Annotated in this window: 87 protein-coding genes and 2 pseudogenes (2 of these 89 running past the window's edge); 65 read left to right on the top strand and 24 right to left on the bottom strand. The window is 51.2% G+C overall.

Annotation, left to right across the window (positions count from 1 at the left end; translation table 11 throughout):
- Both G9409_RS07665 and G9409_RS07660 read left to right on the top strand, forming a co-directional pair.
- A protein-coding gene (locus tag G9409_RS07665) for a metallophosphoesterase family protein (protein WP_166808205.1) crosses the window boundary here: on the top strand, positions 1–739 show its 3' portion. The gene continues 521 nt to the left of window position 1, outside the view; the window shows 739 of its 1,260 coding nt (coding positions 522–1,260); the start codon falls outside the window, past its left edge; it ends in the stop codon at positions 737–739.
- A gap of 11 nt (positions 740–750) precedes the next feature.
- Complete coding sequence (locus G9409_RS07660; RefSeq protein ID WP_166808204.1) at positions 751–3,192, top strand: AAA family ATPase; 2,442 nt, start codon at positions 751–753, stop codon at positions 3,190–3,192.
- A gap of 51 nt (positions 3,193–3,243) precedes the next feature.
- On the opposite strand, the gene G9409_RS07655 is transcribed toward G9409_RS07660, so the two are convergent.
- The 3 genes from G9409_RS07655 to G9409_RS07645 all read right to left on the bottom strand — a co-directional run bounded on the left by G9409_RS07655 (position 3,244) and on the right by G9409_RS07645 (position 5,320).
- Complete coding sequence (locus G9409_RS07655; protein WP_166808203.1) at positions 3,244–3,954, bottom strand: cytochrome c biogenesis CcdA family protein; 711 nt, start codon at positions 3,952–3,954, stop codon at positions 3,244–3,246.
- Positions 3,955–4,075: 121 nt separating this feature from the next.
- A complete protein-coding gene (locus G9409_RS07650; protein WP_166808202.1) occupies positions 4,076–4,546 on the bottom strand; it encodes a thioredoxin family protein in 471 nt (156 codons plus the stop codon).
- Between the two features lie 183 nt (positions 4,547–4,729).
- Positions 4,730–5,320: a YdcF family protein gene (locus tag G9409_RS07645; RefSeq protein ID WP_166808201.1), complete on the bottom strand. Its 591-nt coding sequence runs from the start codon at positions 5,318–5,320 to the stop codon at positions 4,730–4,732.
- Positions 5,321–5,876: 556 nt separating this feature from the next.
- On the opposite strand from G9409_RS07645, the gene G9409_RS07640 reads away from it, so the two are divergent.
- From G9409_RS07640 to G9409_RS07615, 6 genes are all read left to right on the top strand, one after another.
- A complete protein-coding gene (locus G9409_RS07640) occupies positions 5,877–7,961 on the top strand; it encodes a GAF domain-containing protein (RefSeq protein WP_208019683.1) in 2,085 nt (694 codons plus the stop codon).
- A gap of 363 nt (positions 7,962–8,324) precedes the next feature.
- A complete protein-coding gene (locus tag G9409_RS07635; RefSeq protein WP_166808200.1) occupies positions 8,325–10,064 on the top strand; it encodes a type I secretion system permease/ATPase in 1,740 nt (579 codons plus the stop codon).
- A gap of 29 nt (positions 10,065–10,093) precedes the next feature.
- Complete coding sequence (locus G9409_RS07630; protein WP_166808199.1) at positions 10,094–11,806, top strand: type I secretion system permease/ATPase; 1,713 nt, start codon at positions 10,094–10,096, stop codon at positions 11,804–11,806.
- 46 nt (positions 11,807–11,852) lie between these two features.
- Positions 11,853–13,031 (top strand): HlyD family efflux transporter periplasmic adaptor subunit, encoded by a 1,179-nt coding sequence (locus tag G9409_RS07625; RefSeq protein WP_166808198.1) that lies wholly within the window; start codon positions 11,853–11,855, stop codon positions 13,029–13,031.
- A 28-nt stretch (positions 13,032–13,059) separates the two neighbouring features.
- Entirely contained in the window at positions 13,060–14,430 is a 1,371-nt protein-coding gene (locus G9409_RS07620) for a TolC family outer membrane protein (RefSeq protein WP_166808197.1), read from the top strand.
- A gap of 63 nt (positions 14,431–14,493) precedes the next feature.
- Positions 14,494–14,739 carry a hypothetical protein gene (locus G9409_RS07615; protein ID WP_006365917.1) on the top strand — a complete coding sequence of 82 codons (246 nt, stop codon included), beginning with the start codon at positions 14,494–14,496 and terminating at the stop codon, positions 14,737–14,739.
- A 73-nt stretch (positions 14,740–14,812) separates the two neighbouring features.
- Here G9409_RS07615 and cysK read toward each other — a convergent pair whose 3' ends face one another.
- Positions 14,813–15,766 carry a cysteine synthase A gene (gene cysK, locus G9409_RS07610; protein ID WP_166808196.1) on the bottom strand — a complete coding sequence of 318 codons (954 nt, stop codon included), beginning with the start codon at positions 15,764–15,766 and terminating at the stop codon, positions 14,813–14,815.
- 443 nt (positions 15,767–16,209) lie between these two features.
- On the opposite strand from cysK, the gene G9409_RS07605 reads away from it, so the two are divergent.
- A complete protein-coding gene (locus G9409_RS07605; RefSeq protein ID WP_166808195.1) occupies positions 16,210–16,443 on the top strand; it encodes a chlorosome envelope protein B in 234 nt (77 codons plus the stop codon).
- A 91-nt stretch (positions 16,444–16,534) separates the two neighbouring features.
- On the opposite strand, the gene G9409_RS07600 is transcribed toward G9409_RS07605, so the two are convergent.
- Together G9409_RS07600 and G9409_RS07595 are read right to left on the bottom strand one after the other, a co-directional pair.
- Positions 16,535–17,122, bottom strand: a complete 588-nt coding sequence (locus G9409_RS07600) for a PTS sugar transporter subunit IIA (RefSeq protein WP_166808194.1) — start codon at positions 17,120–17,122, stop codon at positions 16,535–16,537.
- Positions 17,123–17,218: 96 nt separating this feature from the next.
- Entirely contained in the window at positions 17,219–17,398 is a 180-nt protein-coding gene (locus G9409_RS07595) for a winged helix-turn-helix transcriptional regulator (RefSeq protein ID WP_166808193.1), read from the bottom strand.
- A 244-nt stretch (positions 17,399–17,642) separates the two neighbouring features.
- On the opposite strand from G9409_RS07595, the gene G9409_RS07590 reads away from it, so the two are divergent.
- The 13 genes from G9409_RS07590 to G9409_RS07530 all read left to right on the top strand — a co-directional run bounded on the left by G9409_RS07590 (position 17,643) and on the right by G9409_RS07530 (position 28,110).
- The gene (locus G9409_RS07590) at positions 17,643–18,788 is read left to right on the top strand and encodes an ABC transporter substrate-binding protein (protein WP_166808192.1); all 1,146 of its coding nucleotides are present in this window, start codon (positions 17,643–17,645) and stop codon (positions 18,786–18,788) included.
- Between the two features lie 69 nt (positions 18,789–18,857).
- Positions 18,858–19,727: a branched-chain amino acid ABC transporter permease gene (locus G9409_RS07585; RefSeq protein WP_006365923.1), complete on the top strand. Its 870-nt coding sequence runs from the start codon at positions 18,858–18,860 to the stop codon at positions 19,725–19,727.
- The gene (locus G9409_RS07580) at positions 19,727–20,725 is read left to right on the top strand and encodes a branched-chain amino acid ABC transporter permease (protein ID WP_166808191.1); all 999 of its coding nucleotides are present in this window, start codon (positions 19,727–19,729) and stop codon (positions 20,723–20,725) included. Before G9409_RS07585 ends, G9409_RS07580 begins: the two co-directional genes overlap by 1 nt.
- Complete coding sequence (locus G9409_RS07575) at positions 20,722–21,450, top strand: ABC transporter ATP-binding protein (RefSeq protein WP_166808190.1); 729 nt, start codon at positions 20,722–20,724, stop codon at positions 21,448–21,450. Before G9409_RS07580 ends, G9409_RS07575 begins: the two co-directional genes overlap by 4 nt.
- Positions 21,443–22,138 (top strand): ABC transporter ATP-binding protein, encoded by a 696-nt coding sequence (locus tag G9409_RS07570; protein ID WP_166808189.1) that lies wholly within the window; start codon positions 21,443–21,445, stop codon positions 22,136–22,138. Before G9409_RS07575 ends, G9409_RS07570 begins: the two co-directional genes overlap by 8 nt.
- 63 nt (positions 22,139–22,201) lie before the next feature.
- Positions 22,202–23,092, top strand: coding sequence for an HlyD family secretion protein (locus tag G9409_RS07565; RefSeq protein ID WP_235923269.1), 891 nt, complete (start codon positions 22,202–22,204; stop codon positions 23,090–23,092).
- 117 nt (positions 23,093–23,209) lie between these two features.
- Entirely contained in the window at positions 23,210–23,356 is a 147-nt protein-coding gene (locus tag G9409_RS07560) for a hypothetical protein (protein WP_166808188.1), read from the top strand.
- 70 nt (positions 23,357–23,426) lie between these two features.
- Positions 23,427–23,573, top strand: a complete 147-nt coding sequence (locus G9409_RS07555; protein WP_166808187.1) for a hypothetical protein — start codon at positions 23,427–23,429, stop codon at positions 23,571–23,573.
- The gene (locus G9409_RS07550) at positions 23,570–24,511 is read left to right on the top strand and encodes an ABC transporter ATP-binding protein (protein WP_328700123.1); all 942 of its coding nucleotides are present in this window, start codon (positions 23,570–23,572) and stop codon (positions 24,509–24,511) included. Before G9409_RS07555 ends, G9409_RS07550 begins: the two co-directional genes overlap by 4 nt.
- Entirely contained in the window at positions 24,504–25,247 is a 744-nt protein-coding gene (locus tag G9409_RS07545) for an ABC transporter ATP-binding protein (protein WP_166808186.1), read from the top strand. The genes G9409_RS07550 and G9409_RS07545 overlap by 8 nt, the downstream gene beginning before the upstream one ends.
- Positions 25,244–26,350: an ABC transporter permease gene (locus G9409_RS07540; RefSeq protein WP_166808185.1), complete on the top strand. Its 1,107-nt coding sequence runs from the start codon at positions 25,244–25,246 to the stop codon at positions 26,348–26,350. The genes G9409_RS07545 and G9409_RS07540 overlap by 4 nt, the downstream gene beginning before the upstream one ends.
- Positions 26,351–26,428: 78 nt before the next feature.
- Positions 26,429–27,550: an ABC transporter permease gene (locus tag G9409_RS07535; RefSeq protein ID WP_166808184.1), complete on the top strand. Its 1,122-nt coding sequence runs from the start codon at positions 26,429–26,431 to the stop codon at positions 27,548–27,550.
- A gap of 161 nt (positions 27,551–27,711) precedes the next feature.
- Entirely contained in the window at positions 27,712–28,110 is a 399-nt protein-coding gene (locus tag G9409_RS07530; protein WP_166808183.1) for an iron chaperone, read from the top strand.
- 42 nt (positions 28,111–28,152) lie between these two features.
- On the opposite strand, the gene G9409_RS07525 is transcribed toward G9409_RS07530, so the two are convergent.
- Positions 28,153–28,737 carry a chemotaxis protein CheB gene (locus tag G9409_RS07525; protein WP_166808182.1) on the bottom strand — a complete coding sequence of 195 codons (585 nt, stop codon included), beginning with the start codon at positions 28,735–28,737 and terminating at the stop codon, positions 28,153–28,155.
- 405 nt (positions 28,738–29,142) lie between these two features.
- Between G9409_RS07525 and G9409_RS07520 the strand changes: the two genes are divergently transcribed.
- The 11 genes and pseudogenes from G9409_RS07520 (at position 29,143) to G9409_RS12105 (ending at position 39,006) form a co-directional block, all read left to right on the top strand.
- Complete coding sequence (locus G9409_RS07520) at positions 29,143–29,325, top strand: hypothetical protein (RefSeq protein WP_166808181.1); 183 nt, start codon at positions 29,143–29,145, stop codon at positions 29,323–29,325.
- A 67-nt stretch (positions 29,326–29,392) separates the two neighbouring features.
- Positions 29,393–30,381 (top strand): annotated as a pseudogene (locus G9409_RS12195) (virulence RhuM family protein).
- An 8-nt stretch (positions 30,382–30,389) separates the two neighbouring features.
- A pseudogene (locus tag G9409_RS07510) lies at positions 30,390–30,653 on the top strand (DNA damage-inducible protein D); the annotation flags it as partial.
- A gap of 252 nt (positions 30,654–30,905) precedes the next feature.
- Positions 30,906–31,214 (top strand): BrnT family toxin, encoded by a 309-nt coding sequence (locus G9409_RS07505; protein WP_166808180.1) that lies wholly within the window; start codon positions 30,906–30,908, stop codon positions 31,212–31,214.
- Positions 31,186–31,458 (top strand): BrnA antitoxin family protein, encoded by a 273-nt coding sequence (locus G9409_RS07500; protein ID WP_166808179.1) that lies wholly within the window; start codon positions 31,186–31,188, stop codon positions 31,456–31,458. Before G9409_RS07505 ends, G9409_RS07500 begins: the two co-directional genes overlap by 29 nt.
- A 470-nt stretch (positions 31,459–31,928) precedes the next feature.
- Positions 31,929–32,120, top strand: a complete 192-nt coding sequence (locus tag G9409_RS07495) for a hypothetical protein (RefSeq protein ID WP_166808048.1) — start codon at positions 31,929–31,931, stop codon at positions 32,118–32,120.
- A 1-nt stretch (position 32,121) separates the two neighbouring features.
- Positions 32,122–36,636, top strand: a complete 4,515-nt coding sequence (locus G9409_RS07490) for an NACHT domain-containing protein (protein WP_166808178.1) — start codon at positions 32,122–32,124, stop codon at positions 36,634–36,636.
- Positions 36,637–36,784: 148 nt separating this feature from the next.
- Positions 36,785–37,228 carry a transposase gene (locus G9409_RS07485; protein ID WP_235923265.1) on the top strand — a complete coding sequence of 148 codons (444 nt, stop codon included), beginning with the start codon at positions 36,785–36,787 and terminating at the stop codon, positions 37,226–37,228.
- Positions 37,197–38,288 (top strand): IS3 family transposase, encoded by a 1,092-nt coding sequence (locus tag G9409_RS07480; protein WP_235923264.1) that lies wholly within the window; start codon positions 37,197–37,199, stop codon positions 38,286–38,288. The genes G9409_RS07485 and G9409_RS07480 overlap by 32 nt, the downstream gene beginning before the upstream one ends.
- Before the next feature lie 62 nt (positions 38,289–38,350).
- On the top strand, positions 38,351–38,650 hold the full coding sequence (locus tag G9409_RS12110; RefSeq protein ID WP_268896865.1) for a hypothetical protein: 300 nt from the start codon (positions 38,351–38,353) through the stop codon (positions 38,648–38,650).
- Positions 38,647–39,006: a type I restriction enzyme endonuclease domain-containing protein gene (locus tag G9409_RS12105; RefSeq protein ID WP_328700122.1), complete on the top strand. Its 360-nt coding sequence runs from the start codon at positions 38,647–38,649 to the stop codon at positions 39,004–39,006. Before G9409_RS12110 ends, G9409_RS12105 begins: the two co-directional genes overlap by 4 nt.
- A 99-nt stretch (positions 39,007–39,105) precedes the next feature.
- Here the strand turns inward: G9409_RS12105 and G9409_RS07470 are convergent, their stop codons facing one another.
- From G9409_RS07470 to G9409_RS07460, 3 genes are all read right to left on the bottom strand, one after another.
- Positions 39,106–39,477 (bottom strand): hypothetical protein, encoded by a 372-nt coding sequence (locus tag G9409_RS07470; protein WP_166808047.1) that lies wholly within the window; start codon positions 39,475–39,477, stop codon positions 39,106–39,108.
- 184 nt (positions 39,478–39,661) lie between these two features.
- Entirely contained in the window at positions 39,662–39,976 is a 315-nt protein-coding gene (locus G9409_RS07465) for a hypothetical protein (RefSeq protein ID WP_166808177.1), read from the bottom strand.
- Positions 39,977–40,082: 106 nt separating this feature from the next.
- On the bottom strand, positions 40,083–40,469 hold the full coding sequence (locus G9409_RS07460) for a hypothetical protein (RefSeq protein ID WP_166808176.1): 387 nt from the start codon (positions 40,467–40,469) through the stop codon (positions 40,083–40,085).
- 14 nt (positions 40,470–40,483) lie between these two features.
- Between G9409_RS07460 and G9409_RS07455 the strand changes: the two genes are divergently transcribed.
- Complete coding sequence (locus G9409_RS07455) at positions 40,484–40,738, top strand: hypothetical protein (protein ID WP_166808175.1); 255 nt, start codon at positions 40,484–40,486, stop codon at positions 40,736–40,738.
- A 59-nt stretch (positions 40,739–40,797) separates the two neighbouring features.
- Positions 40,798–41,496, top strand: a complete 699-nt coding sequence (locus G9409_RS07450; RefSeq protein ID WP_166808174.1) for a fibrobacter succinogenes major paralogous domain-containing protein — start codon at positions 40,798–40,800, stop codon at positions 41,494–41,496.
- A gap of 42 nt (positions 41,497–41,538) precedes the next feature.
- Here G9409_RS07450 and G9409_RS07445 read toward each other — a convergent pair whose 3' ends face one another.
- Positions 41,539–41,766, bottom strand: coding sequence for a YgaP family membrane protein (locus G9409_RS07445; RefSeq protein ID WP_166808173.1), 228 nt, complete (start codon positions 41,764–41,766; stop codon positions 41,539–41,541).
- 277 nt (positions 41,767–42,043) lie between these two features.
- Here G9409_RS07445 and G9409_RS07440 point away from each other — a divergent pair, with 277 nt between their 5' ends.
- The 7 genes from G9409_RS07440 (at position 42,044) to G9409_RS07410 (ending at position 49,389) form a co-directional block, all read left to right on the top strand.
- Positions 42,044–44,083 carry a sensor histidine kinase gene (locus G9409_RS07440; protein ID WP_166808172.1) on the top strand — a complete coding sequence of 680 codons (2,040 nt, stop codon included), beginning with the start codon at positions 42,044–42,046 and terminating at the stop codon, positions 44,081–44,083.
- Positions 44,084–44,118: 35 nt separating this feature from the next.
- Entirely contained in the window at positions 44,119–45,477 is a 1,359-nt protein-coding gene (locus G9409_RS07435; protein WP_166808171.1) for a sigma-54-dependent transcriptional regulator, read from the top strand.
- 258 nt (positions 45,478–45,735) lie between these two features.
- Positions 45,736–46,098: a hypothetical protein gene (locus G9409_RS07430; RefSeq protein WP_166808170.1), complete on the top strand. Its 363-nt coding sequence runs from the start codon at positions 45,736–45,738 to the stop codon at positions 46,096–46,098.
- A gap of 81 nt (positions 46,099–46,179) precedes the next feature.
- Entirely contained in the window at positions 46,180–46,536 is a 357-nt protein-coding gene (locus G9409_RS07425) for a hypothetical protein (RefSeq protein ID WP_166808169.1), read from the top strand.
- A gap of 66 nt (positions 46,537–46,602) precedes the next feature.
- Positions 46,603–47,715 (top strand): hypothetical protein, encoded by a 1,113-nt coding sequence (locus tag G9409_RS07420; RefSeq protein ID WP_166808168.1) that lies wholly within the window; start codon positions 46,603–46,605, stop codon positions 47,713–47,715.
- A gap of 158 nt (positions 47,716–47,873) precedes the next feature.
- A complete protein-coding gene (locus G9409_RS07415; RefSeq protein WP_166808167.1) occupies positions 47,874–48,287 on the top strand; it encodes a cytochrome c in 414 nt (137 codons plus the stop codon).
- Between the two features lie 268 nt (positions 48,288–48,555).
- Entirely contained in the window at positions 48,556–49,389 is an 834-nt protein-coding gene (locus G9409_RS07410; RefSeq protein WP_166808166.1) for a DUF4405 domain-containing protein, read from the top strand.
- A gap of 13 nt (positions 49,390–49,402) precedes the next feature.
- Here the strand turns inward: G9409_RS07410 and G9409_RS07405 are convergent, their stop codons facing one another.
- Entirely contained in the window at positions 49,403–50,458 is a 1,056-nt protein-coding gene (locus tag G9409_RS07405) for an NAD(P)-dependent alcohol dehydrogenase (RefSeq protein ID WP_166808165.1), read from the bottom strand.
- A 331-nt stretch (positions 50,459–50,789) separates the two neighbouring features.
- Here G9409_RS07405 and G9409_RS07400 point away from each other — a divergent pair, with 331 nt between their 5' ends.
- From G9409_RS07400 to G9409_RS07390, 3 genes are all read left to right on the top strand, one after another.
- Positions 50,790–52,157, top strand: a complete 1,368-nt coding sequence (locus G9409_RS07400; protein ID WP_166808164.1) for a sigma-54-dependent transcriptional regulator — start codon at positions 50,790–50,792, stop codon at positions 52,155–52,157.
- 253 nt (positions 52,158–52,410) lie between these two features.
- Complete coding sequence (locus G9409_RS07395; RefSeq protein ID WP_166808163.1) at positions 52,411–52,659, top strand: hypothetical protein; 249 nt, start codon at positions 52,411–52,413, stop codon at positions 52,657–52,659.
- Positions 52,660–52,846: 187 nt separating this feature from the next.
- Positions 52,847–53,227, top strand: coding sequence for a P-II family nitrogen regulator (locus G9409_RS07390; RefSeq protein WP_166808162.1), 381 nt, complete (start codon positions 52,847–52,849; stop codon positions 53,225–53,227).
- A 14-nt stretch (positions 53,228–53,241) separates the two neighbouring features.
- Here the strand turns inward: G9409_RS07390 and G9409_RS07385 are convergent, their stop codons facing one another.
- Positions 53,242–53,499, bottom strand: coding sequence for a hypothetical protein (locus tag G9409_RS07385; protein WP_166808161.1), 258 nt, complete (start codon positions 53,497–53,499; stop codon positions 53,242–53,244).
- A gap of 100 nt (positions 53,500–53,599) precedes the next feature.
- Between G9409_RS07385 and G9409_RS07380 the strand changes: the two genes are divergently transcribed.
- From G9409_RS07380 to G9409_RS07340, 9 genes are all read left to right on the top strand, one after another.
- Complete coding sequence (locus G9409_RS07380) at positions 53,600–55,462, top strand: ATP-binding protein (protein ID WP_166808160.1); 1,863 nt, start codon at positions 53,600–53,602, stop codon at positions 55,460–55,462.
- A 191-nt stretch (positions 55,463–55,653) separates the two neighbouring features.
- Positions 55,654–57,324 carry a potassium-transporting ATPase subunit KdpA gene (gene kdpA / locus G9409_RS07375; RefSeq protein WP_208019682.1) on the top strand — a complete coding sequence of 557 codons (1,671 nt, stop codon included), beginning with the start codon at positions 55,654–55,656 and terminating at the stop codon, positions 57,322–57,324.
- A gap of 16 nt (positions 57,325–57,340) precedes the next feature.
- Positions 57,341–59,446 carry a potassium-transporting ATPase subunit KdpB gene (kdpB, locus tag G9409_RS07370; protein ID WP_166808159.1) on the top strand — a complete coding sequence of 702 codons (2,106 nt, stop codon included), beginning with the start codon at positions 57,341–57,343 and terminating at the stop codon, positions 59,444–59,446.
- Positions 59,447–59,461: 15 nt separating this feature from the next.
- The gene (locus G9409_RS07365) at positions 59,462–60,067 is read left to right on the top strand and encodes a potassium-transporting ATPase subunit C (RefSeq protein ID WP_166808158.1); all 606 of its coding nucleotides are present in this window, start codon (positions 59,462–59,464) and stop codon (positions 60,065–60,067) included.
- Between the two features lie 18 nt (positions 60,068–60,085).
- Positions 60,086–61,765 carry a PTS sugar transporter subunit IIA gene (locus G9409_RS07360; protein WP_166808157.1) on the top strand — a complete coding sequence of 560 codons (1,680 nt, stop codon included), beginning with the start codon at positions 60,086–60,088 and terminating at the stop codon, positions 61,763–61,765.
- 56 nt (positions 61,766–61,821) lie between these two features.
- Positions 61,822–62,052 carry a hypothetical protein gene (locus G9409_RS07355; RefSeq protein WP_166808156.1) on the top strand — a complete coding sequence of 77 codons (231 nt, stop codon included), beginning with the start codon at positions 61,822–61,824 and terminating at the stop codon, positions 62,050–62,052.
- 209 nt (positions 62,053–62,261) lie between these two features.
- Complete coding sequence (locus tag G9409_RS07350) at positions 62,262–63,599, top strand: sigma-54-dependent transcriptional regulator (protein ID WP_166808155.1); 1,338 nt, start codon at positions 62,262–62,264, stop codon at positions 63,597–63,599.
- 199 nt (positions 63,600–63,798) lie between these two features.
- Positions 63,799–65,793, top strand: a complete 1,995-nt coding sequence (locus tag G9409_RS07345) for an APC family permease (protein ID WP_166808154.1) — start codon at positions 63,799–63,801, stop codon at positions 65,791–65,793.
- 44 nt (positions 65,794–65,837) lie between these two features.
- Positions 65,838–67,652 (top strand): sensor histidine kinase, encoded by a 1,815-nt coding sequence (locus G9409_RS07340; protein ID WP_166808153.1) that lies wholly within the window; start codon positions 65,838–65,840, stop codon positions 67,650–67,652.
- Here G9409_RS07340 and G9409_RS07335 read toward each other — a convergent pair.
- The 7 genes from G9409_RS07335 to G9409_RS07310 form a co-directional block, all read right to left on the bottom strand.
- Entirely contained in the window at positions 67,618–68,127 is a 510-nt protein-coding gene (locus tag G9409_RS07335) for a hypothetical protein (protein ID WP_166808152.1), read from the bottom strand. The genes G9409_RS07340 and G9409_RS07335 overlap by 35 nt on opposite strands.
- A gap of 157 nt (positions 68,128–68,284) precedes the next feature.
- A complete protein-coding gene (locus G9409_RS07330; RefSeq protein WP_166808151.1) occupies positions 68,285–69,124 on the bottom strand; it encodes a hypothetical protein in 840 nt (279 codons plus the stop codon).
- Positions 69,125–69,337: 213 nt separating this feature from the next.
- Complete coding sequence (locus G9409_RS07325) at positions 69,338–70,087, bottom strand: hypothetical protein (RefSeq protein ID WP_166808150.1); 750 nt, start codon at positions 70,085–70,087, stop codon at positions 69,338–69,340.
- A gap of 360 nt (positions 70,088–70,447) precedes the next feature.
- A complete protein-coding gene (locus tag G9409_RS12100) occupies positions 70,448–70,582 on the bottom strand; it encodes a putative periplasmic lipoprotein (RefSeq protein ID WP_268896864.1) in 135 nt (44 codons plus the stop codon).
- Positions 70,583–70,663: 81 nt separating this feature from the next.
- Positions 70,664–71,068 carry a YXWGXW repeat-containing protein gene (locus G9409_RS07320; protein ID WP_166808149.1) on the bottom strand — a complete coding sequence of 135 codons (405 nt, stop codon included), beginning with the start codon at positions 71,066–71,068 and terminating at the stop codon, positions 70,664–70,666.
- Positions 71,069–71,219: 151 nt separating this feature from the next.
- Positions 71,220–72,212, bottom strand: a complete 993-nt coding sequence (locus G9409_RS07315; protein ID WP_235923263.1) for an aliphatic sulfonate ABC transporter substrate-binding protein — start codon at positions 72,210–72,212, stop codon at positions 71,220–71,222.
- Positions 72,213–72,310: 98 nt separating this feature from the next.
- Positions 72,311–72,904, bottom strand: a complete 594-nt coding sequence (locus G9409_RS07310; protein WP_166808148.1) for a hypothetical protein — start codon at positions 72,902–72,904, stop codon at positions 72,311–72,313.
- Positions 72,905–73,418: 514 nt separating this feature from the next.
- Here G9409_RS07310 and G9409_RS07305 point away from each other — a divergent pair.
- Complete coding sequence (locus tag G9409_RS07305) at positions 73,419–74,123, top strand: DUF4405 domain-containing protein (RefSeq protein ID WP_166808147.1); 705 nt, start codon at positions 73,419–73,421, stop codon at positions 74,121–74,123.
- Positions 74,124–74,268: 145 nt separating this feature from the next.
- Here the strand turns inward: G9409_RS07305 and G9409_RS07300 are convergent, their stop codons facing one another.
- The 4 genes from G9409_RS07300 to G9409_RS07285 all read right to left on the bottom strand — a co-directional run bounded on the left by G9409_RS07300 (position 74,269) and on the right by G9409_RS07285 (position 77,303).
- Complete coding sequence (locus tag G9409_RS07300) at positions 74,269–74,490, bottom strand: hypothetical protein (RefSeq protein WP_166808046.1); 222 nt, start codon at positions 74,488–74,490, stop codon at positions 74,269–74,271.
- Positions 74,491–74,600: 110 nt separating this feature from the next.
- A complete protein-coding gene (locus G9409_RS07295; RefSeq protein ID WP_166808146.1) occupies positions 74,601–75,137 on the bottom strand; it encodes a YcjF family protein in 537 nt (178 codons plus the stop codon).
- A 129-nt stretch (positions 75,138–75,266) separates the two neighbouring features.
- Positions 75,267–76,418, bottom strand: a complete 1,152-nt coding sequence (locus G9409_RS07290) for an ABC transporter substrate-binding protein (RefSeq protein ID WP_166808145.1) — start codon at positions 76,416–76,418, stop codon at positions 75,267–75,269.
- A gap of 3 nt (positions 76,419–76,421) precedes the next feature.
- Positions 76,422–77,303 carry a prohibitin family protein gene (locus tag G9409_RS07285; RefSeq protein WP_166808144.1) on the bottom strand — a complete coding sequence of 294 codons (882 nt, stop codon included), beginning with the start codon at positions 77,301–77,303 and terminating at the stop codon, positions 76,422–76,424.
- Positions 77,304–77,739: 436 nt separating this feature from the next.
- Between G9409_RS07285 and G9409_RS07280 the strand changes: the two genes are divergently transcribed.
- From G9409_RS07280 to G9409_RS07235, 10 genes are all read left to right on the top strand, one after another.
- Positions 77,740–78,978, top strand: coding sequence for a radical SAM family protein (locus tag G9409_RS07280; RefSeq protein ID WP_166808143.1), 1,239 nt, complete (start codon positions 77,740–77,742; stop codon positions 78,976–78,978).
- A 6-nt stretch (positions 78,979–78,984) separates the two neighbouring features.
- Positions 78,985–91,545, top strand: coding sequence for a non-ribosomal peptide synthetase (locus G9409_RS07275; RefSeq protein WP_166808142.1), 12,561 nt, complete (start codon positions 78,985–78,987; stop codon positions 91,543–91,545).
- Between the two features lie 5 nt (positions 91,546–91,550).
- Positions 91,551–92,786, top strand: a complete 1,236-nt coding sequence (locus tag G9409_RS07270; RefSeq protein ID WP_166808141.1) for a condensation domain-containing protein — start codon at positions 91,551–91,553, stop codon at positions 92,784–92,786.
- A 231-nt stretch (positions 92,787–93,017) separates the two neighbouring features.
- Complete coding sequence (locus G9409_RS07265; RefSeq protein ID WP_166808140.1) at positions 93,018–94,667, top strand: ATP-binding cassette domain-containing protein; 1,650 nt, start codon at positions 93,018–93,020, stop codon at positions 94,665–94,667.
- Positions 94,664–96,298: a cyclic peptide export ABC transporter gene (locus G9409_RS07260; RefSeq protein ID WP_166808139.1), complete on the top strand. Its 1,635-nt coding sequence runs from the start codon at positions 94,664–94,666 to the stop codon at positions 96,296–96,298. The genes G9409_RS07265 and G9409_RS07260 overlap by 4 nt, the downstream gene beginning before the upstream one ends.
- 4 nt (positions 96,299–96,302) lie before the next feature.
- Positions 96,303–101,474: a non-ribosomal peptide synthetase gene (locus tag G9409_RS07255; RefSeq protein WP_166808138.1), complete on the top strand. Its 5,172-nt coding sequence runs from the start codon at positions 96,303–96,305 to the stop codon at positions 101,472–101,474.
- The gene (locus tag G9409_RS07250; protein WP_166808137.1) at positions 101,471–105,007 is read left to right on the top strand and encodes an AMP-binding protein; all 3,537 of its coding nucleotides are present in this window, start codon (positions 101,471–101,473) and stop codon (positions 105,005–105,007) included. The genes G9409_RS07255 and G9409_RS07250 overlap by 4 nt, the downstream gene beginning before the upstream one ends.
- The gene (locus G9409_RS07245) at positions 105,004–105,714 is read left to right on the top strand and encodes a 4'-phosphopantetheinyl transferase family protein (protein WP_166808136.1); all 711 of its coding nucleotides are present in this window, start codon (positions 105,004–105,006) and stop codon (positions 105,712–105,714) included. The genes G9409_RS07250 and G9409_RS07245 overlap by 4 nt, the downstream gene beginning before the upstream one ends.
- A 34-nt stretch (positions 105,715–105,748) precedes the next feature.
- Positions 105,749–115,318 carry a non-ribosomal peptide synthetase gene (locus G9409_RS07240; RefSeq protein WP_166808135.1) on the top strand — a complete coding sequence of 3,190 codons (9,570 nt, stop codon included), beginning with the start codon at positions 105,749–105,751 and terminating at the stop codon, positions 115,316–115,318.
- Positions 115,315–115,343: the beginning of a non-ribosomal peptide synthetase gene (locus tag G9409_RS07235; protein ID WP_166808134.1), read on the top strand. Its footprint extends 4,627 nt past the window's final position; the window shows 29 of its 4,656 coding nt (coding positions 1–29); its start codon is at positions 115,315–115,317; its stop codon lies off the right edge, out of view. The genes G9409_RS07240 and G9409_RS07235 overlap by 4 nt, the downstream gene beginning before the upstream one ends.

Genomic DNA, 115,343 nt, shown 5'->3' with positions numbered 1-115,343 from the left:
TCTTTTTCATGTCGGTATCTGGAGCTACTCTCCGGTTGAAATCGGCAATATGAAGCCGGAAGAGGCGCTGCCGCTGTCGGCAATATTTGATTATGTCGCTCTTGGTCATGGACACAAGCCCTATGTTGTCGAGCGTGCTGATGGTCATCCCTATGCCTATAATCCGGGCTCCCCTGAGTGTGTTAACTTCGGTGAAGAGCGGTTCGACAAGGGATATTACCTTGTTACCGTCGATGAAGGCATCTATCGGCACGAATTCCGTCAAACCTATCCACGGCCGATGATGGTGACCACCATCAATCTGGATGGTGCTGACAATGCAGATGAAGCTCTTCGGCGTCTTTCAGAAGAGATACGCCCGAAACTTTTCAGGGGAGTTGATGAACGCAAGCTGCTTCTTGAGCTGAAATTGACCGGACAGGTCCGTTTTCATCCTTTTGAGCTTGGCAGGGAGCGGTTGCGTCTTCTGCTTGATGAACTCTGCCACCCTCTGCATATCGAGATTAAAAACCATCTTTCACTCTTCACCCGGGAGGGAGGTCAGGAGCGGGAGCAGAAACATCTGGGGGAGATTGAAAAAGAGGTAGTTCGGGAGTTAATCACTGCCCGAAGCGAGTTCAGGGGAAGAGAGGAGGAGCTGCTCAGACTTGCTCTTGCCATCAGGGATCAGGTAATGAAGGGGGAGTGTGAGGGGGATGATCTTCTTGGTATGCTCACGGCACCCCAAAATCATAAATAAAAGATGGGCTGATGCAGATACTTTCCATACATCTCACGGATATAAAATCACATCGCGATACGGAACTCTCCTTTTCGTCAGGGATCAATGTACTCTCGGGAGCAAACGGATCAGGCAAGAGTACCGTTTTTGAAGCGATAGGTTATGCACTGTTCGGTGTTGATGCCCGTGACTTCGTCTCCAATGTTGATCGCTTTATTTCGATAGGAGCCAAAAGGGGAAGAATATCGGTCACCTTTAAAAGTGATGATGGCCGTGAGTGGAAGGTGAGCAGAACGGTAGGACCCGTATCAAAATGGCTGCTGGCAGAACGCAAGGGCGACACCTTTGAAGTTGAGGAACATTCGGGGATTACCGAAACAGAAACCCGTATTGCCCAGCTGCTCGGGCTTCTCAATGGCCGTTCTCTTTCCGAGCAGTTCAAGCTGGTTATCGGTCCCTTCCAGAACGATTTTCTTGGTCCTTTCATTATCCGTCAACCGACAAAACGCCAGGAGGCGTTTGATGAAATTCTTGGAATCGACACCTGGAGAAAAACGTACAAAGGAACTGCTTCGCTGCTTGCGCTTGTGCAGGAGAAGGTGAAAATTCTTGAGGTAGAGGTTGAGGGTCTTGAAGGTGTAGTGGCAATTTTCCCGGAAAAAGAGGAGGAGTTTGCTGCTACAGGAGCGCTTGTTGAAGCGCAACAGCATGTTTTGGCCGAAAGGAGTGCGGCGCTCTTTGATCTTGAAGCTCTCCTGAGAGATTTTGAGAGCAGGCAAAAGAGCATAACCACACTCGCCACTCAAATACAGCTTCTTGAGGGGCGTATCCGGGACGGAGGGGAGAAGATAGCAACCCAGAAGCAGCGAGTCGAGGAGGCGCTTCATGCCTTTAATCTTGTTGAGGCCTCCCGATCAGGGAAGGAGTCCTTTGAGCAGGCCGAAGAGCAGCTGAGCGAACTTCGTAAAATGGAGATGATGCGAAGGGCGATTGAGCAGGATATTGCCGGACTGGAGGTAAAAGCCCGCCTGCTCTCACAAGCGCTTGATCATGAAGAGCAGGAGATCGCAAAGGTTGATCGGGAGCAGGCGCTTGAAGATTGTCTTATTGGACAAGCAAGGGAGGATCTTCTGCTCAATAGCGCAAGCTTCAATGCCGCAGATCAACTTCAGGAGCGACGAAACGCAGCTGACCGGCTCAGGGCAGAGCGCTCGCTTCTGGAAGGCCGACGTATTGCCCTTGTTGAGGGAGAGGATACTCTGGCGGAAGGGATCTGTCCTTTCTTTCAGGAGCAGTGCCGGAATGTTGCCGGTCTTGCACCGGCTGATCACTTCTCCATGAAAATCGGCGATCTCGACCGGGCTATGGCCGATTTTGACCGCCGGATCGGTGATGCCGCCCGAAAGGTCGCGGAGGCTGAAGATGCTGAAAAGGAGCAGCATGCAAACCGGGTACGGCTACAGGAACTTGACCGCCGTGCTGCCGCCCTTGAGGAGGGGCGCCGCAGAAATCATGAACGGATTGAACGGCTTGAAACCAGCAGGGAGGAACACTCCCGGGTGGCTGCAGAGGCGGCTCTCCGGCAGAACGATCTCCAGCGGTTCTCCTCTCTTGATGCAGAAATCGAAAGGTGTGAAGGGGAGCGAAAGCGATTTCAGGCTGATCGTGATACCTATACCGCACAGCTCAAAGATGCTCTTGATCTTGATAATCGGCGTCAAACGCTTGGCCTGTGGGAGCGTGGACTCCGGGATTTGCAGCAGGAGCTTGCCGCCTTTATCGATGAGCTTGCAGAGCGGCGTTTGCACTATGAAGCAGCAAAGCATCAAGAGCTGCATGCCGCAAAAGAGCAGCTTCTCATTGACGTGGCCACCTCTCGCCAGCTGATTGAGGAGAGCGGAAGAACCCTTGAGCGACTCGGCAAAGAGATTGATGAGCTTAAGAAGCATCAGCTTGTGATGGCCGAAAAGCGGGTGTTGATCAGCACATTCCAGGAAAAAGAGCGGCTGGTCAAGTTTTTGCGAAACCAGGTGTTCCGGAGTGTTTCGGCTCAGCTCTCAGACCGGTTTCGGGAGGAGATAACTCTTCATGCCGATCGTATTTACCGAACCATTGCCGAGTCTGATGAAGAGCTCTGCTGGGGAGATAACTATCAGATAATCCTTCGGGATATGGATGCCGGTGTTCTCCGGGAGCGAAGCGATGACCAGTTGTCCGGCGGGCAGACCATGAGCGCAGTCGTTGCTCTTCGGCTTGCGCTTCTCCAGACGATAGGGGCAAGAGTTGCATTTTTTGATGAACCGACCTCCAATCTTGATCTATCCCGCCGCGAGAACCTTGCAAAGGCTTTTCGCGCAATTGATGTTGGTCGTGAAGAGGTGACTGAACATTGGTATGATCAGCTCTTTCTCATCAGTCACGATGTGGCGTTTACTGAAATTACCAATCAGATGATACCGATCGGTGAGTGAGCGGTTGCACACACGCTCTCAAATACACCGGCGCATCGAAACAAGGTACGGTTATCCCTGCGTGAGGGCCGTGTAGAGAAAATAGAGTCCTGTACCGAGCAGCACAAGCCCGAAGAACCGCTTGACCTGCTTTATCGATCCTGAACTGGAGGACCAGTTCAGGTAGCGCTGTACCAGATGTGTCATCGTGCCGGCAGCAGCGATTACTGCGGCGTGACCGATACCAAAGGCGGCAATCAGCAGCACAGCTTTAAGCCAGCTCTCCGCCCCGAGGGTGAAGACCACCCCGAGCACCGGGGCAAGAAATGCGAAGGTGCAGGGGCCGAGTCCGATACCGAAGAGAAGGCCGAGGAGAAAAGCGCCCGGCAATCCTCCGCGCGGCTCATCTGCCAGGGGAATCCCGTTCCACTTCAAGGGAACAAGCTCCATGAGGTAGAGTCCCATCAGCATAAAGAGAAGGGAGATAACATAGTTGCCCCAATTGCCCGTATCTCCGAGCATCATGCCCATTGACGCCGTTATCACTCCGATCAAGGCAATGGTGAAGAGTGTGCCGAGAGCAAAAGAGAGGGCAAGCCAGAGTGATCGTTTTGTTTTTATCTCCCTGTGACTGCTTATATAACCGATGATCAAAGGGATTCCCGAGAGATGGCAGGGGCTCAGGAGTACACTCAGTACTCCCCAGATGAACGAGGCGAAAAGCGCGAGTCCATAACTTTTCTCGAGGGCAAACGTAAGTTCTGAAAAGAGAGTTTCAACCATGTTCACCCCTGTTAAGTTGTTCCGCGATGTTGATTACATCGTTGGTCGATGCTCGAAATCCTCTCCCGGCCCCGACTTTCTGCGGAGAGCGCTACCAATATTGATGTGCCACTATTTCTGTTCAATTGGTGGTGAGCGGTTTCAATCCCTGTTTTTCAAGAAGCTGATTGATCGATGCTTCCGGGAAAAAACCCGCATGACGGAAAAACTCCTTTCCGTTGCTGTCGAGAAAAACCTGTGTCGGGATCATCCGAATGGCATACTGTTTGGCGTATGGATGATTTTCTGTTTTCCAGACGTCATAAAAGATGATTTTGAGCTGTGCGCCGAATCGCGTCTGAACGGCCTCCATTACCGGCTGCATTTTTCGGCAGGGGATACATTTTATGGAGCCGAGTTCAATGAAGGTGACCTGTGCAGGTGATGATGAGCTGATTGCATACTCCCGGGGTTTGGTCCGGCTTTCACTGGCGGCAGTGCGCTGGTTTTCTGCAAAAGCAGGAGCTGAAAAGAGAAACAGGCAGAATCCACCGAGCAAAGCGTAAATGGTAAAAGCTTTTCGGGTGTATCCTTTTTTGATGTCAAAATGCATAGCATACCTTGTCTTAGCGTTATCATCAGGGGGCTTGAATAGCCCCTCTTCCCGTCAAAAATGGCAATACAATCAGGTATATCTCTCTCCTCTGCAATGATGAGTTTGTGCCGAGAGAGGGGGAGCGTGACCGCTCTCTGTTACTGCAAGAGTGAGGCGATTTGATTTAGCCGGGTATCATCGTTAATAGTACATGACTGCGTAGTAAAGGTTTTTTTTGATCTCGTTAATGACAAACTGGTAACTTTTTTTGTTTTTCCACCAGACAAACGGGCGCCACCACTCCGGCTTTGTTGAAACGAGAATGTACCTTTTTGAGCTGCCCTTAAAAGCCTTGCTCCATGTCTGGTGAAGCCGAAGCATGTGAGGCGGATCGCTGACGACAATTGCACTCTTCCACCCTTTTTTCTCCATGGTGTCCGCAGTATTTACAGCCTCTTCCCATGTTGTCGTCGATTGCGTGTCTACCCTGATTGCTTTTTTTGGCACGCCAAGCGCTATCATACGCCGTTCACGCCAGTTGGGATGAGCCGGGCGATAAAAGCGTTCGTCTATGCCGGTCAGGATAACATGCGAGGCATATCCTGAATTGTAGAGTTCAGCACCTTTACGGACGCGGAGGCCGCTATCTCCTCCAAGCACAATAATAACATCTGTTTTTTCAGGATTGCCTGCATAGAGTGATACCAGAAAGCCGAGAGATAAAAATATGACAGAAGCTGCACCGCAAACAGAAAGAAGAGCAAAGAGTGTCAGTTTTAAAAAGAGTTTCATAGAAAGGGGTGCGGGTTTTTTGTCCTGCCAGGCAGATACCTGATTATTTGGCAAATCATCCACCTATTGTGACTCAACAGCATGGCTTTCAGAGCTTTCTGCCCAATAATAATCATTTTTTGAAATCTTGCCTCAGAATGGCTGATTGGTGAGCGCAATAACCTGCAGGGCCGCTGAATAGTATTTCTAATGAGGTATATGTCTTCAGGGCTGAATGATTTATTTTCAATCCGCCTTGTCCGGATCGAAATTCGGAAATATCTATCTCAATTTCGGTATATTACTGAGACAGGGTGAGCCCTGAAATGCCTTTGTTATCTTGGTTATCAGGTGTTGATTAGTCTCAGTAACTCTTTTGGCGGGTTTGCGCTTCCAAAAGTAAAGTTACCTTCTCGTCCTTTTTTGATACTTTATCGGTACTTTTTTTAAAAAACCTGGTATTGATATCCGATATTATGCCCTGAAAGCTGATGCATCGCTGCCTGATTTCGGGATACCTTCAACGGAAGGGAAGCTTCTCATAATTACGGTTACAGTACAGTCATCTCATAAATACATGAGTGAACAGAGCCATGAGTGCCCGAAGCTTGATCGGAACCAGAGTCCGAAATACGAGCAAATTTTCAGTAAGGCCATTATTGATCCTTTTCCGGGTTCATTTACCATCAACGATGCAAACGGCAGGATTGTCTGGTGGAACGCCTACTATCGCGATGTAATTCTCGGCCTACCGGAAAGCGAACTCGCAGGTTATGAAGCAATGAAGGTGTTTCATCCGGATGACCGTGCCCTTGCTTTCGAGAAAATGAGCAATATTCTGGCTCATGGTGTAGAGGAGACCGCCGAAGGACGGGTGCTTCTGCACGGTGGACCGGAATATCAATGGAGGATGCTTTCCGGGAGCCGGATCATGATCGAGGGTGAGCCCTTTGTTGTGGCTATAGGTATTGAAATTACCGAACGGAAACGATTTGAAGCAATCAGTGCATTTCGACTCAATCTGCTTGACAGAGCCGAAACCAGTTCAGTCGAGAGCTTGCTGAGAGCAACGCTTGAAGAAGCTGAACGTCTGACGGAGAGCAGGATTGGTTTTTGCCACTTTACCGGTGACGATCAGCTTACCCTCTCCCGGCAGGTTCTTTCAGGAAATATGTACAGGCAGTTTCAGGCCGTCGAGGAAGAACCGGCACATCCGCCCCTCAACAGTCCGGAAGTATGGGCAGATGCGGTCCTGAACAGGCGTCCGATGGTTCTCAACAATAATGCGGGTTTACGCCATCTTCTCAAGATGCCGGCTGGCCATCCAGACATTCAGAGAACCCTTGTTGTTCCTGTCATGCGGGGAGATACGGTGCAGGCTATCGTTGGAGTGGCAGAGAAACCCTACGATTACGATGACAATGATGTCCGGCTTGTTGGTACACTGGCCGATTTTGCCTGGGACATTGTCGCCCGCAAGCGGGCAGAGCTTTCAGAGCAGAAAATTCAGGAAGTGCTCCTTCAGGCCCAGAAAATGGAGTTGATCGGTCAGCTCGCCGGAGGTATTGCGCATGATTTCAATAATATGCTGGGCGTTATTCTTGGCAATGTTGAACTTGCCATGCTCCATCCGGCTCTTGATCAATCGCTGCAGAACAACCTGAAGATGATTCTGAAAGCGGTTGAGCGTTCAGCAGAACTTACCACCCAGCTCCTCGCCTTCTCCCGCAAGCAGGCAGTTATGCCCGTTGTGCTCGATCTGAACACCATGGTCGAAAGAATGCTCTCCATGCTCAGGGGGCTTGTCGGTGATCAGATTACCCTGGTCTGGATACCCGAAAGTCATAATACTCCGGTAAAGATTGATCCTGTTCAGATCGATCTTATCCTTGGCAACCTTACGGTCAACTCCCGCGATGCCATTACCGGATCCGGTAAAATCAGTATTGAAACCCGTACCATATCCGTTGACAAACCGGCGTGTGCCGCCGGCCATCCCTGCAAGCTGCCGGGCGAATATATCATGCTTGTCCTGACCGATACGGGATCCGGAATTGCAAAAAAGGATCTCCCTCATATATTTGAACCATTTTTTACAACAAAGGATAAAGATCAGGGCGCCGGAATGGGGCTCTCTACGGTCTATGGTATTGTAAAACAGAACAAAGGCTTTATTGACTGCCAGAGTGAGCCGGGACAGGGGACAACCTTCAACATCTATCTGCCGAAACATCGTGGTTATGCCGATCCTGATGACTCCCCAGAGCCGCTGCCATCCGAAAGCAGGGGAAAAGAGATGGTATTGATTGTTGAAGATGAGCCGGATATTCTGAGTCTCTGCAAACTGATGCTCGAGAATAATGGATATGCGGTACTTACCGCTTCAACACCATTGGAAGCGATCCGCATTACCAGCCAGTATGCCGAGAAGATTCATATCCTTATGACGGATGTTATCATGCCTGAAATGAACGGGTGTGAACTCGCAAGGAAACTTAAGTTGATTCGACCGGATATTAAAACCCTGTATATGTCCGGATACACTTCCGATATTATTGCCCAAGAGGGGGTACTTGAGGAAGGTGTCGGATTTATCAGCAAACCCTTTTCCCTCACTGCGCTGACGAAAAAAGTTGATGAACTCCTCAGTGGAGAGGTTTAAGCGTGTTCAATTTTTCGTTACTCCCTCTTTATTACAGGATAGAGTATTGCAATTACCTTGTTATATTTCACTTTACAAGTGTATTTGCGAAACGGTTCAGTCCATAATGCGGCGGTATGGTGCACAGCACTGGTTGACGCCGGTTCACTGAAAAAAAGTGCTGGATCAAGCATGCTCTCTCAACCATGATACAGAAACCTTTTGTCTCTTGTGTCTGCCTGCATGTTTTACCGGTTTGTTCAGGGTATCCTGCCTCAGCCTGTTTTCATATCCACTTTTCGTTATATCGTTCAACTGCCCCTGTTGGCTGTTGCATCCCGGTGGTGATTAACGCTTTTTATTTATGCCGATGAGTCAATGTGAATGCAACTCTTTTCTGCTGTGAAAAACACAAAAGAGAAATCTCCTTTGCGCGAGGCTCTTTTGCCCCTTATTCCTTCACTACAGAAGACGTTTTTTTTCAGTCTTTTTGTTAATCTGCTTGTCCTTGCTCCGAGCATGTACATGATGGAGGTCTATGACCGGGTGCTCAACAGCCGCAATCACAGGACGCTGTTGATGCTTACCATTCTTGTCATTTTTCTTTATCTGCTGCTCGAAGCGCTTGAATGGGTTCGAAGTCAGGTAATGCATGATGCCGGAATGCAGCTTGACAAGGGGCTCCGGGCGCAGGTATTCGGAGCGGTTGTCTCCGCACGCCTTTCCAATCTGCCCTTTTCAGGAGCAAATGCTTTTCGTGATCTGAAGTCCATTCGGGAATTTCTCCCCTCAAGGGCAATGCTTGCTATTATTGATGCGCCGCTTGCGCTGCTTATTCTGGTGATTCTTTTTCTGATGAGTCCTGCACTCGGGTGGTTTGCTCTGGCCGGAGCTGTTGTCCAGTTCGCGATAGGTTTTCTTAATGAACGCCGAACCCGTGAACCGCTTATTGCGGCAACCCGGAGCTCGAACAGTGCGCAAAGCTATGCGGAGGAGGTTATTCGCAATGCCCAGGTAATTGAATCGATGGGGATGCTTGGCAATATTCACAAACGGTGGATGGTTCGCCAGCAGGAATTCCTGATGCATCAGGCTATCGCTTCGGATCATGCTGGGACCAATGCGGCGCTTTCCAAACTTGTGCAAAGCCTGTTAAGCTCTCTTTTGCTTGGTATGGGTTGCTGGCTGATGCTTAAAGGTGCGCTTTTCGGATCAGGTATGATCGTCGGATCTATTCTGGGCGGCAGGGTACTTGCTCCTCTTGTTCAGATAATCGGCAGCTGGCGTCAGGTTGAAGATACCCTTGAGGCCTCCAGACGGCTGAATGCCCTGCTCAGGGAGTTTCCTCTTCCGGAAAAAAAGATGTCGCTGCCTCCCCCCGAAGGGTTTTTACTTGTTGAAGGTGTTGTTGCCGGTGCACCGAGAACCCAGGTGCCGATTCTCAAAGGGATCAGTTTCAGGATTCCTTCCTCCGGGTCGCTGGCGATAGTCGGGCCTTCTGCCTCCGGCAAAACAACGCTTGCCCGACTCCTTGTCGGTATCTGGCCGGCGATTCAGGGCAAGGTGCGTCTTGATGGAAACGATATCTATCAATGGGATAAGGAGGAGCTCGGGCAGTATATCGGTTATCTGCCCCAGAATGTGGAACTCTTTGAAGGAACCATTGCGGAAAATGTAGCACGCTTTGACGTTCCGGATCCCTTAAAAGTAAGTGAGGCTTGCCGGATGGTAGGGCTTGACGAGTTTATTGAAGGGTTGCCGGAAAAGTATGATACCCAGATAGGCGATGACGGGTCGTTCCTTTCCGGGGGAGAGCGGCAGCGGGTGGCGCTGGCAAGAGCGGTTTACGGCATGCCGAAATTTGTTGTTCTTGATGAACCCAATGCCAGTCTTGATGAAGCCGGAGATATCGCCCTGACCAATACGATGAAGGCATTGCGGGCACAGGGGGCAACCGTGATAGTCATAACACATCGGATGAATATCCTTGGATTAATGGAGCATATTCTTGTGCTTGTTGACGGCCAGATTCAGCGGTTCGGCACTACCCAGGAGGTACTTGCAGCAAAACAGGCGCCTGCTCATGAGCCCCAGAAGCAGGCGCCACAACCACCACGCAGTTAATTTTACCGGAACCGTGTATATGTCTACCTATGACGCCTGATTTTTTTAATCGCAGTATTCTCTCCCGTCAGCTCTGGACGTTTCGCCGTCTCTTTATGTGGGTCGGTATTTTCAGCATGATCGCAAACGTGCTGATGCTCGCGCCAACGCTCTATATGCTTCAGGTATACGGAAGGGTAATGAAAAGCGGCAGTGAGTTGACCCTCATTATGGTGACCCTGTTTCTGATTCTGTTTTATGTGGTGATGGCATTTGCCGAGTGGCTGCGTTCCCGTCTTCTGGTTCGTGCCGGAGTACAGCTTGATGAAGCGCTCAACTCGCTGGTCTTCAATGCGAGTTTTGACGCCTTCCTTACCCGCAGCACGCATAAAATCAGCGAGGCGTTCCAGGATCTGGCCAATATCCGCCAGTTTCTTACGGCAAACGGTATCATTGCGTTTTTTGATACCCCCTGGACGCCGATCTATATTGCCGTCATTTTTCTGCTCAGTCCTTTTCTCGGGTGCCTCTCAATTCTCTTTGCGATTATTCAGCTTCTCGTAACCCTGCAAAGCCATCTTCTGACCCGCAGAGAGATTGAACATGCATCTGAAGCAGGTAATGAGAGCTACCGCTATGTGCAGAGCAAGCTTCGCAACATTGAGCCGATCCATGCGATGGGTATGAGCGGGAACCTCATGAAACGCTGGTTTGTTCTCAACGAGGCCTCTCTTGAAAAGGCGGAGAGCTCCCATGACCGTCAGCATCGTCAGCAGGCATGGGTAAAGTTTCTTCGCTACACCATGCAGTCTCTTACGCTTGGAGCCGGGGCGCTTCTCGTTGTTGACGGCAGGATGTCTGCCGGATCGATGATTGCGGCAAATATCTTGATGTCGAAGGCTCTTCAGCCGCTTGATCTTGTTGTGGCCACATGGAAGCCGTTTGTTCACTCCCTTACCGCGTTTACCCGTCTGGAAAAACTGCTTGAAGAGTTTCCGGAACAGCAGCAGGGAGCAGTGCATCAGGATCCTTTCGGCGAAATCCGTATCGAGTCTCTTACCGTTCGTGTTGAAGGTCGTAAAACGCCAATTCTGGATAATATTACGGTGATGTTTCCTGCCGGAAAGGTTGTTGTTGTGCTCGGCCCTTCAGGATCAGGAAAATCAACGCTTGCCCGCTGTATCGTCGGAGTCTGGCCTCATCCCGAGGGAGCGGTGCTCATAGACGGTGATCCTGTTGAGAGCTGGGAGAGAGCGGAGCTCGGGCCGCACCTGGGATATCTGCCGCAGGATATTGAGCTCTTTGATGGCTCTATTGCCGAAAATATCGCCCGTTTTGCAGAAATTGATTCACTCAAGGTGATTGAGGCAGCGCGCCGTACCGGTATTCATGAGATGATTTTGAGTTTTCCCCGTGGTTATGATACCCAGATAGGTGAAGCTGGCGGGATGCTTTCGGGCGGTCAGCGCCAGAGGCTCGGACTTGCCCGTGCCATCTACGGTAATCCGGCTATTCTTGTTCTTGATGAGCCGAACGCCAATCTTGATGAAGCCGGTGAGCGTTCACTGCTTCAGGCGGTCGGGGATATGAAAGCCGCAGGTAAAACCGTTATTCTGATTACCCACCGCCCAAGCATACTCGGTGTCGCCGATCTTGTTGCGGTGATGAAAGCCGGACGGATTGAACGGTGCGGGCCGCGCGAAGAGGTTATTGCCGCCATGCGTCCGGTAGCGGCATCATCATCATCAGTCCCGGCATCCTGAACTGAATTTTTCAGAAGTGTAAATGGTAATGGAGATCAATGATACTATGCAAGAGATAGAAGCAGTAAAGCAGGAAGATGCAGCAAAGGCCGTCCAACTTGCCAGAAACAAGGAGAAATACCGAGATACCAGAAGCCCCGTAAGGCTTGGTATCTGGATACTGCTTGTCGGTTTCGGCGGGTTTTTGCTGTGGGCAGCATTTGCTCCCCTTGACGAGGGTGTGCCCTGTCAGGGGATCGTGAGTATTGCTACAAAACGGAAGGTTGTTGAACACCTGAGGGGAGGAAGTATTGAGAAGGTTCATGTTCGTGAGGGCCAGATGGTGCGTCAGGGTGACCTGCTTGTAACGCTTGAGCGTCAGACGGCAAAAGCCCGCTTTGATGAAGCCCATCAGCACTATCTTGGCATTCGGGCAACAGCTGACAGGCTTCATGCAGAGCTTCGGGGAGCCCGTTCAATCACTTTTCATCCGGATCTGCTCAATGACCCTGACAGGACGCTGGCTCAACGAAATATGAGCAATGAACGGCAGCTCTTCATCTCCCGTCAGACGACACTTAACCTGCTCAATGCCCAGCTTGCAGGTATAAAGTCACTGGTCAAAGAGGGTTACGCCCCAATGAGCCAGCAGCGGGAGCTGGAGTTGAAGATATCGGAGTTCAAGTCGGCAACCGCATCCCAGCTCTCCCAGATGCTGCTTGAAGTGGAGGCAGATGCAGTAAAGACCAAAGTGCTTGCCGCAGAGCTGGCTGATACTGAAATTCGATCACCAGCCTCCGGACAGGTGGTCGGGCTTCAGGTTCAGACGGTGGGAGCTGTGGTCCAGCCGGGCCAGAAAATCATGGATATTGTCCCGAGCAACGAAGGGCTGCTTATTGATGCAAAGGTGGCACCCCACCTTATTGACAGTATTCAAAAAGGTCTGCCGGTTGATGTCAGCTTCTCCTCATTCTCCCACTCGCCCCAGCTTGTTGTGCAGGGTGTGGTAGAATCGGTCTCAAAAGATATTATAACCGAACCCCAGATGAACCCCATGCAGCCGGGAGCAACCTACTATCTTGCCAGGGTTACGGTAACACCCCAGGGGATGCGATCACTTGGTCATCGCCAGATGCAGCCCGGAATGCCGGTCATTGTTGTTGTCAAGACCGGTGAACGCTCGCTTCTGGTCTATCTGATCGATCCATTGATCAAGAAGATCATGGTTTCCATGAAGGAGGAGTAGGTTCAGGGCTCAGGGTTTGTTGAACAACATGGTTTTATGGATAACGAACATTGACGTGAATGAAGCGATGATGAAGCAGTTTTCCCGATTGATGGTTATAGGAGCGTTCTTGGCATCCGGAACGGTATCAGCCGCACCGATTGACCTCTCGACGGCCTACCGGAAAGCCCTCGACTACGATGCCAAGTTGCGTGTTGCCAGGGCCGATAATATGATCTTCCGGGAGGAGATCGGAAAGTCGAGATCCAAGTTGCGGCCCAATATCCGCTGGAGCGGTTCGCGGGGCCGAAGTTCAACGCAACATGGTTTTCAGGGCCGCTTTACACCGGTTGATTATTACAATACCATAAACTATGGAGTAACGGTTCGTCAGCCGCTGCTCAACCTCTCCAGTATTGCCGAATATCAGCAGTCCAAGGCTATTGCCTCCAAGAGTGATGCTGAACTTCAGAGTGAAGAGGTTGGCCTGATTGTGAGAGTAACCGAGGCCTATTGCAATGCTCTTTTTGCCGAGGATAACCTCAGTTTCAGTCAGGCACACACCAGGGCGATGCTGGAGCAGCTTCGCCAGGCCAGGCGTCGTTTTGATAACGGTTACGGTACGATTACCGAAATCAATGAGGCGCAGGCGAGCTACGATATCGCGCTTGCAGAGGGTGTTGATATTGTGAGTTCTGTCGAATTCAGCCGCAGGGAGCTGGAAGATCTGATCGGGATCTATCCTGATGAGCTCTCCCGGCTGGACCCTTCACGGCTTGCACTCCAAAATCCGCAACCAAAAGGGGTTGAAGAGTGGATTGCCATGGCACTCATGTCAAATCCGGCACTTGCAGCAGCCCGCCAGGAAATTCAGATTGCAAAACACGAGATTGACAAACAGCGATGGGCCCGTTACCCGACGATTGATCTTGTCGGCTCAAAGAGCTATTCCGAGAGTGAAAACAACTACTCGATCGGTTCAACCTACAATACCTATTCGATCAGTCTGCAGTTGAGCGTTCCGACCTATACCGGCGGTTTTGCCAGTGCAGCAATTCGTCAGGCCCATGCCAAGAGGCTTAAATCCGTTGAAGATCTCAGCAGCAAGGAGCGTGCAGTTGAATCCGAGATTCGCAAATACTATAACGGTGTAGTCACCACTATTGCCCAGATTCATGCCTACGAACAGGCGGTTAAATCAGGAGAAATTGTGCTGATCGGAACAAAAAAGGGGTTCGGGGCCGGAATTCGAAGCAATGTTGACGTTCTTGATGCGGAGTGGAAGCTCTTTACAAGCAGGCGTGATCTGGCCAAATTGCGCTATCAGTATATTCTTAACAGCCTGTTGCTTAAACAGAGAGCAGGGATACTCTCTGAAAAAGAGATTGAACTGTTTAACGGCTCTCTTATTCGTGGCTGAATATGTTCACGCTATTTTATTCGTAATACTTTTCATAACCTCTATTTCAAGGAAAAACAAAACATGCAGACCATCTACGCCGACGGAATCGCCAACATAACGCTTATTGATGGCATTATTCGTTTTGATATTGTCAATATTATGCAGATTGAAGATGAGAAGGCAAATATCCGTCCGGTCGGAGCACTCGCTCTCTCTGTTCCGGCACTGTTGAGAACACATGATCAGCTTTCCAAGGCAATCGAAAAACTTGTTGCCGATGGAATTGTGACAAAAACAGATACACCGGTCTCTCTGGATCAAAATTGACACTGGAGATGGTCACATGAGGAAGTGTGAATGTTTACGCTTCCTCATGACCATAAAGGTGCGGGCAAGCAGCCTAAAGATTGTTCTCTTCAGGATCGAACTGGTAGAGCAGTGTTGAGAGGTAGCGTTCGCCGGTATCGGGCAGGATAACGACAATATTTTTACCCTTGTTCTCCTCACGCTGAGCAAGTTGCAGAGCCGCGTATGCCGCAGCTCCCGATGAGATGCCGACGATAAGTCCCTCTGTACGGGCAAGGGTACGGCCGGTTCGAAGGGCATCCTCGTTCTTTACCAGAATAATTTCGTCAATAATATTGGTGTTGAGGATATCAGGAATGAATCCTGCGCCGATTCCCTGTATTTTATGCGGTCCGGGCTTTCCGCCGGAGATGACCGGGGAGTCGAAGGGCTCAACAGCTACAATTTTTACACCGGGATTCTTCTGCTTGAGTACCTCACCGACACCGGTAATAGTGCCGCCGGTACCGACACCACTCACAAAGATATCAACCTTTCCATCGGTATCCTTCCATATCTCCTCGGCTGTTGTTCTGCGGTGGATATCAGGGTTGGCCGGGTTTTTGAACTGCTGCGGCAGAAAGGAGTTCGAATATTTCAGATGAAGCTCTTCAGCTTTTCTGATGGCGCCGGGCATTCCTTCAGGGCCCGGAGTAAGAACCAGTTCAGCACCAAGAGCCTTGAGCAGGTTGCGGCGTTCAATACTCATGGTTTCAGGCATGGTAAGCATCAGGCGGTACCCTTTGGCCGCGGCAATGAATGCCAGTGCAATACCGGTATTGCCGCTGGTCGGTTCAATGATGACAGTATCCCTGTTGAGCAGACCCTTTTTCTCGGCATCCTCGATCATGGAAAAACCGATACGGTCCTTGACACTGCCGCCGGGGTTGAAATATTCGAGTTTGGCGATAATAGATCCTGCAGCATCAAACTCACGACTGAAATTTCCAAGCTTAAGCAGGGGGGTGTTACCGATAAGGTCGGTCAGTTTTTTTGCAATTCGTCCCATAGTGTATTCCTGTTTATTTGTGGCGTGTTTTTTTTGAAAATAACAATTGTTAATGCTTTTTTATAAAGGATACAAAAACAGGTATTTACCCCTTTTTAGCGCATTGAGCAAATGCATCAAGGTGAAGCGCACTACTCCTTTTTGATTGTCTTGCAGGCAAAGTAGTTGAATCTTCTTCATGAAACGGCCTGAATAGAAGAAAAAAAATGAATGAGCATTCGCAGTACTGATTGAAAAAATACCGTTCAATAAAACTGATAACCATATATAAATAAATAAGTAAGCCCTCTATTTTATCTGCACCGCCCGGTATTTTTTTTAAGGAAGTGCCTAATAATGAATTAGTTGTATTCAATGAATTATTTTAAATTATATGTAAACGTATATACACTATAGAGGAATTGTTTTTCCACTACATCTCCATAACATAAATCAATACAGCTATGTCAAACGGATCAAACGTAAACGTTGATTTCTCAGGCACTATCGGCAATATTGCTGATTCTGTAGGTAAACTTTTTCAGTTCCAGATTGATACCCTGAACAGTGGCATCAAAACGGTTTCCCAGTTTGTTGAGCCGCTTGCCAAGACGACAACTGATCTGGCTACCAACCTTGCCGGCACACTGAACAATGTGCTTCAGAGCATTTCCTCAGCTTTTGCTCCTAAAAAGTAATCGGCTTCAACGCTGAAAAGAGAGCACCCTTTGCTGAGCGCAGAGGGTGCTTTTTTTTTGTCCGGTGCTAATCCCGCCTTCATGGTTACATTCAACCCCTATTGCTGCCGGCCTCACGGATTGTTTTTGCCCGCCACTCCTTGTCGGATGCCATCCTGGTGATAACCCCGAGCATTCTGATATGGCTGTTCGGATCGGAAGCGGGTGTCAGGAGGAGGAAGATGATCCGGGCACTGTTGCCGGACTGCCGGTCAACAACGCCCTTTTTGCTTACACCGATTACAAGTACAGGCCTTTGTATGTTCTCCGGTCTTGCATGGGGAATGGCAATATCGGAACCGACAAATGTGGCGCCCTGCGATTCACGTTCAAGCAGGCTTTTGAAAGTGCTCTTTTCATCAATATCCGGATTTGCACTACAGCACTCATGCAGGAGCAGCTGAAAGGCGTTCTCTTTATCTGTCGATTCTTGCAGAAGCACAACAGGCGCATGCATGACCAGCTCTTTCCACTCGTTCGGAGGCTGAGCAGTTACGGCTTCTCCCATGCCATTGCCGGGAGGATTGGATTTTTTCTTGAAGAGCGCTGAATAAAGATCCTTCGAACGGTCAACGGCGGAGGCCAGCAACCCCTTTCCGGAGTCATACTGCTGGTGGTTGTTCTTGAGTGGTTTGTTCATGGAGCGCATGCCCGTCAGAATAGTAAAATCTCCGGAGCGAGAACATCCTGAATAAAGCAGGATCGCTTTCGCAAGCAAATCCTGCCGGAGAGAGGCTTAGGCTGCCGGTTCCCAGAAACAGCGCTTTGGCGAAACGATCAGCCCTTCATCCTTGAGTACCTTCATAGCCTTGTCAACCTCTTTGCGGTCCAGTCCGCTCTTTTCGGCGATCTGTCCGGCATTCATGGGGGAGGCCTCTTTTTTCATCACTTCCAGTACCTTCTTTTTTGCATCCATCTGTCTTATTGTTTGATTAGGCTATAGCGCATTATGTTATGCTGAATAAATGTACAAATTTTTCAATAATAATAGTGCTGACGGGGATGGGGAGGATTTTCATACCGGAAAGCGGACTCTATTTATAACGTTTTTTAAATATTGTATTGTAATTTTAAGGGTTGGTTACCAGCAATGAGTTTTGATTGTAGGGCAGCAGCTTTGTCGAGAAGGTTGAACAACTTAATCCAAAGGAGTGCAATACATGAAGAAAATACTACTCTCTCTTGCCGCCGCCGTCCTCCTGGCTCTTCCGCTTGCCGGAGAGGCTGCACCGCTGAAAATCGGATTTATCAACTCCATTACCGGAAAAGAGGCGCAGATCGGTGAAAATCTCACCAACGGCGCAGCTCTGGCGATTGAGGATTTGCGCTCAAAAGGTGTTCAGGTTGATCTCGTCAGGGAGGATGACGGAGGCGATCCCAAGAATGCACTTGCCGCCTATGAAAAGCTTGTTACCCGTGACGGGGTGATCGGAGTTGTGGGTCCCTACACCTCGGGATGTGCCAATGTCGTGGCATCCAGGGCAGACCAGTACCAGGTTCCGCTGCTTGTTCCCGCTGCCGCCAAGGAGGAGATTACCCGCAACGGCTACAAGAATGTGTTCCGCCTCAACGCTCCGGCTGATGTCTATTCCAGGGTTTTGCTGAGCGCCGTGGCCCCATACAAACCAAAAACCATAGCCTACGTCTATGCCGCAACTGACTTCGGGGTTTCAACGGTAAAAACAGCTCAGCTCAATGCTGCCAGTATGGGCTTGAAAGAGGTAGCCAATGAGAAGTACCAGCAGGGTCAGCCGGACTACCGGGCAACACTCTCCAAAGTCAAGGCGGCAAATCCCGATCTTGTTTTTCTTGTCTCCTATGATGCCGATGCCATTCTCCTGATGCGTCAGGCCAAGGAGATCGGGCTTGCACCAAAGGCATTTCTCGGTGCGGGAGCCGGTTACACCACGGCCCAGTTTGCCCAGCAGAGGGAGATATCCAATCTTGTCATCTCCGCTACCCAGTGGACGGATGATGTCAACTGGCCGGGAGCTGCAAATTTCGCGAAACGCTATCAGGCAAAGTTTGCCAAAGAGCCATCCTACCATGCAGCCTGTGCCTATGAAGCCGTCCGGATTATGGTTGATACGGCGGTCAAAACCAGAACAGCCGCGAAACTTCGCGCCGGTTTGAAAGCAGGGAGCTGGAACGGTATCATGGGCCCGGTAAAATTTGCCGATTACAGCGGCTTTACCAATCAGAACAACCACCCCATGCTGGTTCAGCAGCTCCAGAACGGTAAAACTGAAACGGTCTATCCCGCACAGTTCAGCAAAAAGAGACTGGTTTACCCTTTCAAACGGTAAGAGGGATTTCATTGTGGGGGCGAAAAACGGTTCGCCCTCACAAATAACCATTTCAGACGGAGTATCCTGATGTTATTCCTGCAAGCCCTCGTATCCGGCATTCTCTCTGGCGGGGTTTATGCCCTTGCCGGTATCGGTATGTCACTGGTATTCGGTGTTATGAATATCAGCAACTTTGCCCACGGCGACCTGATGATGCTTGGCATGTATCTGGCCTATTTTGCCTTTACCCTGCTGCACATTGATCCCTATCTGGCACTGCTGCTGATCATTCCGGTCTCGTTTCTTTTCGGTTTTATTCTTGAAAAGGTATTTATCCACCGAGTTATCGATCATCCACATCAGAACCAGATTCTCCTCACCATAGGCCTCGGGCTGATCATGAGCAATACCGCACTGCTCGCCTTTACCAGCGATCCGAAGATACTCACCACCACTTATTCGAGCAGCGCCATCAATACAGCCTCGGGTCTCTCCATCTCCGTTCCGCTGCTGCTCTCATTTGTTATCACCTCCGTGATTACGGCGGTTCTCTACCTCTTTCTTGCAAAAAGCAGCACCGGGATGGCTCTCAGGGCGACAAGCCAGAACCGTGAAGCAGCACAGTTGATGGGTATCAACGTGGCTAAAATGAGTGCCATTGCATTCGGTATCGGTACCGCCCTTGCGGCAACTGCCGGGGCTCTTATTGCACCGACCTACTATATTCATCCGCTGGCCGGTCACAGTTTTCTCTTGAAATCCTTCACCATCTGTGTGCTTGGGGGTCTCGGCTCGGTAGTCGGGGCCGGAGTCGGGGGGATCATCATCGGGGTGGTTGAGTCGATGGCCGCCACCTATATCTCCACAGACTGGAAGGATGTGGTTGTCTTTGTGCTCTTTCTTACGGTTCTTCTGTTTCGTCCCCAGGGACTCTTCGGAAAAAAGGGAGGGCAGTAATGAAACAGGCACTCATCATTGCTCTCTTTGCGGCCTTTACGGCAGTGCTTCCGCTCTTTATCGGTGAAGAGAACCCCTATATCATCGGCATACTGATCTCCGTGCTCATGATGGCGGCACTCTCATCGGCATGGAACATCATCGGCGGATTTGCCGGGCAGTTCAGCTTCGGTCATGCCGCCTACTTCGGTGCCGGAGCCTATACCACATTGATTCTGATCTCTTCATTTGAAGTCAATCCGCTTATTGGCACAGCAGCAGGTATTGCTGTCGCCGCTCTGATTGCCCTTATCACCGGGAGCATTGTTTTCGGACTGCGCGGCCATTACTTTGCGCTTGCCTCAATAGCCGTAGCAGAGATTATCCGGCTCTCTGTGCTTAATTTCGAGTTTACCGGAGGGGCCCAGGGGATTTTGCTCGCAAATGTCACGCTCTGGGGGCTTGATCTCAACAGTAAAAATCCTTTTTACTACGGCATGCTCCTGCTTCTCGTTGTAACGCTCGCCGTAACGGAGTATCTGCGCAAGTCGAAAACCGGATACTATCTGCAGGCTATCCGTGAAGACCAGGATGCGGCGGCATCTCTCGGCATCAATCTTGCACTCTACAAAAACAGGGCGCTCCTGATATCCGCACTCCTGACCTCCGTTGCCGGCAGCCTCTATGCGCTCTATATCCGCTTTATTGACACCTCAGCCGTGCTCGACCTCCGGCTTTCCATTGAAATTATCCTGACCGCGATAATCGGCGGAGTAGGAACGCTCTGGGGTCCGGTTCTCGGAGCACTCCTGCTTGTGCCTCTTGCCGAGGCGCTCCGTTCCAACATGATCGGCGACGCGCTGGTCAAGCTTGGTCTGGTATCGGAAACCTCTTCGGTCGGCATTTTTTTGAACGAAAACCTTGCTCATGCCCATGTTCTGGTCTATGGAATCATTACGGTGCTCTGCATACTCTACCTGCCAAAAGGGATTCTCGGGCTTTTCAGGAGGGTGAAATGAACGAACCTATCCTCAAAATCAATAAGGTGAGCAAGCACTTCGGCGGTAACATTGCTGTGTCGGATGTTACCTTTGCGGTAGAAGAGAACCGGATATTCGGGCTTATCGGGCCGAACGGAGCAGGAAAAACAACTCTCTTCAACTGTATGACCGGTTTTGTTCCGATCACTTCTGGTGAGGTGATGTTCAATAACCGGAAGATCAATAACCTGCGACCTGACGCTGTATGCCGGATCGGTATGGTTCGAACCTGGCAGAGAGTCAAACCGCTCTCAAGCCTGAGTGTTCTTGACAATGTGATGGTCGGGGCCTTTGCCATAACCGGGTCAGCCGGGGCAGCAAGAAAGATAGCGGTGGAGAAGCTTGCGCAGGTTGGCCTCTCCGATTACTCCGCAAAGCTGGCAGGTTCGCTCTCCATCGGATTGAAAAAAAAGCTTGAACTTGCCCGTGTTCTGGCCACCCGTCCTAAAATGCTCCTGCTTGACGAGATCTGCGGAGGATTGAACCACACCGAAACGGCCTCCATTCTTCAACTCATCCGTGATGTCCGGGAAGAGGGCACAACGATTCTCTTTATCGAGCATGATATGAAAGCGGTTACATCAATCTGTGAGCGTATTGTTGTTCTGAACTCCGGCGTGAAGCTTGCCGAAGGCACTCCGGCCGAGATTACGAGCAATCCTGAGGTTATTGCAGCATATCTGGGAGGTGGTTTCGATGCTTAAAATAGAAAATCTTCAGGCCGGATACGGTGAAATGGTTGTGTTGCGCAACATCAACATCTCACTCAGCGAGGGGGAGATAGTCTCGGTTGTCGGCAGCAACGGTGCAGGAAAATCAACCCTGCTCAAGGCTGTTTCAGGCATCATCAAGTCATCCGGCACCATCACCTTCAATCATCAGCCGCTCAGCGGCCTTCAGGCGCACAGGATTGTTCAGCGGGGAGTGGTGCATGTTCCTGAAGGACGCAAGATATTTCCTGAAATGACCGTTCTTGAGAATCTGATGATGGGGGGATTTCTCTGCCAGAAAGATAGGACGGAGAATCTTGAGCGGGTCTATGCCCTCTTTCCCATCCTTGCCGAACGCCGCAAACAACTTGGAGGTACCATGTCAGGCGGCGAGCAGCAGATGCTCGCAATCGGCAGGGGGCTTATGGCGAGTCCCAAACTCTTTCTGCTCGATGAACCGAGCCTTGGACTCTCGCCGCTTTTCACCGACGTGGTTTTCAAAGCGATTCGCGCTATCAATAAAAGCGGTGTAACTGTTCTGCTGGTTGAGCAGAATGTCTACCAGTCACTGAAAATAAGCCATCGCGGTTATGTCATTGAGACCGGCTCCATCGTTCTCTCCGGCACCGGAGAAGAGCTGCTCAATAATCCTGAGGTAAAAAAAGCCTTTCTCGGGATGTGAAACTATGTGAACTATTTAACTCTCCTGTTACGCTTTAAAATGTTACGACTTGATCGACCGGTAATGCGAGTTTCCATCACTCTGCTTTTCATGCTTCTCTTCTCCGGATGTCACCGTAACGACAAGGCTGACGGGTACGGTAATTTTGAGGCTACTGAAATCATTGTCTCGGCTGAATCGAGCGGCAGGTTGCTGCGTTTTGATGCAGAGGAGGGAGCTACCCTGCAGAAAGGGGCGGTCACGGCTGTTATTGATACCACACAGCTGCACTACTCGAAGATGCAGCTCAAGGCGGAGCGGGAGGCTCTTGAGGCCAAACAGCCGGGACTGGGCGCAAAGATCAGTGTGCTGCAGGCAGAGCGTTCAAACATGATGCGTGACCGCGCCCGATACCGGAGGCTGCTCAGCGAGGGGGCAGTTCCCTCACGGCAGCTTGAGGAGTTTGAAAACCGGATCACGGTTCTTGACCGGCAGATAGGCTCTCTTGAAGCCGAGTATCCCGGACTATCAGGAGATATACGGGCCAGATCTGCGCGTCTGGCACAGATTGATGACCAGATAACAAAAAGTGTTATTAAAAACCCGGTCACCGGCGTGGTGCTCGCCAGATATGCCGAGCCGGGAGAGCTTGCCTCGTCAGGAAAAGCGTTGTACCGGATCGCTGATCTTGAGCGCATCTACCTCAGGGTCTATCTCAGCGGAGCCCAGCTTTCGGGTGTGAAGATCGGTCAGCAGGTTGAGGTGGAGGTGGACGGGGCGACGGGCGCAGGAAAGGTGCTGCATGGTACAGTCTCCTGGATCTCTGCAAAGGCGGAGTTTACCCCGAAAATCATCCAGACCAAAGAGGAGCGGGTCAGTATGGTCTATGCGATCAAGGTGCTGGTCCGGAACCGCGACGGCCTGCTCAGGATCGGTATGCCGGGCGAAGTGCGACTGCAGAAGCGGGTTTTGTGATCAGGATGGTATTGATAGCAATATAAAACAAGCTCTCGCTGCTTGTTAGAAGGATCTTTCCTTACATTTCCTGTTGTGCGGTTGGCACGTTTTCCCTAACTCAAAAAAAACAGCCCCATGTCCGTAGAAGAGTCAAATGAGTTCGATGAGTTGATGGAGATCGTCAACGAAGATGAGCAGAGCGAGCCCGCAGGAGAAAAGAGTGAAGAGGAGCAGGAGCTGGAAATTCCACTAACGGGAAAAGCCGGTGGAAAAGGCGGGTGAAAAACCGCGCCTGAACATTTTCGGAGTATGTCGATACATTTTTCCGGTAACTACAATCCATGCTGTTAACATGTCCGTAGAAGAGTCAAATGAGTTCGATGAGTTGATGGAGATCGTCAACGAAGAGGAGAGTGCAGAGCCCGCAGGAGAAAAAAGTTCGGAGGAGAAGCAGGAGGAGATTCCAATAGCGGGAAAAGGTGGGACACGCGTTGGGTGAGTAGCGCTAAACAGGCAGTTCAGCTCTTTGCCCTCGCAAAGCGGTTCGGCGCAGTCGAAGCGCTTCAGGAGATGACACTCTCTGTCGGCGAGGGTGAGCTCTTCGGTTTTATCGGTGCTGACGGGGCAGGCAAAACAACCCTGCTCCGGATTCTTGCAACCCTGCTTTTGCCGGGCGGTGGTAAAGCCGAAGTGTTAGGGCTTGACGTGGTCGCCTCCTACCGCGACATCCGCCGCCGGATCGGTTATATGCCCGGCCGCTTTTCGCTCTATCAGGACCTGACGGTTGAGGAGAATCTCCGCTTTTTTGCCACCATTTTCGGTACCACAGTCGAAGAGAATTACGACCTTATCCGCGATATCTACATCCAGCTTGAGCCCTTCAAACACCGGAGGGCCACCAAACTCTCCGGAGGAATGAAGCAGAAGCTGGCTCTCTGTTGTGCTCTGGTGCACCGACCCGAGCTGCTCCTGCTTGATGAACCGACTACCGGAGTCGATGCGGTTTCGCGCGCGGAGTTCTGGCAGATGCTTGGCCGCCTGAAAGAGCAGGGGATCACCACGCTTGTCTCCACACCCTACATGGATGAGGCTGCGCTCTGCGACCGGATAGCCTTCATGCAGGAGGGGCGGCTCCTTGCGGTTGAAACTCCCTCGGCCATAACCACCCTCTTCCGAAAGCAGCTTTTTTCCATTCGTGCCCGAGAAACCTGGAAGCTTATTGCCTGGTTGCGCTCCACATCCGAAGCGCACTCAGTCTATGCCTTTGGCCGTGCGGTGCACTATACATCAAAAAGAAACAACCAAAGCCCCGAAGTGCTGTTTGAAATGCTCCGGCGGCAGGGATTTACGGAGGTTGAGGTGAAGCAAATCGCTCCCGGAATCGAGGATACCTTTATGGCGCTCATGGAGGCGAAAACGGGTGCAGTTCATGAGTGAACCGGTGATTAATACCGATAAGCTCACCCGCCGTTTCGGCGACTTCGTGGCGGTCGATAAGCTCACTTTTGCGGTCGGCAGGGGGGAGATATTCGGTTTTCTCGGTGCCAACGGTGCCGGAAAAACAACAGCAATAAGAATGCTGACCGGTCTGCTCACGCCCTCAACAGGCACTGCTTCAGTTGCAGGATTTGACCTCTACACCGAGTCCGAAAAGGTGAAGCGGAACATTGGCTACATGAGCCAGCGATTTTCGCTCTACGATGACCTGACGGTGAAGGAGAACATCCGCTTTTTTGCCGGAATCTACGGACTTTCCGATGCGGCCATTCGCGAAAAGAGTGCGAAGCTGCTTGAGACACTTGATTTGCAGCATGCAGCCAGTGCACGCCTTCGCTCACTGCCGCTCGGATGGAAACAGAAACTCGCTTTTTCCGTAGCCATTCTGCATGAACCGAAAATCGTCTTTCTCGACGAGCCGACCGGCGGTGTTGATCCGGTAACACGGCGGCGATTCTGGGATATGATCTACGAGGCCTCGGAGAGGGGCGTAACCGTTTTTGTGACAACACACTACATGGATGAGGCCGAGTATTGCGACCGCATCTCGATCATGGTTGACGGCCGGGTGGCCGCACTCGACACCCCTGAAGCGTTGAAGCAGAAATACGGGGTTGAGAGCATGAATGAGCTCTTTATCCAACTGGCGAGGTCAAAACCGGAGGCAGGGAGATGAAAAGCTTTATAGGGTTTCTCACCAAAGAGTTTCTCCACATTTTCCGCGACCGCAGAACGGCGGTCATCCTCTTCGGCATGCCGCTTATTCAGCTGCTCATCTTCGGTTTTGCCATCCGGAACGAGATCCAGGATGTCAAACTCGGGGTGTTCGACAAATCCCGCGATGCGGTGACAAGGTCAATTATCAGCAAGTTTGCCTCATCGGGCTACTTTATGCTCTCCCGGGAGGTGCACTCGGAGCGGGAGATTGAGGATGCCTTCTCTACCGGCAGCATCACCGAAGCGCTTGTTTTTGAGCCCGATTTTGCCCGCCGTCTGCAGCGTGATGGAAGGGCAGAGGTGCAGGTGATTACCGACGGCTCAAATCCGAATCTCTCCCGTATTGTCTCCGGCTATACAGCCTCTGTGCTGCAGGAGTATCAGGGGAGTACCCTGCCGGGAGCGGGGAGGGAGGCCGGAGTTGTTGCGGTTCCTCTCATGCTCTTCAACCCGGAGCTGAAAAGCGTCGATCTCTTTGTTCCGGGGCTTATGGCGCTCATTCTTATGCTGGTCTCCGCATTGATGACCTCGATCAGCATCACGCGCGAGAAAGAGAACGGAACCATGGAGGTGCTTCTGGTCTCATCGCTTCGCCCCGCACAGATCATTATCGGCAAGGTGGCACCCTATTTTCTCCTCTCCTTCATCAATGTGGTGACCATCATCACCGTTGCCTCCCTTGTGTTCGGGGTCCCGTGCAGGGGGAGCATGCTGCTTTTGCTCCTTGAGTCGCTGCTCTTTATTGTTACCGCGCTCTCGCTCGGCATCTTCATCTCCTCGGTCACCTCTTCACAGCAGGTGGCCATGATGATCGCCCTTGCAGGGCTGCTGCTTCCGACCATCCTGCTTTCGGGCTTCATCTTTCCTGTGGCCAGTATGCCGCTGCCGCTCCGGATGATCAGCAACATCATCCCTGCCAGGTGGTATCTCATCATTGTGCGGGGTATCATGCTCAAAGGTGCCGGATTCAGCTACATCTGGAAGGAGACGCTGGTACTGGTGGCGATGAGTACGGTTTTGATTGTTGCAAGCATAAAGAAGTTTAAAGTACGACTTCAATAGCAGCTCCTGAGGAGCGCGATATTGGTAGACATAACACATCGAGCGAGATAACATGAATTTATTGAGGCAGATCATTCGATGAGAACCATATTATTTATCCTCCAGAAGGAGTTTCTGCAGATTTTCCGCAACAGGGGAATGCTGCCGATCATCTTTGTGCTGCCCTTCATCCAGCTTGTGATTCTCTCCTATGCCGCCACCTTTGACGTCTCGCGGGTACCCTTTCACCTGCAGGACCGGGACCGATCGGCAACTTCACGGCAGCTTGCCGAAAAGTTCACCGCCTCAGGCTACTTCAATCTGACCGGTTACTCCTCTTCAGACAAACAGAGCCTGAGCGAGCTTGTTCGGCGCAATGCCGATCTGGTGCTTGTCATTCCCTCCGGTTTCGAGCGCGATCTGGTCACCACCGGTCACGCCCCGGTTCAGCTCATGATCAACGCCGAGGATGGGTTCTCGGCAGGCGTGATCCAGACCTATGCCGGAGAGATTGTCTCCGCCTTCAATCGCGTGGAGCTGAAACGGCTCATTCCGGGAGGGGAGGTTGAGGCGGCGGGTCAGATCACCATGGTCTCCTCAAACTGGTACAATCCCGAGCTCAAGTACACACACTACATGGTACCGGGCATTATTGTTATTCTGGTCACCCTGATCGGCCTCTTTCTTTCGGGTATGAATGTGGTGCGCGAGCGGGAGATCGGCACGATCGACCAGATCAATGTTACTCCGATCAAGCGTTACCAGTTCATCACCGGCAAGCTGCTTCCGCTCTGGATTATCGGTATAGGTGAGCTGAGCGTCGGGTTGGTGATTGCCCGGCTTCTGTTTCATGTGCCGATGCTCGGCAGTTACGCGCTTGTCTATCTTGTTGCCGGAATCTATCTGCTGGTTGTGCTCGGCATGGGGCTCCTCATCTCAACCGTCACCGACACCCAGCAGCAGGCCATGTTTATCGCCTGGTTCTTCATGGTTATCTTCACCCTGCTCTCCGGCCTCTTCACCTCCATCGAAAGCATGCCCGAGTGGGCCCGGACTATGACCATGCTCAACCCTGTCCGTCACTTTGTCGATATCATGCGCCGGGTCATGCTCAAAGGCTCCGGCATAGCCGAAATCGCAAGCCCGCTCCTGATCCTCACCCTCTTCGCCACCCTCATGCTCGTCCTTGCCGTCAAACGCTACCGGAAGGTTTCGGCGTGAGTACCGGGAATCTCCATGTTGATGATTGACGGCATATTGATTATGTTTTTCAAGCGCCGCAGGAGTGCCATATTGGTAGAAAAAGAGACCACCTTTCTATTCGATTCTTTTCCGTCCGGAGGAGGTAACGATTGGGAAATGCTGAAAAAAATTGAAAAGTGATGAAACAGGAGTCGCCGAAAAGTATCGACGAGTACATTGCGGGTTTTCCCATGGAGATCCGCCAAACTCTGGAGCAAATCAGGGCGACCGTCAGGGCTGCGGCTCCGGATGCGGATGAGAAAATAAGCTATCAGATGCCGACCTTTACGCTGCATGGTAATCTGGTTCACTTCGCAGCATTCAAAACCCATATCGGCTTTTATCCTGCTCCTTCCGCTGTTGAGCATTTCCGGAAAGAGTTAGCGGTTTATGATTGTGCAAAGGGGACTATCAGATTTCCTCATGGAAAGCCGGTACCGCTTGATTTGATAAGCCGGATTGTGCAGTTCAGGGTAAAAGAGAATCTGGCTAAAGCAGTAGCAAAAGGGCGAATTGTTCAGAAAAGTCCCCGAAGTTGACGTTGCCAGCTATGTATACGGCTTTCTATGCGTGATGTGATACTAAATCGATCGTGCGATTCTGGCGATTTCACTGGCGATACTCTCAGGTGCAAGGATGAAGTCGATGCAACCGGTCTCTATTGCGCTTTCGGGCATGTCTGGCTGTGCCGCAGTGTCAAGCTTCTGGGCAATGGTGATGCCGCCAACTTCCTTGATGCCGCAAAGCGCTGCCGCCCCGTCGCCGTCATAACCGGAGACGATGACGGCGATGATCTTCCCGTCCCAGTTCTCCGTGAGGGAACGCAGGAAGACCGTGATCACGTCAGGCCATCCCCGGGGCTTGGAGATCGGCTCAAGGCGGAATTCGCCATCAAGAACATGCAGGTCACGCTTCTCCGGGATGATGAACACGTGGTTGGGCTCAATGACCAGGTCGTCGGTGATCAACTCAACGGGCATCGTCGTGTATTTCGGGAGGATCTCGTGCAACCGGGTAGCCACAGTTCTGAGGTGATTGACGATGACGATGGCGACTCCGAGGTCAGCAGGCAGATTCTGCAGCAGCCGAATGTATGCATCAAGACCACCAGCCGAACCTCCAACACAAACGACGGGGAAGTCCCTTGCAGCATTCTTAACTTTCATTGTGCATCACTCCATTTTCTGGTCAAGAGATTCGCGCAGCCGGGTGTTTCAGGAGCCGACAGCTTCCAGAGGGGGTGTTTACCACCGCGCACTCCACGCTTGTCGAACAATAATTTGATTGATCCGCCTGAACCGCGCATTTTCGAACACGATTCAAAATACTGTTAATTTTACACATCATAGGCGATTATCCTATTTAATCAAATATTCCACGGTGATATAGTAACAGCCCGGATTTCTGGCTCGTTATTGAAAGTAGTGTTCATACCAGTAACTTTTTATGATGTGGCGAGTTGGACAACAGATGCGTAAATTACACGGCGGGGAAATAATAAGGGAATCCTTGACATGGCAGAGTAACGTACTCTCCATTATTGTTCAAGCAGATAAAGGAGGTGCTTTGCTATGACGGCAAAAGAGAAAATTATTCAGGCAGTTGAAGCGCTTCCTGTCAATACCACATTTGAGGAGGCTATGGAGCGTCTACTAATTTTGGCGAAAGTTGATAGAGGAATCCAGCAGGATAATGCCGGAGAGACGATTTCGCACACGGAAGTGAAAGAGCGGATGTCGAAATGGCTGAAGTAAAGTGGAACGCCGAGGCCTGCGTGCTGGCGGCAATAATTGCTAACAATATCTGGGAGGTATTGGAATCATGAATGAATACAGAGTACCAGATCAGCCTTCTAAGGGTCAGTTCCTTGTCTATGCTGCCGAAGACGGGCGGACAAAGATCGACGTGTGTCTGGAGGGCGAAACGGTCTGGCTGGCTCAGCAAGATATTGCAGAGTTGTTTCAGACCAGTGTGCCAAATATTAGTATGCACCTTCGCAACATATTTTAAGAAAGGGAGTTATCGAATGAGGCAACTGTTAAGAAATTCTTAATAGTTCGACAGGAAGGTGCTCGTAAAGTGAAACGTGAATTGGAGTATTACAACCTCGATGCCATTATCTCAGTAGGCTACCGGGTAAAAAGTGCTGTCGCCACTCGTTTCCGCATCTGGGCGACCCAGCGATTGAAGGAATACATCATCAAAGGGTTTGTTCTCGACGATGAACGGCTGAAAAATCCTGACCTGCCTTTTGATTATTTTGATGAGTTGCTTCCGCGCATTCAGGATATTCGAACCTCCGAGCGGCGTTTCTACCAGAAGATTACCGACATCTACGCCACCAGCATTGACTACGACCCGACGATGCCGGAGAGTATCGGATTTTTTCAAACTGTTCAGAACAAGATGCATTGGGCAATAACGGGCCAGACAGCTGGCGAGGGGTGAAGGTGCGTAAAGAAGATGTAACGATTGCCAAGAACTATCTTAACGAAGAGGAACTTGTAGCGCTGAACAATCTTGTTGAGCAATACCTTGTGTTTGCTGAGGGCCAGGCTATGCGTCGCGTGCCTATGCACATGAGAGAGTAGATAGGCAAGCTTCATGGTTTCCTTACTCTGAATGACCGCGACATCCTCAACAACGCAGGCCTGATTTCCCACCAGATGGCGAAAGAACTCGCTGAGGCGGAATATGAAAAATTCAATATGAACCGTATTCGGCAGATTGATGAAGCTGGCGGAGAATTCGAGAAAGCTGTCAGGCAATTACCGCCAAAGCCAACGCGCAAGAAAGGAGGGAAGCCATGAACAATGAAACCTTGATCCTGAAAGCCAAAGACTTCGCGACTGAAATTACCATCTTCAATGCACGTGAACATGGATTGAAAAGTGAGGGGCAAATTTCTACAGAGCACATCACCAACAACAAGGCTGTGCGGAACACACTGCTCGAACGGGGCATCCGCCCGGAATCGCTTCCACCTGCTGAAGATGTAAAGAAGGTTGAACGCCGTCTCGAGTCTGAAGAAAAGAAGTCGTTGAAAAATCCTGACGGCTTGAGCGAGCTAACCGAGGAATGACGGGAATGAAAGTTGAACAAGGTGCCCCGCAAGCACCCCGCAAGTACCCCGCAAGCAAGGCGCGTATCGGAATTCAAAATCTCCCTGTTCAGGCTCCTCTGGGGGCGAAACATTGGTAGCAAATACAGAAAATCATGAACGTTCCCTCGGGCTCACAGAATAATCGGTGAACATTTGTTGGCTTGATATCTGACTCATGCGCTTTGCTGAATTCGCAGTGTTCCGTATATTGCAAAAATATACAATATTTCTATGACCATTTTTGAAGGTATCTCTGGATTTCAGTGGGACAAGGGAAATTCGACCAAGAACTGGGAGAAACACCGGGTATCAATGTCTGAATGTGAAGAGATTTTTTTTAATCAGCCTTTGGTCGTGGCTGATGATCAAAAACATTCTGGATTGGAAAAACGTTTTTTTGCATTGGGTAAAACGGAGAGAGGAAAACCTCTTTTTCTGGTTTTTACTGTGCGTAAAGATCAGATAAGAGTTATTTCGGCACGCAGTATGAACAAAAATGAGCAGGATATTTATGAAAAACGGGAAAAAAGCGATACCTGAATTCAGGAGTGAAGCGGAGGAGCAGGAGTTCTGGTCAATACATGATTCAACTGAATTCGTGGATTGGAAAAAGGCCGGAAAGGCACTGTTTCCGAATCTGAAGCCAACCATGAAAACCATATCACTCCGGTTGCCGGAACCGATGCTCAATCATCTCAAGGTGCTTGCCAATGAGCGCGATGTACCTTACCAGTCGCTCCTGAAGATGTTTCTCAAGGAACGTCTCGACCAGGAATTTTCGTAAGGAATGCCCCTCCGGTTCAGCACTCTCCGCAAGCACCCGACATGTACCAGTCATGTACCCCGCAAGCTACAGATATGCGCCGCACATGTACCGCACAAGCAGGGAGCATATAGGAATTCAACATCTCCCTGTTCAAGCCCAGTCAAGGGCCCAGTCGGGACCAGGTCACCGGACAAGTCACGGCACCAGTAGGCAACAGCCAGAGTCACTGCCAGAGTTGCAGGTTACCCCACCTGTTGTCTTCAGAAGTACCGGGTTAAGGAAAAAGGCGCAGAATGTTTTGTCTTTGCTGTTAAACGCTACTGTAAGGTTTTGGTGTGGTTTGCTGTGTAGTTCCTGTGTGTTATCGGTTGAGGTTTTCTTTGATGGCCTGAAATAGTTTGTTATACTTTCAAAAGGAGAGAAGAAGCCCTATTGATATGTTTGCGGCTCTTTTAGCCGCCCGTCACTGCAAACTGATTCGAGACACCATGCACTGGATTGCCCCTGCCGAAAAAGATACAGCTACCTCCGCACTTGAAAAACGTTTATGGGCTGCTGCCGATCAGTACCGTGCCAACTCCGGCCTGAAGGCGCAGGAGTACTCCGCTCCGGTTCTTGGCCTTATTTTTCTGATCTTTTTTTTCAGTGCTTCAGTTATAAACTCAGGCATCCCGGAATAATATGAGCACTCTACCGGGCGGTCCCGCAGATAAATTTGGCAACATACACGAAGCGCTCTGGGGTGTCGTTGGAATGAGTAAGGTGCTTGGAGGTCAAGCTGATGCTATCCGCATTGAGGAACCGGGGACTGATGGTGCTGAGTTCTATCTTGAGAGCGCTGGAATCAAGGAACACTGGCAGGCTAAGCGGCAAGTTCTAAGCCAAAAGACTTGGTCACTCAAACTCCTTAAAACGGAAGGAATTCTTAAATTTTTTTGGCAGCGTGCCAATGCTGGTGAATCATGTGTTTTCGCGTCCATCACTGATGCGCCTGATCTTCGAGGACTTTCGGAAAATGCACGAGATGCGCAGGACTGGTCAGAGTTTCAATATAAGTTTCTTGCTGCTGCGTGTTGGAAAAAACCTTTTGATGAGCTTGAAAAGTATTTAGGTGCTTCTGAGAGCAAGGATGTCTTTGCTTTTTTGCGCCAAGTAAATGTAGAAGGTGCCCGCGAATCAACTCTTGAATTACTTTTGATTCCGATATTCAAAGCATCGTTCACGGGGTTTCCTCAAACAGCACTTGCTATCCTGCGGGATCTTTACACCTCAAGCGTCCATCGAAAGTTAACAGCAGACGATATCCTCAAACATCTCGAATCACATGGCATTACTACGCGCTCATTGCCTGTTAGCAAAGAGCTTCGCGACTCCTTGCAAAGCATAACTAAGACCTATATCGCAGGGCAGCGAGCCAAGCTTATCAGAGGAAGGAGTATAACGCGCCAAACCGCAACGGATGTTTTTGAGAAGATTAAATCCAGCGAGCGATCCCTTGATATACTGGTTACAGCTTCTGCAGGTGGAGGGAAAAGTGCTGGTTTATTGCAGGTGGTTGAGGGGTTGGTTGCCATCGGTATTCCCGTTCTTGCCTTTCGCCTTGATCGCATTGAACCCGTTGCATCTACCGAAGCACTTGGCCAGAAACTTAATCTTCCCGAATCTCCAGCGATCGTGCTTTCGCAGTGTAATCCTGGTCAAGCAGTAGTTCTTTTAATTGATCAACTTGATTTTGTCAGCGCAACCTCTGGCAGGCATCCAGACTTTTTTGAAGTTGTTGCGGCCTTGGCCGAGGAGGTACGGGGTATGCGTGTATCGCGCCAGATTCATCTCTTGATGGCCTGCCGACAGTTTGACTTCGATAATGACAGCAGAATAAGAAGGCTATTGCCAGCGAACGAATCTCCAGTTTTGTTAGATCTTCTGTCTGATGAAGAAGTTAGGAATGAAATTCAGGCTGATGGAGGCGAGCCCGCAAAACTTACTACCAAACAAATCGATCTTCTAAGGCTTCCGCAGAATCTTGCTTTGTTTATTGACTCAGGATTAGGGAAAGAAAACGCACCAACTTTTATTACCCAAAAGGAGCTTTTCGACCGGTATTGGGATACCAAACGCCGCGCAGTTAATGAGCGACGGACACAAGATTCAGCGCAGTGGGGGGAAGTTATTGCAAAACTCACGAAAGTGATGAGCCTGAGTGAGGAGCTTTCTGTGCCAAAAGGGAGACTGGATGAATTTTCACCGGAGTTTCTCGACGTGATGGTTGCTGAAGGGGTACTTAGCGTTGAGGGAAAACGTTATGGGTTTGGCCATGAAAGTTTCTTCGATTACTGTTTTGCCCGGAATGTCGCTGCTGGTGATATTGAATTTGTTGCGATTTTAGAGAACGACCAACAGGAGCTGTTTCGCCGAGCACAGTTGCGGCAAGTTCTTGTTTATTTGCGGGACGATGACTTCTCTCGATACATTAATAACACCGGACAGGCGCTTGCCAGTCCTCATATCCGATCGCATTTGAAGTTGCTTGTACTGGAGCTTATCGCGGCTTTTCCCGACCCACAAGATGAGGAGTTCAACGTTCTTTTGCCATATTTGGAAACTGAGTTTGCGATTCGCCGGAGTAGCGTTCAAAATAATAATAGAATCGCTACCCGTGCATTGGCTGCTTTCATTGGTTCTCGCACTTTATTCGATGTGGCTGACAGGCTTGGATATATCACAAGTTGGCTCGTATCTGGAGAGGAGTGGCTGGAAGACCAGATGGCTTTTTATTTGCGTCGACAATCAGAATTTCATGGTGACCGTGTGGCTGAGTTGCTTGAACCGTTTGTTGGACGAGTTGACAGGTGGAAAAATCGGCTTCGCTACATTATGGAATGGGTAGGGGGGCATCTTGGCAAGAGTCGGCGTTTATTTGATCTTTTCTTGCAGCTTTTGGACGATGGAACGCTCGATAATGCACGTGGTCCGATTGCATCAAACTCTACATTCTGGAGTATTCTTTACAGCCTTGCGAAAGATCGGGCAGCGTGGTATGCGGAAGTTGCGGCACATTGGCTTGACCGCCAAGTTGTCATTGCTCAAATTTCTGTTTCGGAAGGAGAAAAACAATATTTGCGACTTGAAGATCAATTTGGTGGAGATAACCTTATAAAATGTGCAACAGCGGCACCGCAAAGTTTTCTTGAACATCTGTTGCCTGCCATCCTTCGTGCATCTGAATCCTTCAAGAATGCTGATCATGGTGGCTTATTGCGGGATAGAATCTGGTCAATGCGTTTCAGTTTTGAGTACATCACTCTCAAAGAAGCATATCTCAAGTCATGTGAAATGGCGATTGAGCAAATTGGTTCCACCAATCCTGAATCTTTAAGGCCTTTGATTACCTCGCTTAGTCAGAGCCGACTGTATGTTGCCAACAATTTTCTCTTGACGGCCCTTCTTGCTGCACCGAAGATATTTGCAGAGGAGGCAATGAATCTGCTGGCAGATGAACCGGAACGTTTTCATTGCGGGTTTTCGAATAATCCAATTTTGGCTACTCGCACCCTCGTTGAAAAGTGTTCCACATATTGCTCTGAGGAATGCTTTCAAAAAGTTGAGAAAGCGATTCTTTCATTCACTTCACACTATGAACTTTCTACTGAGGGGTTACCATATCAAGGACAATCAGCTTATGAGTTAGCTTCGGCACTTGCTCCATGCCGAATTAGTGCTGAATTGCGCTCTCAGCTTGCCGAGTGGCAGGTGAAGTTCGGCGATTGTCCAAAGACATCAATTACTCCTCGCTGTTGTGGTGACGTCTCGCCAATTCCTAAAGAGAAAGCGCAAGATATGTCTGATGAACAATGGCTGCAAGCTATTGCGAAGTATAACAATGAAGAGAGAGACTTCGACTTTGAACACTCACAGCAAGGTGGTGCATCCGAGTTGGCTATTCTTTTGCGAGAATTCGTTGTTCAGAATCCGGCTCGGTTCGCACTCCTCGCGCTCCGGTTTCCGCAGAATACTAACGCGAGCTATTTCATGAATGTCCTATATGGGCTGAAGCAAGATTCTGTTGATCCACTACTTAAAATTGAGGGAGCACGACGTGTATTTCACTCTGGACATACAGAGAGTCTAAAGGCTGCTCTTGACTTGCTTGGAACAATCGTAGGGATCTTTCTTCCCGATGATGCAATCCACTTTATTCAAACGATGGCGACGGAGCATCCTGATCCAGAGCCGAGTGATACGAATGAAGATGATTTGTTACTCAGGGGAATAAACTCAGTTCGTGGACATGCTCTTGGCGTGATTAGTGGTCTGATATTTTATGACACAAAATACTTGACGGTGTTCGAACACACGATCGAGCTGTGTGTCTGCGATCCAAGCCTCGCCGTTCGAGCTTGTTCGGCGTCCACAATTCTTGCTGTTGCGGAGCATGATCCAGTGGGTGCTATAGTGTTATTTAAACAACTTCTTGACGCTGATGATATTCTTTTGACTGTGCCCCACGTAGAACGCTTTTTAGCTCAATGTTTGAAACAGTATGCGGGTGACTTGCGTGATATTATTGAACGAATGCTTATTTCGGAAAACAAGGAGGCAATGCAGGCTGGTGGAAGATTGGCCTGTTTGGCACGAATCTATCATCCGAGTCTTGATGAGCTTTCAGAATTAGCTTTGATGGGCAATTCTTCTTCTCGCCTTGGAGCAGCGCAGATTGCGAGACAAAACCTTACCCAGATAAATTGCCGGTCATGGTGTGAAATGGCCTTGTTACGACTTTTTAATGATAGAGATGAAATCGTTCGGCGAGAAGCTGCTCGTTGTTTTTGGATTTTATGGCACGATCCAGAACTATCACTTGCTGATTATAATGAGTTAATTACTTCTTTTTTGGTCAGCCAATCTTTTGTCGAAGAACCTACTTTCTTGCTGCATGCGCTTGAAGCGACTCGTCAGCGTGTACCGGAAGCAATTCTCGATATTTGCGAAATGTTCGTGGCGAAATGTTCAGAGCAAGCACGGGACATCCGTACGTCAATAGCTGGGGATGAAATGACTGTTGGAAAGCTTGTTTTTCGCGCTTATGCTCAGTTGAAAGCCATGCCAATGCGAAAGCGGGCTTTAAATTTGATCGATGAGATGTGTGCCGAAGGATTGCAGAGCGCTGGACTGCACCTTTCAGAGTTTGAACGTTGATAGCATCCGATTTTAAAGGTTTTGTGAAACCCTACCCAGCAAAGCAGAGTTTGCCTGGCGACACTTGCTGAAGCGATCCGCACCAAGCTTAATCCGAATCCTCCCCTATGTGTTAATATAGATGTCGCTTCAACCGAGGAGGCGAATTATGGGATATTCCCGAGCAGTGAGGTCAAGTGTACTGAAAAAAGTCTTGCCGCCTGAAGCGCGAAGTATCGTCGAGGTAAGCAAAGAAACCGGCATTAATGATCAGACAATCCGGAATTGGATCAAGAAGAGTGAATCGGGTATCTTACCGGATGGCAGCCAGGAGAGCAGCCCACGATTCATGACCCCGAAAGAGAAATACCAGTTGGTGCTTGAGGCTGCCGGCATTGATAATGAACAACTGGGCGGATTTCTCAGAGAACGTGGCCTGCACTCAGAACATTTAACGATCTGGGATCAGGAAATCCGGGAGATGATTGACAATAAAAACGATAAAAAGGATCAGGAGCTTAAAGCCTTAAAGAAGAGAAACAAAGAGCTTGAAAAGGAGCTTCAGCGAAAGGAAAAAGCCCTTGCTGAGGCAGCACAGCCCTGCTCCTCTTGAAAAAAAAACTGGACGAACTTATGGAGGGCCAAAAGGACGACTGATCCTCGAAGCACACCGGCTGGAGATCATTCCCCTGATTGACGAAGCTCATTGCAATGGTGCCAGATATCATATGGCGTGCGAGGTTGTCGGTATCTCTCTGCGAACCCTGCAGCGATGGAAACATGGAGCATTGCAGGATCAACGCAAAGGATCAAAGAAACGGGTTGTCAGAAAGATCTCGTTGGACATTCGTGATGCAATCATAGAACAGTGTAACAACAAGCGTTTTCGTGATCAGAACCCGTATGAGATTGTCGCCCTGCTGCTCAATGATGGCTGTTATCTGGCATCGGTACGGACATTCTACCGAGTGCTCAAAGAACGAAACCTGCAGCATCATCGGAGCAACGTGAGAGTGCGCAGCAGACATGCAAAACCGCCGGAACAGAAGGCAACAGCATCGAATCAGGTATACACGTGGGACATAACCTATATGGCCCGTACGGTTAAGGGTTTGTTTTTCTATGCCTATGTCATCATGGATATCTTCGACAAGAATATCATCGGTTGGGCTGTTCATGAAGAAGAAAGCGGCAGGCACAGCAGGGATCTGTTCGAGAGAACTCTGAAAGGCAGAAAGATAACGATCAGAGCCCTGCATGCAGACAATGGAAGCCCGATGAAAGGCATTACGCTCATGGCGTTGCTTCAGGAACTCAAGGTTGAAGTATCACACAGCCGACCAAGAACAAGCAATGACAATCCGTTTAGCGAATCGCTCTTTAAAACAATGAAGTACCGGGTGAATTATCCCGGCCGGTTTGAAAGTCTGGATCATGCACGACAATGGCTGGCTTTGTTTGTACACTGGTATAACACCGAACATCTGCATTCATCGATTGGCTATATCACACCCGAAGAGATGCGAACAGGTCGGGCAGCAGCAATTTTTGAGCAGAGAAATGCGACGATGTGTCAGGCTCATACGGAATATCCAGAACGATGGGGATCAAGACCTGTCAAGCAATGGAATGTTCTCCGGGAAGTCGTGCTGAACCCGGATATGGTGGAATAATTATTTTCAAAAATCGCGACATCTTTGTTGGCATAATCCGTCCTCCGGATATCTCTGAGGTTATGAATGCCATAAACAGCCTGCTCGACCAGTCTATAACCGGCCATGCAATCCGCGAATCAGGGCCACCTCCGCTTGACCTCTCCAAAATCAACTTCAAGGCGCTGGCAGCACGATTCAAGCAGTCAAAGCACAAAAACAGCGATCTCGAAGTGCTCAAGGTTGCAATTCGCGCTCAACTCGAAAAGATGATTCGACTGAATCGAACAAGAGCTGACTTTGCCGAGAAGTTCGAACAGCTGATAGATAGAGCTATAACGCCGGAAGCCGCAACATTGAAGAGCTGTTCGAGGAGCTGGTGAATCTTTCAAAAAGCATGAACGACGAAGAGGAGCGCCATGTACGTGAAAATATGAGCGAAGAGGAGCTGGTTATTCTCGACATCCTTACCCGTCCGGCACCAGAACTCACTGCAGAGGAGCGCAATGAGGTCAAAAAGGTTGCTCGTGAACTGCTTGCAAGACTCAAGGGATTGCTTGTACTGAACTGGCGCCACAAAATCGAGGCCCGCTCACAGTTGAAACTTGCAATCGAAGATACCCTTGACTACGGTCTCCCCAGAGCCTACACACCGGAACTCTACCGCCAGAAATGCTCCGCCCTTTTCGAGCATGTCTACGAAAGCTATCCCGAACGCAATGCCGGGGTCTACGCATAGACACGGGCACGTCCCAAGAAGCAAATTGCTGATCTGAAAATCAAAAGCCATCCGGAAGGAGAGTCCCGGATGGCTTTTGTAATTTGATGCAGTCTTGATCTATTTCTGGTTTGCTTTATACCTCATGTCGGGGGTTCCGTCTTTTTTGGTCGGTCCGGCAGGTTTGGCTGCTTCCTTGTTGGCCTTGAATCGCATGTCGGGAGTGCCATCTTTTTTTGTTGGTGCCGCAGTGCTGACGGCAGGTTTTGCTACTGGCTTGGCTGTAGTGACTTTATCGGCTTTGACGGCAGGCTTTTCGGTGGCTTTAACAGCGGCTTTTTCAGCAGGTTTCGGCGCTTCAGCTTTCACAGCCTTAACTTCGGTTTTTGCCGTAACCTTTTTATCATCTTTTTTTACAGCGAAGGTTTTCGTCGGTGAAAACAGAGAGAGTGCGAAGAAAACCGTGGTCACAAAAAGAGCTGCTTTTTTCATGATGTTGATTTTTTGGTTAACAAAGAGGGTAACAGCTGACAGGGTAAATTGTTCTTTGTTTTATCCTTGATCGTAAAAATTACAAATTATTTTTGATTATTTCCCTTTGCCAGGGGGCAGTGGAAGCGTAAACTCCGGGCAGTAAGCTCGGGCACCAAATCGGGGAATCGCGATGCGCTTTGTGTCAGTTCATGCTGTTTACCTGCGCGTCCAGCGTAAGGTTCATCTGCTCTTTCAGCAGCAGCAGCCGTTCAGCGGCATCAGGATCGCCCAGAGCTCCCTGCAACCTCAATACCGCGCATTTTGCATAAAATCCGCCCTTCGGTTCCAGCTCTTTGCGTTTCTCGGTTACTCCTATTTCGATTCTTGCAAGTTCAGCTACTTCAACAAGCTCCTCGGAAATCGACGGGTCCGTACTCATCGCTTTCAGGGCCTCATAAGCCGTTTTGAACCTGCACGATTCGATCTGGTCAATAATGTCTTGCAGTTGTTTCTTCATGGTTGTATAACGCTGATTTTTACTTCTCTACGCTTTTTTTTACCGGCAGCCAATGTGACGCTGGCCATGCCATGCAGGGCGAACCCTGGAATCCGGTTATGGCAAACTAAAGATCCAGAGGATTATCGATGATCTCCAGAGAGAGCTCTTTTTGATGATCGTGAAAACTGATGCGGATGTAATGGAGATTTTCACTGTTGAAGATATCGGACCCTTTTTCTGCCGCCTGCAGAATAATATGCCCCTTGTCATGGCCCAGCTCTTTGGCGAGATTACCCCATTTCCGGAACACCAGATTGGTATAGGAGTCCCCAGTGCGGATACCAAGAAGCCCGGATTCACAGAGATCGGTTATCTGGTCAGGTGTTGACAGCATCGACATCTCCTTCCCAATCCAGATGGTGATGATCTCACAGTGAAAGGGGAGAAACACGGAGTTTTTAATCGCAAATCCCTTTTCACCGTGCTTGACAGCAGCAAGAAAACTTTTCATGGTATCGGGAGTTAATGATTAACGACATCCTCCTGAAAACAAATAAACAGTTGTCACAAAAGTATAGCGGAAAGCGTCGCCTTTCGCAAATATGTAAACGCGATCCGTTTTTTTCTCCCGCGCTCTTTTCAACGGAGAAGGCCAAAAGTGGAACGTCAGGATCACTTATTTTGATTTCAAGCATTAACCTTTTTGGCCGGTTGCTTTATTATGGTCATACGGTTATAATAAAGCCGGGAGATTTTAAGCAGCCGCACAGCATGCCTTGATGAGCGTGGAGAGGTGATCGAATGTTCGCCAGTGGAGGCTACTATAAACCATTAAAACTATGGCGGTGATAACAAGTAACGGTGTAACACTTTGCCGATCAGGGGCGTTTTCTGTAACCAGATTGGTTACTCTCTTGCTTTTGCTGGCAGGTTGCAGCAGCCGTCCTGAAAAGGTGGTTGATCAGGACGGAAACAGCTACAGTGCTGTTCAGATTGGATCGATGGTATGGACAGGTAAAAATCTTGATGTGGCACACTACCGGAATGGTGATGCAATTCCTGAAGTGAAGGATCCCGAAGCGTGGGCGCTTCTGAAAACAGGAGCGTGGTGTTACAACAGTAACCGGCTTGAAAATGGAAAAATCTACGGTAAACTCTATAACTGGTATGCGGTTAAAGATCCAAGAGGTCTTGCCCCGAAGGGGTGGCATGTAGCCTCCGATGCTGAATGGAGCAAGCTCGGGGAGCTGCTTGGCGGAAGTGAAAATGCCGGCGGAGCTATAAAATCGGCAACACTCTGGAGGGCAGAGCAGGGTAGTGTTGCCGGTAAAAGCGGCTTTGAGGCTCTTCCGGGTGGAGCCAGACGGGATAATGACGGATACTTTATGCCGCCGGGTGAATACAGCAGACTATGGTCTTCAACTGAATCCGGGGCAAGCAGTGCATTGGGCCGGTCACTCGGCTACTACGATGCGGCTCTGAGGAGAGGGATGGCCAACAAGAATATTGGCTTTTCAGTTCGATGCGTCAAGGATTGACGGGCAGCACAAAGTTTCTTCCCGGTCCGCCTCATGCACGCTTCAGGGCTTGCATGAGCTATTGTCCCTTGGTTTATCACCACAACCGCAACTTCCGCAGGTAGAGGTCTTGATCAGGGTATAGAGCGGACAAAATCCTGTAAACGCGGTCAGAAGCGGTATAACGCCAACAGCTCCCCACCACGACTGATTGATGACTCCTGCGGCAATAATGGCAACCCCGATAACAATCCGGATTATTTTATCTGTTTGACCAACATTTTTCTGCATTGGAGTTCACTGTTCAGGGTTGAGTGAGATTCGATCTGTAGTAATTACATAGTTGTCAGAGTAATAATACGATATTGTTTTATAGCATGCAATGATCAACTCGCGGGCTCTTTGGGTAACTGGTGCCTGAAGGCGGGCAGTGATCGGAGCTATACTATTTTGGATGTATAGCGGTGCTGCCGGGATTTTTCAGGCTTGGTGTGGTGATTGCTTTGTTTGCCGGAGCATCAAGTTAACCGTGACGGATGGATGAGGTAATGCAACAATACCGATACGCATGACACGCAGGAACAAACAACAGTGGCATCCGCTGCCAATCCCGCCAAACTATCTTGCAGGGATGTTTTTCTTGTTGGTCATGGCGTTCTCCGCTACTGCCTTTCTGCACTATAAAGCCCGCATGGAAGAGATTGAGAACCTGATGCACGAGGAGTCATCACTGCTGATTCATTTTCTTACCGAAGGCGCAGAAACAGCACTGATCGGCTATAACGAGATCAACGGTCTCATCACCGGCGGGCTTGCTGATCAGTTGCGACTGATAGAGCGCATGGACAGCCAGAAAGCGTTAACATCCGAAAATCTTACTGAAATTGCCGGTAAAAGCGGAATGTACCGGATCACTATTGTTGACCGTAACGGTAATCGAATTGCATGGAACACACCGCCCGATCACCAACCGCTTTTTCGGAACTGTGAACCAGCAAGTCAGCTCATGCCGATCCTTTCCGGAAAAAAAGAGGTAATCAACCTCGGAATCAGGGAGAGTGAATCCGGCAAAGGGCCCCGACTGGTCGTTGCCGTTGCCAGACGGCGGGGTGGTGCGATTGTCGGCAATGTTGATGTAACAAGGCTTCTCGCCATGCAGAAGCAGATCGGGCCGGGAAGACTTATTCAGCGAACAGGTATTGATGCTGCCGGGATTGCCTATATCATCTGGCAGGACTCCTCTGCTATCATTGCCGCGACTTCCAATGTAACCGAAGCCGAAACCATACAGTCTGACCCGATCCTGTCGCGAGCTTTTGAACAGAAGAGATCGACCACAAGGTTTACCACATTCAATGGCAAACAGGTTTTTGAGGTGATTAAACCGTTTTTCTACCAGGGCAGCAGGTTCGGATTGCTTCGCATCGGACTGAAAACCGATCCGTTTATGGAGGCGGCAGAGAAGCTGCAAATCCGCATTATACTGCTTCTGGGTCTTGCATCCATAGGAGGTCTGGCGGTATTCAACCTTATCCTTACACGACGCAATGAATTGAGGGTCAAGGATGCCCTGCTTGGTGAAAAGCTCTTCTCCTCCTCCATTCTCGAAAATATGGCGGATTCAGTCATAGCCGTAAACACGGGGGGGAACATTACCCTGCTCAACAGCTCAGCAGAAAAACTTTTAAACATAACAGGGGCCGGTGCCATCGGCAACTCTCTCAGTGCTATTTTTCCCGAATGTGGAAAATTGATCATGGAGTTTATGAACCGCCAGATAACGGCAAGCACCAAAGAGTTCGATTGCCGCATCAACAACACTCAATTCATCCTTGCAGGACATTTCAGTATGATCAACGGTACGGAGAACTACCCTGACGGGGCGTTTGTCGTGTTGCGGGATATGACGGTACAGCGCTCAATGCAGCGGGTGATCGAGCGTCAGGAAAAACTCACCGCCATGGGTGAACTTGCTTCCGGGGTGGCACATGAAATCCGCAATCCGCTCAACGCTATCGGTGTTCTGGGGCAGCGGCTTGACATGGAGTTTTCTCCGGCTGAAGAGAGAGAGGAGTATCATCATCTGGTTCGAGCTATCGTTTCCGAAGTACACCGGGTCAATGCCATCATCCAGCGATTCCTGAAATTTGCCCGCCCTCCGAAGCTCATGCTGATGCCAACAGATCTGGATGATTTTATTACGCAATACCGACCCGTACTGGAGGGTGAAGCCGAGACTGTGGGAGTGCGCTTTACGCTGAAAGCTTTTTCCGGTTGCCAAATTGCTATCGACAGGGCTCAAATGCAGCAGGTATTGCTCAATCTTGTCCGGAATGCAGTCGAAGCGACAGAGCCGGGTGGGGAAGTGACCGTCACGACAGGTCAGCGCAACGGCAATGCGTTCATTGAGGTTGCCGATACCGGCCGGGGAATTCCCGAGGAGTTGCGCTCTCAGATATTCAATCTCTATTTTACCTCAAAGGAGGATGGTACCGGAATGGGTCTGAGCATAGCCAACCAGATTGTCCAGTCACACGGGGGAGTTATTGAAGTCGAAAGTCTTGAAAACAGGGGGAGCATTTTCAGAATCGTGCTGCCCCGGTCATGAATGGTTACTGTCAGCAACATAAACGGAACGAGATAATGGATTATACGATTCTGGTGGTCGAAGACGAGCCGGTGCAACTGGAGAGCCTTGCGGGTTTTCTTTCCAAGCAGGGTTACCGGGTGCTGAAGGCTGCTAACCCTGAACAGGCAATTCTGAACATCCGGAACAGTGCGGTCGATATCGTGCTCTCCGATTTCAGGATGCCCGGCATGAGCGGGGTAAAACTTCTTGAAGCCATCAAGGAGATAAATCCCTCAATACAGGTTATCATCATGACTGCCTACGGTACGGTGGAATCAGCAACCGATGCCATGAAACTTGGAGCTGCCGATTACATCACCAAGCCGATCGACCTCTACCGCTTGCAGGTGCTGATACGCAATATTGTTGAACGAAAACAGCTTATCAGTGAAAATCACCTGCTACGTCAGCAACTCACCGAGCGTTTCAGTGTTGATGGAATCATAGCTGAATCCAGTGCGATGAGCCAGGTGCTCAATGTGGCAGGCAGGATCGCCGACAGCAATGCTTCAGTGCTGATTACCGGCGAAACCGGTACAGGCAAGGAGTTGATTGCCCGAAGCGTACATTTTTCCGGCTCGCGTCACAACCAACCATTCGTTGCAGTTAATTGTGCGGCACTTCCGGATACGCTCCTTGAAAGCGAGCTTTTCGGGCATGAAAAAGGGGCTTTTACCGGAGCCGACCGGCAAAGGAAAGGTCGATTTGAAACCGCTGAAGGAGGTACGCTCTTCATTGATGAGGTGGGTGAAATTCCTCTTTCCCTCCAGGTCAAGCTGCTCAGGGTATTGCAGGAGAAAACATTTGAACGCATCGGCAGCAATATTCCGATCCAGGCCAATACCCGCATTGTCGCCGCCACAAACCGGGACCTCGAAGCAATGATCAGAGAGGGTACCTTTCGCCAGGACCTCTTCTATCGGCTCAATGTTGTTTCCATACGAATTCCGCCTCTCAGGGATCGACGTGAAGATATTCCTCCACTGGTTGACGGCTTTGTGCGTCGCTTTGCATCGGAAAACAACAAACGGATTGCCGGAATATCACGAGAGGCGATGGACTGTCTTATGAAATACTCCTATCCCGGAAACGTCCGGGAACTTGAAAACATCATTCAGCAGTCAGTCGTGCTTACGCGCGGCGAAACCATCATGCAAAGCGATCTTCCCGTCAGGCTCAATGAGTCTCCAAAGAGCTCAAAACCGGTGATGTCAGGCGAAGAAACCTTTCCGGAAAAGGTGGAAGCCTTCGAGAAGTCTTTAATTCTTGATGCACTCAGTGAGTCTGGTCAGGTGCAGACAAAAGCTGCCGAGCTCCTTGGTATCAGCGAACGGCACCTGCGTTACAAGCTCAAAAAGTACGGCATGAAATAACCGCTCAAATCCCTCTTCTCCGCTGAAGCCCGTATCGACTATATCGTCGAACCAACGACCAGATGGTCGAAACAATGGCCAGGAGCGCATGGCCCTGATTACTGGATATTACCCGCTAAAAGCCTATTATATTGTCGTTTACAGACCTCATCTCTTTTCTGGCACAGTAATTGACTCTAACAGGTGGTGGAGCATCGGAATAGAACGAACTCTGCCGTTTGAAGCGAATACACTCACCAATGAAAAGGAACAGTTACCATGAAAAAAATTATTGGAATGGCGATGATAGCGGGTTCAATCATCACGCTTTCACTATCGAATCCCCTCTATGCAAGGGGTCCTCAAGGGGGCGGTGCGGGTGGTGGAATGGGTATGGGCGGAAGCGGTACCGGTACCGGTACCGGAAGCAGTAACAGGGGCTTTGTTGATGCTGATAATAACGGAATCAATGACAGGGCAAGGGATACAAACAATGACGGGATTCCTGATGGCCAGGATCCAGACTATGTGCGTCCCCGGGATGGATCGGGTGCCGGAAGAGGTGCGGTTTCAGGTAGCGGGACAGGAACACCCGTTCTTGATGGCACAGGGCCGCATGGAGCAGGAAAGGCTGCCCGTTAAGGTCGTACGGTATTTTGTATTTCAGGTCCGGCAGTTTGTGCACAACATCCGGACCTGACATCTTTCACGAGGAGACGTGTAATGCTGATCACCAAAACATCACGGTGTACTCTTTTTGTTGTAACGAGTGCCTTTTTTTCAGGTGCAGCTTTTGGCAGTGATTCAGCGAATGCAACAATGACCGGTTCTGTCGGAAATTCCGCTCAAAAGGAGAGTCGTGCCATGCAGAACAAACTGCAGTTCATTGATGAAGATTGCGATGGTATCAATGATATCATTCAGAACAGGGAGCGATATCCGAACACGTTTGGCGGCTCGCCAGCGACCTATGGCGCTAAATCAGGAGCCGGAATGTTCGGCGATGAAGGTGTTGCCGGAAAACGAGGCGCAAGGAACTCCGCTGCAGGTGGATCTAACGGCCGATCCGGCAGAAGGTAAAACATGATACAATCAGATAAAATTATGAGGTTATTGTTCAGTATTGCAATTATTGTGCTGTGGCCAATGGTAGCAGAAGCGGATTGGAAAAGCAAAGCCTCAATTTCAGGAAGCGCAGAGAGCAATGTCTTTCGAAACAGCTCTCCCGAAAAAGATCTCGTTACTGAAGCGGAGATCTCTGTGGCGCATGCATGGGATTGGGAGAAATGGAGCGCCATGGCATCATTCGAGGGCAGCTCCATCAATTTCACTGATCATGCAGATCGCAACTATATCCTGCCTCAAATAACCCTTGCCGTGCAGCGCAATCTTGAAAATAAAGGATGGATTCGCAGTGGAGTAAGGGCAAAAACAAGGATAGACGGGGACAATTATCAGCTCTATGACTATCAGGAATATGCGGGATTTGTGGATACCAAATTACCCCGGAACGATCATTTGACACTGCTTACCGGTTACAGCCTGCACAACAGACGGTATGATCAATTTGAAGAGATGGATAATCTGGAACACCAGTTGTATGGAGGGTTGCAGATAGCGATGGAGGGCGGAAGAAACATTGCGTTCTTATCCGAACTCGGATACAGGCACTACCTCTCACCCCTCAGTGCGGGAACGACAGTTGTCCGCCAGGGTTATCGGGGGCGGAGGATCGTGACAACGGGCAGCAGTAAAGAGTCTGCAAATGCCGGACAATGGGTCAATTCCCTTACGCTCTCTTCACCCGTTATTGATGACCGGACAGGTGTCAGGCTCTATGCAAAATATCGCGTCAATTTCGGGGGAAGCAATCTCCCTGTCAATGGATTGTCTGCCGACAATTTTTCGACGGATGACCTTTTTGATGACCGGTACAGCTATGAAAGCCGGGAGTTTGGAGGGATGCTGTCACGGACACTTCCTTATGCCGTGACGGTAAGAACGGGATATGACCAGGCGGTTAAGAACTACACTGAAACAGCACAGGATAGCAGCGGTAACGCAGTGGCGGGGAGTCCTGAAAGAGGAGATGATTATAAACGAATATGGGTTCGACTGGAAAAATCACTATCGTTTTCCGGCAAGGATCGGCAATTGCGGTTGTACGGAGAGTACCAGAAGATATGGAACTCGTCAAATGATGTTTTTAACCAGTACAATGCAACTTCGACCACTGCCGGAGTTGAGCTGCTCTTTTGATGGAGCGGATCTTCTTGATCAAGGACAGTGCCGATGGCAGGTGTAGTTGAATTATATGCGCTGCAATGCTGTTTCTATAAGAGCTTCGGGTTATGGGGGATATGTGTGTTTGATTGCAATGAATTGAAAGTCTGATCACTATTTCAAGGAGATATATCATGAAAAAAATTATGTCAATCTGTGTTCTGTCCGGTTTTTTATCGGGGCTTTCACCAGCCAGCATGACGGCAGCAACATTGAGCGGTGAGGCAATTTTTAACCGGAATTGCAGTGTCTGCCATTCCGTTGCTCCTCCACCGAAATCCGCGCCGCCGATTATACCGCTCTCCAACCGATACCATCTACAGTTCCACACAAAAAAAGAGGGTGTCAATCATATAGTTGCTTATCTGAAAGCTCCCAGCAAGGCGAAAGCGGTTGATCCCCAGGCAATTACTCGATTTGGACTGATGCCACCTCTCCGCCTGCCGGATGCCGAGTTGAGCGCCGTAGCGGAGTGGGTATGGGATCAATACAACCCGAACATGGGTATGGGCAGGGGAATGGGTCAGGGAATGGGACGAAAATGGTGAGTCCTAATCACAAAAGAGTCAAAAACCCATTTGATCCTGTGAACAGACTCTTGTTTATCACTCTTGCCGTGCTGTTCACGCATGCAGCAAACGCTGCGACAACCAGTGAACAGCACGCAAGCTTTGATCATAGCAAACTGAGTTCTTCCGCCCAGTGTATACGATGCCACAGGCGTGACCAGCCGGTCGATACTCTCCATCGCCAGTCGAAGGCAAACTGCTCATCGTGTCACGCAACCTCGCAATGGAAACCGGTACTACACAGGCCATGAAAAAAAAATTCTGCTGGCGGGCGTTTATAAGCCTTGGTCTTTTTATTACCCTGCTCATGATGCTGGTTTCAGGGGTTATCCTCTACATCTCACCTCCTGGCAGGGTTGCCAACTGGACGGACTGGCGTATGATCGGATTGACCAAAAGGGGATGGCAGAATCAGCACACTATTTTCGGGTTTGCCTTTCTCTTGCTCTCTCTCTTTCACCTCTTTTTTATTAACTGGAAAGCGTTTCTCTGTTACCTGAAACTTAAAAGCAGTGAAGGTTTTAAACGCCCAGCAGAGTTGGTTGCCATAACGGTTATTGCTGTGATTTTCGCAATAGGAACACATGTTGATATGCCCCCTTTTTCTGCAATCATTAAATTTGGCGACTCAAGAGCAAACTCCTGGGAGCGGAGGGAAAAGCAGGCTCCGGTGCCGCACGCTGAACTCATGACCCTTATTCAACTTGCAGAGCAACCGGGGCTTGGCGGCGATCCCGACTCATTGGTTAAAAAGCTGGAAAAGGCAGGGCTGAAAGTCGCTTCAAAAAATCAGACGCTTGCTGATATTGCCACCATGAATGGAAAGAGTGCTGAAGAGGTTTATGCCGCTGTTGCTCCTGCTGAAACCGGAAGCCATAGATTACAGGGCGGAGGTTTCGGCAAAAAAACATTGCAGGAGATAGCCGATGAGGCTGGTGTTTCGGCGACCTCACTCCAGCTTGCACTTCGTCAAAAAGGTATTGATGCAGAAATTGATTCCCCCCTCAAATCTATCGCGGAACGCAATACCATTGAGATGAACGAACTGCGAAAAACAGTGGAGACGATGATTTCCAGATAGTTTTAAGGAGCAATCACGCCTTGAGAGAGGCCATGTCGATCACAAATCGGTATTTCACGTCACTCTTCAGCATGCGCTCATACGCTTCATTGATATCCTGAATCCTGATAACCTCGATATCCGAAGTGATACCGTGCTCGCCGCAGAAATCAAGCAGCTCCTGGGTTTCAGCAATTCCTCCAATAACCGAACCGGCTACCGATTTGCGACCCATGATCAAGGGCACCGTGTTCAGCATCGGATTCAGATCGCCAAGGTAGCCGACCAGCACCAGTGTACCGTCCAAAGAGAGTGCGGGTATATAGGGATTGAGATCATGAACAGAGGGGACGGTATCGATAATCAGCTCGAAGCACCCTTTGACCGAAGCCATCTGTCGTTGGTCGGTGGAGAGCACTATGGTATCGGCTCCAAGGCGGCGTCCATCATCTCTCTTGTTTTCAGAACGGGTAAAGAGCGTGACTTCGGCTCCGAGCGCTTTTGCCAGCTTCAGGGCCATATGACCGAGACCTCCCAGACCGATAACCGCAACCTTACTGCCCTTGCCAATCTTCCAGTGACGAAGGGGTGACCAGGTGGTGATCCCTGCACAGAGAAGGGGAGCGGCGCTTTTCAGATCAACACCTTCGGGCACTTTCAGGACAAAACTTTCCGGGACGACAATTTTTTCACTGTAACCGCCGAAAGTAGGAGTGTGATCATGGCGATCAACAGCATTATAGGTGAAGGTCGCACCCTCATGGCAATACTGCTCCAGACCGGCTTCACACGGGGCGCAATGCCTGCACGAGTCAACCATGCAGCCGACACCGGCATGATCGCCCTCCCTGAAGCGGGTCACCTCCGGGCCGACGCTCAGAACACGACCGATAATTTCATGGCCCGGCACAATCGGGTAACTGCTCCCTCCCCAGTCATTACGTGCCTGATGCAGATCGGAGTGGCAGACACCGCAGTAGAGGATCTCGATAACCACATCGTCCGGCCGGGGTTCACGACGTTCAAAACGATACGGGGCCAATGCATCAAGGGCGGAATGAGCCGCATAACCAAGTACATTCATTGTCATCGTTCACTCCATAAATTTATGGGCACCTCTATTTATTTATTCCGAAACCCGATTACTGCGTTGGGTGGTGCTCGAAATCCTCATGTACTACGTGTACACTCCGGTTTCTGTGCTCCATCCGCCTTGTACTCTGGCTTCTCACGACAATAAATAGAGGCGCCCTTTTTACAATTTCTTCCCGGATAGCTCTATTAACCTGTTGCACCTCTTGATGGTTTCATGACTCACACCAATACCAATAGATTTCCCATAACGATCCACAACTGGTTTTTTAATCAGGAAGTTTTTATAATTTATGTTGCCTTGTTCAAAGATTGTCAGGAAAAGCATCATGGACCAAGTTGAAAAAATGGCAACATTTTCACCGATGAACGTGCTGATCGTGGATGATGAGATGAACATCAGAAAAACAATGAAGATGTTTTTCGATCTGCTGCATCACAAGGTCACGACAGTCTCAAATCCAAAGGATGCACTGCTTGAAGCGGGGCTCCAGATTTTCGATCTTGCATTTGTGGATATCAGGTTAGGTCTGGAGAGTGGACTTGATCTTGTTTCTTCGCTTCTTGCCAAGTTGCCCAGGATGAAGATCGTGGTCATAACGGCATTTGCATCTGTTGATACTGCAGTTGAAGCGATGAAACGAGGAGCGGTTGACTATCTCCCCAAACCATTTATGCCGGACCAGCTCAAGCTTGTTCTTGAAAGAGTGGAGGCTCTTCGAACACTGGAGCTCCGCATTAATCTCCTCCAGGACGATCTGGACCGTAACGATCCGGATGTATCACTGAGCTCCACTCATCCTCCAATGCAGAGGATGATAGAACTTGCCCGGCAGGTTTCCGCTTCCGATGCCGTTCTCCTGCTTCTCGGACCGAGTGGCTCGGGAAAAACCATGCTTGCGCGGCTCATCCACCGCTGGAGCCATCGAACCGATAAACCATTCGGTGTTATTTCCTGCCCATCCCTCAGTCAGGAACTTCTGGAAAGCGAGTTGTTCGGTCATGTCAAAGGAGCGTTTACCGGCGCACTCAGGGACAATCCGGGACGTGTTGCCGGTTGCGAGGGCGGGACTTTGTTTCTTGACGAGATAGGTGATCTGCCGCTTTCTATCCAGTCGAAACTGCTTCGTTTCATCCAGGAGCGGGAATATGAACATGTCGGCGATCAGCGCACCAGGAAAGCAAATGTGCGGATCATCGCCGCTACCAATGCCAATCTGAAGTCGGCGGTAGCTGCGGGCAGTTTCAGGGAGGATCTCTACTATCGCCTTAATGTTATTCAGATAACGCTTCCATCACTTGCCGAGCGATCCGGAGATATCGAAGCCGTGGCAGGCAATATGCTTGCTTTTTTCAATGCCCAGAATCACAAAGCCATTCAGGGGTTCAGCCCTGAGGTGCTGAAGATTTTCAGAGATTATGGCTGGCCCGGCAACATTCGCGAGCTTCGAAATGTGGTTGAACGGGCGGTGATTCTCTGTACAACGACAATGATCGGAGAGGAACTTCTTCCTGACTCCATGGCTTCAGCTGTGCAGCCGCAAATCAGAATTGGTGACCGAATAAAACTGGAAGCAATCGAGGAGCTGCATATTCGAAGGGTGCTTGCTTCAACTTCCTCGGTTCATGAAGCCGCAGAGGTATTGGAGATTGACAAGGCAACTCTTTGGCGAAAACGCAAGCAGTTCGGAATATAAGCCCCCTCTCTCATCGGCCTTCCCGATGGATTATCATCTCTTGAAAAACCCTTTCTCCTTCTTACAGGAGCCCGCCTCCCTACGTGTCAGCGTTGAATAATGCACCTTTTGAAATAGCAAATAATTGAAATATGCAGTTGCAAGGGAGCATTTATCGTTGCTGAGTGCTTGCAATTCAACAAAAAAATAATTGGCATAAGAGTTGATGCAAAAAATGTGACTTCAGAGAAAAGAGTCGAAACAAGGATGCAACATGGCCGAAGATATGATTTTTGTCAGCTGGGAAAATCGTGCGAATAGAGATGTGTGGCGTGTTGATTATTTGCAAAAAAGCGCCAACGGAAAATATGAGCTTTTATCCGGAAGTGACGATCCTCAGTTCCCCATAAACGTTGATCAATTTGGGCCTGTTCAAGAGGACCTTTTACTCAATGCACTCAAGGTTGAATTTCCTGATACCAAAATCAGAATAGAACTCATAAAAAGGAAGAATTCCGGATGAGATTGATTTAAGGAAGAAGATATATCGATTTGGCTGATAATTATTTCTGAAACTACGAGCAATTAAAAAAGGAGGTGATAGATCCAATCAATTATGCGAGCCACCGCGCCGCTTTTTCCCATTTTCTTGATCAGGATATTTCGAGGTTCTGACTATTGATTCTTACAACCAGAGTAAAATTAAAGCTATGAAAAAAATTGAGGCTATCATTCGGACAAGCCAGTATGAAGAGTTGAAACAAGCTCTCCACAATATCGATATTGATTTCTTTACCTGGTGGGAGGTTACGGGACAGGGTAATGACACAAAATTCAAAAAAGAAATCTATCGGGGAAGTATCAGAGAGACGTCGCTCATTTCCAGGCGATTACTGTCAATCGTTGTGCGCGACATTAATTTGGAGAAAACAATCGAGTGTATTTTAAAGCACGCGAAAACCGGAGAGTTCGGAGACGGCAAAATCTTTGTCTCGGAGATTACTACAGCCTACAGAATCCGAACGGGTGAATGCGGTGAGGAGTCTCTTTTCATCAAAGACTCTTCATTACATGAATGTGATTTGCGTTAATCATTAGCATCCGGTTAATTTGAGGTGCCTTGTAGCGAGGCCATTTCATCCTTCCCTCCGTCTCCCTTTGCGTCAAAACCCGTAGTCTGGAACTTTCGCTTCTTGTGGAACCAGTTCCGGGTATTGGCGCATAACCCGGTTAAAACAATCATATCGCAAATTGCATCATGGGTGATAGAGCGTGATGCTGTTGTCGGTTTGCCCGATAGAGTATTCTTCCACTCCGCATCAGCGTTGAAATATGCACGATTGCATGATCTGAATGCGTGCATTTTGATACTGAAAACCCCTCATTTCCTTCCAATTCCTCCCGGATTCCCTTGATCCTGTGTATGGCACGCTATTTGTCTTGAAAGAGATAAACAATGGATCATGAAAATTGGAATCAGACAGAAACTCCTGCTCGGCCTTGGTGGAATGCTGATAATTATCTCGGCCATCAGCTTTATGACCATACGCCAGATTGATGAGCTCGGGAGCTCCCTTGCTGTTGTGCTGAAGCAGAATTACCTGAGCGTGGTGGCTTGTCAGGATATGAAAGATGCCCTTGAAAGAATAGACAGCGGGGTATTGAACACCTTTATCGGTAACCATGAAAATGGTGTGCAGATGGTGAAGGAGCATAAAGCGAAGTTCAGCGATGCGCTCGATCGTGAACTGCACAATATCACGTTGCCGGGGGAAAAAGAGCGGGCTGAACGGCTTCACTCTCTGTCAGCAGAATACTTTGGAGTTCTCGCTTTGGTCATGGATAGCTCGAAACCCGAGTCTCTGCGGCGCACTCTTTACTATCAAAAGCTGCTACCGAAGTTTGATGAGCTGAAAACGATCGCCCGGGAGATTTTTGAGTTGAATGAATCGAACATGATTTCGGAAAAAAATGCCGCACACAACCTTTCGATTTCAGCTCGCTGGCGGGTGCTTTCGATTGGCATGGCCAGTGTTTTGCTCACCCTTTTGTTAGGCTATCAGATTCAGCGCTGGGTTCTGAACCCGTTGAGGAATCTGATAGAAACCACTGAAGAGATCCGTCGAGGAAATCTTGAAGTTGTCCTCCAGACTGTTGCCCATGATGAAGTAGGCCAGTTGTCCCGGTCGTTCAATGCCATGTTGATTGCTTTGCGTCAGAACCGGAACAGCGAGATGGTGAATCTGCTTCGGAGCCGCAAATTGATCGACGATGTTTTCAGGGCACTTCCTTTACCCGTAACTGTTCTTGATTCTGAAGGTCAGGTAAAAGTTTCGAGTGAAAATGCTGTCAGGTTTTTTGGCTTGAAACCGGGAGTTTCAATACTGGATCTCACTTTTCCCTGGATGTCGGAACTTCTTGACAACTCTTTTTCTAATCCCGGACCGTCAGGACTAAGGGAAAAAGGTTGGGTGCAGCATTTTGTCGGCAACAAAGAGTATTTCTTTCAGCCTGTTTCCGTACCGATCGTATCTGAATCAGGTGATGTCACCGGCTCGATTCTGATGATCAGTGATGTGACGCAGTTGCATGAACAACAGGAGCTGAAGCGGGGACTGTTATCGACGGTATCGCATCAGCTTAAAACACCGTTGACCTCTTTGCGCATGTCACTTCACCTGTTGCTGCAGGAAGAGGTCGGGGAGCTGAATGTGCAGCAGACCGAATTGATGGTCGGAGCCAGGGAGGATTGTGAACGGCTGGTCGAAATGCTTGATGATCTGCTTGATCTGAACCGCATCGAATCGGGCAAAGGACAGCTCGAACCCCGTCCGGTGCAGCCATCAGTGCTTGTTCGGGAAGGCATGGAACCTTTTCTCGGTGAAGCGAAAGACCGCAATGTCACCCTCACCGAACTCACTGCTGATGAGCTGCCCGATGTCGTTGCCGATGCCTCTTCGGTACGGCATATTTTCGCCAATCTGCTTTCAAATGCCCTTCGATTTACCATGCCGGGCGGCAGTGTGACGGCAGGAGCCGCCTTGGAAGAGGAGTTTGTCCGGTTTTTCGTCGAAGATACCGGTTCGGGAATTGCATCTGAACACATGACGCACCTTTTTGAGCAGTTTTACAGGGCTCCCGGTCAGGATAAACGATCAGGAGTCGGACTGGGACTTGCCATTGTCAAGGAGCTCGTTGAAGCGCAAGGCGGAATCGTTTCTTCACAAAGCCATCCCGGTAAAGGGTCCCGCTTCAGCTTCACGTTACCTCTCCATAAACACCAGCTTTTAAAAAAGAGTATTCTCAACGAAAAAGAGGCGGTATGAACATGAACACCTATCAGGCGATCTATCTGGGGCTACTGATTTTTTTTCTCTTACTCGGCCTTGCGGCCTTAATTCACCCACTATCCGGAGGTTTTTAAAATGGAGTATTTCATCTTGCCTGTTCTGTTTGCCTGTGCGATCTATTTGATGATCGCCGTAGTATCACCTGAAAAATTTTAATGGAGTCCTGTATGCAAATAGTGATGCTTTTGCTTTTTATTGCCGTGCCTGTTCTGCTTTCATGGCCGCTGGGCCGGTTCATGACAGCAGTCATGAATCCTCCGGAAAAATCCAGTGATGGTTTGCTGGCAATTCTTTTGAGAAAAACCGGAGGAAGGATGCTTGACAGGGAACAGGAGTGGAAAGGATATCTGCTCTCCATGCTGACCTTCAATGCCATCATGTTCGGAGCCGTTGTCCTCATGCTCGCTCTTCAGCATTTGCTTCCACTCAATCCGGACGGCAAGGGGGCTCTGGAAGCCAGTCTGATTTTCAATACGGCAGCTTCTTTCGTGACCAACACCAACCTGCAGCACTACTCAGGAGAGGTTTCGATGAGCTATTTCTCCCAGCTTTTTGCTCTGACGTGGCTACAGTTTGTTTCGGCGGCAACAGGCATTGCCTGCCTTACCGCTTTGGCCAGGTCTTTTGCCGGAAACACGCTTATTGGTAACTTTTACCGCGATCTGCTCCGTTCAACCCTGTTCATTCTTCTGCCGCTTTCGGTTATTGTCGCACTTTTGCTTGTTGCCGGAGGAGTGCCCATGACCTTTGAAGGGTCGGCAGCAGCACGAACTCTGGAAGGGTCGATGCAGACTATAGCACGGGGACCGGTGGCGGCCATGGTGGCCATTAAACAGCTCGGTACGAACGGCGGAGGATTTTTTGGACCTAATTCCACACACCCTTTCGAAAACCCGTCATTTCTGACCAATTATATCGAATGTACGAGCATTCCTCTGATTGCTATGGCAACGGTATGGATGTTTGGACGCATAACCGGGCGGATGCGTCATGCCGCAGTGATATTTTCCGTGATGCTGCTGCTGCTGATCCTGAAATCGGGCATCGCGCTCAATCTGGAGAGCGCTCCTGCCATGGCTTTCAGTGGATTACCCATTGAGAGCGTATCGAATCTCGAAGGCAAGGAGCTGCGTTTCGGGCCTGGGACAGCCGCAATTTGGGCTGCCGTCACAACGGCGACCAGCAACGGTTCGGTCAACTGCATGCACGACAGTCTCAACCCGCTGACCGGTCTGATACCGCTTGCAGGAATGTGGCTGAATGTGATTTTCGGTGGAGTGGGAGTCGGATTCATCAATATGTTCATTTTTATCATCGTCGGCGTCTTTATCTGCGGCATGATGGTCGGCCGGACTCCCGAATACTGCGCCAGAAAGGTGGAAACCCATGAAATGAAGCTCGCACTGCTCGCGCTGCTGGTCCATCCACTGCTTATTCTTGTCGGAACGGCAGTTTTCGCCTCTACCTCATGGGGAGCGGGCAGTGTGCTCAACAAGGGCGCTCACGGATTCACTGAAATTCTCTATGAGTTCAGTTCAGCAGCAGCCAATAACGGCTCAGGATTTGAAGGGCTCGGTGATAATACCGTGCCTTGGAATGTGGCTACCGGTCTGGTGATGCTGCTTGGCCGTTTTATTCCCATCATTCTGCCTCTGGCGATCGCCGGTTCCATGGCGGCCAAGAAACCTGTTCCGGAAACCATTGGTACGCTTCGCATTGATACGCCGCTTTTCGCCGTCGTCATTCTCGGCAGCGTACTTCTGATCGGAGCACTGCTCTTTATGCCTGTCGCCGTACTTGGGCCGGTGGCCGATTACCTTTCGACAACTGTTCAATAAATGAATCCCGCAAACCATGATGAATAACCTTCAGAGCAGTAACACTGCGAGCATACAAGGAGAGAGCCTTCCGGGTAAAACAGAACGGAGGAGATCACGCAACGCCTCGATATTCGAAGGCTCTATGGTCAGAGCCGCAATTGTGCACTCTTTCAGGATGCTCAATCCGGTGGTCATGGCCAAAAACCCTGTCATGTTCATTACCGAAATCGGAGCCGTACTGACAACGGCAATTACACTCTACGACGCATTGACGGGAAAGGGTGGTTTGATCTACAATCTTGCCGTTTTGCTGGTTCTCTGGCTGACCGTCCTCTTTTCAAATTTTGCGGAGTCGCTTGCCGAGGCTCGCGGAAAGGCGCAGGCTGACAGTCTGAAGCGCACCCGGCAGAACACCATTGCCAACAGGCTTCGTGACGGCAAGGTGACGCAAGTCAATTCGGATGACCTTCAGGAAGGTGATCTGGTTGTTGTTTCTGTCGGCGAACTCATTCCCGGTGACGGTGAGGTGGATGAAGGCGTGGCGATGGTCGACGAATCGGCCATCACCGGTGAATCGGCACCTGTAGTAAGAGAGGCCGGAGGAGACCGCTCCGGTGTTGTCGGTGGCACAAGGGTTCTCTCTGACCAGATTGTGGTGAAGATCACTGTTTCGGCAGGCAACTCTTTTCTTGACCGTATGATAGCGCTCGTCGAGGGGGCTGTGCGGCAGAAGACTCCGAATGAACTCGCCCTGACGGTTACGCTTGCCGGATTGACCCTCGCATTCCTGATGGTGACGGGTACGCTCTGGCCAATCGGCAGATATTTCGGCATCAACCTTTCAGTGCCCACCCTTGTGGCCCTGCTTGTCTGCCTTATTCCGACAACCATAGGCGCACTGCTTTCTGCCATCGGGCTTGCAGGCATGGACCGGGCCCTTTCGGCCAATGTGCTTGCCAAAAGCGGAAAGGCCGTTGAGCTTGCCGGAGATATCGACACCCTGCTTCTTGACAAGACAGGGACTATCACGATGGGTAATCGCCAGGCTACCAGCTTCATTCCACTGAACGGAGTCGACAGTCGAGATCTTGCCAGAGTGGCCATGGAGGCCTCGTTCGGTGACCAGACTCCTGAAGGGCGATCCATAGTCACACTTGGAGTAACAATCCTTGGAGAGCAGGCCCCCGCTGAACAGGCAGGAGCTGAAGTGATCGCCTTTTCGGCCCAGACCCGACTGAGCGGAATGGATATGGCCGACGGGCGGCAGTTGCGCAAAGGGGCTGGAGATGCGGTTCAACAATACATCAAAGATCAGGCTGGAACGATTCCGGGTGAGCTTCAGGAAATAATTGATGTTGTTGCCCGTAAAGGAATGACTCCGCTTGTAGTCGCCGATGGCAACAAGGCGCTCGGGGTAGTAGAGCTCTCAGACGTGCTCAAACCGGGAATCACCGACCGGTTCAGACGGTTGCGCTCAATGGGACTGCGGGTTGTGATGGTAACCGGTGATAATCCGCTGACTGCAGCTGAAATCGCACGGCAGTCGGGAGTGGACGACTATATAGCTGAAGCGAAACCTGAGGACAAACTGCAGTATATCCGGAAGGAGCAGCAGGCGGGAAGGCTGGTTGCCATGATGGGTGACGGCACCAACGATGCTCCAGCCCTGGCGCAAGCGGATATAGGGGTTGCCATGAATTCGGGTACACAGGCGGCCAAGGAGGCGGGAAACATGGTCGACCTCGACAGTGATCCGACCAAGCTTATCGAAATTATCGAGATCGGCAAGCAGCTTTTGATGACCCGCGGAGCACTGACCACCTTTTCCATCGCCAACGATGTCGCAAAATATTTTGCCATCATTCCGGCCATGTTCCTGCTTGCAATACCCGGACTTCGCGTGCTGAACATCATGCAACTCGCAACACCGGGCAGCGCCATACTTTCAGCGCTGATATTTAATGCGATCATTATCCCCATGCTCATTCCGATTGCCATCAGGGGGGTCAAATACCGTCCACTCGGGGCTGAAGCGCTGTTGCGGAACAATTTGCTCGTTTATGGTGTCGGCGGTGTTCTGGTGCCTTTTGTCGGCATCAAGCTTATCGACATGATTTTATCAATCACCGGTTTATTCTGAAAACAGGAGCCTTATATGAAAATTACATTTATGGAGGATACAGGAGCTGATTTTGCAGCATCGCTCAGAATCGTACTTGCGACTATTGTGCTCTGCGGCGGTCTCTATCCGCTCTGCATCTTCACCTTTGCACGCATTGCAACCCCCGGGAGCGCTTCCGGTTCGCTGCTTCGGGACCGGTCAGGGATGGTTGTCGGCAGCAGGTTGATCGCCCAGCCGTTTACACGCCCAGGCTATTTCTGGCCAAGACCTTCGGCGGTCAAGTACAATGCTGAAGGTGCCGGAGGAAGCAATCTCTCGCCAGCAGGCCCTGAAGTACGGCAGCGTGCCGTGCAAACAGTCGCGGATTATGGTGCTGACGCCAACAGGCCTCTTCCTGCTGACCTTGCTGCAGCATCCGGCAGCGGACTTGACCCCTTCATTACGCTTCGTGCTGCGCTGTTTCAGGCTCCAAGGGTTGCCGCAGCAAGAGGGATGACGCTCGCTGGAGTTGAAACGGTGATTCGCCGCCAAACAACCGGCCAACAGATCTTCTCGTCCGGAGAGGGGCTTGTCAATGTTTTGGTATTGAATATGGAACTCGATGCCGTAAAGAAAAACAGTAGTGCATCTCGACAATAAAACCTGGAGTTACTTGCGATGGAAGAGAGCAGAGCGGAGAGTTTTCTCCGGTTGATAAAGCAATCACAGCGAGGTCGCCTGAGGATATACCTCGGCTACTGCGCCGGCGTCGGGAAAACATACCAGATGCTGCTCGAAGCACGGCGTCTTCAGCAACAGGGAATTGATGTCGTTGTGGGTATTGTCGAAACGCACGGCAGAAAAGAGACAGAAGCTTTGCTTGAAAACCTTGAAATCATACCCCGCAAAGCGCTGACCTATCGCGGTATTGAAATCACCGAAATGGATATTGATTCCATTATCAAGCGTCGTCCTGCGGTGGTACTGGTCGATGAGCTCGCGCATACCAATGTGCCGGGCTCCAGGAACGCAAAGCGGTATCAGGATGTAGAGGAGATTATCGGAACAGGCATTCATGTGGTTTCGACTCTCAACATTCAGCATCTTGAAAGCCTTTATGAAACCGTTGAGCAGGCAACCGGTGTAAAGGTAAAGGAGCGCATTCCCGACCGGATCGCTCTGCAGGCTGATCAACTGGTCAACGTCGATATTGCCACCGATGACCTGCTGCAGCGGCTTAAAGAGGGCAAGGTCTATCTTGCCGGCAAGGCGGAATCGGCACTTACCAATTTTTTCAAAGAGGAAAACCTTGAGCAGTTGAGAGAGCTGACGCTTCGCGAAGTGGCTGCCCAAATCGACTCAAGCCGTAGAAGTCCCCTGCAGGATGAGCCCTCGTCAAGCCCGGATCAGGTTATGGTCTGCCTGAGCTCAAGATCGGAAAACAGTGAGGCGTTGCTGCGTTATGCCTCAAGAATAGCTGGCCGCCTGAATCGCAACTGGTACGCCGTCTATGTGCAAAGCCTTTCGGAAAGCCCTGAAATGATCGATGCCGGCATTCAGCGCAGGCTCACCAATACGCTTGCCCTTGCCCAGCAGCTTGGTGCGACTGTTTTTATTTACAAGGGCAACGATATTGTGTCAACCATCCTTCAATTTGCAAAGGAGTACCGGGTCGGTCACATTGTGGTCGGTAATTCGGGGGAACGGCTCTCCCTGTTGCAGCGCCTGACAGGCAAACGTCCGATGATCAAACGACTGATAGAGGAGAGTCATGGTATTACGATTGTTGTGCCCGATATCCGCCACCCGGATGAACGCCGAAAAAAGCTTCGTTCCTCGAAATACCTCACTGATATTCGTGCAAATCTGATGGGCAAGCCAAAGGAGAGTGATGACCGTGAGGTAACGATTATTCATTCCAATATCATGCTCTGGAACGAAGTTCTCGAAAAGGAGTCAGCAATCCGTCGATTGCTCGATACACTTTGCGTGACACACTCCGACATTCCGTTCGATTATGCATGGAGAGCACTCCTCGAACGGGAAAAACAGGGTGCAACCTTTATTGGCGAAGAGATTGCCATTCCCCATGCCCGGCTCGAAGGAATCAACGAAACCGTCCTTGCGATCGGGGTAAGCAAGCTCGGGATTTGCGATCCGGATTCACAGAATACAGCAACAATCATGTTTCTCATGCTCTCTCCCGTCAATCGTCCGGACAGCCATATCAAGCTTCTCGGGATGATCAGTAAAATGGCAGGCGACAGCCAGTGGCGGGCAGCCATGCACAGTGCGAAATCGGAAATCGAAGTTACGCAGATTCTCCGGCATTGGATTGCAGGTCAGAAAAAGAGATAAGCCCTGAGGATGATCAAGGGCCTTTAAAAATTGTAAATCATCGATAAAGGGGGCAAATGTCACAGCACAAGATACATATCCGTTGGAACACAACCATTCATCCGGAGAAGTGGCACGTTGAAGTTATGAGGAAAAACTGCGAAGGAGAACCTGAGTTTATCCTCAGTAGTGACAGTGCTGATTTTCCGATTGATGTTGAAGATTTCGGGACTTTTGAAGAGGATTTGCTAATCCAGTCTGTCAAGGAGAAATTTCCGGGAGCTGAAATATGTATGGAATTGATATGATACGGGTTAATCTATTGTAGCCAGGGAAAGGGCAAACCAGATTGTTATCTCTCTGTCCATCCATTACCTGGCCGCTCTCTTTTCTGGACAGCAGGTCACGGCGCTATCATCTTCATAAAGAAAACTGTACCGAAGAGGGCAGCGAAATCCGTCATTATTTAATTATAATTCAAATGTATTACGCATAGACAAATCATATCAGCATTTACATGCAATCGCTCAATGTCCTGATTGTCGATGATGAAGCCAATATCCGGAAAACCCTGACGGTTTTCATGGAGTCACGCGGCCATCGTGTAAAGGCGGTCAGTAATTCAAGGGATGCATGTGCTGAGGCTGAACAGCAGGTTTTTGATATTGCCTTTGTTGATATCCGGTTGGGTACTGAAAGCGGTCTTGACCTGGAGCGCTCACTCCTGAATGCATGTCCATGGATCAAAATAGTCGTCATCACAGCCTATTCCTCGATAGAGACGGCCGTTGAGGCAATGAAACGCGGAGCTTCGGACTATCTTGCCAAGCCTTTCACTCCCGACCAGCTTGAATCGATCACCGCACGTCTTGCCGAAGTATGTGCTATGGAGATGCGTATTGCCTCATTACAGGAAGACTTGAACCGTATGCATCCGGAGGTCTATTTCACCTCCCGGTACCCTTCAATGCAGCGAGCCATAGAGCTTTCCCGTCAGGTTGCCCTCTCAGACGCGCTTGTGCTTTTGCGGGGTCCGAGCGGAACAGGTAAAACTGTACTTGCCCGTTCAATTCACAACTGGAGCCAGAGAAAGGAGGAGCCATTCGGGGTTGTTTCCTGTCCATCGTTGAGCACAGAACTGCTCGAAAGCGAGCTTTTCGGCCACGTCAAAGGTTCGTTTCCCGGAGCAGTCAGGGATAAACCCGGAAGAGTAACCTTATGCGAAGGGGGCACGCTCTTTCTTGATGAGATCGGTGATCTTCCTCTCTCCATTCAGCCAAAACTGCTCCGCTTTATCCAGGATCGTGAATATGAGCGAATCGGAGAGCCTCAGACACGCAAAGCCGACGTCCGTATTATTGCCGCAACCAATACTGATCTTGATCTTGCAGTCAGGGAAGGGGAGTTCCGTGAAGACCTTTTCTACCGCCTTAACGGCATCCAGATCGATCTGCCACCTCTTGCAGACAGACCCAATGATGTTGAACAGCTTGCCTTGAATATGCTGCAATTCTTTGCCGCCCAGAATCTGAAAAATTTTGATGGATTCACCGAACAGGCACGAACTTCACTAAGAACGTATTCATGGCCGGGCAATATCCGGGAGTTGCGCAATGTGATGGAGCGTGCTGTTATTCTTGGTAAAAACGGTCAGATCGGTATTGAACTTCTTCCGGACTCCATTGTCGCCAAAACGCATCCGGTTAGTCTTGGTGATCCCATAACCCTCGATGTGATAGAAGAGACCCATATCCGTCGAATTCTCGCCTCATCCAAATCTCTTCAGGAAGCCGCCGATACTCTCGGTATCGATCAGGCTACACTGTGGAGAAAAAGGAAGCAATACGGCATCTGAGCCCAAAAGCCGCCTTGCAAAATTCAATGCTTTTTCTGCCATACCCTTGTTTTCTGCAAGATGTTCTTTTGCACCCATTCGTTATGTTTTTCACGTGACGGCGTTTTAAGCCGCCAATGTGTTCCGGATTTTTGCCGGATTATGATAACGAGGTGCAGTTTGTCACCGCATATCACCGGCGCAAATATTTTTTGTTATTATGACAATCAAAAAGGCAGTCAGGCAGGTTAAAACATTTTTTTTCGGCGGTGCAAGAGATTTTCGTGATCACAAGATATTCCATCAGCTTGCACTCTCCGCTTTTCTTGCATGGGTAGGGCTCGGCTCTGATGGTCTCTCCTCATCCTGCTATGGTCCCGCAGAAGCCTTCAAGGCTCTTCAGGGGCACCCTACACTCGGTATTTTTGTGGCTTTGGGAACCGGAATAACCATTCTGATCATTGCATCAAGTTATTCCCATATCATTGAACTCTTTCCTCATGGCGGCGGCGGTTATCTTGTAGCCAGCAAACTGCTTTCTCCCGAGATGGGAGTTATTTCCGGCAGTGCGCTGCTTATCGATTACATCCTCACCATTACCATCTCTATTGCCAGTGGTGCGGATGCCATTTTCAGCTTTTTGCCCATCAGCCTCATCGGTTATAAACTCTGGTTTGCCGTCTTCGGAGTCTCTATACTGCTTGTTCTGAACCTTCGGGGAATCAAGGAGGCAGTTATGCCTCTTGTGCCTGTGTTCCTGCTTTTTGTTGCTACACACCTCATTGTCATAGTCTATGCGGTCTTCTCCCACGCGGGGAACTTCGGTGCGGTCTATCACGAGACCGGTCGTGAGCTTGCCACTTCATTTAACACCCTCGGCGTTTTCGGGGTGCTCTTTCTGGTTCTGAAGGCATACAGCCTTGGTGCCGGTACCTTCACCGGTATTGAGGCGGTCAGCAACGGCTTGCCTGTTTTGCGTGAGCCGAAGGTTGAGACGGCAAAAAAAACCATGAAGTACATGGCAATCTCTCTTTCCGTGACCGTCATGGGGCTGATGCTCGCATACATCCTTTTTGATGTCCGTGACACGCCCGGCAAGACTATGAATGCCATTCTGTTTGAAGGCATTACAGCTTCCTGGGGCGGCTTTTACGGGGTCGGTTTTGTCTGGGTTACCCTTTTTTCAGAAGCAGTTCTGCTCTTTATTGCCGCACAGACCGGTTTTCTTGACGGGCCGAGGGTATTGGCAAATATGGCGCTTGACAAGTGGCTGCCTACACGCTTTGCCATGCTGAGTGACCGGTTGGTGACGGAAAAAGGGATTCTGGTGATGGGTTTTGCTTCACTTGTTATGATGCTCGCATCGAATGGATCAGTCGATTTTCTGATCGTTCTTTATAGTATCAATGTGTTTATAACCTTTACGCTCTCACAGCTCGGTATGGTCAGGCACTGGTGGGAGAAAAGAGATACAGAAAATGGTTGGCTGCAGAAACTGGTGATTAATGGCGTTGGATTGACCCTGACAACATTTATTTTGATTTCGGTTCTGGTCCTCAAGTTCAATGAGGGGGGATGGGTGACCATTCTGATTACCGGTATTCTGGTTTTGGGTTCGTTTTATATCAAGAATCACTATAACAAAACCGCTCATTCGCTGAAACGGCTTGAAGTAATTGTTGAAGCGGCAGTGCTATCGGGGTCGGATGTTCACGACAAAGAGCGTGATAAATCCACTCCGGACCCTGTTTTTGATCCGAAGGGCAAAACCGCAGCGATACTGGTGAATGGTTTTAACGGACTTGGGTTGCATACGCTCTTCAGCGTCTTCCGTCTCTTTGGCAACAGCTACAAAAATTATGTGTTTGTTGAAATCGGTTCCATTGATGCCGGAAACTTCAAGGGGGCGGATGAAATTGACCATCTCGGCAGTTTTGTTCGCAACGAGACATCCAAATATATGGACTATATGAAAGCGCATGGCTACTATTCGGAAGCATACTATTCCATCGGGACGGATGTGGTGGACGAAGTCAACAAGCTTGTTCCGGCTATTACTGAAAAGTATCCGGATATCGTCTTTTTCGGAGGTCAGCTTGTCTTCAGCAAAGAGTCCCTGATGGATCGCTGGCTGCACAACTATACGGTTTTTGCCATACAGCGGAACCTTTACGTGCACGGCATTCCCTTTGTGATTTTACCGATCAAGGTATGACCATTTATCTCCGCACCCGCAACTCGTATCAGTAACAAAGGCTCATGATGATCGGGATACGGCAGAAACTTATACTCGGATTCAGCGGCCTGCTTGTGCTGGTGCTTGTTATGGGCGTGCTCACTATCCGCCAGATTGATTCTCTTGGTGGTGCCATTGACATCATTCTCCGGCAGAACTATCGGAGTGTGATTGCGTGCCAGAAAATGAAAGAGTCGCTGGAGCAGATCGACCGGGGTGTTCTTTTGACTTTTACCGGTCATTATGACGAGGGATTGAGCTCAATCCGGCTGCCTGAAAATAACTTCAGGAATGCACTCCAGATTGAGCTTGGCAATATTACCCTGCCCGGCGAACATCAGAAAGCGATGCGTATCAGGGCACTCTTCATCGAGTATTCCAGGATTATTGATCTGGTTACCGACCAGTCCCAGGATCTTTCGCTAAGGCAGAAACGTTATTTCCAGACTCTTCTGCCACTGTTTCAGGAAATCAAGCAGTTCTCCGGAGAGGTTCTTGAAATGAATCAGGCGAATATGAACCGGGCCAATGACAGTGCCCGCCGCATGGCGGCATCTGCTCATAACACAATGCTTGCCGTAATTCTGGCCTGTGCCGTTATTGCCCTGCTTTTCAGTTTTCAGGCACATCGCTGGATTCTCATGCCGATAAAAAAACTGATTGCTTCTGCTGAAGAGATCAGCAGGGGGAACCTTGATCTGGTGCTTGATACCACATCAAACGATGAGATCGGACAGCTCTCGAGGTCATTTAACGATATGGCGGCGACCTTGCGCAAGATGCGCAAAACCGATATGGATACGCTTCTCAGAACACGAAGTGCCACACAGGAGGTGTTCAAGGCGCTGCCTGTGCCGATAGCTGTGCTTGATCAGAACGGCGAGATTGAAGTATCGACCGAAACCGCTGAGAACTATTTCGGCCTGAAGCCCGGCGTAAATGTTCATGATCTTGGTCACGAGTGGATGACGGAGTTGTTGCAGAACAAGGAAAAGCAGGAGTATGGCGGTGACACGCTTGAGAACAAGCGCTATATCCAGCATTTTGCCGGAAACCGGGAGAGCTTTTTTCTGCCACAGGCAGTGCCTGTACCTGCCGGTACAGCCCTGATACTCAGGGATGTCACGCAAATTATAGAGCAGCTTGAGCTGAAACGAAGTGTTATTGCTACCGTTTCCCATCAGCTTCGAACACCCCTTACTTCACTCAGAATGTCAATCTATCTGCTGCTTGAAGAGCGCATCGGAACTCTGAACAGCAAACAGGCCGAGCTGCTGTATGCTGCGCGTGAAGAGAGTGAACGCCTCTCACATATACTTGATGATCTGCTCGACCTCAACAGGATAGAGTCCGGTAAGGCAAACCTGAACATTCAGCTCTGCTCTCCTTTTCGGCTCGCGACCGAAGGTGTTGATCCTTTTACGGCAGAAGCCCGCGACAGACGGGTGAATCTTGTAAACACGGTTCCGGAAGGAGTACCGGAAGTTATGGCCGATCCGGAGCGTATCCGTCATGTTTTTGCCAATCTTTTGTCCAACGCACTGCGATTTACTCCACCTGAGGGATCAATAACCATAAGCGCTTGTGAAGATGAGGATAATGTAAGGTTTTCTGTTGCAAACAGTGGTGAGGGTATTGCTTCTGAACATCTGGAGCACCTTTTTGAACAGTTTTACCGGGTGCCCGGACAGCAGGAAGAGAGTGGAATAGGACTTGGGCTCTCCATTGTCAAGGAGATTATAGAAGCTCATGGCGGAACTGTTGGTGCTGAGAGCAATCCCGAAAGCGGCTCCATTTTTCATTTCACGTTGCCTGTTTTTTCCCCTTCCAGGGCTTGAAAATGGAGATAAAGATGGTGATGAGCAGCACCAGAACCTGAATGGTTCCGAACACAAGGTTCATCTTCTGGTTGTAGAGGTAAGCGGGATCGGTTAATGATGCAATCCCGATTTTGCCGGAGATCTCCATCATGGTGGTTTCCCAGGGGCCAAGATAGAAGGTTCCGAAAAGAATTGCCGTGAGGGTTACTATCCACTTGAAGGTCAGCCATGTGTGCCTGAAGAATCCCCAGTGCGTGAAGGTTGAGTAGAAGAGGCCGGTGAGCAGGCTTCCAATGGCACCGGGAATCACCACGATGTTCATATCGACATGATGAATGCTCCGGTTTATTCCGAACAAAACCCCGCCGTCAGTCACATCACTTTTCAGGAAATAGAGTGCCAGAAGGGAGATTGCTCCGCCTATCCATGAGCCCACAGCAACAAGATGAAACCCTTTCAGCCATTTTATGCCTTTCGGTGACAGTTTCGGCATCGCTATATTCTTGTAATGAAATATTATATCGACATGATCAGCCGATCTTGATCATAATTACAATAGTCTGTATCGATCTATATTCTTGTAATTAAAGATTATAGCGGATCATTTCTGTCCACGGGAAGGGGAGTGGCAAGCACCGGAAAAGGGCATTTCAATTGTTCTCCTTGCTCCGCTGTTCATCGAGTATTTTCTGGTTGTACTGGTCCGTGCGCTGCTGCTCAAGATTTCTTTTGTCTGTTTCATCACTTCGCTGTTCATCAAGCTTTCTCTGGATGTTTTCATCAATGCGTTTCTCTTCAAGGGTTCTTTTGGAGCTTTCGTCAGTGCGCTTCTCTTCAAGAGCTCTTTTTATTGTGTCATCGCTGCGCTGCTGCTGAAGATTTCTCTTGTAGGTTTCGTCCGTCCGCTTTTCGTCGAGGGTTCTTTTTGTGGTTTCGTCACTGCGCTGCTGGTCGAGGGTCCTTTTGGTCGTTGCATCCGTCCGCTTTTCGTCGAGACTCCTTTGGGTGTTTTCGTCGGTGCGCTGCTCCATGAGCGTTCTCCTGTAACTTTCGTCGCTCTGCTTCTGCTCAAGGGTCCGCTGTTTTTTCAGCCCGGTTTGCTGTTTCAGGAGATCAGCTCTGTTCTTGAGCTTACGAATTTCATTATCCCGGGAGCTTCTTATCTCTGAAATGCTCTGTTTTCTGATTTTCAGCGGCAGCATATCAGCTCGAATCACACTCCAGGGCCCACGATAGCTTGACGAGAGGTACCAGGCGTTATTATAGTAGAGGTAGTAGCGGTTCTCATAAGAGATGAGGTCATAAAACCCTACTGAAGCTATGGAAAATCCCGGATTCGCAGGCTTGACGAAAACTGGTCGGGAATCGATGACAAACGTTGGTTTCGAAACCTTTGTGATCGCTACACTGATCTCTGCCTGAGCATCAGGCTGAGGGTTGCCGAAAAGCAGGGCTGTAACTCCCGCTGCATACCAGAGCGATTTTTTCATCGAATTTCTAATCGATTATGGCGTTGTATACATGTTGTAAGCCTGTAGTTACTGACTTCATTGAAGTAGCAGCACACATAAAGTAATATAATGTAAATGCGGTTTAAACGATAAAGGTCAGAGGTTCAAAGAGAGAGGGGCAGCTGAAAAATGCCCGCCGGTTTTATGCCTTGTAATGCAATGCCAGCGGGCAAATCTCAAATGAGCTAAAGCCTATCGAGTGAGGTCACCGTAAACAAGGTTTGCCTGTGGCCAGGTGAATGACTGTATCTGCTGGCCTGCAAGAGTATAGTTGTAGAGTTTGTTTGCACCGCTTATGTAGACATCATTATTGGAGCCCCCAACTATTCCACCGATAACGAAAGGAGTCTGGACAAACGAATACTGGTCCAGGGTGACGAGGTCCCTGATGGTGAACCCTTTTTGTGAGCCGCTGTAAGTGGCAAGAAGTCTTCCGCAGATAACAGCAACATCATTATAGACAATACCTGGATCAGGAAAGGTCATGACTTTAAGCTGTACACCGTTGGTTCCATATCGGTATAATTTGTTCCCGGATGCCAGATAGAGATCATTGTTTGTGCCTGCAGCGATACCATTAATATTGAATCCTGTCTGGTAAAAAGCGAGTTGATTCAAAGCAAGATCGCGAACAGTAAATCCTTGCTGAGTGCCATTATAGGAAGCGTAAACCCTGTTACCGCGAACAGTAATATCGGTGTAGTTGATTCCGGAATCAGGAAAATTCATATCCTTGATGAGTTGCCCGGTAACCGAATAGTTATAGATATGATTTTGATTGACCATATAGAGGTCATTATTCGGGCCAGCAGTGACACCATTGACAGGATGTGATGTCGGGATAACACCGACCTGCTGAAGGTTCAGTGTGCGTATGGTGACACCTTGCTGAGCGACGTTGTAGGCAGCAAAAAAATTGTTTGCATAAGCTATTCCGGTCATATTCAGGAATAAGCCCAAGAGAGCCATTATTCTCAACAGCCTAGATAAATCAAACTTTGTGTTCATGGTACCCCCGAAGTTTAATTGATACTTGAAATATAGAAGCGGAATACGTAACAAATGCATAACACCTCAAAACGATGTTCCGTTCATCGTTGTGCATGTTTCTGCATCCAGGTGAGAAAGCAATAGAAACAGGAACTGGCTTGAGAGTAATCTGACAGCCCCGATCAGGCTTCTGTGCGGGAGAGAGGAGAGATACTTAAATTTTTTCTGAATAGTCTTACTTTACATAATATATATTATACAACAAAGCTCCGTAGCGAATAACGGAGCTTTGTTGTAAATTTTTTGATGTGGTTACTTGCTGGCGGTCATGTTACTGCCTGTTTTTGACGGCTCAGGAGTGCTGGTGCTGCCAACACTACCTTTGAGTGATGATGAGCATCCGGCAAGAGCTACGGAAAGTAAAATTAAGAGTGCATAGTATTTCATGATTTTCTCCTGGTTATTTTATCGAAAACTTCTTGTTATCATCAAAGCCTTTCTGTTCTTCTTTCTCTGAACCGGACAGTGTTACCGTCGATTGTTATTGTTGTTATCGCGCTGATTCTGACCATTGTTTCCACGTCTGCTGTTCTCTGTATCGCGATAGCGTCGAATATCGGCTATACGATGTCGTCTTATTCTTTCTGGAAGGTTGCTCTCGCGAGTTACCTGCCATGGCCCTCTGTAGTCCCTTGAGTTATACCACGAACCATTCTGGTACAGATAGTATTGACTATTGTAACTGACTATATCATAAGGACTTCCTACTGATACAGAGAACCCCTGATCCGGAATGTCGATAAACCGTGGTTGTGTACTGATAACAATTGATGTGCCACCTCTGCCTCCAGGGCTCATGGCCATCCCATCCGGAACATTAAGATGCAGTGTTCCAAAAAGAACTCCTGCAACTAATAATGTTTTGTTTTTCATTGCATATCTCCTGTTAATATGTTATTCCGTAATATGTTGCACCGTGTCGTGCCGTGTAAATCGCCTCTTTTTCGTCTCCATTTGTCATCACGCTCCTGCATTCCGATCAACTCTCGCCGGCTATTGCCGTCAGGAGTTAATCTTTATATCATTATTTTTGTGTCAGATAACTGAAATCAACCAGATCCCCGACTACCCGCTCCACCGCTGTCCCCTGTTTAATCAGTTTTTCTGCTTCCAGCAGAGGAGCTGCATCCATCAATATTTTCAGATCACTTCTGTTCGGAAGCGGACGCGACAAATCAATCTGACTGATTATCAATTGAGCAACAGGCAAAGAGATTCCTGTTTCATCCGCATAGATCTCAGCCAACTCATCGGGATGGCGGATTGCCCACTTGCGCACCATCTCATAAATCCTGACAACCCGGGCAACAACCTCTGGATATTTTGCAGCAAATGCTTCTGTTGTATTCAAGAACCCGGAGCTGTTATATTCGGGGTTTCGGTATATCGCTCGGAAACCACTTTCCAGCCGGCTGGTGGCAATAAATGGTTCTGCGCCAACCCATGCGTCAACCCTCAACTCTTCAAGAGCTGTTCGTCCGTCAGGAAGCTGCAGTGGCAGAATAGTAACATCTCCCTTCCGCAAGCCGGACTTATGCAGTGCACGAAGCAGGAAATACCAGGGATAGCTTTCTGTTAATGCTGCTATTTTTTTTCCCTTTAACTCCACGAGAGAGTTGTAGGGAGAGTCCCGAGTCACCAGCAGCATTGTCCATTCCGGTCGCGAAAACATGTAGACCGTCTTGACCGGGTGACCGTTTGCTTTACTGATAAAAGCGCCTAACGCATCTACAGAGACAAAATCGACCGTTCCTTTGGCCAAATATTTGATTCCATCCTCTCCTTTTCCTCTATAAATCCAGCTGACAGGCAGATTATCGGCCTTGAACTCCTGTTCAAGCCAGCCGAATTTTTTTAACACGATGCTGAGCTGATTGTATTCGGTATAATCCATCCGAAGTGATGAGGGCATCGGCACCCCATAAACTCCCGGGGGCATCATCATTCCGAACAAGGCTGTTGAACAGACAATCACCGCACAGAGAGGTTTGAGCATTATCGCACGCCAGAAGCTCATAAGTTGTATCTGTTGTTTTCATTATGAAATCACGTCCAATTCCGGGTTTCGCAATAAACCGTTCATGCATACGGATGAAGCGAATAGTCCTGTCGGCGTTATCCTTTTACAGAGGTGAATACGGTGAGGCACTCCTGAGTGTCATCACTCGCAATAGCCTCAATACGAACCTTCAGCTGCTCTGACATGTCCGGAATGAGGTTTGCCTGACTTCCATGATTCTGATTTGAAGATTTACTCTGCAGGAGGCAGAGGTCACAACTGCCCTGCTCCTTCAGATTGAACACCCTGTCGAGAAGAGCGTTAAAAATCGCGAGATCATCCGGCGCAATAAACCTTCCAAAACGATCACCCGCCAACAGTGATCGCTCTACACCAAGCATCCCGGCACCGGTAAGGTTTATTTCGATTATCGTGCTGTCGCGTGCAAGGGTCGCATAACCTGCGGGCGAAAAATCATAAAGCCTGGTGAATCTATCCAGCCCATCTTTCAGCTCTTCTCTGGCCTGAAGAAGCTCCTCATTCTGCATTTCAAGTTCGAATTTTTGAATAGCCATTTCATGGATCAATCGGTGCATCTCTTCAGGTGATGACCCGGCCCGTCGGTGCTCCTTCCGTCGATCATCAATTCGTTTTTCGCTTGCACTTCGCCCATTGGTGAATGTTGCTGATACTGTGAGATCCTTTTTCATTTGGCGAAAGTTAACATGTTTCTCTATAATGACTTCAGGATGCAGTACAACGTGGTGTAACTATGGTCGGTTCGCTTTGTTCCCGGCTTGACGTCCAATGCTGAGCAATGTTGTTCAGCCTAATAACACTCCTCTCTCATTGCTACGCGGTAGATAATCAGCAGAAAGGGAAAAATTACCAGAAGGTGGATGAGTCCCCCGAAGGTAAATGAGAAAGCTATGCAGATCATCCAGACCACAGACATTAAAATTGCTAAGATTTCAGGCATTTTAGTCTCCATTAGATTGAACGGAAAACCTTTTTGATAATAGGATTTCTGTTCTCGTTGCCCGTCTTGTCCTCTTATATATCTATACTTTAATAAACAAAGCGATAATACGAAAAGTTCAACATTTCGGAAAATGTCAGGATAAAGAGTTTGCAGGACAGGAAAGCTGAATAATGAGCGTCACACTCCATAGAGCATAGAACAGAATAGATCTCTTGATAATGATTTTGAATGGAATGTAGATCATGAACACCTTTTTCAGCTGGCGGAAATTTACAAGCTTCGGCCTTTTTCTCTCCTTCCTTATGATTTTACTCTCGGGAGTGATCCTCTATATTTTTCCGGGAAGCCGGGGTGGCATGTGGGAGATGGGAGGACTTTCCAAACAGGCATGGCAGCAGCAGCACACTATTTTCGGATTCGCCTTTTCACTTTTCTCGCTCTGCCATCTGTTTTTGATTAACTGGAAGGCGTTCTTCTCCTACCTTAAAACAAAAACAGCCTCCGGATTCAGGCGTCCGACAGAGATGGTGATGATCGTGCTGCTTTCGCTCTTTACGGGTGTCGGTACCTTGACGGGTATCCAGCCTTTTTCAGGAATTATTGATCTGGGCAATGGAATTTCAAAATCGTGGGATCGTAACGAAGCGGGGGCGGTTGCAGCTCTTTCAGGTGAACGTCTCTCTCTTGCAGCGCTTTCGATAGAGCAAGGTACCGGAGATGGTATGCCGGAGCATGATGGTTCTGACTATCATCATCATCGCCATGCTGGAGCCTTTACATCCTCAGGCTTCCGGGAAGAGGCTATACCTCAGGATGAGATTAATGGAGGCAACGGCAACCCTTCCGGCACAAGAGCTGAAAACCTTCCATCTCGAATAAGCAGTTCAGGGGCACCGGATGATGAACTGCATCGTCAGACAACGAAGTCATGTTCAGCATGCCATTAACATTCGGGCATCGCTACCGGTATGCGGGGCCTGAAACTAAAACGCTCAGGACAATTATTGGATGTGCCCGTTTTTTTGTGTGTAATGCTCAAAAGGATCATCTTTCAAGCCGGGATCCGGTAGATTTGCAACCGAGGGGGTATCTTCAGGCGGGGATATGCCTCTTTGTTCCCGCTTCTGAATGGGAAGAAGCATCAGGAGATTTGTTCTCCTCTTTCGGACGCGGGTCAGAAGCAATAAAAAGGAGTGCTCCTACAGCGGGAGAGAGGAAAAAAGAGCAGAAAAAATAGCCCCAGAAACCGAATTTTCTGTTTTTGCCAAGCGTGGCAATCAGCAGACAGAGCGCAAAGTAGATGAGTGTAGCCATTTGTTCCCGGATGAAATTCAAAAGAAAAAAGAGAAAAAAACAAAACAGTGCAGAAATACGTAGCGGGTTTCCGCACTGTTTTGAAAGCTGTGGTTGCCTTGTGGACGTAATCAGTTAGCCGGGCTTGCCTTGCCCTCTTTCTTCAAATCGGATGCAACCTTCTTCCCTTTTTCAAACTGCTCGGCAAAATGGACCTTTACCTTGGCAGGATCCATATCAAGAAACGTGCCGCCTGATTCGAAGTGCTGGATAAATACCCTGGAAATCGCGTAGGTGGCAGCTCCTGCGACAACCGGCATGGTAACTGCGCCGGCAGACTGTCCAACGAGGGGAATACATTTGATCAGACTGGCAAGCGTTCCGCCCAGTGCAACAGGTACAAAACCGCCAAGCAGGGTTGTGATGACGGATTTTCCGAGATCGCGTCTGAATGGCACATGGTATTCATTGGCAATCGTCCTGATCATGTCAAGCTGTACACCGACCAGCGCAACCATATCAATGATCGGCAGAGGAAAAAGTCCTATGCCCATTGCTGTCAGAATGTGATTTCTTGCATGTTTCTCAACACGCTGATCACGATCAAGAGTGTCGTTGACACTTTCAGCAACCACCTCGGCAGAGGTTTCGTCTGTGTTCTCTTTCATAAGTAATCTCCTTTATTTCAAAGCGTTGAAAAGTTGATTGCACTTATTACACGTAATACACGTAAATAAATATACTCAAAAATACCCTAATTCAGTGCGGAAGCAAAAATAGAGTGAAAGAGGTACTTTTTATTCGAGAAGTACCGGGACGCCCTTCTGAATCTTGTAAAGATATATAGGTTTGTCTTCAAGATTGCCCGCCCGGTCAAATTTATATCGGCCATTTGCACCGTTATATGCATCGGCATATCTGATGGCGTAGGAGAGGTCAAGAGGGTTGCGTGAGCCGGTGAACTTGATTGCCTTTGCAAGGATATGGAGTGCGTCGTAGCTTTGGGCGGCCCAGGCATCAGGATAGCGACCGTAGCGCGAAAAAAACTTGTTGACGAAGAGCTGGTTTTCAGGGGTTTGTGAGCGGGGATTATAGAAATCGAACATAATCGCCCCTTCGAATCCAACGGCACCGGCATGTGCACGCATTTCGGGAGTATTGCTGAACGCGCCGATAACGGGAGTTTTCAGCCCGACCTTCCTTGCCATGCGTAAAAAATCACCCGCGATAGGTTCGAGACCGCTGAAAAAGATCATATCGGCATCAACAATTTTAAGATCGTTGACCAGCAGCCGGAAATCAACATTTTTACGGGAGTAGGACCATTGATAGACAACCTGGGCATTGAGCTGATCAAGTCCGACCTGATACTGATAGGCCAGATCTTCTCCATAGGCATCCTCCTCCCATAAGACAACGATTTTGCGGTAACCGAGATCTGTTGTCAGTTTGGCCAGTTTCAATGCGATCCGGTCGCTTGACAGGATGGTGCGGTTGATATAGTTGAATCCGTGAGAGGTCATGTCGGTGTTGTTGGCACCGATCATCAAATGCAGGAGCCGGCTCGACTCATAGATCGATGATGCCCTGATTGACGGGCCGTCATCGTAGTAGCCCAGAACAGCGCTCATGTCAGCTCTGTCAGCAAACTCCCTGGCAATTTTTTTATGCTTTTTATTGTCAAACTCATCATCCCGTTCAACAAGGCGGATGGTGTAAGGGCCTGCGAGCCTGCGGGAGTTGATCTCATCCAGCGCCAGATGAAGTCCATCGGCCATGCCGTCACGGTTGACGGAAAATGGCCAGCAAACACCGATAATAACCTCATCGGAAGGTTCGTTCAACACCTTGAACCGGCGCTTTGCCTTGTCTTCATAGGAGCCGAACTGGGTAAAGACGAGGAGTGCGAGCAGGATGGTGGCAACTGCCCAGAAAATCTTTTTTTTCATCGCTCAATCCTTGCCAAGAATAATCGGCAGGCCGGATTGGCCGGAACCTATCACGACAACCTTTGCATTCGAAGATTTTGCCAGTTCGCGTGTGGCACGAATGCCCTCCCATTTGAGCACAGAAGCAGTTAAACTTTTGTTTACCGTCTCGTTATAGATTCGAATTCCTTCGGATTCAATCTGTAACCGATCAGCCTCTTTTTGGGCAATCGAGAGGCGGTAGACATACTCACCCTCGCGCTGCTGCTGAACCATTTTCTCTTCAATTGCTTTGGAGATGCTTGCGGGAAGCGTAATCGATTCAATGGGGACATCGTCAATCTTTACAAAACGTGCAGCAAGGTGGACCTTGGATTTTTCGCTGAAGAGCAGCTGAATTGCCTTCTGGGATGTGTAGATCTCTTCGGGTTTATACTGTCCGAACAGGGTGCGGACAACTGAACGGACATCGGGGCGAATTGCCACGTTGACAAAGTCAGGACCAACGTACTGATGGAGCAGTGGAAGTGTTGCCGGTTCCAGGTAGTAACGCACCGTGTACTTGACCCGCACCGTGAGTCCGTCAACGGTAAGAACATCTATTGCATCACTGAACTGCTGCTTGCGGATATTGTAGATAAACATCTTGTTAAAAGGCAGAATCAGATGTACCCCTTCAGGATAGACGGTATCAATAACGGTTCCTGCCCCGAGCCATCTCCACAGAACGCCCCTCTGGCCGGACTGTATTGAAATGACCGTACGGTCAAAAAAGAAGAGGATCACAAGAATAAAGAGCAAAACCGATGAAATCAGCGGAAGTGCATTCTGGCGGACGAAAGATTTAATGAAGGTGTTGCATTTGGCGAGCCATTCGCGGAGAGGTTGTATTACAGAGTTCATCATATTTTATGCAGCTAAATACTTCTTCCGCAGAACATGTATGTAAAACAAGCATACATAAAACAAGCTTGATCAGATTCGTTATCAATGACTTGCGGCAGTAACTTTAATCGATTCAAGCTGTAACCGATTAATTATAAAGAAAAATCATTACAAATAAAATTCTCCACTTTCAATTGGAGTGCCATTATATTACTTTTGTTTGACGGCAGGTTTCTCTTGATGCAAGAATAAATTAAGGGATACTGTTTGTGTTTGTGGCATCTCCCTTTTTTTGAAGAGCTGAAGAGGAGTTTTCTGCCTTTCGGAGTACATAGTGGTGTCGTTACAAGGCTTGTGCAGTAAGAAGTAAAGGGATAAAAAACATTTGACCCCCCCGTTTATGCCCCCGGAAACAAATTTCGCCATCCAGTCAGACAGCAATTCAAAACAGGCGCCAATGCCTGTACGTACCCGTTTTAACTACATTGCCCATCGACCGGCCTGTACGGAATTGAAGGGCTTTGTACCCCTGAAAATCGACAGCAAATGCCTCCTTGATCTTGGTCTGGACTATGAGATCACGCCTGAGGTGGCCTCCCAGCTTGAACTTGGTTCGGTGTGGTTTGCCAAACTTTTTGAAAATAATAATCTTACTCCCGGCGATCATTTCGAGGAGAGGCTTACTGATCCCGCTGAGCCGCTGGAGATTCACAACTACACGGGTCTCTGCCCTACCAATGTTCTTGAGGTCTCCCCTTCTTCGGGGTCATGCGCAGTAGCCTGCCAGTACTGTCTGGTGACCGATGGCAACCATGTAAAACCGATCACGGTCTATACCAACTACGCAGACCGGCTGGCCAACTCTCTTGAAGAGAACCGTCAGAAGGCGCTCTTTTACTACTTTTCGCCGAAAACCGAAGCGTTTTCAGAGCCACACCTCTACAACGGTATAGCCCACGATATATTCAGGACCTTTATTCGACATTTTGACAACAATCCCGACTCTCCGGTCCGTATTTTCATTGCAACCAAAGCCGGTCCAAAGCACTTGCAGGTAAAACACCAGGGTGACACCCTGTTCTCGCTGATGGGTAAAATTGCATCGAAAATTCAGATGAACGGCAGCATCGGGATTATGCCGCTCTATCTTCGCGATGTTCTTGAGCCGAATGCCGCTTCCATTGAAGAGCGTCTTGAGACGCTTGTTCAATGCAGGGAGCTTGGTATGTTTGCCGAGTCGGTGCTCTGTCAGCCGCTGATGCTCCCCTACCTTACAGAGGAGAACATCGATACCTATATGTCGCTTCTGGCATCCTCCGGTGTACGAAATATCAAACCGGAATTTCTGACTACCGAAATACGCAATCTGGTCATTCTTGCGAACTACATCAACCACTACAACCCTGAACTCATCGGTGAGTTTTTCAGGCCCTATCTGTCGGGCGAAAATCAGAACCATATCAAACAACGCTCCAGACTGGCACCAGAGCGCAGCATCTGTACCGGCTATCTGGAGAAGATCCGGAATTCCGCAGATAAGCATGGCATAACGATCAGTATCTGCAACTGGGTCAAGCAGGAGTTGAGCAAAGGAGCTGAATGGGTCAGGAGTATAGATCATGACTCGGCAGCAAACGGCTACCGCTGCCTTGGATATCAGACCGCACTGTTTCCGGAAAAAAAAGGCACGCTCTGATAACGCATGCACTATCCGCAGAAAATAGATGACTATTTTAAAATATTAGCGAGCAGCCACCCCTCCGCTCCCGCGATTATTACCGATGAGCTTTTTTTGACCTACGGAGAGCTTGATGCTCTGTCCGACAGGCTTGCCTTGGCACTGCAAACCTGCGGAACCGCCTTCCAGGAGTCAATCGGGGTGCTTACGGATAGATCGGCGTCTCTTCCTGCTGCATTTCTTGCAATACTGAAAGCAGGCGGAGTTTATGTGCCCATGGCGGCAGATCTGCCTCCGGAGAGACTCGCCAATATGGCTGAACAGGCCTCGATTCGACGTATTGTTGCTCTTGACGGCATAGAGATCCCTCCGGCACTGACCACGGTTCTTTTACGGAACGGAGCTACTTCCCCGTCCGGAGCCGTATTGAGACCCGAAGCGTTAATTTCAGGAGTAAAAACAGTCTTCACCCCTTCAAAGCGCAACTCAGGTGCCGATGCTCTTGCCGCCATACTCTTTACCTCCGGCTCCTCCGGTACTCCGAAAGGGGTCCCCCTGACCCATGCCGCATCTATCAATATGGTGATCGGTCATATAGAGGCGCATCATATCACCGCTGAAGACCGCATCCTGCTCTCCTCTTCACCGGTTTTTATTCTTGGTTTCCGAACGCTCTGCATTCCCCTGATTTCAGGTTCAGCCTTTGTCCCGGTATCGCGATCTGTCATTGACAGACCGGACCTCCTGGTTGAATTGATGAGCCGTCACCATGTCTCAATCGCGCTGTTTACCCCGTCCTATCTGCATATACTGAACAGGGCCCTGCCGGAGGGCCTTCGCTGCATCATAACTGCCGGGGAGATGGCGAACGCCGATGACGCCAGACATTATGCCCGGTATGTCGATTACTGGAATATACATGGAGCAACAGAGGTGTGCGGTACAATCTGCATGCATCATGTTGATCCCGATGAAACCGGTGCTGTTCTGAGCGGCCGTCCGTTTCTCAATACCCTGGTCTATCTGCTCGATGAAGAGGGCAATGAGGTGCCGACAGGAGAAATCGGTGAAGTACATGTTGTTGGTGTCGGTCTCTCTCCCGGCTATCTGAAACAGCCTGAACTGAATGCAGAGTATTTTATTGAAACACGTTATGGACGTGCTTTCCGTTCCCGTGACCTTGCCCGATGGAACGGCGACGGCGAACTTGAAACTCTCGGCCGCTCAGATAATGTGGTCAAAATTTCCGGGCAGACCGTTTCGCTTGATGAGATTGAACTGGCGCTTCAGCGCCATCCGGCAGTTACCATCGCAAAGGTTGTGCACCATAAAGGGAGGCTTTATGCCTTTGTCGAGTCTCCGGGTTCCAGGGATGCAGAGGGAGTCGAGTGGCGTGAGTTTCTTCTGAGGACTCTTCCCTCCTACATGATACCGGCACACGTTACCGTGATGGAGAAGATGCCGCTAAGCTCGGCAGGAAAGGTTGATCAACGGAGACTTCTGCTGGTTGCAGAGGGTCTGCTTGTTAACCGGGAAGGTGATGAGGGAGCCGCAACTCCCCCGGATGGTGCGCTTGAGCAGGCAATAGCGTGTATCTGGGAGGAGACGCTTGATATCCGGCCGATCATGCGCGAGCAGAACTTCTTTGCCGCAGGAGGAACAAGCCTGCTTGCCATTGCGGTAAGCCAGCGACTGCATCAACTTGGCTACAAGGTACCGGTGCAGATGGTGCTGAGTTCGCTCTCGGTGAAAGCACTGGCCGAACAGATTGTTTCAATGGATGAGGAAGAGGATTCTCTCATCAGGGAGAGTGATTTTCCCGATGAGAATCTTGCAACGGCGGACCAGGAGGATTTCTGGATCGCTTCGGAAATAGGTCTGGCCCCTGCTGCATCCCATATTTCGCGTCTACTGCGTGTGCAGGGCAGGCCGCACTCCACTGAAGAGTGGCAATCGGCCTGGGCCCGACTGCTTGAACGCCATACAGCCCTGCGGACGGCCCTCTATGCGGATGAAAAGGGACGGATTCGCTGGCGGAGTGTCAACGGTGAAGAGCTCTCTCTCGACAGGAATCTCAGAACTGATCACTGCCGCACACTCGGGGAGGCTCGCAGCATTGCCGAGCGATGGGCAAATAAACGGTTTCGGCTTGACGATCCCCCGCTCTCCAGAGCCGGCCTTGTCAGGGTTGATGAGGGGAGTGAAACACTTTTCTGGTTTGTACTCCACCATGCACTGGTGGACGGAGCATCAGCCCGATTGCTACAGGATGATCTGCTCTCCCTGCTTGGAAAGAGAGAGCTGCCGCCGGCTCCGGACGGCATCGCCATGGCATGTATTGCCGAACAGCACTACCTTCGTTCTGCGCAGAGAGAGCGTGACCGCCTTTTCTGGATGAGCCGTTTTGACGAGCTGGCGGAACGCGGAAGCGAAGCTTTCGGTGAATATGTGACTGAACGGCAGCGGCCTGCGCTTCCCGGAGGCGAAGGAGCCGAGCCGCTTCTTGAGCAGCTTGACGGCGATACGGTGCTCAGGCTTTCCCGGATGGCAAAAAGCTGCGGAATCGGACTGCACGCCCTCCTGCTTGCCATTCTCTCTTCAGAGATAAGACGCCGCACAGGACGAAGTGATATTCTGGTCGGCAGCGGCATTACCATTCGCCCTGCCGGAGGAGAGAGCGCAGTCGGCCATTTTGTCAATGTTCTTCCTGTTATTCTTCTCAAACAGAGCCATATCCCCTTTTTGGAGTATCTGCGAAACGCCCAGTCAGCACTGACCGAAACGGTTGAGCACGCTGCCTATCCTGCGGGGATGCTCTATCGCGATTTCCGGAAACGCCATCCGGACCTTCGTTCGCCTTCACGCACTTCACTCTTCGACATTGCCCTGACAGCTATTCCCTCAAGGAGCAGCAGTGACCCGGAGAGCGACCTCTGGCTGGAGCCGCTGACCCTTGCAGGAGAAATTGAACATCCTGCGGCAGGTCTCGATCTTTCGTTCAGCCACGAGCCCTCTTCCGGGAGCGATGGCGGGCTGAATCTGCTGTTAAGCTGGAATCCCGATGTCTGCTCAATTGAAGGGGCCCGCTCCTGGCTCGCTTCATTTGCCGCATGGGCCCGATGGCTTGCTGAAAAACCCGAACGGCTGGAGCATCCCCTTCCGGCACTGCTTCCCTGCGAAACAGAGCTGCTGCAGAAATGGGAAGAGGGTGAAAAAAAGCCTCGCCCCAACCTGCGCAGCCATGAACTTTTTAAAGAGCTGGCTGACCTGCATCCGGACAAAATTGCTCTGATTACCGATGAGTACTCCCTGACCTTTCGCCAACTTGATTTGCAGGCTAATGGCATTGCTCACGCTCTTGTTGAAAACGGAGTTGTTCGCGGCTGCACTATCGGAGTACTTGCCTCCACTCCTCACAATCTTCCGGCCACAGTGCTTGGAATATGGAAGGCAGGCGGAATCTACCTCCCCTTTGCAGCCGACACTCCCGCTGTACGTCTCGCCTTGATGGCCAAAGACGCCGGCGCAAGCCATCTTGTCGTTCTTGACGAACTCAAGGCTCCGGAGGTATTATGCTGCGAGGTCGAATGCATCATCCATTCCGAAGAGTGCGCTCCTTCAGCCGGGCCTCCGGAGAGGGATGGATCAGCGGATGATATAGCCTACATCATCTATACATCCGGCACGACCGGCACTCCAAAAGGGGTTCCCGTAACACATGCTGCATATATCAATACAATACTTGGCGTTGCAGAGAGGATAGGAGTCCGTGACGATGACCGTATCGCACTTGTTTCGACCATCACTTTTGATGCATCCCTCTGGGAGATGGGCCACGGATTTTTCAGCGGGATTGCCATGGTGCCGGTCCCCCCCTCCCTTCGGGAAGATCCCTGGCAGATGAAACCATACTACCGTGAACAGGCTGTCACCATTGCCTTTCATACGCCCTCATACCTCAGAGTCAGCGAAAAGCTTCCCTTCGAGGGATTGCGTATTCTGCTTACCGGAGGAGAAGCGCCGAACCATCACGACAGGGCGATTTATGCCGGCAGGCTGGCCTTCTGGAACTTTTACGGCCCGACTGAGGCAACCATTGTGGTTTCAGGTACCCTTATTCCGGCTGATCTCGATTCACGCGCATTCCTGCCCGTAGGTGCGCCCCTTCCCAACATGCGGATTTCAATCCGGCATGATGACGGTTCACCGGTGCCGCCCGGTGCAGAGGGAGAGATCTGGCTCGGCGGTATCGGCATTGCTTGTGGATATCTCAACCAGCCGGAGGAGAGTGAACGTCACTTTGTGCAGCGACCCGAAGGCCTTTTCTACCGCTCGGGAGACTATGGTCGATGGCGTGCAGATGGTCAACTTGAAATCATCGGGCGAATCGACCAGCAGGTCAAAATCAACGGCCAGCGTGTCGAGCTGGGTGAAATCGAGCAGATGCTCTCCCTTCATCCTGATGTTGTCAATGCCATGGTTCTTGCCGATCAGCTGAACAACGGAGTCAAGGTGCTCAGGGCCTTTGTTCAACCCGAAAACAGCTCTCTGTTTTCAGAGTCACAGCTTCTGGAATATCTGGCCGGACGCCTTTCTCAGCATATGATTCCTGCCTCAATCATGGCTGTTGCTGAAATTCCGCTGACACCTTCAGGCAAGGTTGACCGTGAGATGCTGTTCCGTTATGCCAGGGAGCAGCGCAGGAGTGCACTGCAGGATGATCTGCCCGGCACTCCGATGGAGCAGCAGGTTGCCGATATCTGGGCTGAAGTGCTTGGCCATGAGAGGGTTGTCGGGAGCGACAACTTCTTCGCCCTCGGAGGCAACAGCCTCCTTGCCGTGACCGTGGCACATCGCATAAGCCGCACATTTGGTGTTCAGCTCTCTGCCAGGGCACTCTTTGCATCTCCCACGCTCAGGGCGTTTGCTGAAAAAACAGCTTCACTTCCGGCTTTACCGGGGGTGGAAGAATTCGCGGAGGAGAGTGATGTTGCTTCAGAAGGGGAATATGAGTTCTGGATAGCTCACTCTGCCGGGCTGGATACCCGGAACTTCATCATTCCGGTCCACTATCTTATTGACCGGGAGATTACAGCAGATCGCCTGCGAAGTGCATGGGCAGTGCTGGTCAGGCGACATAAGGGACTGCGGAGCTTTTTTGAGACTGATGAATCAGGACGGCTGAGACGCCATAGTGCTCCGGATATGAAGTGGAAGCTTGAATCAGAAGAGGCTTACTCCACTTCCGATGCGCTGCTTCTGATACGGGAACGTCAGTTCAGCGCACTTTCCATGAGTTCCGCCCCGCTCTGGCGGGCCGGTTTCGTCGATGTTTTTGCTGAAAAGAGGCGTTTTTTCTGGCTGGCCCTCCATCATTCGATCGGTGACGGTCAATCGATCGCAACCCTCTTCAGTGAACTGGCCCGACTGCTTGACGGAGCGGAGCTCTCCCCTCACTCCCCGGGGGGAGAGGTTTTTGCCGCAAGGGAGCAGAACTATCTGCTCTCCGGGGAGGCTGATGATGACGCACGCTACTGGAAAAAACTGCTGGAAGGTGTGCCGGATGCATCCTTTGAAGAGTGGCCTCTCGACCTGGCGCGTTCATCAAGGAGCCTGCCGGGAAGTCATCGTTTTGAGCTCCTTCTTGACCGGAAGAGTTCGGAAGCACTTAAAACCATTGCGCGAGATCATGATGCGACCCTGCACTCGCTTGTGCTGACGCTGCTCTCACTTGAAGCGGGCCGTCGAAGCGGACGGAGCGATATTATGATCGGCACCACGGCATCCGTCAGGGAGAGAGAGTCGGATTCGCAGATAATCGGCTACGGTGTCAACATGCTGCCGCTGCATCTGAAGAGAGAGCGGATGCAGACTTTCGGTGAGAGGCTGCATGCAACGCAGCACGAACTTTCCGAAGCGCTGCAGCATGCCCGCCTCCCCTTTGCCCGTATATACCGCTCTTTCTGGAGCCAGCATCCCGAGCTGCGCAATCCCCAGCGCTATCCCCTTTTTGATATTGCTGTTACTGAAAATCCGGGCGGCCGCAAAGATGGTGCTGCCCGTTATTTTACCGGGGCGGGCAAGGCAACAGCACCGCTCAGATATGAATATACCGGTGCCTCTCCCGGTCAGGACATGGTGCTCATCCATGAGAATCTTGAGGGAGGCGAAATCCTGCTGCAATGGCATGTCAACGCGGCTGTATACACCGCTGAAACTGCCGGAATGTGGCTCGAAGCGCTGAAGGGATGGGCGCATTGGCTTGCGGAAGATCCCCGGCATGCAGCCCTGCCGCTTCCGGAGCTTCTGGAGGAGGAGCTGCGATTGCTTGAAATCTGGCAGCAGGGTGAGATCGTTGAGCGTCCACAGCTCTGTTTCCATCAGCTTTTCGAAAGCGTCACTGACCGGCCCGGCCAGGCCGTGAGGGCAGCAGTTATCTCACCCGACAGCTTCATCTCCTACCGTGAGCTTGATGATGAGGCCTGCGTAATTGCCGCAGCTCTTTCAGCGCGAGGAGTCACCAGGGGTGAGGTTGTAGCGGTTCTGAGCGGCCGTTCGAAGCACCTCCCGGCAGCACTGCTCGGCATCTGGAAATCAGGCGCCATCTATCTGCCGCTCTCGATTGAACTCCCTCCTGAACGGATGAGCTTTATGGTTGAAGATGCCGGAGTTGCGCATCTGGTAGCTCTTGACGGCGCGCCATTGCCTGAGCTATTCGCACGCCTCTTTGCCGAACCGCTTCGGCCGGAGGAGTTGCCGGAAGCGTTTCGGCGGCAGCACTCAAACAGAGTGTCGCACCCGGTCAGTCCGGAGGATACGGCCTATATCCTCTACACATCAGGTTCCACCGGCCTGCCGAAAGGTACAATGATTGCTCACAAAAGCCTGGTGAACATGGTGCTCGGTGCTTCAGGGATGCTTGGCTGCAATTGCGATGACCGATCGCTCCTCTTTGCCTCCCCGTCGTTCGACGTCTCCCTTTCCGACATCGGAGTGCCGCTTTCGAGCGGCGGAGCGATTTGCGCTGTGCCCGGAAAGATCATTGAGTCGCCAAGACGTTTTCTTGAATTTCTGGAGGAGATGCGGGTAACGATTGCCGACATTACGCCGACCTACCTCGGACTCTTCGAAGGGATGGAACTCCCCTCCTCCCTGCGGGTTCTGGTGACAGGCGGAGAGGCTCCGCTTCCGGCAGAAGTGAAAAGATATGCTTCTAAACTGAGCTATTTCAATGCCTATGGACCCACCGAAAATACCATTACCAGCACCATGGGACTCCTGAAGGGTGATGAACAGCGTTTTCTTTCAGCAGGCCGTCCTCTGCCGAACACCGCGCTCTATATCTGTAATGAAGATGGCGATTATCTGCCGCCGGGAGTATCGGGAGAGATCTGGCTTGGAGGTGAAGGCATCAGCAAGGGCTACCTGAACCGCCCGGAACTGACTGCGGCATATTTTCTTGACAGTCCCCGCGGCCGGCTTTACCGGACCGGAGACCTTGGCCGCTGGCACAGGGATGGAACCGTCGAGATCATCGGCCGCATTGATGACCAGGTCAAGATGAACGGAATCCGCATTGAACCTGGTGAAATAGAGTATGCCCTGACTCTGCATCCGGCAATCTCGCAGGCGGTGGTTCTTCTTGATGCTCACTCCGGAGGCTCAAAAAGTCTGTGGGGAGTTGTTCGACTCTCTCCGGGAGAGCAGATGCCGGGAATGGATGAGTGGAAAACCTTTCTGATGGAGCGCCTGCCCTCTCACATGATCCCCTCCGGAGTGATTTCGGTGGACTCCATTCCCTTGATGGTTTCAGGCAAGGTTGACCGGGAGGCACTTCTTGCTCTTGTTGAGGATCACCCCTTCAGCACCGGGTTGACTTTACCACAGGGTGAGCTGGAAAACGCCATTGCCGCAATATGGAGCGAGCTGTTGAAACGAACTCCGATCCATCGCGAAGACAACTTTTTTGCTCTCGGCGGTCACAGTCTCCTGGCGATCTCTGTTGCCCATCGACTTGAAAAAAAACTCGGCCGTGAAGTTCCCGCTCGGGAGCTCTTTGCAGAACCAACCCTTGCCGGTTTTTCCGAAAAGGTTCGGGAACTGACTTCCCCGGAGAGTTCGCTCGATGGACCTTCAGACCTTGCGACAGAGGGTCAGCGAGAGTTCTGGACGGCTGAACACGCCGGGTTTGACACCCGCGGATTCAATATTCCCCTGACGCTTCTTTTTCATGGTGAGGTGACGGATGCGGAACGCTGGAGTGTGGTCTGGAATGAGCTGGTCGAACGTCATGAAGCCCTTCGTACCGGATTTCGTGAGGATGAATCCGGAATGCTTCGACGCATCGTCTCCGACAAGGTGGATGCCCGGTTCGACTTTCAGTTCACCTCCACGCTTGATGAAGCTCTTGCCCTGCTCTACAGAGTCCGGAGTGAACCTTTTTCGATGAGTGTGCCGGGGCTCTGGCGTGCAGGATTGATTACGGTTGCCGAAAGCCGACAACCTCTTTTCTGGTTTGTCATGCATCATGCTGTCGGTGACGGGCTCTCGCTGGGGATCCTGATTGAAGATCTTACTGCGCTATTCAGAGGAACGGCACTTTCAACGCTGAACACCGGTTTTGACCGGCCGGCAGCTCGTGAAGCGGCCTATCAGGAGAGCCGCAGTGCGCAGCTCGACGCCGAGTACTGGAACAACCTTACCGGCGATCTTCTGAACCATTCGCCTGAATCCTTTGATGAGTGGCCGCTTGACAAATTGCGTCCAAACACTCGAACAGCATCTCCCTCTCCCGGAAGCCACTGTTTCCGGACCCGTCTCGACCCTGAAACAGCAACAGCCCTTCGTTCCCTTGCCAAAAGAAATCGCTCGACGCTTCACGCCTTCATGCTCTCCCTGCTCGGACTGGAAGTACGCCGCCGTACCGGTCGAAAGAGCTTTATGATCGGGACAGCCGCCTCAACACGCCAATCAGGGAAGGAGATGCGAACCGTCGGTTACTTTATCAACATGCTTCCGCTCGTTTTCCATGCACCTGATTCAGCCCCGGTTTCTGCTGTGGTTCAGGATATGCAGCACCATCTGGCCGAAGCCCTTCAGCACTCCCGGTACCCTTTTGCAAGAATCTACAGTGATTTTCGCCGCAATCATGAGCAGAGGGTAGATCCGGGCCGGTATCCCCTTTTTGATATTGCGGTTACAGAAAATCCTCCATTCACTCCGGACGAAGAGCAGGAGCCCCTTTTCAGCGGGCTCTCCCTTCCGGGGTATGGAACAGTCAGCTATGAACTGCGGAAAAATGCCCCCGCCCAGGACATGGTGCTGGTGCACGAGGGTGTGAGCGATGGCGGAGTTGTTCTTACCTGGTATGTCAATGCAGCACTCTATATGGAGAGCAGTGCACGGATATGGTTTGATTCGCTGATCGGCTGGATGAGGTTTTTCAGCCGTGACAAAAATAGCGGATTACTTCCGATGCCCCTCCTGCTGCCTGAAGAAGAAGCGCTGCTGGCTGGCTGGCAACAGGGGCCTCTCCGCACCTGGCCCGCTGATACCCTTCCCGGGCTTTTCCGGCGGATTGCCTCGCTTTACCCCGATATGCCTGCCTTGGTTACAGCCGAGGGTGAACTGAGCTTTCACCAGGTTAACTCCGGGGCTGAAAACCTGGCCTGCGTGCTTCTGAAACTTGATGTGCAGCAGGGCGAGACTGTCGGGGTTTTGACGGAGCGTTCCACGACACTTCAGGAGACGGTGCTTGCAATATGGAAAGCCGGTGCATGCTATCTGGCCCTTTCAGCCGATCTTCCGGCACAGCGGCTTGCATTCATGGCCAGGGAGTGCGGTGTGCGAGTTATCATTGCGCTTGACCGGCTTCCCCTCCCTCCGGAACTTGAGCGTGATGAGTTCCATATTGTGCGACCCGAAGCAATATGCTCCGATATGCCTGATTCAGGGGAGCTCAACAGAGCAGTTACTCCTGACGATCCGGCCTATATCATCTATACATCAGGATCTACCGGTTTGCCAAAAGGGGTTGTGCTCTCTCACAGGGGATTGCTCAATCTCGGTTTTGGCGAGGCTGAAATTTTTGGCATGAAGCGTGAAGACCGGGTGATGCAGATCGCTTCGCCCTCATTCGATCTCTGGATAAGTGATCTTGCCATAGCATGGTGCTCCGGAGCAGCTCTGGTACCGGTGAGGCGTGAAGAGATGAACGATATATCCGGAATGCATGAGTTGATCCGCCGCCGTGGGGTAACCATTGCCACGATGTCACCCTCCTATCTTCGCCTGTTTGAACAGGCTGATTTTCCTGCTCAACTTCGCCTTATCATGACGGTCGGTGAGCCACCGGTGAGTGATGATGTCCGCTGGTATGCTGCAAAGCTCTCATACATTAACGGTTACGGCCCTACCGAGAACACCGCAGCGTCTGCCATCGGCAGGATTCTTCCCGATGCAGACGCGATCCATACAGGACGTCCCATTCCCAATACCACCGTTTTTATCACTGGAGATGACGGCAAACCGCTTCCGCCCGGTGCTGCCGGTGACGTATGGGTTGGAGGTGCAAGTTTGGCCATAGGCTATCTCAACAGAGCCGATCTTACCGCTTCGGCATTCCTCTCTGTGGATGGAGAGCGGCGATACAGAACCGGCGATCTCGGCAGGTGGCTGCATTCAGGGGAACTGCAGATTCTCGGACGAAGGGATACACAGGTCAAAATACGCGGTCAGCGTGTCGAACTCGGAGAGATTGAGCACGCTCTTGCTTCCTGGCCGGGCATACAGCAGGCGGTTACCCTTGTGGAAACCCTGTCTGATCATAGCCAGCTTTTGCGGGCATTTGTTACCGCTGATGAAGCGGCCTCACTGCCCACTCAGGCAGAGTGGAGCTCTTTTCTCTCGGCAACACTCCCCTCCTGGATGATTCCGGCCTCCATACTCCGTATCCCGTCCATACCGCTCACCCCGGCAGGGAAAGTCGACCGTGAAGCGCTGCTTGAAAGGCAATCAAACACTGCATCTCCGCCCGGTACCGGGGCACCGGGGTGTCAGGATCAAGGGACCCCGCCGCAGAACGCGATTGAAAAAAGGATCTCGGAAGTCTGGTCGGAACTGCTCCGCAAACCGACGCTTTTCCGTGAGGATCATTTCTTTGAAATCGGAGGTGACAGTCTGAGGGCTATCAATGTGATCAACCGTCTTGGCCGCGAGTTTGCGTGCACGGTGAACAATCTTTATGAACACCCGGTTCTGTCCGATTTTGCCCTTCACTGCCAACCCAGTGCGGATCATCTGCGCCACCTTCTCCGGATACGTGCTGAAGAGCAGGATCATGCGGAAAGCCTTCAGCAGGATAAGGGTTGTGATCAGGAAGCGTTGCTGCGGCCGCAGCGAATACACTATGAAGCTCGAATAGAGGCCGATCTGCAGCGTGATCTGCACCGTCCTCTCTCATACCGTCATCTGCTGCTCACCGGTGCAACCGGTTATCTGGGAAGCTATCTCTTGCGCGAGCTGCTGGCTGATGAGCGAGTTGAGGTGACGGTGCTGGTACGGAGCAGTGAGCCGGGTGCTGGCCGGGGACGAATGGGGCAGGTTCTGAACTGGTATTTCGGCCCTGATGAGGCTACGGCACTGCTCGAAAACCCCAGACTGAAGCTTCTCTCAGGTGATCTAAGGGATGCGCAGCTCATGCTCGGGAAGTATGATTACGGTAAACTTGCTGATACAGTTGACGCCATTTACCACTGTGCCGCCAATGTAAACCATATCGGTCACTACCGTGATTTTCTTGCTGACAATGTCTCGGCCACACGCCACCTTCTCCGGCTTGCGACGCAGCAAACAAAAAAGAGCGCCGATTTTCATTTTGTCTCCACCCTTTCAGTCTCGGCAACTGCACTCTCCGGCGGGCTCAGGCTCTTTACCGAGTATGATCATCCTCCCGAGGTTCCCGATGACAACTACTATATCCGCTCCAAGCAGGAGGCGGAACGCCTTGTGCTTGCATACCGCTCGGAGCTGCCCAACTGCACCATCCACCGTGTCGGCAACATCTCCTTTGCCTCTGTGGGATCAAGGCTCCAGCAGAACATCCGCGATAACGCCTTTTTCCGGCAGCTTGCGGCATTCATTCGTCTCGGTGTTATACCGGCGGAGTTTCCGGCTTCGCTCTCCCCAGTCGATCTGGTAGCCCGAGCTCTTGTTGCTCTGGGCTCCAGAGCTTCATTAGCCAATGAGATTCACCATATCGAGAGCTCCCGCCATGACTCTCTGGCAGATGTTGTACTCTCATCCGGGGGGATGAGAGAGCGGGTCAGGGCATGCAGTTTCAGTGATTTTCTCAAACGGCTGCAGGAGGCCACAGACGAACCGGAGATGGAGTCTGCTGTTGCCGAAACAGTTGAGAATTTCGGGCTTCGATCCGCAGGCGCGCTCGCTGCACGCAAACAGGGCGTGGTTGTCGTCTCGAAAAGAACGCAGCTTCTGCTTGAACGTTTCGGGGTTGCCTGGCCTTCAATTCCAGGGGAGGGGCTCCATGCACTATTGGATATGGCCATGGAGGTTGCCGGAAGATGAACCGTATGAGAGCATCTGACACATTTGATTATCTGCCTGTTCAGCAGTGGTTTATGACGAGACCGCTTGAAAAGCGCAATCACTTCAACCACTCCTTTCTCTTTCGCGTCAATGAGCCGGTCGACAGAGCGAGATTGCAGGGTGCGCTGGAGAAACTAAGCAGGCTTCACGGTATGCTCAGGGCGGTCTATCCTGCCCGGGGGGGCTGTTTTCTCAGGGAGTCGGTTGACGTTGCTGTCAAGGAACTCGATATCGTGGGGAAAAGTGATGCGGAGCTATTCGGTGAGCTGACTGGCTGGCAAAACCACTTTGACCTTGAGAGCGGCTATCTCTGGCAGAGCGGAATCCTGAGAGGCTATGCAGACGGGAGTGAACGGATCTTTCTTGCAATCCATCACATGGTCATTGATGCGGCGAGCTGGTCGATCATCCGTGAGGATCTGAAAGATCTCTACGAGGGACGCCGAATCGTTCAGACGGGCAGCAGTTACCGGGAGTGGGTTGAAGCAATCAAGGCTTATGGCATGCATGTGACAGATGAAGAGCGGGCCTACTGGAGGAGATCAGCAATTCAACAGGAAGAGGCACGCCATCTCTGGCTGGAACTGGCAGATGAGGATCCCTCTGCGATGCAGTGCAGCAGAGTGGAGTTTTCTGCGGAGATTGTCTCGAAGCTGCAGGATACCACTCATGAGATTGGTACTCCGGAAATCAGTGATCTGCTGCTCGGTGCCCTGGCCTGTGCGCTGTTTGAGGTGAGCGGACGAAGGGAGAACTGGATAACCATTGAAAGACCGGGTCGCGAGGGTCTTTCCGTACCTCCTGATGTGAGCCGGACAGTCGGATGGTTCACTACCCTATTTCCTCTCTGTCTGACTGTCGGTAACGGTATTGAAGAGACAATTATGCTCAACAGGGCGAGGTTAGAAGCCGTACCCGGCAAGGGTATCGGATACGGGCCATTACACGGTTATGACAACCTTCAGGGGATTCTGTTTAACTATCTTGAACGGCTCATCGGCAGTGACGAGAGCAGCTGGCAGATCTCCCTGGCGGAACCCAGCGGTGAAAGCATGAGTCCGCTTAACCGGTTTGGAAACATTGTTGACATTAATGGTATGGGCCGAAAAGGGAAAATCGGACTCTGGTTTGAAAGCTCACTGAAAGAAGAACCTCACCGAAAGCTCTGTGAGCGATTCAAAATCCATGTTGAGGAAGCCGTGCAATGGCTGCATAGTTGAAAGATGAGACGTTTATAGCCGTAAAATGTTTTATATTGTGGGAATATGGTCGTTTTATCCAGTGCTGACTCTCTCTTCTGCTCGCTTGCTCTCTGGCAGCGCAATCGGGAGCGGTGATAAAATTACCGGTAATATCTCTCTTATTGTTCTGTTTTTTTACGAATTTACAGGTGCTCTGTTGTTTCAGAAAGAGCGGGTGCGATACACTGTTTTACTAACACGGAGAGACTCTTGCATTTACTTCGTCTCCTGAAATTGATCGGCGGCAATCCCCTGCGGAAGCTTTTTGCCTTTGCTTCTGCCTCGGCATTGAGTACTACCATTGTGCTTTCAGTGGTTACCTTTGCGGCCCAGCAGATAGACAAAACCAGGGAGGAGTTTGTTAATCTTCCGCTTGCCGCGCTCTTTCTGGTCGCGCTCCTGACCTATGTTATCTTTGAAACCCGTCTGGTTGAACGCTTTGCCTCCGATATTGAAGAGGCAATAGAGTTGCTTCGCATGAAGCTGATCGGACGGTTGCGACATGCTGATCTCTGGAAGCTGGAGCACTTCGGTCAAAGCAGGCTCTTTACCAACATCACCCAGAGCTGCAAGGTTGTTTCATCAAACTCCCAGTACCTTGCTCTGACAACGCGTTCGGTCATCCAGATCGGGATGATCCTCATCTACATCGCGACGGTCTCCCTGCTCTCCTGCATGCTGCTCACCGCGCTGCTTGCAGCGGCCACAACAGTCTACTACCGCCTCGGACTCTCTCTGGAGCGATGCCAGGAGTCACTGGCACAGGATGAGGGGAGGCTTTTTGAGTCTGTCTCCGATCTGCTTGACGGTTTCAAGGAGCAGCGGCTCAGCAGTCGCCGGAGCCGAGCCCTTGGCGAGGAGTTCAACACGATCTCCCTCCATACCGTAACATCCCGCAGTGAGATGCACCGTCAGAGCTGGCAGCAGTTTGTTTTCGGCGAAACCATGTTCAACCTGATGCTGGGGCTTGTGGTTTTTATTATTCCGGTATACGCCCCTTCCGTACGCACCGATCTTATCAAGATTTCGGCGGCGGTACTCTTTATGGTTCCTCCTGTCTTTGGACTGATGCAGTCCCTGACGATTCTCAGGGCGGCAAAAGCTGCCGCCGGACGAATGATGGCGCTCGACAGCGAACTGGAGGGCATTGTGGAGCAGTGCAGTGAGGAGAGCGGGCAACAAGCATCTGCAGGGTTCAGCGAAATACGCATGGCGGATATGGAGTTTGCCTATCCGGCTCCCGAGGGTGAAATACCCTTCAGGCTCGGGCCTCTAAACCTTTCTGTCAAAAGGGGTGAAGTGGTTTTCATAACCGGCGGCAATGGTTCCGGAAAGTCGAGTTTAATAAAATTGCTCACCTCGCTCTATCATCCGGATCAGGGCTCTCTCTATCAGGATAAAAAGGTTATAACTTATTCCGATCTCTCTGGATATCGAGCCCTTATGGCTCCGGTCTTCTCTGATTTCCACCTCTTTTCACATCTCTACGGTCTCGGAGCATTTGACGCCGCCGAAGCCGAAGAGCTTCTCAAATGGATGGAGATGGAGCGTGTGGCCGGAATCAGCGGAGACCGTTTTACCCGGAGAGAGCTTTCAACCGGGCAGCGCAAGCGTCTTGCCCTTGTTGCCGCTCTGCTTGAGAAAAAGCCGATTCTGATCCTTGATGAATGGGCTGCGGACCAGGATGCCTATTTCCGCCATAAATTTTACCGGGAGATCATTCCTGAACTCAAACGACGCGGTTTGACCATTATTGCCGTGACACACGATGACCGCTATTTTGACGCTGCCGACCGACGCTTTCATCTTGAGTATGGCCGTCTGACAGAGCTGAACGGAAACGGGGAGGGTTCGCTATGAGACTGTTTAAAGCGGTATTGCGGGAGATACCCGAAAATCTCAAACCGCTCCTTTTCATGAACATCCTGTCGGCGGTTGCAACAATGTCGCTTGTTGCGCTTGTATCAACCGCGGCCAGGGAGGGTGGAACCGGACAGATCAGCGGACGTCTTATGCTTATGTTCGCCGTAACGGTTGCCCTCTATCACGCCACACACATCTATACGCTGGTGACAGCATCGCGTGATACCGAAAGGCTGATACATAAACTGCGCTCCGGTCTGTTTGACCTCATTCGTCGAACCGATCTGGTGACGATTGAAAAGATCGGTCATGCCACTCTTCAGGGTGTATTGACCCAGGATACCCAGATCCTTGCCGAGGTACTTCCCATGCTGGTAATAGGCTTCCAGCAGGCGGTCATGCTTCTCTTTCTTGCAGCTTATCTGGCATGGCTCTCCCCTGTTGCCTGTATTCTTGCATTCGGTCTTGCCGCACTTACCGTCGCTATCCGATTTTCACGGGTAAGGGCTCTGCGCACCATGATGCAGGCTGCGGACGAAGCTGAAAAAAAGGTTTTCGATGCTCTTGGCGAACTCCTGCACGGTTTCAAGGAGATCAGGATGAACGGAGCCCGTGCAGACGATGTGATCCGCACGCTCGGCGATGCCTCCCGTGAGTCCCGAACCTCCAACTCGCTTCTGAAAGCGCAATGGGGTCGGAACTATGCGGTTATCGAAGCGATGCTCTTTTCACTGGTCGGGTTGATGGTTTTTGTCGTTCCGTTGTGGGTCGCAGGTTTCCACGCGGTAATACTTCCGACAACGATTGCCGTGCTTTTTATTTCCGGTCCCGTGAGCACGGTCTCTTTTGTTACACCCCTTGTTACCAAAGCGGAGCTGGCGCTTGAAAGTATTGAAATAATCAAGGAGAGGCTTTTTGCCGCGGCAAAAACCGCATCAAGCGAGGAGAGCGAGCTGCTTGACAACGTTCCAAAGTCGATTGCCATGAACAGGGCAGAGCTCTCATTTTGTGATGAGAAAGGCCATCCCCTCTTCAAGGTTGGTCCGCTCAATGCCGAGTTTCGGGCCGGAGAGATCACCATGATAACCGGAGGTAACGGCTCAGGCAAATCGACGCTGCTGCGTCTCCTTACGGGCCTTATTCCGCTTGATTCAGGATCCCTCCTTGCCGATCACGCTGAACTCAGAATCGGGCAGATGCAGGACTACCGTAACCAGTTTTCCGCCATATTTTCGGATTTCCATCTCTCCCGCCGTCTCACCTCAATTGAAGAGCCTGATCAGGAGAAAATCCGCCTCATGCTTGAACGGTTCGGCATGCAGGAGAAGGTGAGTGTTGTCAATGGTTCATTCAGCACCATTGATCTCTCCTCCGGACAGCGCAAAAGACTCGCGTTGATTGTGGCTGAACTCGAAGACAAACCGATCATTGTCCTTGATGAATGGGCGGCAGACCAGGATCCTCACTTCCGGCGAATCTTCTACGAAGAACTGCTGCCGGATATGAAGGCTCGCGGTAAAATCATCATCGCCGTCACCCATGATGATCGATGGTTCCATCTCGCTGACAGAATGTACCGCATGAATGAAGGGCAGATAGAAGAGACGAACAGGGCAACAGTGATTTAAAATAATGTCCATAACATCGCTTCTTGCCGAGCTCTCGGCACTCGATATACGGCTCAGGGTTGAAAACGGTACCCTCTGTTTTGATGCTCCCGAAGGCGTTTTCAGTGACGATATCCGCCAGAAAGTGCTGGAGTCAAAGCCGGAACTCATTGCGTTTCTCCAGGAGGAGTGTGCCGAAGGTGAAGAGCCACTGACGGACAAGGAGCAACGGCTTGCCGCTCTCTGGCGTGAATATCTCCGGAGTGATGTGCGCAGTCGTAACGACGATTTTTTCATTCTCGGCGGACACAGTCTTCTGCTCATGCGGCTGGTTCACCGGGTTGAAGCCTCCGGACTCGGAACCATTGATCTTGCAGCAGCGATTTCGGCGCGAACACTTGGAAAAATGGCTGCGCTGATTGACGGTGCCGACGACACCGCTCCGGCCTCCCCTTCCCCGGCTGAAAGAGGTCAATCATCTCCGGCCACCGCTACGGAACCCCCCGTTATCTCCGGTACCAATCCTGCGGAGTGTTCCTGGCCCCGTGACAGCTCACTTGCTGTTTTGTGGCAGCGTGCCAGAGAGCACTACCATGATCTTCCCGCTCTCATCTATCGCAATGAATCCTATAGCTATCAGGAGCTTGATGAGTGGTCCACAGCTCTTGCGTCCGGACTTGCGGCAGCGGGTGTCCGGCCGGGAAGCACCGTTGCACTTGCCCTGCAGCGCAAACCTGAAGCAGTTGCCGCACTGCTCGGTGTGCTCAAATGCGGAGCAGCCTATCTGCCGCTGGATGAGAAACTGCCTCCCCTGCTGGTCAGGGAGCTTCTTGATGCTTGTGATGCCCGCTGGATCATCACGGACCGGCGAGCCGGTGAACGGTTCCTTGCAGAGAAGGGTTTTGGTGACCCCGGTGGTATCAGGCTGCTTGATATTGAAGAGCTGAAGCGCAATGCACCCGGTAGCGCTCTACCGGAACTGCATGGAGGTTACGGTGAAAAACCGGCTTACATCATGTTCACTTCCGGTTCAACGGGTGAGCCGAAGGGGGTAATCATTCCGCACCGAGGCGTAAGCCGTCTTGCCTTTGACAAAACCGTACTGTCGCTCAAGCCGGGAGAGGTGATGGCGCAGACCGCTCCCTTCGGTTTTGATGCTTCTACCCTCGAAATATGGAGCACGCTCCTGAACGGCGCAACGCTTGTATTCATTGAGGATGCTCTGTTGATGGAGCCGGAGCTGCTCGGCAACTATCTTCAGGAGAAGCGTATCTCTGCCATGTGGCTGACCGCCGCACTCTTCAACCGGATCGCTGACCACGCTCCCCTTGCATTCAGGCCGCTTCGCGTTGTATTAAGCGGCGGTGAAGCCATGAGCATTTCGCATGTTAAAAAAGTGATGGAAGCCTCTCCGGCACTAAAGGTTGTTAACGGATACGGCCCCACTGAAAATACGACCTTCACGGCTATCCACACCGTTCGTCCGGAGGATCTTTCCGGCAGGAGTGTGCCGATTGGCAGCCCCGTTGCCGGAACAAGGATCTATCTCCTTGACGACGCCATGCGCCCTTGCGGAGCCGGTGTTATCGGTGAACTCTATGCTGCCGGAGAGGGCCTTGCAATCGGCTACGCCGGAAGAGCGGATCTTGACGCGAGGGTCTTTGTAACACACCCCGACAATCCTGAAGAGCGGCTTTACCGCACCGGCGATCTTGCACGATTCAGAGAGGATGGTCTGCTTGAGTTCTGCGGCCGGAGAGACGGCCAGATCAAACTGCGCGGTCACCGGGTTGAGCTCCCGGCAATTGAAGCGGTTCTCTCCGGGTGCAAGGGGGTAAACGATTCACTGGCCATGGTGAATGGCAAGGGAGAAGGGATGGAGCTGGTTGCCTTTGTCTCCTCATCTCAACCTGATGAAATGGCCTGGCGAAACCGTATTGCCGAAAGGTTGCCCCTCTATATGATGCCGGCCCGTTTTATAACTTTTGAGCACTTTCCGCTCAATGCAAACGGAAAAAAGGATCACAGCGCTCTCCTGGAGATGCTGAGGGAGGAACCGGAGGATTTTCCCCTTTCAAACAACGAGGAACGGCTCTGGATATTGCAGCAGCTTACTCCGGCAACGGCCCGCTACAATGTTCCGCTCTCTTTTGCCATAGAGGGTGCACTTGACTCAGCGGCATTCAGCCGTGCGCTTCTCTCTCTTGAAAAGCGCCATCATGCGCTGCGGCTTGTCATTCGTCCGGGAGATGATACAAATCCCGAAGTGCGCCACCACCTGCTTCCTCCCGGAGGAGTTCTGCCTCAAACCGTTGAATGCAGACTCTCCGTCAATCCGGAAGCTGAAGCCGACCGGCGGATGGAGGAGGAGATCAGCCGTCCCTTCCGTCTTGAAGCCGAAACTCCGGTCAGAACCTTTCTTTTCAGGGTGGGTGAAGAGCAGTGGCGATTTTTGATGGTCATGCACCATATAGCCTGCGACGGCTGGAGCCTGAACATCCTTCTTGACGATCTTGCCCGCTTCTACGATTTTGAAAGAGGGCTCTCCTCTGCTCCGCCTCCTCCGGCAGGCTTCTCTCTTCGGGATTATGTTGCTGCAGAGAAGAGGTTTCTTGAGAGCAGGGAGGAGAGAGAACTTATTCTGCGCAGGGTTCAACGGCTGACTCCCCCGCCGGAACCGCTCGATCTGCCCACTGACCGAATGCGGCCCGCAACCCGCAGCTACGAGGGCGCAGCGGTCGATATCCGGTTTGATGCCTTTGTCAGTCGAGGGTTGGACCGGCTTGCCGGGGAGAGCGGCGTTACCCCCTATGTCATGCTCCTTGCTCTCTCGGAGCTGCTTCTTTACCGGCTCGCCGGTTACAATCGGAGAGAACCGTTTGCTCTGGGAGCCCTGTCATCCGGGCGTGAGGGGAGCGAGATGGCCGATCTTGCCGGTTTTTTGGTCAATACCCTGGTGCTTCCCTGCCGGATAGAACCCGATCAGAGCTTTCTTGACCATCTTGCTTCGGTCAACCTTGAGTGGCAGGCCGCACTCTGTGATCAACAGTGCGCCTTCGGCCGACTTGTCGACAGCCTGAATCTGCCAAGGGATCTCTCCCGCAATCCGCTTTTTGATGTTCTCGTAGCCTGGCAGGATCTTCTTCCCGAACCCCCCCGACTTTCTGGTCTGGAGACCCGGAGTTATCAGGCCCGCCTGCCGTTTGCAAAGTTCGATCTTGCATTCAACTTCATGAAGCGGGATGGTACCATAGAGCTCTTCCTGGAGTACTCGACAGAGCTTTTTGAAGAGGAGAGCGCTTTACGGATTGTCCAACGCCTTGAGGCGCTTGTCCGCTCAGTCATCGCCAGGCCCGGAGAAGCGGTTTCGCTTCTGGATATCTGGATTCCGGGCGAGAAAGAGGTTATGGAAGGCTTTAACAATACCGCACTCTCCCTGCCGACACGCCGTTCGATTATTGAACCGTTTCTTGAGATCTCGGCCACTCATGCCACGGAGTGTGCGGTGATCGCTCATGACGGTAACATGCAGAACTACAGCACTTTTGCCCGCAAAGCCGGTGGAGTGGCAGCTCTGCTTGAGAGCAGCGGTCTCGGTCGCGCAGAAGCCGTCATCATGCTGCTCCCCCGTTCAGAGGATATGCTTGCCGCAATATTCGGCATATTGATGGCCGGAGGGGTCTATGTTCCGCTTGACGCAAGCCACCCCGCCGAGCGTCTTCGTGACATGATCGACGAGTTCCGAAACCCCCTTGTTCTCGTTGATCAACCGCTGCCGGCCTTATTGAGCGGGCGCTGCCGGACAATTACCCTTCCTTCGGTTGCTGAAGTGGCCGATCCGGTCTCTCGTGCCGAACCTGATGATCCGGCCTATATCATCTTTACCTCCGGTTCAACCGGCAGGCCGAAAGGCGTTCTGATTGAGCATCACGCGGTTCTCAACCGTATTCTCTGGATGCAGCGCACCTTCCCGATCGGCACCGGTGATGTTATCTTGCAGAAAACACCGGTAACCTTTGACGTTTCAATCTGGGAGCTTTTCTGGTGGTCATGGACAGGAGCAGCTGTTGCCATGCTCAGGCCGGGTGCGGAGAAGGATCCCGAAGAGCTGGCGGCAGCAATTAAAAAGCACGGGGTGACGGTAATTCACTTTGTGCCTTCAATGCTTGCAGCTTTTCTTGACACTCTTGAGAACCGCCGGATCGAGTTTTCGAGCATAGCGAGCCTCCGGCTTGTTTTTTCAAGCGGAGAGGCGCTTGATCGGAGCCTGGCTGAACGCTTCAACCGGCTTGTTTATGATCGCTCCGGTGCCGAGCTCCATAATCTCTATGGGCCGACCGAAGCAACCGTCGATGTGAGCTGGCAGTGCGCTTCCCCCTGGCGGGGAGAGAGCGCTCTCTCAATCGGTCGTCCCATTGCCAACACGACGCTCTATATTCTTGACGGGAGGCACAATCCTTTGCCGGTCGGTATTCCGGGTGAAATTGCCATTGGCGGTGTGCAGGTGGCACGAGGTTATCTCAACAGACCGGAACTCACTGCTGAACGATTTATTGCCGATCCATTCACTCCGGGCGGACGGCTTTATCTGACCGGTGACCGTGGTCTATGGCAGCCTGACGGGAGCATTGCATACCTTGGACGTTCCGACTGGCAGGTAAAAATCCGCGGTCAGCGAATTGAGCCCGGAGAAATTGAACATGCTCTTGAAACGCACACAGATATAGTCCGTGCTGTTGTTGTTCCTGTTTCAAACCAGGGGCTCGATGAACTGCATGCGTGGATTCTCTGTGACGGATCGGTCGATTTGGGCGAAGTGCGCCGTTTTCTCAGGGAGCAGCTCCCGGAGAGCATGATTCCAGCCCGGTTTATTCTGCTCAGAGAGCTCCCGTATACCCTGAGCGGAAAACTTGACCGCAAACAACTCATGCAGCGCTCTCAAGCCCTGATGAGCCCCTCGTCAGCCGGGTGCAGGCAGGAGAGCTGCGGGGATGAGTATACAGCAGTGCAGAGTATTTTCAGCATGGATGAAGATGGAGAGTCCCTGAAACTCAGACTCCGCTTCAATACCGGCATGATTTCAGCGAAAGAGTCGGCAGAAATGGCTCTCAGCTTCTCTTCAATGCTTCAGGAGATAGCCGGCCTCCAGGAGGTTTTGCAAACCGGATTGCCAAGTCAACGTGATCAGCACCCATGAAAATTGCAGATTTCATTTTTGAAGATCCATCCTCAGCAGTTGCATCGGGCGAGCTGCTCTCCGATGCCGGCGACGGCTGCCGCAATATTGCCGCACGTTTTTCGGAAATGGCGCTTCGTCATCCCCTGCGCACCGCCGTGGTTGATGAAGAGGGCTCAATGAGCTATGGTGAACTCGATGATCTCTCTGAGAGAATCGCCCGGTTTTTAATCGAGAGGAAGCTGCCGACGGAGAGCCGGATAGGTGTCATGATCGGTCGTCACCGCCTCTTTATAGCCGCTCTGTTCGGCACTATTAAAGCCGGTTGTGTCTACCTTCCCATCGATCCTACCCTGCCCCTGGAACGACGCAGAAAGCTGCTTTCGATAGCCGGTGCAGCAGCACTGATCAGTTCAGCCCGGTATGCCGGCGACATGCAGCAGCTTGAGTGGTTCTCTCCATCCCTTCAATTCAGCCTCACACTCGACAGCGATGACGTTGATTCACTGGTTGAAACACCCGGAGAGCTTATGTCCACCGAGCTGTGGGACCATATTGCTTCATCTGCGGCTGATGATATTGATGCCGGGGGGTGGAAGAGCGCATTTACGGGCCTTCCGTTATCGCCTGAAGCGATGGCCGCATTCGGTACCAATGCCCGCAATAAAATAGCCCGTTATATCAAAGAGGGGGCCCGTGTACTTGAAATAGGGTGTGCATCGGGCTTCAGTATGCGCTACATTGCTCCGCTCTCTTCAACCTATCTGGCCACTGATCTCTCCCGGTACAATGCCGAGCGGGTTGAAGTTGCCGCCCGCACTCTCGGCCTGACACAGGTGACCGGACGTCATCTGGCCGCTCATGACATTGACATTCTTCCTCCGGGCAGTTTCGATCTTATCGTGATGAACAGTGTTATCGAGAGCTTTCCCGGTTACGGCTACCTCCGCATGGTGCTCGATAAATCAATGAAACTGCTCGCTCCGGGAGGGACACTTTTTCTCGGCAACCTGTGGAATCTCGACCGTCATGATGCATATCTCTCCGATCTGAGGGATTTTGCCCGTCTGCACACCGATGAGGGTTACTCAACCAGAAGCAATCTGAACGGAAGTTTTTTCGTCCCCTTTGAGTTTTTCAGTGACTGGGCTGCCCGGCGTCCGGAAACCCCCTCTGTTGCACACTCAGCCGTCGATGCACCGGGTTTCGATCCGGCACCCTATGCTTTTGATGTTGTGATCACGCTGGATGCTCCCGGAGCGTCTGCGCCATCCGCTTCCGCACGCAGGGCGCCACTCCATTTTGACCGCAGGGCTCTCTTTTCTGATTATCCGGCCTTTTCCGCTTCGCCCGACATCGAGCTGAACCCGGCTCATGCGGCCTATCTCATTTTCACCAGTGGTACAAGCGGAACACCGAAGGGAGTGCTTGTAGAACACGGACCAGTCATCAATCTGATCAAAGCCATTGAAAATGAGCTCTATACTCCCCTTTCGGCCAGGATTGATGCGGAGTTTCTGAGGATAAGCTGCTGCTTCTCCTTTGCTTTTGACGGCTCGATACATCATATTTTTACGACCCTGCTCAATGGTCACTCCCTCTTTATTCCCGAAGAGGAGACCCGTCAGGATCCCGAGGCTCTGCACCGGTTTTTTCAGTTGCACCGGCTGCATGTTGCCGATTCAACCCCGACTCTTTTTGCCCTGCTGCTTGACTACTGGGAGAAGAGTGGAGCGGTGAGTTCCGTCAACTCGTTTATTCTTGGTGGAGAAAGTTTCTCTTCGAGCCTTGCGGAGCGTTATTTCGCACTCCCGGGAGTTGGTGAACGTGAGATATGGAACGCCTACGGTCCCACAGAGAGCTGTGTCTGTGCCTCACAATACCGGATGAGTGCCGATAGCTGGAAGAGGCACCTGCCTCCTCCAGTCGGCACGCCCCTCCAGGGAGTCGATATAAAGGTGTGTGATGATGCCGGCCGGACGCTTCCGGTCGGTATCCCGGGCGAGATCATGATCGGTGGAGCCGGGCTTGCCCGGGAATACATCAACGAAACGGAGCTTACTGCCGCACGCTTTGTCTGCGATGAGAACGGAAAACGGTGGTACCGGACGGGCGATATCGGTCGCTGGATTCAGCCGGGCCTGCTTCAATTCACAGGCCGAGAAGACCGGCAGGTGAAGGTTCGGGGATTCCGCATTGAACTGTCGGAAATCGAGGCAGCACTCAAGGCATCCCCTCTGGTTCGTCATGCTGTGGCGGTTGTGGCTGATCCCCGTCAGGATGGTGACAGAATTCTGGTAGCCTATGTCGTCCCGGCACCGGGATTTGATGCCGCAGGATGCAGGGCCGATCTTGATCTCTCCCTTCCTGCATGGATGATGCCGACCCTGATTGTCGAGATCGGGGAGCTTCCCCTCAACAGCAACGGAAAGCTTGATGAGCAGAGGCTGCCCTCTCTGCAAAACAGAGGATTATTGAGCCGGAACAGCACTCCCCGCCTTCCCTTCACCAGGGATACAGAACGCAGGATCGCCTTGATCTGGAAGAGCATTCTTGATGTTCAGGTGGACTCCTCTGACGATGATTTTTTTCTTCTTGGAGGTCACAGTGTTCTCGGTGTGCGGCTGGTATCCCTCCTGTATGCCGAATTCGGGGTGAAACTTCCTCTTTCTGAGCTCTTTACTTCGACAACAATCTCGCAGATGGCTGACAGGATTGAGGCAAAACAGGTCGCATCAACCTGGAACTCGGTTGTTGCCGTCAACAGGGGGGGGAATCGAACACCGATTGTCTGCTTTCATCCTGTCGGAGGCAATGTTTTATGCTACAAGGGCCTTGCTGATGCGCTCGGAGCAGAGTGGCCGATCTACATGGCACAGGCATCCGGTCTTGAGGCCGGACAATCCCTTCAGCCCACGGTTGAGGCCATGGTTGCCGGCTATCTTCACGAACTGGATGAATTACTGGAGCCCGATCAGCCGCTCATCATGCTTGGATGGAGTTTTGGCGGTCTGCTCGCCTGGGAGGCTGCATGCCAGCTTCGCCGGATCGGATTCAAGACCGAGCGGGTCATTGTGCTTGACGGTATTGCCTCCTCCGATCCGATCCGCATCATGCTTCAGATGGATGAAGCCGAGTTCATTGCCACCATGTTCGACGAGATGGGGCTGGGAAGTGCCGGGTTTCTGCGCACGCTGAGTCCTGAAGAGCGGCTTGACATGCTTGTGCTTCATGAACGGAGCAGCGACTATCTTCCGGAAGGTATTGATCGAGAGCATCTGCGGCGTCTGCTTGCGCTGTTCCAGAACAACGGTCTGGCGGCACTTCGCTACCATCCAAAAACAAGCAACGAAGCGCTGCTGCTTATCCGCCCGAGAACTCCTTCAAGCCAGGCGCCCGGTATTCCGGGTGATGACTATAACGGATGGCTCCCCTATGCCGGTGGAGGAGTAGAGCTTCGCTGGATCGAAGGAACGCACGGACAGATGCTGCAGCCTCCTTTTGTCGGCCAGCTTGCAGCCCATATTTGTGATAACATCCTGAAGGGGTTATGATGATCGATAGAGAAAATGCCGTCATGTTATGGACGCATGACCTTCAGCGTCTGGAGCTCTCTCCCCCGGAGTGGGTTGAGCTTCTTGATGATGAGGAACGGACGCTTGCCCTGCGGTTTCTTCGCGAGCATGACCGCATTGCCTATGTTGCCGCACATGCCCTGCTCCGCCTTGTCATCGCCAACAGGATCGGTCTCGCCCCCTCTGCACTCATTATCTCCCGCGACCGCTTCGGCAGGCCCTTTCTCGACATGGATGAGTGCCGTGGTATTGACGTCAGCCTTTCCCATACGAAGGGCATGGTTGCTGTGGCTCTCAGTAATGCAGGAAGAGTGGGTGTTGATGTTGAGTCCGTTGATCATGAGCGGGTGCCCCGCTCCGATCTGGCGGCATACGGGTTGAGCGCTGAAGAGATAGTGCGGCTGGAATTGATGGGCGTTGCTGAACGCTCTGAGGCATTTATAGAACTCTGGACAGCCCGCGAGGCTGTCGCCAAAGCAGACGGACGGGGGCTCTCCCTCCCCTTCTCCTCAATCCGGATAGATCTTTCCTCCAGCGTGGCCTCCACCTTTGACGGTGACGACAAACCATCCCGACACTGGCGTTTGTGGCGTGAAGAGCCATCCCTGTGCCACCGTCTGACCCTGGCATGGTCCGGTGAGCGAGGAGAAGTTATGAGAATGAAAGATGAGTTGCCTGTGTATTGAGAAACGGATTCAACCGCCTCTATTGCTGTAAAACATGACTACTCCATCGCACGATTTCTGGCGCACCTTCATTGCTGATCTGCCTCCTCTCCCCTTTTACCGGGAGAGTTCCGCTCCCTCACCGGGCCCATCAACAAAGGAGCCGCTTCTCATTGAAGAACAGCTTGATGCACTCCGGACCGGTCAGCTCAAGGCATTTGCAGAAGCTTGCGGTATTTCATTCAGCACACTTCTGCTTGCGGTTCATGCCAGGGTGCTCTCCCTCCGGATGCCAGGTCAGCGTCTGGTAACCGGTATAACAATCAATTCCCGGCATGGAGAAGTGACCCTGCCTTTTGTATTTGATGGCGCAGGCAGCAGTGAAAGCTGGAGTGAGTATGCCCGCCGGATCGGTCAGCTCGAAGCGTCAATTCTCCGCCGGAGTGAATCATTCCCATCGGAGCCGGATGAGTCAGCTCTTCGCCCTCTCTTCTATGATACCCGATTTCAGTTTATCCCCTCCACCTGTGAGAAAACTGAAGCAAACCCTCAAAGAGTTCTTGAATCGAGAATTCATGAACTCTGGCAGAAACTTCTTCCCGGTGCGGAGTTCAGTGTTGATGATGGTTTTTTCGATGCAGGCGGCAACTCGCTCCTGCTGGTTCGTCTGCATGAAAAACTTGCTGCCGAATGGCCCGGAGTTTTCAGCGTGGCGAAGCTCTTTTCGGTAGTCACCGTTGCCGCCCAGGCAAGGTTCATCATGGAAAATACCGGACAGGAGCAGCCGGAAAAGAGCGCGCAAAAAGAGGAAAATGCCCGACAAAGTTCGAATAAAATTGCCATTGTCGGTATCGGAGTCCGGCTTCCCGGGGCGGGAAGTGCGGAGGGGTGCTGGAAAGATGTTTCGAGGGGTGCTGACCGGGTCTCTTCGATCTCTCCCGATCGCCTGCAAGATACCCGCGATATGTTCAATACCCTTGGTTCTCCCCTTCCGGGGAATTTCCGTGAGGCCGCCTGGCTTGAGGATATATATGATTTCGATCCGGAGCGGTTCCGCTTCTCTCCGGCAGATGCCGCCCTTGTTCATCCGGAGCAGAGGCTTTTTTTTGAAACCGCCCTTATGGCTCTTGAAAATGCCGGTTATGGAGGCAGGGCGCTTGATAATGAAAAGATCGGCGTTTTTGCGGCTGCCGGAGGCGGCTCAACATGGACCGAGTATGCCCTGAAGGCGCTTCCTGAAAGGGCCGAACAGATCTTTATCAATAATGTCCCCTCCAATATTGCTACCCGTCTCTCTTTTCTGCACAACTGGCGGGGACCGGCCACTGTGGTTGATACGGCATGCTCCTCCTCACTGACCGCCGTGCATCTTGCCTGCAACTCCCTTCTCAACGGAGAGTGCAGTGCCGCACTTGCCGGGGGTGCGAAACTGATCATGATGCCACCATCGTCGGCTACCCGCTTCACGATCGAATCATCAACAGCACGTACCCATGCTTTTGACGAGAGTGCAGACGGTACCGGCGCAGGAGAGGGTTCGGTTATCTTTTTCCTGAAAACCCTGGAACAGGCTGAACTTGACCGAGATCCGGTTCATGCGGTTATACTCGGTACAGCCATCAACCAGGACGGAGCTTCAAGCGGAATGGCCGCCCCCAACCCGGAGGCACAGTCGGAGGTGATTGCTGCTGCCGCGGCAAAAGCCGGAGTGCCGCTCTCCACAATCTCCTACATCGAGGCTCATGGAACCGGCACCCATCTTGGCGATCCCGTGGAAATAGAGGGAATTCGTCTTGCATTCAGCCGGGAGACGAGTAAAACAGGTTTTGCCCTGATAGGGTCTGCAAAAGGTAATTACGGCCATCTTGACGCCTGTGCCGGAGCCCTCGGACTGCTGCGTGCAGTTCTCTGTCTGAAAAACGATCAGGCACCACCTCAGCCCTTCTTTACACGAGCCAACCCCCGTATCGATTTTGACGACTCTCCGGTACGGGTCAGCACTTCGCTTTGCGCTCTTCCCGATCTGGGGACGCCTCGACGTGCAGGGGTCAGCTCATTCGGACTGAGCGGCATCAATGTCCATGCGATTATTGAGGCACCGCCACCCGCAAACGGCAATCCTGAACTGCTCTCTGCGGGATGGATGGTTATCGGGCTCTCTGCGGCAACAGCACCACTGCTCAAAAGCTATGCCGATGCACTCGCCGTGGAGATCCGCCTGAACCGCCATTACCGGCCGCTTGACATTGCCTATACCCTGAACAGCGGCCGCGACTCCCTCGCAGAACGCCTTGCGATCTGGTTTCGTGATCGCGATGAGCTGCTCGCCGCACTGGAGGGATTACCTTCCGCCGGGAGCAGCGAACGGAGCCTCTCCGGCAGAATCGGGCGAAGGGATCGATCACAGCAGGCTCTGCAGGTTACGGCGCTCTGTGGTGATGAGGATTCAGCGAGAGTCGCAGCCGAGGCCTTTCTGGAGGGTGCACAGCTTGTTCTCTCTCCGCAGCTCCCGCTCAGACGATTGCATCTTGCAGGTGCACCACTTCAGCGGATCAGCTGCCGTCCTCCCCGCAACGCCGGTCAAAATAAGCAGCATTCGGGTAATCACCCCTTTTTCCTGCGCCCGACAGATACGCCCGAGGGAAAAAGATATCCTCTCGACCTGCACTCTGCAGCATTCTGGCCGGTAGCGGAACATCTGCTTGCCGGAGTTCCCACCCTTGTAGGGATGGGGATACTCCCTCTTCTTGCCTTTACAAGATCGGAGGGAAGCCGGAGTGAGGGGGAGTTCTCCCCCTTCGCCATCAGGGAGCTCTCGTGGCTTCGACCCCTTCAACCCTCCCTGCTCCAACCGGGCAGTGTCAGTATGCTCATTACCGGTGGTGATGAAGGGGTTCATCGAGCAACTCTTGGCGGGCGGATGGTTGAGGGAGGGTGGAGAAATTTTGCAGAGGCGGCACTCTCTGATCTCTCAACAGTGCCGACTGAGAGCGTTTTTGACAAAGAACAGACAAGAGCGCAAGAAGTTGACCTTAAAGATGAACCGGATCAGGCAGATGAACCGGCAGGCCCGGTCAGGGTCAGCGCACGATGGAATGCGCTTCGGGCAAGAGGAAGCCGCGGGGATGAGTTTTTTGCCCGCCTTCAACTGCCGGCACATACAGAGGGAGAGCTGAACATGCAGGGTTTGCATCCGGGAGTTCTCGACCGGGCGGTCAGTATTGCCATTGACCGGCCGGGGCTGGTTCCGGCAGGCTGCGCAGAGATTCTCGTCTATCGGCCCCTTCCGGAGAGTGTTTTTGCCTCGGCTGAACGAGTGATTCTGCCGGATGGGGGAATCAAGGCTGATGTCAGACTTTATGACAGTGAGAGCGGAGAGCTTTCAATACGGTTCAGGGAGCTCCATTTTGTTCCGCTTTCAAACCCGGCAACTGAGCTGAAGGGTATCATGAAGGTACCGGTAATCCCTTCATTGCCGGTATGGGTACCCGATCCCGTAAATGCGGCAGTTACGGCAATTCTGCCAATTGCGCTGGTCGGTGAAGGTGATCTCTTCCGGCGAATCACCGCCCACTCCATGTTCAGGGGGGCTCTGGCAGCTTCATGCAGCTCTGTAGAACCTGATGATGAACTGCTCTCTCTGCTATCGGAGGGTCGTATCCGTCATCTTCTTTTTGTGCCGGAGCCCGGTGAGGATATCGGCCTGCGCACCCTGAATCTCCTTCAAAAGCTTATGGCTCACCTGCGCCACCCCCTGCACCTTGTTGCAGCAGGAGAGGGTGCCTTTGCGCCCGACAGCAAACATGACTCTCCCCATCCCCGGCCGGATACAGCACTTATGGCAGGTCTCGTGATGGTTGCGGGATATGAAGAGCCGATGCTCTTGACTCGGTACGTCGAAGTTGACAAAGGAGCGCCGCTTGAGCTTCTTTTCCGGGAGTTTGAAGCTTTCGAACCGGGAGAGCATTCGCCAATTCTTCTCGACAACTCAGGAAGAAGGCTGAAAAGGTGTTTTGAACCTCTTGGGGAAGATTACGCTGCCGCAGAAACACTCCTCTGGCCTGCTTCCGGATGCTGTGTTGTCAGCGGCGGGACGGGAGGCCTTGCGCTGCTTCTTGCTGCGGAGTTCGCAGGCAAGGGAGCTGTTTCGCTTGCACTGCTCTCCCGCCGTGAGCTTGAGGCGGGTGAAGAGCACGAGACGATGCAACGTTTTGAACTGCTGGAGGCTCTTGCGGCCAGGGGCATTACCGTTCGTCACTGGAAGGTAGACGTAAGCAATTGTGAAGAGCTCTCCCGTGTGCTTGATGAGGTGCGCTCAACACTGGGACCCATATCGGCAGTTGTGCATTTCGCCGGTCTTGTTGACAGCCATCTTCTGGTCAATGAAACTCCCGAATCTTTTGCGAGGGCAACCGCACCCAAGGTTGAGGGGGCTCGCAATCTTGATCTTCTGACACGCCATGACCCGATAGAGTCATTTGTTCTCTCCGGTTCCCTGACAGCCCTTGAGAGCAGGGCCGGGTCGGGAGCCTATACAGCAGCCAATCTCTATCTTGATGCTTTCGCAAGATGGCGCCGGAGCGAGGGACGACCGGCACTCACCATCGACTGGTGTCAGGTCGGAGAAGTTGGAATGGCTGCACGCCTGCTTGACGGCAAACTGGGAGAGTACAGTCTCTCCCCTGATGAGGTTATCCGTTACTGGCGGATGGCTCTCGGTGCCGGAACTCCACAGGTTAGTTTGCTCTACGGGAAAACCCCCGGTGAGAAGGCCAAAGAACCTCCGGTTTTGCCTGAAGAACCGAAAATGCTTGAAAAGGCTTTAGCTCAGATATGGGCGGAGATATTGGGATATGAGAGCGTGGATTCCGATGATGATTTCTACTCGCTTGGAGGGGATTCGATGTCCGGCATTGATATTGTTGACCGCATTGTCAAAGAGCTCGGTCACCCTCTTTCATACACTGATCTTGTTGAGTCAGCCACGGTCGGCAGGCTTGCAGAGAAGCTGCGAAGCCAGGCCGAGGCCGCAACTGCCGGTGAAGAGGGCATGCAGAGCAGCCAGAGGCTTACTCCGGCTCCAGCTGAAAACCGTTATCCGGTCAGCCGCGAGCAACTCGCGCTTATCCAGGCCCAGCTGGCGGCAGAGAGGAGTATAGCCTATAACCTTCCCAACATCATCTCCCTCCCCTCCGACTGCGACAGGGAACGACTGGAAAGCGCACTTCGAGCACTCATCAGCCGTCACGAAATTCTCCGCACCCGTTTCTGTTTCGATGGCAGTGAGCCCGAAATGGAGATAGTTCCGGAAGTGGCATTGCAGCTGAACTGCATTCGCCCTCGAGAGGAGGTGACACCACGGTTCTGGCAGAGCAGGGTTCGCCCTTTTGACCTTGAGTCAGAACCACCGGTACGTTTTGAACTGATTGAAAGCGCTGAGGGTAATCCGCAATCCCTCTTCATGGATATCCATCACGCCCTCGCTGATGGTTTGAGTCTTGAACTGCTGACCGGTGATCTTGCGCAGCTTTATGCAGGAAAAACGCTTCCATCGCCCTCCCTGCACTTCAAGGATTACGCATGGTGGAGCCGGAGGGGTGCGGGAGTTGAGGCTTTTGAGTCGGCCAAAGAGTACTGGCTGCAGCGCTATCATACGCTGCCACTGCCCGTTCTTGACCTCCCTTCCGACCGGCCGCGACCGGCATATCATACCTGGGAGTGCGGTAGCGTTGCGTTCACTCTGCCGCAAAAGAGTGTCGAGGCTTTGCGGCGATTCGCATCAACACACGCCACAACTCCCTTTACCGTCGTGCTCTCAGCATGGGCCGCTCTCCTTGCCCGCTACAGCTGCAGTGATGATCTGGTCATTTCAGTTCCCGTCGATGCAAGAGAGCGTGTCGGAGCTTCCTCAATACCGGGTATGATGGTATCGCTTATTCCTCTGCGTATTGCATTCATTGAGGATGAATCGGTCGAAGGTTTCATCAGCCGTCTCCACAGTGAGGTTTCAGAAGCAATGCGCAACCGGGCATGTCCGCTCGGGATGCTGCTTGAAGCGATTGCACCGCCCCCTGCACCTGAACGGACTCTGCTCTCTGAAGTGACGCTCTCCTACATGAACTTCAGCGAAAGCAAGGGATATGAGTCTGAGGGTGAGGGCAGGGATGCCTTTCGACTTTTCGGTGTTGAGCGCAGTGACGGAAAGAATGACCTCTCAATCTTCATCCGGGACCTTCCTGCAGAGATAAGCGTTACCTGTGAATACTACAGCGCCATATTTGATCGTGACCGGATCGAGCGCATGGGAGAGCATTTTACCACGCTGCTTGATGCTCTTGTCATCTCTGAAGATGAAACGAAACTGGCTACACTTCCCCTGATTGCAGAGTGGGAGAGAGAGTGGCTGTTGAAGGTCGGACGCGGCAGCAATACCCCGCAACCGGAACCCCTGAATCTCTATGCCTGTTTTGCAGCAATGGCAAAAAAGCGCGGCAGCGCCATAGCCATCAGCGATAAAACCGAACGGCTCAGCTACACAGAACTGCTCTGCCGTGCCGAAGGTATTGCTCAATACCTTGCCCTTGAAGGCGTTCGTGAAGGCGAGATTGTCGCAATGCATCTCGAACGGAGTTGTACCGGTGTTGCCATCATTCTGGCAATCAATGCTCTCGGCGCCTGCTATCTGCCGCTTGACACTTCATTTCCAGCGCTGCGTATTGCCCTGATTCTTGCCGATGCAGCTTGCCGGGTGGTGATTGCAGACGCTTCCGGACGTAAAGTCATTGAAGAGGCCGATCATGCCGGGATGGAGAAGCGTGAGCGCAATGAGGATGAACAGGTGCCGATGGAGCGCCTGATAATGGAGGGCGAAAAACTGGCTCTCATGAGCTCCTCTTCTGCTGCTTTGCCCGAACGCAGAGAGGATGTGCTTGCCTATCTCATGTACACCTCCGGTTCTACAGGTCAGCCCAAAGGTGTAAGGGTTTTAGAGCGAGGCATCATCCGCCTTACGGTTAACCAGGATTATATAGAGATTGGTCATGACGACCGGGTGATGCTGGTTTCATCCCTCGCTTTTGATATCTCGACGTTTGATCTGTGGGGAGCGCTGTTGAATGGTGCCGAGCTTTGCGTGATCGATCGCAACGTTCTGCTTGACCCCGCAGCGTTTGCTGCTGAAATAGCGTGCCGTAATATCACCATTATGGCCATGGCAACCGGCTTGTTTCACCGCCAGGCCGAGACGATGCCGGAGAGCTTCTCCACGGTGCATAAAGTGCTTGCCGGAGGAGAGTTAATGAACCCCGAGCTACTGAAGCGGGCTGCGGAAGCCGCTCCTCAAACCGGGTTTTACAATGTATACGGTCCTACTGAAAACACAACCTTTACGACCACTCATCTTGTAACTCCAGGGGATCTGAATGGTCAGGCAATACCGATCGGCAAGCCAATCCCGCTTACGACAGTCATGGTTTATGACAAAAGAGACCAGGTTGTTCCGATTGGTATCTGGGGTGAAATCATAAACGGAGGCGAAGGGGTTGCCGATGGCTACCAGAATCGGCCGGAGCTGACCGCCGCCGGTTTTTTCAAAACTCCTGAAGGCGAGTACTGCTATCGGACCGGTGACATCGGACGGTGGAGGGTGGATGGCGTGCTTGAGATCGGGGGTCGCAGGGACACCCAGATCAAACACCGGGGTTTCCGTATTGAACTCGGCGAGATTGAAGATGCGCTCTGTCGTCACCCTTTAGTGGCGGGTGCAGCCGTGCTTTTCAGGAAAGATGCCGGGGAGCTTCTGGCCTGCCTGGTAATCAGGGGAGATGAGGTGCCGGAGCCGATTGAACTCCGCTCGTGGCTCATGCAGCGCATTCCATCATACATGGTTCCGGCCCGCTTCATCAGGGTCGCCCGCATGCCGATCAACTCCAATGGCAAGCTTGACCGGAAAAGACTTGACCTGGAAGCCGAAGATGGAGAGTTACTCAGAGATGGCAGCTCTGCATCATCAGGATTGCCAACGGGCGATACTGAAAAGATGGTAGCTGAAGTTTTTTCAGAGATATTCAATCGTCCTGTCGAAGAGCGCAATATCAGCTTTCTTGTTCTTGGCGGTCACAGTCTCATCATCATGCGTGCAATCAACCGGATCGCACAGCGTTCAGGAGTGAAGCTCTCGATAAGCGATTTTTTTGCAACGCCCACCATTGCCGGGCTGGCCTCCCGCATTGATGCCGAAAAAGGAAGAGATGATGCGGGATGCAGCATTCCGGTTGCCGACAGTGCAGCATTTCCCTTTGCCAGTCATGCCGAAGAGCGGCTCTATATGGTTAACTCCATGGACGCCACTTCGGCAGCCTACAATATGACCTTCTTTTTCCGGACCGGAGGGGAATTTGTTCCCGAAGCGCTCCATAAGGCAATTGTTGAGCTTGTCAGGCGGCACGAAGCCCTTCGCACCGGTTTTGAAGAGTGCGATGGCATGATCATGCGCCGGATTGCAGAGCCTCATGAGATAACGCTCGAATGGCGGGAAGATGATCTCAGCTCTGCTTCCGACCCCTCATCCGAAGCTCTTCTCCTGACCCGGGTCGAGGTTGCAAGGCCGTTCGATCTCTCCCGGCCGCCACTTTTGAGGATCAGAATAATCCGTCTCGGCAGAGAGCAGACGCTCATCCTCATCATGACCCACCACATTGTGCATGACGGCTGGTCATCCCGTATTTTTCTGCGGGAGCTGAAGATTGCATACGAGGCGGCTCTTCATGGTACGATTGCAGCTTTTCCGGAGCTCCCGGTATCGATTCGCGATTATGCGGTCTGGCAGCGCACCCGTGACTGGTCAGAGAGTGCCGCATGGTGGCTCAACATCCTGAAAGGAGCGCCGGAACGGATTGAACTCCCCTGCGATCGCCCGCTTCCGGAAATTCCCGCAAACAGAGGAGCCACCATCAAAAAGGAGCTTCCTCCGGAAATCGCCAGGGCTCTGCAGCTGTTTGCCCGTCAGAGCGGAGTGAGTATGGCCTCAGTCGGGCTGACTCTTTTTGCAACCCTGCTCTATCGACTCACCCGCCAGAGCGAACTGGTCATCGGTATGGGTGTTGCCGGACGCGATCATGCCGAACTGGAAGGGCTGATCGGATTTTTTGTCAATGTTCTGCCGATACGTATCCGCCTTGACCGGGAGAGCGAGTTCAGCACACTGCTTGGAGAGGTGCACGACATGCTTATGGGTGCGCTGGCACATCGCGAATACCCCTTTGACTCGCTGGTTCGGGACCTTGCACCCAAACGATCCGGAAACCGCCAGCCGCTTATCAATGTGGTATTCGAGTATCAGCGATTTGATCCGGTAGATCCCGAACTGCTCTTTCCTGCTGCAGCTGAAATCAGTGACTCCTTTGCCCGTTCACTCGATGAAGTCATCTTCACCCGTACGGCCAAGCACGACCTGCTCCTCTTCTATGTAGAGCAGGAGGAGAGAACAGTGCTGCTGGTCGAATACGATACGGATATTCTTGATTCCGGTACCGTTGAACGGTGGATCTCCTATTTCATTCAGCTGTCAGGTCATCTGTGTGCCGAAAGCCTGAAAACAACAGAATCCGGGAGAGCAGAGCCATGACGACAACTTACGGCAACCCCCTTTA

The organism is Candidatus Chlorobium masyuteum, from assembly GCF_011601315.1.
Classification (GTDB): Bacteria; Bacteroidota; Chlorobiia; order Chlorobiales; family Chlorobiaceae; genus Chlorobium; species Chlorobium masyuteum.
The sequence above is the reverse complement of the archived record's forward strand: the minus strand, read 5'-3'. Positions and strand labels throughout refer to the sequence as shown.

Excerpts from the sequence above, each read along its gene's own strand:
- G9409_RS12110 (WP_268896865.1), top strand. The coding sequence starts at position 38,351 with ATGAATGCCATAAACAGCCTGCTCGACCAGTCTATAACCGGCCATGCA.
- G9409_RS12100 (WP_268896864.1), bottom strand. The coding sequence starts at position 70,582 with ATGAAATACTATGCACTCTTAATTTTACTTTCCGTAGCTCTTGCCGGA.
- G9409_RS07400 (WP_166808164.1), top strand. The coding sequence starts at position 50,790 with ATGGACCAAGTTGAAAAAATGGCAACATTTTCACCGATGAACGTGCTG.
- G9409_RS07655 (WP_166808203.1), bottom strand. The coding sequence starts at position 3,954 with ATGGTTGAAACTCTCTTTTCAGAACTTACGTTTGCCCTCGAGAAAAGT.
- G9409_RS07255 (WP_166808138.1), top strand. The coding sequence starts at position 96,303 with ATGTCCATAACATCGCTTCTTGCCGAGCTCTCGGCACTCGATATACGG.
- G9409_RS07640 (WP_208019683.1), top strand. The coding sequence starts at position 5,877 with ATGAGTGAACAGAGCCATGAGTGCCCGAAGCTTGATCGGAACCAGAGT.
- G9409_RS07455 (WP_166808175.1), top strand. The coding sequence starts at position 40,484 with ATGATTAACGACATCCTCCTGAAAACAAATAAACAGTTGTCACAAAAG.
- G9409_RS07540 (WP_166808185.1), top strand. The coding sequence starts at position 25,244 with ATGAAAAGCTTTATAGGGTTTCTCACCAAAGAGTTTCTCCACATTTTC.
- G9409_RS07305 (WP_166808147.1), top strand. The coding sequence starts at position 73,419 with ATGAACACCTTTTTCAGCTGGCGGAAATTTACAAGCTTCGGCCTTTTT.
- G9409_RS07300 (WP_166808046.1), bottom strand. The coding sequence starts at position 74,490 with ATGGCTACACTCATCTACTTTGCGCTCTGTCTGCTGATTGCCACGCTT.
- cysK (WP_166808196.1), bottom strand. The coding sequence starts at position 15,766 with ATGGGACGAATTGCAAAAAAACTGACCGACCTTATCGGTAACACCCCC.
- G9409_RS07330 (WP_166808151.1), bottom strand. The coding sequence starts at position 69,124 with ATGAAAAAATCGCTCTGGTATGCAGCGGGAGTTACAGCCCTGCTTTTC.
- G9409_RS07555 (WP_166808187.1), top strand. The coding sequence starts at position 23,427 with ATGTCCGTAGAAGAGTCAAATGAGTTCGATGAGTTGATGGAGATCGTC.
- G9409_RS07470 (WP_166808047.1), bottom strand. The coding sequence starts at position 39,477 with ATGAAAAAAGCAGCTCTTTTTGTGACCACGGTTTTCTTCGCACTCTCT.
- G9409_RS07410 (WP_166808166.1), top strand. The coding sequence starts at position 48,556 with ATGAAAAAAAAATTCTGCTGGCGGGCGTTTATAAGCCTTGGTCTTTTT.
- G9409_RS07405 (WP_166808165.1), bottom strand. The coding sequence starts at position 50,458 with ATGACAATGAATGTACTTGGTTATGCGGCTCATTCCGCCCTTGATGCA.
- G9409_RS07290 (WP_166808145.1), bottom strand. The coding sequence starts at position 76,418 with ATGAAAAAAAAGATTTTCTGGGCAGTTGCCACCATCCTGCTCGCACTC.
- G9409_RS07660 (WP_166808204.1), top strand. The coding sequence starts at position 751 with ATGCAGATACTTTCCATACATCTCACGGATATAAAATCACATCGCGAT.
- G9409_RS07440 (WP_166808172.1), top strand. The coding sequence starts at position 42,044 with ATGACACGCAGGAACAAACAACAGTGGCATCCGCTGCCAATCCCGCCA.
- G9409_RS07630 (WP_166808199.1), top strand. The coding sequence starts at position 10,094 with ATGACGCCTGATTTTTTTAATCGCAGTATTCTCTCCCGTCAGCTCTGG.
- G9409_RS07355 (WP_166808156.1), top strand. The coding sequence starts at position 61,822 with ATGTCACAGCACAAGATACATATCCGTTGGAACACAACCATTCATCCG.
- G9409_RS07445 (WP_166808173.1), bottom strand. The coding sequence starts at position 41,766 with ATGCAGAAAAATGTTGGTCAAACAGATAAAATAATCCGGATTGTTATC.
- G9409_RS07500 (WP_166808179.1), top strand. The coding sequence starts at position 31,186 with ATGAAAAACGGGAAAAAAGCGATACCTGAATTCAGGAGTGAAGCGGAG.
- G9409_RS07335 (WP_166808152.1), bottom strand. The coding sequence starts at position 68,127 with ATGCCGAAACTGTCACCGAAAGGCATAAAATGGCTGAAAGGGTTTCAT.
- G9409_RS07650 (WP_166808202.1), bottom strand. The coding sequence starts at position 4,546 with ATGCATTTTGACATCAAAAAAGGATACACCCGAAAAGCTTTTACCATT.
- G9409_RS07395 (WP_166808163.1), top strand. The coding sequence starts at position 52,411 with ATGGCCGAAGATATGATTTTTGTCAGCTGGGAAAATCGTGCGAATAGA.
- G9409_RS07415 (WP_166808167.1), top strand. The coding sequence starts at position 47,874 with ATGAAAAAAATTATGTCAATCTGTGTTCTGTCCGGTTTTTTATCGGGG.
- kdpB (WP_166808159.1), top strand. The coding sequence starts at position 57,341 with ATGATGAATAACCTTCAGAGCAGTAACACTGCGAGCATACAAGGAGAG.
- G9409_RS07295 (WP_166808146.1), bottom strand. The coding sequence starts at position 75,137 with ATGAAAGAGAACACAGACGAAACCTCTGCCGAGGTGGTTGCTGAAAGT.
- G9409_RS07430 (WP_166808170.1), top strand. The coding sequence starts at position 45,736 with ATGAAAAAAATTATTGGAATGGCGATGATAGCGGGTTCAATCATCACG.
- G9409_RS07380 (WP_166808160.1), top strand. The coding sequence starts at position 53,600 with ATGAAAATTGGAATCAGACAGAAACTCCTGCTCGGCCTTGGTGGAATG.
- G9409_RS07590 (WP_166808192.1), top strand. The coding sequence starts at position 17,643 with ATGAAGAAAATACTACTCTCTCTTGCCGCCGCCGTCCTCCTGGCTCTT.
- kdpA (WP_208019682.1), top strand. The coding sequence starts at position 55,654 with ATGCAAATAGTGATGCTTTTGCTTTTTATTGCCGTGCCTGTTCTGCTT.
- G9409_RS07250 (WP_166808137.1), top strand. The coding sequence starts at position 101,471 with ATGAAAATTGCAGATTTCATTTTTGAAGATCCATCCTCAGCAGTTGCA.
- G9409_RS07525 (WP_166808182.1), bottom strand. The coding sequence starts at position 28,737 with ATGAAAGTTAAGAATGCTGCAAGGGACTTCCCCGTCGTTTGTGTTGGA.
- G9409_RS07485 (WP_235923265.1), top strand. The coding sequence starts at position 36,785 with ATGGGATATTCCCGAGCAGTGAGGTCAAGTGTACTGAAAAAAGTCTTG.
- G9409_RS07450 (WP_166808174.1), top strand. The coding sequence starts at position 40,798 with ATGGCGGTGATAACAAGTAACGGTGTAACACTTTGCCGATCAGGGGCG.
- G9409_RS07645 (WP_166808201.1), bottom strand. The coding sequence starts at position 5,320 with ATGAAACTCTTTTTAAAACTGACACTCTTTGCTCTTCTTTCTGTTTGC.
- G9409_RS07635 (WP_166808200.1), top strand. The coding sequence starts at position 8,325 with ATGCAACTCTTTTCTGCTGTGAAAAACACAAAAGAGAAATCTCCTTTG.
- G9409_RS07600 (WP_166808194.1), bottom strand. The coding sequence starts at position 17,122 with ATGAACAAACCACTCAAGAACAACCACCAGCAGTATGACTCCGGAAAG.
- G9409_RS07620 (WP_166808197.1), top strand. The coding sequence starts at position 13,060 with ATGGTTTTATGGATAACGAACATTGACGTGAATGAAGCGATGATGAAG.
- G9409_RS07625 (WP_166808198.1), top strand. The coding sequence starts at position 11,853 with ATGCAAGAGATAGAAGCAGTAAAGCAGGAAGATGCAGCAAAGGCCGTC.
- G9409_RS07560 (WP_166808188.1), top strand. The coding sequence starts at position 23,210 with ATGTCCGTAGAAGAGTCAAATGAGTTCGATGAGTTGATGGAGATCGTC.
- G9409_RS07435 (WP_166808171.1), top strand. The coding sequence starts at position 44,119 with ATGGATTATACGATTCTGGTGGTCGAAGACGAGCCGGTGCAACTGGAG.
- G9409_RS07605 (WP_166808195.1), top strand. The coding sequence starts at position 16,210 with ATGTCAAACGGATCAAACGTAAACGTTGATTTCTCAGGCACTATCGGC.
- G9409_RS07565 (WP_235923269.1), top strand. The coding sequence starts at position 22,202 with ATGCGAGTTTCCATCACTCTGCTTTTCATGCTTCTCTTCTCCGGATGT.
- G9409_RS07615 (WP_006365917.1), top strand. The coding sequence starts at position 14,494 with ATGCAGACCATCTACGCCGACGGAATCGCCAACATAACGCTTATTGAT.
- G9409_RS07420 (WP_166808168.1), top strand. The coding sequence starts at position 46,603 with ATGGTAGCAGAAGCGGATTGGAAAAGCAAAGCCTCAATTTCAGGAAGC.
- G9409_RS07320 (WP_166808149.1), bottom strand. The coding sequence starts at position 71,068 with ATGAAAAACAAAACATTATTAGTTGCAGGAGTTCTTTTTGGAACACTG.
- G9409_RS07580 (WP_166808191.1), top strand. The coding sequence starts at position 19,727 with ATGAAACAGGCACTCATCATTGCTCTCTTTGCGGCCTTTACGGCAGTG.
- G9409_RS07545 (WP_166808186.1), top strand. The coding sequence starts at position 24,504 with ATGAGTGAACCGGTGATTAATACCGATAAGCTCACCCGCCGTTTCGGC.
- G9409_RS07365 (WP_166808158.1), top strand. The coding sequence starts at position 59,462 with ATGAAAATTACATTTATGGAGGATACAGGAGCTGATTTTGCAGCATCG.
- G9409_RS07340 (WP_166808153.1), top strand. The coding sequence starts at position 65,838 with ATGATGATCGGGATACGGCAGAAACTTATACTCGGATTCAGCGGCCTG.
- G9409_RS07360 (WP_166808157.1), top strand. The coding sequence starts at position 60,086 with ATGGAAGAGAGCAGAGCGGAGAGTTTTCTCCGGTTGATAAAGCAATCA.
- G9409_RS07505 (WP_166808180.1), top strand. The coding sequence starts at position 30,906 with ATGACCATTTTTGAAGGTATCTCTGGATTTCAGTGGGACAAGGGAAAT.
- G9409_RS07315 (WP_235923263.1), bottom strand. The coding sequence starts at position 72,212 with ATGAGCTTCTGGCGTGCGATAATGCTCAAACCTCTCTGTGCGGTGATT.
- G9409_RS07270 (WP_166808141.1), top strand. The coding sequence starts at position 91,551 with ATGAGAGCATCTGACACATTTGATTATCTGCCTGTTCAGCAGTGGTTT.
- G9409_RS07520 (WP_166808181.1), top strand. The coding sequence starts at position 29,143 with ATGACGGCAAAAGAGAAAATTATTCAGGCAGTTGAAGCGCTTCCTGTC.
- G9409_RS07325 (WP_166808150.1), bottom strand. The coding sequence starts at position 70,087 with ATGACCGGAATAGCTTATGCAAACAATTTTTTTGCTGCCTACAACGTC.
- G9409_RS07240 (WP_166808135.1), top strand. The coding sequence starts at position 105,749 with ATGACTACTCCATCGCACGATTTCTGGCGCACCTTCATTGCTGATCTG.
- G9409_RS07490 (WP_166808178.1), top strand. The coding sequence starts at position 32,122 with ATGAGCACTCTACCGGGCGGTCCCGCAGATAAATTTGGCAACATACAC.
- G9409_RS07285 (WP_166808144.1), bottom strand. The coding sequence starts at position 77,303 with ATGATGAACTCTGTAATACAACCTCTCCGCGAATGGCTCGCCAAATGC.
- G9409_RS07245 (WP_166808136.1), top strand. The coding sequence starts at position 105,004 with ATGATGATCGATAGAGAAAATGCCGTCATGTTATGGACGCATGACCTT.
- G9409_RS07310 (WP_166808148.1), bottom strand. The coding sequence starts at position 72,904 with ATGAAAAAGGATCTCACAGTATCAGCAACATTCACCAATGGGCGAAGT.
- G9409_RS07575 (WP_166808190.1), top strand. The coding sequence starts at position 20,722 with ATGAACGAACCTATCCTCAAAATCAATAAGGTGAGCAAGCACTTCGGC.
- G9409_RS07530 (WP_166808183.1), top strand. The coding sequence starts at position 27,712 with ATGAAACAGGAGTCGCCGAAAAGTATCGACGAGTACATTGCGGGTTTT.
- G9409_RS07425 (WP_166808169.1), top strand. The coding sequence starts at position 46,180 with ATGCTGATCACCAAAACATCACGGTGTACTCTTTTTGTTGTAACGAGT.
- G9409_RS07595 (WP_166808193.1), bottom strand. The coding sequence starts at position 17,398 with ATGGATGCAAAAAAGAAGGTACTGGAAGTGATGAAAAAAGAGGCCTCC.
- G9409_RS07570 (WP_166808189.1), top strand. The coding sequence starts at position 21,443 with ATGCTTAAAATAGAAAATCTTCAGGCCGGATACGGTGAAATGGTTGTG.
- G9409_RS07350 (WP_166808155.1), top strand. The coding sequence starts at position 62,262 with ATGCAATCGCTCAATGTCCTGATTGTCGATGATGAAGCCAATATCCGG.
- G9409_RS07345 (WP_166808154.1), top strand. The coding sequence starts at position 63,799 with ATGACAATCAAAAAGGCAGTCAGGCAGGTTAAAACATTTTTTTTCGGC.
- G9409_RS07260 (WP_166808139.1), top strand. The coding sequence starts at position 94,664 with ATGAGACTGTTTAAAGCGGTATTGCGGGAGATACCCGAAAATCTCAAA.
- G9409_RS07385 (WP_166808161.1), bottom strand. The coding sequence starts at position 53,499 with ATGCACGCATTCAGATCATGCAATCGTGCATATTTCAACGCTGATGCG.
- G9409_RS07275 (WP_166808142.1), top strand. The coding sequence starts at position 78,985 with ATGCACTATCCGCAGAAAATAGATGACTATTTTAAAATATTAGCGAGC.
- G9409_RS07280 (WP_166808143.1), top strand. The coding sequence starts at position 77,740 with ATGCCTGTACGTACCCGTTTTAACTACATTGCCCATCGACCGGCCTGT.
- G9409_RS07465 (WP_166808177.1), bottom strand. The coding sequence starts at position 39,976 with ATGAAGAAACAACTGCAAGACATTATTGACCAGATCGAATCGTGCAGG.
- G9409_RS07585 (WP_006365923.1), top strand. The coding sequence starts at position 18,858 with ATGTTATTCCTGCAAGCCCTCGTATCCGGCATTCTCTCTGGCGGGGTT.
- G9409_RS07460 (WP_166808176.1), bottom strand. The coding sequence starts at position 40,469 with ATGAAAAGTTTTCTTGCTGCTGTCAAGCACGGTGAAAAGGGATTTGCG.
- G9409_RS07495 (WP_166808048.1), top strand. The coding sequence starts at position 31,929 with ATGCACTGGATTGCCCCTGCCGAAAAAGATACAGCTACCTCCGCACTT.
- G9409_RS07390 (WP_166808162.1), top strand. The coding sequence starts at position 52,847 with ATGAAAAAAATTGAGGCTATCATTCGGACAAGCCAGTATGAAGAGTTG.
- G9409_RS07535 (WP_166808184.1), top strand. The coding sequence starts at position 26,429 with ATGAGAACCATATTATTTATCCTCCAGAAGGAGTTTCTGCAGATTTTC.